Annotated in this window: 109 protein-coding genes and 2 tRNA genes (2 of these 111 running past the window's edge); 49 read left to right on the top strand and 62 right to left on the bottom strand. The window is 63.0% G+C overall.

What is annotated here, in order from left to right; all coding sequences use genetic code 11:
• From purB to DIC75_RS11900, 5 genes are all read right to left on the bottom strand, one after another.
• Positions 1 to 527, bottom strand: the beginning of a protein-coding gene (purB, locus tag DIC75_RS11920) for an adenylosuccinate lyase (protein ID WP_250988258.1). The gene continues 814 nt to the left of window position 1, outside the view; 527 of the gene's 1,341 nt are visible here — the first part of the coding sequence; it begins with the start codon at positions 525 to 527; its stop codon lies beyond the left edge, outside the window.
• Between the two features lie 94 nt (positions 528 to 621).
• Positions 622 to 1,620, bottom strand: a complete 999-nt coding sequence (gene corA, locus DIC75_RS11915) for a magnesium/cobalt transporter CorA (RefSeq protein WP_250988257.1) — start codon at positions 1,618 to 1,620, stop codon at positions 622 to 624.
• 178 nt (positions 1,621 to 1,798) lie between these two features.
• Positions 1,799 to 2,782 carry a mechanosensitive ion channel family protein gene (locus tag DIC75_RS11910; RefSeq protein WP_250988256.1) on the bottom strand — a complete coding sequence of 328 codons (984 nt, stop codon included), beginning with the start codon at positions 2,780 to 2,782 and terminating at the stop codon, positions 1,799 to 1,801.
• A gap of 124 nt (positions 2,783 to 2,906) precedes the next feature.
• Positions 2,907 to 3,956, bottom strand: coding sequence for a magnesium/cobalt transporter CorA (gene corA / locus DIC75_RS11905; protein WP_250988255.1), 1,050 nt, complete (start codon positions 3,954 to 3,956; stop codon positions 2,907 to 2,909).
• 59 nt (positions 3,957 to 4,015) lie between these two features.
• Positions 4,016 to 4,267, bottom strand: a complete 252-nt coding sequence (locus DIC75_RS11900; RefSeq protein WP_250988254.1) for a DUF5654 family protein — start codon at positions 4,265 to 4,267, stop codon at positions 4,016 to 4,018.
• 302 nt (positions 4,268 to 4,569) lie between these two features.
• On the opposite strand from DIC75_RS11900, the gene DIC75_RS11895 reads away from it, so the two are divergent.
• The 5 genes from DIC75_RS11895 (at position 4,570) to DIC75_RS11875 (ending at position 10,057) form a co-directional block, all read left to right on the top strand.
• Positions 4,570 to 6,579 (top strand): ATP-dependent DNA helicase, encoded by a 2,010-nt coding sequence (locus DIC75_RS11895; protein ID WP_250988253.1) that lies wholly within the window; start codon positions 4,570 to 4,572, stop codon positions 6,577 to 6,579.
• On the top strand, positions 6,567 to 7,034 hold the full coding sequence (locus DIC75_RS11890; RefSeq protein ID WP_250988252.1) for a methylated-DNA--[protein]-cysteine S-methyltransferase: 468 nt from the start codon (positions 6,567 to 6,569) through the stop codon (positions 7,032 to 7,034). The genes DIC75_RS11895 and DIC75_RS11890 overlap by 13 nt, the downstream gene beginning before the upstream one ends.
• Positions 7,035 to 7,059: 25 nt before the next feature.
• On the top strand, positions 7,060 to 7,971 hold the full coding sequence (locus DIC75_RS11885) for a ketopantoate reductase family protein (protein WP_250988251.1): 912 nt from the start codon (positions 7,060 to 7,062) through the stop codon (positions 7,969 to 7,971).
• A gap of 17 nt (positions 7,972 to 7,988) precedes the next feature.
• A complete protein-coding gene (gene mobA, locus DIC75_RS11880) occupies positions 7,989 to 8,624 on the top strand; it encodes a molybdenum cofactor guanylyltransferase (protein ID WP_250988250.1) in 636 nt (211 codons plus the stop codon).
• A gap of 170 nt (positions 8,625 to 8,794) precedes the next feature.
• A complete protein-coding gene (locus DIC75_RS11875; protein ID WP_284738490.1) occupies positions 8,795 to 10,057 on the top strand; it encodes a WD40 repeat domain-containing protein in 1,263 nt (420 codons plus the stop codon).
• Between the two features lie 23 nt (positions 10,058 to 10,080).
• Here DIC75_RS11875 and DIC75_RS11870 read toward each other — a convergent pair whose 3' ends face one another.
• The gene (locus tag DIC75_RS11870) at positions 10,081 to 10,845 is read right to left on the bottom strand and encodes a dihydroorotate dehydrogenase electron transfer subunit (protein ID WP_250988248.1); all 765 of its coding nucleotides are present in this window, start codon (positions 10,843 to 10,845) and stop codon (positions 10,081 to 10,083) included.
• Positions 10,838 to 11,725, bottom strand: coding sequence for a dihydroorotate dehydrogenase (locus DIC75_RS11865; RefSeq protein WP_250988247.1), 888 nt, complete (start codon positions 11,723 to 11,725; stop codon positions 10,838 to 10,840). Before DIC75_RS11865 ends, DIC75_RS11870 begins: the two co-directional genes overlap by 8 nt.
• A gap of 209 nt (positions 11,726 to 11,934) precedes the next feature.
• Between DIC75_RS11865 and DIC75_RS11860 the strand changes: the two genes are divergently transcribed.
• Together DIC75_RS11860 and DIC75_RS11855 are read left to right on the top strand one after the other, a co-directional pair.
• Positions 11,935 to 12,801 (top strand): malate dehydrogenase, encoded by an 867-nt coding sequence (locus DIC75_RS11860; protein WP_250988246.1) that lies wholly within the window; start codon positions 11,935 to 11,937, stop codon positions 12,799 to 12,801.
• A gap of 19 nt (positions 12,802 to 12,820) precedes the next feature.
• Positions 12,821 to 15,253, top strand: coding sequence for a DNA-directed DNA polymerase (locus tag DIC75_RS11855; RefSeq protein WP_250988331.1), 2,433 nt, complete (start codon positions 12,821 to 12,823; stop codon positions 15,251 to 15,253).
• Between the two features lie 20 nt (positions 15,254 to 15,273).
• Here DIC75_RS11855 and DIC75_RS11850 read toward each other — a convergent pair whose 3' ends face one another.
• Positions 15,274 to 15,687: a hypothetical protein gene (locus DIC75_RS11850; RefSeq protein WP_250988245.1), complete on the bottom strand. Its 414-nt coding sequence runs from the start codon at positions 15,685 to 15,687 to the stop codon at positions 15,274 to 15,276.
• A gap of 221 nt (positions 15,688 to 15,908) precedes the next feature.
• Between DIC75_RS11850 and DIC75_RS11845 the strand changes: the two genes are divergently transcribed.
• Together DIC75_RS11845 and DIC75_RS11840 are read left to right on the top strand one after the other, a co-directional pair.
• The gene (locus tag DIC75_RS11845) at positions 15,909 to 16,541 is read left to right on the top strand and encodes a hypothetical protein (protein WP_250988244.1); all 633 of its coding nucleotides are present in this window, start codon (positions 15,909 to 15,911) and stop codon (positions 16,539 to 16,541) included.
• A 205-nt stretch (positions 16,542 to 16,746) separates the two neighbouring features.
• Positions 16,747 to 17,730 carry a carbohydrate-binding domain-containing protein gene (locus tag DIC75_RS11840; RefSeq protein WP_250988243.1) on the top strand — a complete coding sequence of 328 codons (984 nt, stop codon included), beginning with the start codon at positions 16,747 to 16,749 and terminating at the stop codon, positions 17,728 to 17,730.
• Here DIC75_RS11840 and DIC75_RS11835 read toward each other — a convergent pair.
• The 3 genes from DIC75_RS11835 to iorA form a co-directional block, all read right to left on the bottom strand.
• Positions 17,687 to 19,333 (bottom strand): DUF8157 domain-containing protein, encoded by a 1,647-nt coding sequence (locus DIC75_RS11835; protein WP_250988242.1) that lies wholly within the window; start codon positions 19,331 to 19,333, stop codon positions 17,687 to 17,689. The two genes, DIC75_RS11840 and DIC75_RS11835, sit on opposite strands and share 44 nt — an antisense overlap.
• A gap of 107 nt (positions 19,334 to 19,440) precedes the next feature.
• The gene (locus DIC75_RS11830; protein ID WP_250988241.1) at positions 19,441 to 20,028 is read right to left on the bottom strand and encodes an indolepyruvate oxidoreductase subunit beta; all 588 of its coding nucleotides are present in this window, start codon (positions 20,026 to 20,028) and stop codon (positions 19,441 to 19,443) included.
• Positions 20,025 to 21,794 carry an indolepyruvate ferredoxin oxidoreductase subunit alpha gene (iorA, locus tag DIC75_RS11825; protein WP_250988240.1) on the bottom strand — a complete coding sequence of 590 codons (1,770 nt, stop codon included), beginning with the start codon at positions 21,792 to 21,794 and terminating at the stop codon, positions 20,025 to 20,027. The genes DIC75_RS11830 and iorA overlap by 4 nt, the downstream gene beginning before the upstream one ends.
• 444 nt (positions 21,795 to 22,238) lie before the next feature.
• Here iorA and DIC75_RS11820 point away from each other — a divergent pair.
• From DIC75_RS11820 to DIC75_RS11800, 5 genes are all read left to right on the top strand, one after another.
• Positions 22,239 to 22,311: transfer RNA gene (locus tag DIC75_RS11820), tRNA-Ile, on the top strand.
• 343 nt (positions 22,312 to 22,654) lie between these two features.
• Positions 22,655 to 23,398: an aquaporin Z gene (aqpZ, locus tag DIC75_RS11815; RefSeq protein ID WP_250988239.1), complete on the top strand. Its 744-nt coding sequence runs from the start codon at positions 22,655 to 22,657 to the stop codon at positions 23,396 to 23,398.
• Between the two features lie 506 nt (positions 23,399 to 23,904).
• On the top strand, positions 23,905 to 24,837 hold the full coding sequence (locus DIC75_RS11810) for an ABC transporter ATP-binding protein (protein WP_250988238.1): 933 nt from the start codon (positions 23,905 to 23,907) through the stop codon (positions 24,835 to 24,837).
• Entirely contained in the window at positions 24,834 to 25,535 is a 702-nt protein-coding gene (locus DIC75_RS11805) for an ABC transporter permease (RefSeq protein WP_250988237.1), read from the top strand. The genes DIC75_RS11810 and DIC75_RS11805 overlap by 4 nt, the downstream gene beginning before the upstream one ends.
• A 192-nt stretch (positions 25,536 to 25,727) precedes the next feature.
• Positions 25,728 to 27,272 carry a PAS domain S-box protein gene (locus DIC75_RS11800; protein ID WP_250988236.1) on the top strand — a complete coding sequence of 515 codons (1,545 nt, stop codon included), beginning with the start codon at positions 25,728 to 25,730 and terminating at the stop codon, positions 27,270 to 27,272.
• A 63-nt stretch (positions 27,273 to 27,335) separates the two neighbouring features.
• Here DIC75_RS11800 and serS read toward each other — a convergent pair whose 3' ends face one another.
• A complete protein-coding gene (serS, locus tag DIC75_RS11795; protein ID WP_250988235.1) occupies positions 27,336 to 28,613 on the bottom strand; it encodes a serine--tRNA ligase in 1,278 nt (425 codons plus the stop codon).
• Between the two features lie 155 nt (positions 28,614 to 28,768).
• Between serS and DIC75_RS11790 the strand changes: the two genes are divergently transcribed.
• Positions 28,769 to 29,221 carry a hypothetical protein gene (locus DIC75_RS11790; protein WP_250988234.1) on the top strand — a complete coding sequence of 151 codons (453 nt, stop codon included), beginning with the start codon at positions 28,769 to 28,771 and terminating at the stop codon, positions 29,219 to 29,221.
• Positions 29,222 to 29,451: 230 nt separating this feature from the next.
• Here the strand turns inward: DIC75_RS11790 and DIC75_RS11785 are convergent, their stop codons facing one another.
• The 6 genes from DIC75_RS11785 to DIC75_RS11760 all read right to left on the bottom strand — a co-directional run bounded on the left by DIC75_RS11785 (position 29,452) and on the right by DIC75_RS11760 (position 34,262).
• A complete protein-coding gene (locus DIC75_RS11785; protein ID WP_250988233.1) occupies positions 29,452 to 29,976 on the bottom strand; it encodes a hypothetical protein in 525 nt (174 codons plus the stop codon).
• Positions 29,977 to 30,026: 50 nt separating this feature from the next.
• Positions 30,027 to 30,836, bottom strand: coding sequence for a metal ABC transporter permease (locus tag DIC75_RS11780; protein ID WP_250988232.1), 810 nt, complete (start codon positions 30,834 to 30,836; stop codon positions 30,027 to 30,029).
• Positions 30,837 to 30,838: 2 nt separating this feature from the next.
• On the bottom strand, positions 30,839 to 31,606 hold the full coding sequence (locus DIC75_RS11775; RefSeq protein WP_250988231.1) for a metal ABC transporter ATP-binding protein: 768 nt from the start codon (positions 31,604 to 31,606) through the stop codon (positions 30,839 to 30,841).
• Positions 31,603 to 32,505 carry a metal ABC transporter solute-binding protein, Zn/Mn family gene (locus tag DIC75_RS11770; RefSeq protein ID WP_250988230.1) on the bottom strand — a complete coding sequence of 301 codons (903 nt, stop codon included), beginning with the start codon at positions 32,503 to 32,505 and terminating at the stop codon, positions 31,603 to 31,605. Before DIC75_RS11770 ends, DIC75_RS11775 begins: the two co-directional genes overlap by 4 nt.
• 67 nt (positions 32,506 to 32,572) lie before the next feature.
• Positions 32,573 to 33,016 carry a metal-dependent transcriptional regulator gene (locus DIC75_RS11765; protein ID WP_250988229.1) on the bottom strand — a complete coding sequence of 148 codons (444 nt, stop codon included), beginning with the start codon at positions 33,014 to 33,016 and terminating at the stop codon, positions 32,573 to 32,575.
• Positions 33,017 to 33,059: 43 nt separating this feature from the next.
• A complete protein-coding gene (locus DIC75_RS11760) occupies positions 33,060 to 34,262 on the bottom strand; it encodes a MiaB/RimO family radical SAM methylthiotransferase (protein ID WP_434220825.1) in 1,203 nt (400 codons plus the stop codon).
• 184 nt (positions 34,263 to 34,446) lie between these two features.
• Here DIC75_RS11760 and nadX point away from each other — a divergent pair, with 184 nt between their 5' ends.
• Genes nadX through nadC form a run of 3 tightly spaced genes read left to right on the top strand, consistent with a single transcriptional unit; the run spans position 34,447 to position 36,965 of the window.
• Complete coding sequence (gene nadX, locus DIC75_RS11755; RefSeq protein WP_250988228.1) at positions 34,447 to 35,205, top strand: aspartate dehydrogenase; 759 nt, start codon at positions 34,447 to 34,449, stop codon at positions 35,203 to 35,205.
• A 2-nt stretch (positions 35,206 to 35,207) separates the two neighbouring features.
• On the top strand, positions 35,208 to 36,104 hold the full coding sequence (nadA, locus tag DIC75_RS11750; RefSeq protein ID WP_250988227.1) for a quinolinate synthase NadA: 897 nt from the start codon (positions 35,208 to 35,210) through the stop codon (positions 36,102 to 36,104).
• Positions 36,105 to 36,110: 6 nt separating this feature from the next.
• Positions 36,111 to 36,965 carry a carboxylating nicotinate-nucleotide diphosphorylase gene (nadC, locus tag DIC75_RS11745; RefSeq protein WP_250988226.1) on the top strand — a complete coding sequence of 285 codons (855 nt, stop codon included), beginning with the start codon at positions 36,111 to 36,113 and terminating at the stop codon, positions 36,963 to 36,965.
• On the opposite strand, the gene DIC75_RS11740 is transcribed toward nadC, so the two are convergent.
• Positions 36,904 to 37,827 (bottom strand): MEDS domain-containing protein, encoded by a 924-nt coding sequence (locus tag DIC75_RS11740; RefSeq protein WP_250988225.1) that lies wholly within the window; start codon positions 37,825 to 37,827, stop codon positions 36,904 to 36,906. The genes nadC and DIC75_RS11740 overlap by 62 nt on opposite strands.
• Before the next feature lie 234 nt (positions 37,828 to 38,061).
• A complete protein-coding gene (locus DIC75_RS11735) occupies positions 38,062 to 38,487 on the bottom strand; it encodes a hypothetical protein (protein WP_250988224.1) in 426 nt (141 codons plus the stop codon).
• Between the two features lie 99 nt (positions 38,488 to 38,586).
• On the opposite strand from DIC75_RS11735, the gene DIC75_RS11730 reads away from it, so the two are divergent.
• The 3 genes from DIC75_RS11730 (at position 38,587) to budA (ending at position 40,746) form a co-directional block, all read left to right on the top strand.
• A complete protein-coding gene (locus DIC75_RS11730) occupies positions 38,587 to 39,129 on the top strand; it encodes a HEAT repeat domain-containing protein (protein WP_250988223.1) in 543 nt (180 codons plus the stop codon).
• Between the two features lie 357 nt (positions 39,130 to 39,486).
• Positions 39,487 to 39,921, top strand: coding sequence for a nucleoside deaminase (locus DIC75_RS11725; RefSeq protein WP_250988222.1), 435 nt, complete (start codon positions 39,487 to 39,489; stop codon positions 39,919 to 39,921).
• 9 nt (positions 39,922 to 39,930) lie between these two features.
• Positions 39,931 to 40,746 (top strand): acetolactate decarboxylase, encoded by an 816-nt coding sequence (gene budA, locus DIC75_RS11720; RefSeq protein ID WP_250988221.1) that lies wholly within the window; start codon positions 39,931 to 39,933, stop codon positions 40,744 to 40,746.
• A 167-nt stretch (positions 40,747 to 40,913) separates the two neighbouring features.
• Here budA and DIC75_RS11715 read toward each other — a convergent pair whose 3' ends face one another.
• The 4 genes from DIC75_RS11715 to DIC75_RS11700 all read right to left on the bottom strand — a co-directional run bounded on the left by DIC75_RS11715 (position 40,914) and on the right by DIC75_RS11700 (position 43,955).
• Positions 40,914 to 41,363: a universal stress protein gene (locus tag DIC75_RS11715; protein WP_250988220.1), complete on the bottom strand. Its 450-nt coding sequence runs from the start codon at positions 41,361 to 41,363 to the stop codon at positions 40,914 to 40,916.
• Between the two features lie 5 nt (positions 41,364 to 41,368).
• Positions 41,369 to 42,691: an ArsB/NhaD family transporter gene (locus tag DIC75_RS11710; protein ID WP_250988219.1), complete on the bottom strand. Its 1,323-nt coding sequence runs from the start codon at positions 42,689 to 42,691 to the stop codon at positions 41,369 to 41,371.
• An 11-nt stretch (positions 42,692 to 42,702) separates the two neighbouring features.
• The gene (locus tag DIC75_RS11705) at positions 42,703 to 43,245 is read right to left on the bottom strand and encodes a universal stress protein (protein ID WP_250988218.1); all 543 of its coding nucleotides are present in this window, start codon (positions 43,243 to 43,245) and stop codon (positions 42,703 to 42,705) included.
• A gap of 170 nt (positions 43,246 to 43,415) precedes the next feature.
• Positions 43,416 to 43,955: an archaemetzincin family Zn-dependent metalloprotease gene (locus tag DIC75_RS11700; RefSeq protein WP_250988217.1), complete on the bottom strand. Its 540-nt coding sequence runs from the start codon at positions 43,953 to 43,955 to the stop codon at positions 43,416 to 43,418.
• Between the two features lie 17 nt (positions 43,956 to 43,972).
• On the opposite strand from DIC75_RS11700, the gene DIC75_RS11695 reads away from it, so the two are divergent.
• Positions 43,973 to 44,380 (top strand): UPF0146 family protein, encoded by a 408-nt coding sequence (locus DIC75_RS11695; RefSeq protein WP_250988216.1) that lies wholly within the window; start codon positions 43,973 to 43,975, stop codon positions 44,378 to 44,380.
• On the opposite strand, the gene DIC75_RS11690 is transcribed toward DIC75_RS11695, so the two are convergent.
• Positions 44,377 to 45,741, bottom strand: a complete 1,365-nt coding sequence (locus DIC75_RS11690; RefSeq protein ID WP_250988215.1) for a replication factor C large subunit — start codon at positions 45,739 to 45,741, stop codon at positions 44,377 to 44,379. The two genes, DIC75_RS11695 and DIC75_RS11690, sit on opposite strands and share 4 nt — an antisense overlap.
• Before the next feature lie 252 nt (positions 45,742 to 45,993).
• Between DIC75_RS11690 and DIC75_RS11685 the strand changes: the two genes are divergently transcribed.
• The 3 genes from DIC75_RS11685 to DIC75_RS11675 all read left to right on the top strand — a co-directional run bounded on the left by DIC75_RS11685 (position 45,994) and on the right by DIC75_RS11675 (position 48,149).
• The gene (locus tag DIC75_RS11685) at positions 45,994 to 47,004 is read left to right on the top strand and encodes a methanogenesis marker 2 protein (RefSeq protein WP_250988214.1); all 1,011 of its coding nucleotides are present in this window, start codon (positions 45,994 to 45,996) and stop codon (positions 47,002 to 47,004) included.
• The gene (gene mtxX, locus DIC75_RS11680; protein ID WP_250988213.1) at positions 46,995 to 47,756 is read left to right on the top strand and encodes a methanogenesis marker protein Mmp4/MtxX; all 762 of its coding nucleotides are present in this window, start codon (positions 46,995 to 46,997) and stop codon (positions 47,754 to 47,756) included. The genes DIC75_RS11685 and mtxX overlap by 10 nt, the downstream gene beginning before the upstream one ends.
• A gap of 186 nt (positions 47,757 to 47,942) precedes the next feature.
• Positions 47,943 to 48,149 carry a histone family protein gene (locus DIC75_RS11675; protein WP_011843678.1) on the top strand — a complete coding sequence of 69 codons (207 nt, stop codon included), beginning with the start codon at positions 47,943 to 47,945 and terminating at the stop codon, positions 48,147 to 48,149.
• A gap of 473 nt (positions 48,150 to 48,622) precedes the next feature.
• On the opposite strand, the gene hisB is transcribed toward DIC75_RS11675, so the two are convergent.
• The 17 genes from hisB to DIC75_RS11590 form a co-directional block, all read right to left on the bottom strand.
• On the bottom strand, positions 48,623 to 49,204 hold the full coding sequence (hisB, locus tag DIC75_RS11670; protein WP_250988212.1) for an imidazoleglycerol-phosphate dehydratase HisB: 582 nt from the start codon (positions 49,202 to 49,204) through the stop codon (positions 48,623 to 48,625).
• The gene (hisA, locus tag DIC75_RS11665) at positions 49,191 to 49,910 is read right to left on the bottom strand and encodes a 1-(5-phosphoribosyl)-5-[(5-phosphoribosylamino)methylideneamino]imidazole-4-carboxamide isomerase (protein ID WP_250988211.1); all 720 of its coding nucleotides are present in this window, start codon (positions 49,908 to 49,910) and stop codon (positions 49,191 to 49,193) included. The genes hisB and hisA overlap by 14 nt, the downstream gene beginning before the upstream one ends.
• Positions 49,911 to 49,914: 4 nt before the next feature.
• Positions 49,915 to 50,817 (bottom strand): ATP phosphoribosyltransferase, encoded by a 903-nt coding sequence (gene hisG, locus DIC75_RS11660; RefSeq protein ID WP_250988210.1) that lies wholly within the window; start codon positions 50,815 to 50,817, stop codon positions 49,915 to 49,917.
• Between the two features lie 31 nt (positions 50,818 to 50,848).
• Positions 50,849 to 52,051, bottom strand: coding sequence for a methionine adenosyltransferase (locus DIC75_RS11655; RefSeq protein ID WP_250988209.1), 1,203 nt, complete (start codon positions 52,049 to 52,051; stop codon positions 50,849 to 50,851).
• A 60-nt stretch (positions 52,052 to 52,111) separates the two neighbouring features.
• Entirely contained in the window at positions 52,112 to 52,924 is an 813-nt protein-coding gene (locus tag DIC75_RS11650) for a DNA integrity scanning protein DisA nucleotide-binding domain protein (protein ID WP_250988208.1), read from the bottom strand.
• A complete protein-coding gene (gene sucD / locus DIC75_RS11645; protein WP_250988207.1) occupies positions 52,921 to 53,787 on the bottom strand; it encodes a succinate--CoA ligase subunit alpha in 867 nt (288 codons plus the stop codon). Before sucD ends, DIC75_RS11650 begins: the two co-directional genes overlap by 4 nt.
• Positions 53,784 to 54,869: a succinate--CoA ligase subunit beta gene (locus tag DIC75_RS11640; protein WP_250988206.1), complete on the bottom strand. Its 1,086-nt coding sequence runs from the start codon at positions 54,867 to 54,869 to the stop codon at positions 53,784 to 53,786. Before DIC75_RS11640 ends, sucD begins: the two co-directional genes overlap by 4 nt.
• Complete coding sequence (locus DIC75_RS11635) at positions 54,866 to 55,405, bottom strand: 2-oxoacid:acceptor oxidoreductase family protein (RefSeq protein WP_250988205.1); 540 nt, start codon at positions 55,403 to 55,405, stop codon at positions 54,866 to 54,868. The genes DIC75_RS11640 and DIC75_RS11635 overlap by 4 nt, the downstream gene beginning before the upstream one ends.
• On the bottom strand, positions 55,402 to 56,190 hold the full coding sequence (locus DIC75_RS11630; RefSeq protein ID WP_250988204.1) for a thiamine pyrophosphate-dependent enzyme: 789 nt from the start codon (positions 56,188 to 56,190) through the stop codon (positions 55,402 to 55,404). Before DIC75_RS11630 ends, DIC75_RS11635 begins: the two co-directional genes overlap by 4 nt.
• The gene (locus DIC75_RS11625; protein ID WP_250988203.1) at positions 56,187 to 57,287 is read right to left on the bottom strand and encodes a 2-oxoacid:acceptor oxidoreductase subunit alpha; all 1,101 of its coding nucleotides are present in this window, start codon (positions 57,285 to 57,287) and stop codon (positions 56,187 to 56,189) included. Before DIC75_RS11625 ends, DIC75_RS11630 begins: the two co-directional genes overlap by 4 nt.
• A complete protein-coding gene (locus DIC75_RS11620; RefSeq protein WP_250988202.1) occupies positions 57,284 to 57,556 on the bottom strand; it encodes a 4Fe-4S dicluster domain-containing protein in 273 nt (90 codons plus the stop codon). Before DIC75_RS11620 ends, DIC75_RS11625 begins: the two co-directional genes overlap by 4 nt.
• Positions 57,557 to 57,567: 11 nt before the next feature.
• Positions 57,568 to 58,110, bottom strand: coding sequence for a FumA C-terminus/TtdB family hydratase beta subunit (locus DIC75_RS11615; RefSeq protein ID WP_250988201.1), 543 nt, complete (start codon positions 58,108 to 58,110; stop codon positions 57,568 to 57,570).
• Positions 58,107 to 58,946 carry a fumarate hydratase gene (locus DIC75_RS11610; RefSeq protein WP_250988200.1) on the bottom strand — a complete coding sequence of 280 codons (840 nt, stop codon included), beginning with the start codon at positions 58,944 to 58,946 and terminating at the stop codon, positions 58,107 to 58,109. The genes DIC75_RS11615 and DIC75_RS11610 overlap by 4 nt, the downstream gene beginning before the upstream one ends.
• A gap of 102 nt (positions 58,947 to 59,048) precedes the next feature.
• On the bottom strand, positions 59,049 to 59,561 hold the full coding sequence (locus DIC75_RS11605; RefSeq protein ID WP_250988199.1) for a 50S ribosomal protein L16: 513 nt from the start codon (positions 59,559 to 59,561) through the stop codon (positions 59,049 to 59,051).
• Between the two features lie 61 nt (positions 59,562 to 59,622).
• Positions 59,623 to 60,384 (bottom strand): ABC transporter ATP-binding protein, encoded by a 762-nt coding sequence (locus DIC75_RS11600; RefSeq protein ID WP_250988198.1) that lies wholly within the window; start codon positions 60,382 to 60,384, stop codon positions 59,623 to 59,625.
• Position 60,385: 1 nt separating this feature from the next.
• Positions 60,386 to 61,162, bottom strand: a complete 777-nt coding sequence (locus DIC75_RS11595; RefSeq protein WP_250988197.1) for an ABC transporter permease — start codon at positions 61,160 to 61,162, stop codon at positions 60,386 to 60,388.
• A gap of 132 nt (positions 61,163 to 61,294) precedes the next feature.
• Complete coding sequence (locus DIC75_RS11590) at positions 61,295 to 62,281, bottom strand: ABC transporter substrate-binding protein (RefSeq protein WP_250988196.1); 987 nt, start codon at positions 62,279 to 62,281, stop codon at positions 61,295 to 61,297.
• A 348-nt stretch (positions 62,282 to 62,629) separates the two neighbouring features.
• On the opposite strand from DIC75_RS11590, the gene argH reads away from it, so the two are divergent.
• The 10 genes from argH (at position 62,630) to DIC75_RS11540 (ending at position 72,816) form a co-directional block, all read left to right on the top strand.
• A complete protein-coding gene (argH, locus tag DIC75_RS11585; RefSeq protein WP_250988195.1) occupies positions 62,630 to 64,108 on the top strand; it encodes an argininosuccinate lyase in 1,479 nt (492 codons plus the stop codon).
• Positions 64,108 to 65,337: a Glu-tRNA(Gln) amidotransferase subunit GatD gene (gatD, locus tag DIC75_RS11580; protein ID WP_250988194.1), complete on the top strand. Its 1,230-nt coding sequence runs from the start codon at positions 64,108 to 64,110 to the stop codon at positions 65,335 to 65,337. The genes argH and gatD overlap by 1 nt, the downstream gene beginning before the upstream one ends.
• Positions 65,337 to 67,196: a Glu-tRNA(Gln) amidotransferase subunit GatE gene (gene gatE, locus DIC75_RS11575; protein ID WP_250988193.1), complete on the top strand. Its 1,860-nt coding sequence runs from the start codon at positions 65,337 to 65,339 to the stop codon at positions 67,194 to 67,196. The genes gatD and gatE overlap by 1 nt, the downstream gene beginning before the upstream one ends.
• An 86-nt stretch (positions 67,197 to 67,282) precedes the next feature.
• Positions 67,283 to 67,594, top strand: coding sequence for a DUF5350 domain-containing protein (locus DIC75_RS11570; RefSeq protein ID WP_250988192.1), 312 nt, complete (start codon positions 67,283 to 67,285; stop codon positions 67,592 to 67,594).
• A 56-nt stretch (positions 67,595 to 67,650) separates the two neighbouring features.
• On the top strand, positions 67,651 to 68,007 hold the full coding sequence (locus tag DIC75_RS11565) for a hypothetical protein (protein ID WP_250988191.1): 357 nt from the start codon (positions 67,651 to 67,653) through the stop codon (positions 68,005 to 68,007).
• A complete protein-coding gene (locus DIC75_RS11560) occupies positions 67,994 to 68,521 on the top strand; it encodes a nitroreductase family protein (RefSeq protein ID WP_250988190.1) in 528 nt (175 codons plus the stop codon). The genes DIC75_RS11565 and DIC75_RS11560 overlap by 14 nt, the downstream gene beginning before the upstream one ends.
• A 21-nt stretch (positions 68,522 to 68,542) precedes the next feature.
• Positions 68,543 to 68,881, top strand: coding sequence for a DUF555 domain-containing protein (locus DIC75_RS11555; RefSeq protein WP_250988189.1), 339 nt, complete (start codon positions 68,543 to 68,545; stop codon positions 68,879 to 68,881).
• The gene (locus DIC75_RS11550) at positions 68,878 to 69,768 is read left to right on the top strand and encodes a carbohydrate kinase family protein (protein WP_250988188.1); all 891 of its coding nucleotides are present in this window, start codon (positions 68,878 to 68,880) and stop codon (positions 69,766 to 69,768) included. Before DIC75_RS11555 ends, DIC75_RS11550 begins: the two co-directional genes overlap by 4 nt.
• 83 nt (positions 69,769 to 69,851) lie before the next feature.
• Complete coding sequence (locus DIC75_RS11545) at positions 69,852 to 71,591, top strand: DUF2070 family protein (RefSeq protein WP_250988329.1); 1,740 nt, start codon at positions 69,852 to 69,854, stop codon at positions 71,589 to 71,591.
• Between the two features lie 43 nt (positions 71,592 to 71,634).
• Positions 71,635 to 72,816, top strand: coding sequence for an aminotransferase-like domain-containing protein (locus DIC75_RS11540; protein WP_250988187.1), 1,182 nt, complete (start codon positions 71,635 to 71,637; stop codon positions 72,814 to 72,816).
• 14 nt (positions 72,817 to 72,830) lie between these two features.
• Here DIC75_RS11540 and DIC75_RS11535 read toward each other — a convergent pair whose 3' ends face one another.
• On the bottom strand, positions 72,831 to 73,292 hold the full coding sequence (locus DIC75_RS11535) for a cupin domain-containing protein (RefSeq protein WP_250988186.1): 462 nt from the start codon (positions 73,290 to 73,292) through the stop codon (positions 72,831 to 72,833).
• Positions 73,293 to 73,445: 153 nt separating this feature from the next.
• On the opposite strand from DIC75_RS11535, the gene DIC75_RS11530 reads away from it, so the two are divergent.
• The 4 genes from DIC75_RS11530 (at position 73,446) to DIC75_RS11515 (ending at position 76,244) form a co-directional block, all read left to right on the top strand.
• Positions 73,446 to 73,530 (top strand) — tRNA-Leu (locus DIC75_RS11530).
• Between the two features lie 45 nt (positions 73,531 to 73,575).
• A complete protein-coding gene (locus tag DIC75_RS11525) occupies positions 73,576 to 74,262 on the top strand; it encodes a hypothetical protein (protein WP_250988185.1) in 687 nt (228 codons plus the stop codon).
• Complete coding sequence (locus tag DIC75_RS11520; protein WP_250988184.1) at positions 74,259 to 75,614, top strand: M48 family metalloprotease; 1,356 nt, start codon at positions 74,259 to 74,261, stop codon at positions 75,612 to 75,614. Before DIC75_RS11525 ends, DIC75_RS11520 begins: the two co-directional genes overlap by 4 nt.
• Positions 75,615 to 75,860: 246 nt before the next feature.
• A complete protein-coding gene (locus tag DIC75_RS11515; protein WP_250988183.1) occupies positions 75,861 to 76,244 on the top strand; it encodes a hypothetical protein in 384 nt (127 codons plus the stop codon).
• Between the two features lie 269 nt (positions 76,245 to 76,513).
• Here DIC75_RS11515 and DIC75_RS11510 read toward each other — a convergent pair whose 3' ends face one another.
• The gene (locus DIC75_RS11510) at positions 76,514 to 76,912 is read right to left on the bottom strand and encodes a winged helix-turn-helix domain-containing protein (RefSeq protein ID WP_250988182.1); all 399 of its coding nucleotides are present in this window, start codon (positions 76,910 to 76,912) and stop codon (positions 76,514 to 76,516) included.
• 104 nt (positions 76,913 to 77,016) lie between these two features.
• Here DIC75_RS11510 and DIC75_RS11505 point away from each other — a divergent pair, with 104 nt between their 5' ends.
• Both DIC75_RS11505 and DIC75_RS11500 read left to right on the top strand, forming a co-directional pair.
• Positions 77,017 to 77,310: a nucleotidyltransferase family protein gene (locus DIC75_RS11505; protein ID WP_250988181.1), complete on the top strand. Its 294-nt coding sequence runs from the start codon at positions 77,017 to 77,019 to the stop codon at positions 77,308 to 77,310.
• A gap of 120 nt (positions 77,311 to 77,430) precedes the next feature.
• Positions 77,431 to 78,465 (top strand): endonuclease NucS domain-containing protein, encoded by a 1,035-nt coding sequence (locus tag DIC75_RS11500; RefSeq protein ID WP_250988180.1) that lies wholly within the window; start codon positions 77,431 to 77,433, stop codon positions 78,463 to 78,465.
• Between the two features lie 324 nt (positions 78,466 to 78,789).
• Here the strand turns inward: DIC75_RS11500 and DIC75_RS11495 are convergent, their stop codons facing one another.
• The 4 genes from DIC75_RS11495 to DIC75_RS11480 form a co-directional block, all read right to left on the bottom strand.
• Entirely contained in the window at positions 78,790 to 81,963 is a 3,174-nt protein-coding gene (locus tag DIC75_RS11495) for a hypothetical protein (RefSeq protein WP_250988179.1), read from the bottom strand.
• A gap of 5 nt (positions 81,964 to 81,968) precedes the next feature.
• Positions 81,969 to 82,847, bottom strand: a complete 879-nt coding sequence (locus tag DIC75_RS11490) for a hypothetical protein (protein ID WP_250988178.1) — start codon at positions 82,845 to 82,847, stop codon at positions 81,969 to 81,971.
• A gap of 477 nt (positions 82,848 to 83,324) precedes the next feature.
• The gene (locus DIC75_RS11485) at positions 83,325 to 84,803 is read right to left on the bottom strand and encodes a sensor histidine kinase (protein WP_250988177.1); all 1,479 of its coding nucleotides are present in this window, start codon (positions 84,801 to 84,803) and stop codon (positions 83,325 to 83,327) included.
• A 6-nt stretch (positions 84,804 to 84,809) separates the two neighbouring features.
• Positions 84,810 to 85,817 carry an ABC transporter substrate-binding protein gene (locus tag DIC75_RS11480; protein ID WP_250988176.1) on the bottom strand — a complete coding sequence of 336 codons (1,008 nt, stop codon included), beginning with the start codon at positions 85,815 to 85,817 and terminating at the stop codon, positions 84,810 to 84,812.
• A 792-nt stretch (positions 85,818 to 86,609) separates the two neighbouring features.
• Between DIC75_RS11480 and DIC75_RS11475 the strand changes: the two genes are divergently transcribed.
• Positions 86,610 to 87,086, top strand: a complete 477-nt coding sequence (locus tag DIC75_RS11475; protein ID WP_250988175.1) for a RidA family protein — start codon at positions 86,610 to 86,612, stop codon at positions 87,084 to 87,086.
• Positions 87,087 to 87,363: 277 nt separating this feature from the next.
• On the opposite strand, the gene DIC75_RS11470 is transcribed toward DIC75_RS11475, so the two are convergent.
• The 5 genes from DIC75_RS11470 to DIC75_RS11450 all read right to left on the bottom strand — a co-directional run bounded on the left by DIC75_RS11470 (position 87,364) and on the right by DIC75_RS11450 (position 94,642).
• Positions 87,364 to 89,253 carry a DUF4118 domain-containing protein gene (locus DIC75_RS11470; protein WP_284738507.1) on the bottom strand — a complete coding sequence of 630 codons (1,890 nt, stop codon included), beginning with the start codon at positions 89,251 to 89,253 and terminating at the stop codon, positions 87,364 to 87,366.
• 47 nt (positions 89,254 to 89,300) lie between these two features.
• Positions 89,301 to 89,885, bottom strand: coding sequence for a potassium-transporting ATPase subunit KdpC (kdpC, locus tag DIC75_RS11465; protein WP_250988173.1), 585 nt, complete (start codon positions 89,883 to 89,885; stop codon positions 89,301 to 89,303).
• A 10-nt stretch (positions 89,886 to 89,895) separates the two neighbouring features.
• Positions 89,896 to 91,959 (bottom strand): potassium-transporting ATPase subunit KdpB, encoded by a 2,064-nt coding sequence (gene kdpB / locus DIC75_RS11460; protein ID WP_250988172.1) that lies wholly within the window; start codon positions 91,957 to 91,959, stop codon positions 89,896 to 89,898.
• 4 nt (positions 91,960 to 91,963) lie between these two features.
• Positions 91,964 to 93,673, bottom strand: a complete 1,710-nt coding sequence (kdpA, locus tag DIC75_RS11455; RefSeq protein WP_250988171.1) for a potassium-transporting ATPase subunit KdpA — start codon at positions 93,671 to 93,673, stop codon at positions 91,964 to 91,966.
• 270 nt (positions 93,674 to 93,943) lie between these two features.
• Positions 93,944 to 94,642, bottom strand: coding sequence for a PAS domain-containing protein (locus tag DIC75_RS11450; protein WP_250988170.1), 699 nt, complete (start codon positions 94,640 to 94,642; stop codon positions 93,944 to 93,946).
• Positions 94,643 to 94,879: 237 nt separating this feature from the next.
• On the opposite strand from DIC75_RS11450, the gene DIC75_RS11445 reads away from it, so the two are divergent.
• The gene (locus DIC75_RS11445) at positions 94,880 to 95,326 is read left to right on the top strand and encodes a DUF3887 domain-containing protein (RefSeq protein WP_250988169.1); all 447 of its coding nucleotides are present in this window, start codon (positions 94,880 to 94,882) and stop codon (positions 95,324 to 95,326) included.
• Positions 95,327 to 95,395: 69 nt separating this feature from the next.
• On the opposite strand, the gene DIC75_RS11440 is transcribed toward DIC75_RS11445, so the two are convergent.
• From DIC75_RS11440 to DIC75_RS11420, 5 genes are all read right to left on the bottom strand, one after another.
• Entirely contained in the window at positions 95,396 to 97,519 is a 2,124-nt protein-coding gene (locus tag DIC75_RS11440) for a catalase (RefSeq protein ID WP_250988168.1), read from the bottom strand.
• A gap of 202 nt (positions 97,520 to 97,721) precedes the next feature.
• Complete coding sequence (locus DIC75_RS11435) at positions 97,722 to 98,918, bottom strand: radical SAM/SPASM domain-containing protein (RefSeq protein ID WP_250988167.1); 1,197 nt, start codon at positions 98,916 to 98,918, stop codon at positions 97,722 to 97,724.
• Entirely contained in the window at positions 98,915 to 99,412 is a 498-nt protein-coding gene (ahbB, locus tag DIC75_RS11430) for a siroheme decarboxylase subunit beta (protein WP_250988166.1), read from the bottom strand. The genes DIC75_RS11435 and ahbB overlap by 4 nt, the downstream gene beginning before the upstream one ends.
• The gene (locus DIC75_RS11425; RefSeq protein ID WP_250988165.1) at positions 99,396 to 99,887 is read right to left on the bottom strand and encodes a siroheme decarboxylase subunit alpha; all 492 of its coding nucleotides are present in this window, start codon (positions 99,885 to 99,887) and stop codon (positions 99,396 to 99,398) included. Before DIC75_RS11425 ends, ahbB begins: the two co-directional genes overlap by 17 nt.
• Complete coding sequence (locus DIC75_RS11420) at positions 99,888 to 100,949, bottom strand: radical SAM/SPASM domain-containing protein (protein WP_250988164.1); 1,062 nt, start codon at positions 100,947 to 100,949, stop codon at positions 99,888 to 99,890.
• Between the two features lie 276 nt (positions 100,950 to 101,225).
• Between DIC75_RS11420 and DIC75_RS11415 the strand changes: the two genes are divergently transcribed.
• On the top strand, positions 101,226 to 102,491 hold the full coding sequence (locus DIC75_RS11415) for an APC family permease (RefSeq protein WP_250988163.1): 1,266 nt from the start codon (positions 101,226 to 101,228) through the stop codon (positions 102,489 to 102,491).
• 8 nt (positions 102,492 to 102,499) lie between these two features.
• On the opposite strand, the gene DIC75_RS11410 is transcribed toward DIC75_RS11415, so the two are convergent.
• Entirely contained in the window at positions 102,500 to 102,811 is a 312-nt protein-coding gene (locus DIC75_RS11410; RefSeq protein WP_250988162.1) for a J domain-containing protein, read from the bottom strand.
• A 98-nt stretch (positions 102,812 to 102,909) separates the two neighbouring features.
• Between DIC75_RS11410 and DIC75_RS11405 the strand changes: the two genes are divergently transcribed.
• The 3 genes from DIC75_RS11405 to DIC75_RS11395 are packed head-to-tail and all read left to right on the top strand — an operon-like array spanning position 102,910 to position 104,998.
• Positions 102,910 to 104,076: an aminotransferase class V-fold PLP-dependent enzyme gene (locus tag DIC75_RS11405; protein ID WP_250988161.1), complete on the top strand. Its 1,167-nt coding sequence runs from the start codon at positions 102,910 to 102,912 to the stop codon at positions 104,074 to 104,076.
• Positions 104,048 to 104,416 (top strand): hypothetical protein, encoded by a 369-nt coding sequence (locus tag DIC75_RS11400; RefSeq protein ID WP_250988160.1) that lies wholly within the window; start codon positions 104,048 to 104,050, stop codon positions 104,414 to 104,416. The genes DIC75_RS11405 and DIC75_RS11400 overlap by 29 nt, the downstream gene beginning before the upstream one ends.
• 9 nt (positions 104,417 to 104,425) lie before the next feature.
• Entirely contained in the window at positions 104,426 to 104,998 is a 573-nt protein-coding gene (locus tag DIC75_RS11395; protein WP_250988159.1) for a class I SAM-dependent methyltransferase, read from the top strand.
• A 99-nt stretch (positions 104,999 to 105,097) separates the two neighbouring features.
• Here the strand turns inward: DIC75_RS11395 and DIC75_RS11390 are convergent, their stop codons facing one another.
• The gene (locus DIC75_RS11390; protein ID WP_250988158.1) at positions 105,098 to 107,527 is read right to left on the bottom strand and encodes a PAS domain S-box protein; all 2,430 of its coding nucleotides are present in this window, start codon (positions 107,525 to 107,527) and stop codon (positions 105,098 to 105,100) included.
• 414 nt (positions 107,528 to 107,941) lie between these two features.
• Between DIC75_RS11390 and DIC75_RS11385 the strand changes: the two genes are divergently transcribed.
• Complete coding sequence (locus DIC75_RS11385; protein WP_250988157.1) at positions 107,942 to 109,015, top strand: NAD(P)-dependent alcohol dehydrogenase; 1,074 nt, start codon at positions 107,942 to 107,944, stop codon at positions 109,013 to 109,015.
• 59 nt (positions 109,016 to 109,074) lie between these two features.
• Here DIC75_RS11385 and DIC75_RS11380 read toward each other — a convergent pair whose 3' ends face one another.
• Positions 109,075 to 109,605 carry a deoxycytidylate deaminase gene (locus tag DIC75_RS11380; RefSeq protein WP_250988156.1) on the bottom strand — a complete coding sequence of 177 codons (531 nt, stop codon included), beginning with the start codon at positions 109,603 to 109,605 and terminating at the stop codon, positions 109,075 to 109,077.
• A 265-nt stretch (positions 109,606 to 109,870) separates the two neighbouring features.
• Here DIC75_RS11380 and DIC75_RS11375 point away from each other — a divergent pair, with 265 nt between their 5' ends.
• On the top strand, positions 109,871 to 110,260 hold the full coding sequence (locus DIC75_RS11375; RefSeq protein WP_250988155.1) for a DUF3887 domain-containing protein: 390 nt from the start codon (positions 109,871 to 109,873) through the stop codon (positions 110,258 to 110,260).
• Between the two features lie 236 nt (positions 110,261 to 110,496).
• Here the strand turns inward: DIC75_RS11375 and DIC75_RS11370 are convergent, their stop codons facing one another.
• Positions 110,497 to 110,840, bottom strand: partial view of a hypothetical protein gene (locus DIC75_RS11370; RefSeq protein WP_250988154.1) — the final stretch only. Its footprint extends 499 nt past the window's final position; 344 of the gene's 843 nt are visible here — the last part of the coding sequence; its start codon lies beyond the right edge, outside the window — the gene reads right to left on this strand; it ends in the stop codon at positions 110,497 to 110,499.

Below are 110,840 nucleotides of genomic sequence, written 5' to 3'. Positions count from 1 at the left end.
TGGCGGAGCCTTTCCATGTGGCGGGCGACCTCGCTCGCCCAGATGGCGAACCTGAGGCCGTAGGTCGTCGGGACGCCGATCTGCCCGTGGGTGCGGCCGGCGCAGACGAGAGTCTTCGTCTCGGCGCTCCGGGTGAGGAGCACGCAGAGGAGTTTGCCCAGTTTCTCCTCAATGAGCGCGAGGCTGTCGCGGAGCTGCAGGGCCGTCGCGGTATCCAGGATGTCGTTCGAGGTCGCACCGTAGTGAATCCAACGCCCGGCATCCCCGCAGACCTCGGTGACGGCCTTGACGACCGCCATCATATCGTGGTTGATCTCGGCCTCGATCTCCTTCGCCCGCTCGAGGCGTGCCTCCGGCGCGCAGGTTGCGATCGTCTCCGCATCCTCGCGGGGAATCATCCCGTGCACGGCCTCGGCACGGGCCAGCGCCACTTCGGCCGTGACGATCGCCCGGAACCGGTTCTCCTCATTCCAGACGGCACGCATCTCCGAAGTGCCGTACCGGTAGTCGATGGGATGGATTGCCATAATGGAGAAGTGTAGGCATTCTCGCTACAAAAAAGGGGGTGCCGGGACGGTCGCCCTTCGGCCGGGATCTTCCCTCGCAGCGCAGGGCTCGCCGTCATATCCACTCTTTCTTCCTGAAGTAGAGGAGCATCGCGGCCGCGACGCCCAGCATGAGGAGGAGGACGAGAGGATATCCCCAGGGTGAGTCTTCGAGCGGTATGTTCATGAGATTCATCCCGTAGAACCCGGTGATGAAGCTCAAGGGGATGAAGATGCTCGCGACGATGGTGAGGATCGTCGTGATCTCGGCGAGCCTGTTGTTCTGGTTCGAGGTATGGAGATCCATCACGCCGGAGAGCGTATCCCTGGTATACTCCGCAACCTCTGCCGCCTGGATGCACCGATCGTATATATCCCGAAAGTACGGGATCGTTTCCTTCCGGACAAGGCTCAACTCCCGGCTCGCGAGCGACCCGAGAACCTCGCGTGCCGGGACGGCCGCTCTCCGAATGGTCAGGAGGTCTTCCTTGAGTTCGTAGATCTGTTTTAAGGCAAGCGGGTCAGCGGAGGCCAGAACCCTGCCCTGGAGGTCTTCCACCCGGTCGTCGACTGCGTCGAGGATGGCGAGGTAGACGCCCACGATGGCGTCGAGGAGCGTGTAGGCGAGAAAATCCGGCCCCGATCCCCGGATGACGCTCAGTTCGTTCCTGAGCCGCTCCCTGACCTGTCCGAAGACCTGGAAAGGCTGCTCCCGGAACGTTATGACGTAGTTCTCCCCGAAGATCAGGCTGACCTGCTCGCTTGCGACCCTGCCGTCTCTCTCCGAGAGCATCCTCGCGATGACGGCGACGTAGCTCCCGAACTCCTCCACCTTCGGCCGCTGGTCCGGGGCCGTGATATCCTCCATCGTGAGCGGGTGGATCCCCGCCTGTTTGCCGAGGACCACGAGTTCGTCGTGTTCCGGCACCCCGACGACGTCGATCCAGGTGACTGTCTCCCGGCCGATCCACGACCAGGCCTCGGTGAGCTCGATGCATTCGTGCTCCTCGAGGCGGTCTTCCGTGTAATCGATCACCCGGATCGAGAGTATCCCACAGGTCTTTTCCGGCCGCATCTCCGCCTCCTGGGTGCCGGCGCCGGAATGTCAGCCTCCTCCCGGCGAGGCACCCGGCAAGGGTCCGCATCCCGCGTTCAGGCAGGCGCCGCCGCGTTCGAACGTCCGCCTGATGGGTCTGCAGCCATCTTCTCCCAAAGGGCCATCATATGGTATTAAAGCATCGCTGTCGGGCAAATCATGCGTCTTTGAACGGCCCGCCGTCGTAGACGATGATGTTTTCGGTCGCGATGGCGATACCGTCGGTCGCTTCGATCGCATCCAGGAGTTTGCGGGAGAGGTCATCCTTGGTGGCCCGTTTCCTCCGGACATCGGTCACATACCTGATATCGAAGGTGATCCAGTTGTCGGTGAGGGTCAGGTAGACGGACGGCTCCACATCCCTCTTCGGCAGGTAGTAACGCTCGCCGATCCTCTCGATCTCCTGCTCGGCCTGTCCGGCCGTCGCTGCGGTCTCCTGGCGAACGATATCGAGGAAGAGGGAGACGGCCCGCCGCCAGTCCGATCCGTAGGTGATGGGGATGGAGATCTCGTCCCAGACGAAGGTGTGGTCCATCGTGTAGTTGAAGACCCTTGATGAGAGGACGGCACCGTTCGGGACGACGGCGATCCTGCCCGTCGCCTGGTCGCCCTTCACGTCGCGGGCGTGAATCTCCAGGAGCTTCGTCTCGAGGATCCCGATGTCGATCACGTCGCCCATCGTCTCGCTGATCTCGATACGGTCACCGATCTGGTAGGTGCGGGAGATGATGATCAGGATGCCGCCGACGAAGTTCTTGAAGAGGTCCTGGAGCGCGACGGCGATCCCGGCGCCGACGATCCCGTAGGCGACGAAGATGTAGTTGGTATCGATCCAGACCCGGAGGAGAATGACGGCGATAACGACGAGCTTCAGGATGGATACCGTTCTCCGAAACGAGTAACGCTCCCGCTCGTCCCTGATGCGCCGGATGGTGAGGGATTCGACGATGAAGAAGAAGAGGTAGACGAGGCTGATCGTAAGGGACGTATAGAAGACGCGCTCGAGGTAGATGTCCGGGTAGGCGAGCGCCATGAGCAAGAATATGACCGTGGCGGTGGCGGAGATCACGATGACGGCGACGGTCCTCCGCGTTGCGCGCTTCTCTTCCTGCTCCTCCGGGTGCCGTCGGTTCGCCTGCATGCTCCACGTCCTGCCGCCCGCGGTGCACACGGCCCGCTTCTCCTCGCGGCAGGTTGGCGCGGGCTTCGACGTAGCGGGATATAATGGTATTCCGGTTACGGCGGGAGGGGGTGCCGGCCGCGGATCAGATCCACCCCTTCTTTCTGAAGTAGAGAAGCATCATCGCCGCGACGACCGCCATCGAAGCGAGGGCCGCGGGGTAACCCCAGGGGTGTCTGATCTCCGGCATGTAGGCAAAGTTCATGCCGTAGACCCCGGCGATGAAGGTGAGCGGGATGAAGATGGTGGCGATGATGGTGAGGACCTTGATGATCTCGTTCATCCGGCTGCTCTGGCTCGAGAGGTAGACGTCGAGGATCCCGGACATCGTATCCCGGTAGGTCTCCACCGTCTCGGCAACCTCTATGGTGTGGTCGTAGACGTCCCGGAGGTAGAAGAGTGTCGGTTCCCGGATCAGGGGCGAGTCGCCCCGCTCGAGTTCCGCCACCACGTCGCGGAGCGGCCAGACCGACCGCCGGAGCGCAACCAGGGACCGTTTTAAGGCGTAGATCGCCTGCAGGGTCTCGCGGTCGGGTTCTGCCACCACCTCCTCCTCGACCGCTTCGATACGCTCCCCGAAGACCTCGATCACGGAGAAGTAACCGTCGACAATCGCGTCGAGCAGGGCGTAGAAGAGGTAATCCGCCCCCTCGCTCCGGAGCCGCCCGGCTCCTGCACGCAGGCGCTCCCGGATGTGCTCGAAGGCGTCGCCCGGCTGTTCCTGGAAGGATACGACGTAACCTCTCCCGAGCACAAGGCTGACCTGCTCGCTCCGGAACTCACCGTCGCCGTCGGGAGCGAGCATCCGGACTGCAACGTAGAGGTAGTCGCGGTAGTCTTCGATCTTCGGCCGCTGGCGGGTGTTCGCGATGTCCTCCAGGGTCAGCGGGTGGATCCCGACGGCGTCCCCGATCGCCTGGACCATCCCGATATCGTGGACGCCGTCGGCATTGATCCAGGTGACCGTCGGGCGGAGGATGAGTGCCCGAAGGTCCCCGGGCCGGGTGCAGGTCTGCTCATTGAAGCGGGACCCGTCGTACTCGATGACAGTGACGGTGACCGGTCGCCCGCGGGCAGGGCCGGGCGACTCGTCCACACCTGCCCTGGCCTCTGGCTGGTCGTCATGCCGGCTCATTAGAGATCAGGTAGGTTCCTGTCTGGGCAAATTTGCCGAAAAGGGGGTTTTCTGGCCCCTCACTGTCTTGCCGCCGCCTCATCCTCTGCCTTCGCCCTCCCTGCGGCGCGGCCGATCAGGATGACCGCGATCACCGCGATGATCGTCACGACGATAGCATACACGAACATTGCAGCGAGCGTACTCTGATCTCCGAAAATAAGTGCAAAAAGTTCCTGAATGGCGCCGTTCCATGCAAGAGCGGCGATCAGGCCGAATGCGGCCGTGATAAGAGCCGATATCTTGTCGATGACCTCAGCCTTGAGTGACATACAATCTCACCGGTGAGCGGTGAGCGGGTTGTTATATAAAACTTTTGGTTCGCGTCTCCGGCGAGGCCGTACTGGATACTTTCAGTCCGTCTTTTTCCTGAGAGACGGGAGCATATGCGCGCTATGGGGGCTCCCGGTGGGGGATGAACGCTGCAAGCGCCATAGGCAGCACCCGGGCAATGGTCAGGGGATCCCCGGTCCCCGGGGCCTCGCTTCCACCGGCGCCCGACCCGTTCCCGGTCTCGTTCACTTTCGCCCCGGACACCCAAACTACATTGACGTCAGCCGTCGACCTATAAACAATGGATACCCTCGACGACTGGTTCCCATACCGGGAGTACCGGCCCAACCAGCGGGAGATGCTTGATCTGGCCGCATCCGTCGCACGCGACGGCGGCATCGCCATGATCGATGCGCCGACCGGGAGCGGCAAGTCGAGCGTGGTCTCCGCGCTCCTCGCAGAGAGCCGGGGACGAAAAGTGCTCGTCGCCGTCCGGACCATCAGCCAGCTCGCCACGTTCATGCGCGAGCTCGAGCTCGTCCGGAAAAAGCGCGGCGATCTCAAGTTCGCCTACCTCATCGGCAAGTCCAGCATGTGCCCGCTCGGCGGCGAAGGAGACGTCTACCGGCGGTGCGAGGGCGTCAAGGCCTTTTCGACGGCGCTGATGCGGGAGCGGGCACAGAAGGGATCGCTCGTCCCGGCAAACGATCGCCAGATCAAGCAGCAGATCCGGAAGATGGACCCGGAGCACCCGCTCATCTGCCCCTACTTCATCCACGGCAAATCCTTCGTGGAGCCCGAGGACGCAGGGCTGAAGATGATCCCGTCGGCGGCCCTCCGCGTCCGGGCCGAGCGGGTGAGCACCGAACTGATCTGGCCCGACCAGCTTGCCGGGTTCTGCGGCGACATCTGCCCCTACGATACGATGATGCACGCCGCCCGGGACGCCGACGTGGTGCTCGTGAACTTCTACCACCTCTTCGACGACATGATCCGGGAGCAGCTCTACCAGTCGCTCGGGATCGAGGGGCACGACGCCCTGCTGCTCATCGACGAGGCCCATAACTGCGGCGACGTCGTCCAGAGCATCGAGAGCGTGACGATCGAGGAGCGCGATATCGTGCAGGCCGGGCACGAACTCTCCGGGCGCCGGCGGTCGCAGCAGGCGGACGCCATCGTCCAGATCCTGCCGCAGATAACCCGGTTCATGGAAGCGCTCAAGGGCTCGCACGAGGTCGAGGACTGGTTCGACCCCGCCATCTTCCAGCGGATGATCCTTTCCGGCACGCTCTACCGGAGCATGGAGGAGATCGTGGACGACCTCCTCAAGATCAGCGAAGGGCTGCGCGAGAAGAACATGCAGGCGGGCGAGTTCCGGGAGAGCGCGATCGAGCGGCTGACCGAGTTCTTCTACCGGATCTTCCGGTCTGCAGCCGACCCGGCCTACCTGACCGTCTACCGCAAAGAGGACGACGGCACGGTGGCGCTCGAGGTGAGGAACATCGATCCGAGCACCAAACTCCAGGATATCGCCCGGGCACATGCCTGTTGCGTCCTGATATCCGGGACGCTCTCCCCCATCGAGAGTTACCGCCGCTACTACTTCGGCGATCTTGACGTCACCACGACATCGCTCCCGAACTCCTTCCCCCCGGAGAACCGCCGCATCTTCTGTGCGAGCGATATCACCACCGCCTACTCGATGCGCCGGGACAGAGAGAACCTCGCGCGAACCGAGGACTACATCACCACGTTTGCCGCCCTACCGGGGAACCTTGCGGTCTACTTCCCCTCCTACGATCTGCTCAACACCTTTGCGGAGCGGTGCGCCCCCCGCATCAGAAAAAAGCAGATCTACGTCGAGTCCAAAGATACCGGGGCCTCAGCCGCGATGCTCCGGGAGTTCATGGCCCTCCCCGGGACAGGCCGCTCGGGCATCCTCTTTGCGGTCTGCGGCGGCAAGTGGAGCGAAGGCCTGGATTACCGGGGCGAGATGCTTTCGGGGGCGCTCGTCATCGGCCTCCCGCTCGCACCGTTCAACCGCGTCCGCCGGATGGTGATCGACTACTTCCGGATGAAGTTCGGCGAGGAGGGCGAGTTCATCAGCTACACCCTTCCGGCTATCAACCGCGCCCTGCAGGCGTTAGGAAGGGTGCTCCGGACTCCCGAGGACCGGGGGATGCTCGTCCTCGGGGACCGGCGGTTTCTGGAGCCCCGGGTCCATGGCGGGCTGCCGCCGTGGATGCAGAAGGAGATGGCGACATGCACCGTCGACCTCTTCAAAAAGGAGGCCGGCCGATGGCGATCGTGACCGGGTCGTGCCGGTTCGGCCTCTGGCACGTCCACGTGACGTGGCAGGACGATCTCGTCTACCGGGTGCGGTTCGCGCGTGACGGCATCGATGGTCCGGTCCCGGAGGAGATCCTGCGCTACTGTGCCGGGCGGCCGGCGGACCTCGCCTCCCTCCGGAGTATCGCAACCGAGGGGGAATCGACCAATGCCCGGATCTACCGCACGGTCCGTGCGGTTCCCTGCGGGGGAACCGTCACCTACGGCGAGGTTGCCCGGGTGGTCGGGACCGCGCCACGGGCGGTCGGGGCGGCGATGGCCCGGAACCCGACCCCGATCGTGGTGCCCTGCCACCGGGTCGTCGCGAAGACCGGCATGGGCGGATTCTCCCCGGACGTGGCGATCAAGGAGGCCCTGCTTGCCATGGAACGCCGGGGGAATGTCTGCACGCCGGAAAAGCGAGGGGTTAACAGGTAACTCCGCCATAGTTATAGTAGTTGACATGAAGATCGTGGTTCTGGGTGCCGGAGCGGTCGGCCTGACCGTCGCCGCAAAGTTGTCCCGCGTCGCGGACGTTCATGCAGTTGCCCGGAAGCGGCACGCGGACGCGGTGCGGGAACGCGGTCTCCAGATGACCGGAATCTGGGGAGAAGGTGCATACCGGTTCAGCTGCTCAGAGGACCTCCCTCGCGCGTGGCAAAACGCCGACTACTACATCGTAACCGCAAAATCCACCGACACGGAGGCGATCTGCCGCCAGTTCGCCGACGCCATCCGGGGGCGCGAGGTGGCGAGCCTCCAGAACGGTATTGGAAACGAGGAGATCATCGCGCGGTTCACCGACCGGGTCATCGGCGGCATGATCATCACCGGGTTCGAGTGGCGGGGCGATGCGTCGGTCCACGTCTCCGTGGAGGCGGCGCCCATGAAACTGGGACGGTTCCCCTCCGGCATGGACGACGCGGTCGGGCTTCTCACGGACCTCATCCGGAAATCCGGCATCCGGGCGGAAGCGACCACCGAGATCAGGACCGATCTCTGGGGAAAGACCCTCTACAACTGCGCGTTGAACCCGCTCGGCGCTCTCATGAACGTCCCTTACGGCGCGCTCGCCGATCCGCATGCCTGGACGATCGTCACCGCGATCGTCCGGGAGGCCTACCGGGTGGCGGAAGCCGAGGGCGTCGCCCTCCCCTGGGAGACGCCGGAGGCGTACCTTGAGCACCTCCGGACCACTCAGCTCCCGGCGACGGCCGCCCACCACTCGTCGATGCTCCAGGACCTTTCCCGGGGGCGGAAGACCGAGATCGACTTCATGAACGGTGCGGTGGCGGCGCTCGCCCGGAAACACGGCCTCGATGCGCCTTACAATACCTGCATCGCCGAGATGATCCGCTTGAGGGAGCGGCTCTGACGGCTGGAGAGAGGAGTATGCGGTCTGCGATCGTCCTCGTTGGCGGAGCGGCACGGCGTGCCGGCGGGCGGGAGAAGTATTTCTTTACGTTCCGGGGCAAGACCTTCATCGACCGTCTCATCGATACCCTGAGAGAGGTGGCGGACGAGATCGTGGTGGTTGCCCGGGACCCCGGCCAGTGCGAACGGTTCGGCCACCTCGGGGACGTCAGGTGCATACCGGATGTCAGGAGAGATCTCGGCCCCATCGGAGGCCTGCATGCAGGGGCGCTCGCGGTGCACGGCGAGTACGTCTTCGTTGCCGCCTGCGATATGCCCTGCATTCATCCCGGGGTGGTCCGGCTGCTCTTCGACGCCGCTGCCGAGTACGATGCCGCCATTCCCAGCTGGAACGCCGACATGCTCGAACCGCTCCACGCGGTCTACCGGACGAGCGCACTGCTCGGTTACCTGGAGGAGCACGAGTCGCTCTCGCTCCGCTCGATGGTGAGGAGCCTGGATTCCCGGTACGTGTGCGTGGAGGAGATCCGCACGATCGATCCGGACCTGCTGACGTTTACGAACATCAACAACTTAGAAGACCTGGAGTCGATCGACCCGTCGGCAGGGCGGGCCCGGGACGACGTGCGCGGGCCCGGGCAGATGGGTTCCTGAGACCCGGCCTGCCCCGAGTCCTCTAAATGCCTTACAACGTATCCCGAAAACCCGGCAGCCCCGTGCCGCCCCTGATCGGGGTTGAGCAGGAGCCGGCGAACCGTCCCGGAGAACGGGGCCGGTACACCCTCCATAACATATATATAGGATCTCCGTGAAGTCAGGGCCTGATGTCATCGGGGGAAGTGACTTCATCCAGTTCTACCGCAAGGCGCCGGGCGGATCCCGCGCTTGTGCACGCAACACGTCGCGATAATGAGATACGAAGATCCCGAGCCGGCCGCATCAGGACGCCGCTTCTTCTGTTCTGCTGCTTTAGCGCTCTCCTGTGCGGGTTCGCATCCGCGGGCGAGGATGGGTATACTCCCCTCTGGGGTCTGGGAGCCAACGATGCCGTCGGTTCCGTGGCGGTCACACATGACGGCTCTACGATCGTTGCCGGTGCGGGCTCGACGGTATACCTCCTGGACCAGCAGGGGAATGTCCTCTGGAGGACTGTTGTCGGCTCCCGGGTGCAGGGTGTCGGGATATCGCCCGAAGGGTCTCGCATCGGCGTCGCCGCAGACAAACTCTATCTCTTTGACCGGGAAGGAGATCTGCTCTGGGCCGAGAAGACGACCTTTGTCTACCGGAGTGTGGCGCTCTCGTCAAACGGCATGTACGTTGCCGCAGGATGCGACAACGGTGCGGTCTTTATCTTCGACCGGGACAAGAAGCAGCTCTGGGACTACGATATGGGGACCGATAGTTACGGCATCGCAATATCGGAGAACGGCCGTAAGATTGCGATCGGCTGCGACAACCAGGGGGTTTACTATCTCAACAGCAGAGAGGGAGAGTCCTGGAGTTATGGGACCGGCAAGCTCGTGAAGGGCATTGCCCTTACCCCCGACGGACGGTTCGTGGCGGCCGGGTCGTACGACCGGTGTGTCTACCTCTCCACGGGGGAGGGCGAACATCTCTGGAAGTATCCCACCGAAGACGCCGTCCTCGCGACAGCTCTCTCAAACGAGGCGAACGAGGTCTTCGCTGCATCCGGCAGGACGATCTATGTCCTCGGCCGTACGGGAGCCGTGCTCCAGAAGATCGCTCTCGGCTGTCGTGTGGAGTCCCTTGCCGCGACCCCCGACGGTTCGTTCCTCGTCGTCGGGGGCGGTGAGGGGGATCAGTCCATCCGTCTCTACACGGATGATGCGAGCCTGATCGAGAGCAGGAATCCGACTGAAGTCGAGATAGACGAGACCGGACTGCTGGACGACACGACGGCCGGCGTGACCGTCTCCCCGACCCCCGTGGACGGCGGCACGGATCCTGTGGCGGCAACGAACGCCCGGGCCCGGGCCGAGGAAGTCCCGATCGCCTCGCGGGTGCTCGGGTGGGTGGAGAACATCCTGGCTCTCCTCTTTGAACCCCAGGAAGACTTCCTCGCCTGACCCCTCTTTTTGCGGCGGGGCACTTAGACCCTGTGCCTGCTCCCGCTTGCGTCGCGCGCGTAGCGGCCGAACTCGCTCCCGAGCAGGACGTCGCCGGTGAAGACCGGTCCGTCCCTGCAGACCCGCAGGCCGTGCGGATCGGTGCAGCACGACCCGCAGAGGCCGACCCCGCATTTCATGTAACGGTGCAGGGAGAACTGCCCCCGCTCCGCACACCCTTCCCGGTCGAGGACGGCGAGCACCGCCGCCATCATGACCTCGGGGCCGCAGACGCAGATGTGGTCGAAGTCGACGAGGTCCACCCTCGATATGAGCTCCGTCACGAACCCGTGGTGACCGGCGGTGCCGTCGTCGGTCGCGACCATCAGTGTTGCCGCGTCGCGTATCCGGTCTGCAAAGAGGAGCTCGGAGGCCGTCCGGGCGCCGAGGAGGAAGGTGTCCACCTGCCCGGCCGCCGCGAGCGGCAGCAGCGGGGAGGCGCCGACGCCGCCGGCGACGGCAAGCGTCCGTCCGGCAACCGTAAACCCGTTCCCGTAGGGGCCCCGGATCCCGATCCGGTCGCCCTCGTGCATCGCAAAGAGGGCGGCGGTCGCGTCCCCGACCTCGAGGATGGTGATCGATGACGGGGAGGAGAGGGCCATCGGGATCTCGTCCACGCCCGGAACCCAGACCATCACGAACTGGCCCGGCCGGGCGGCGATATCGCGGTCGAAGACGAACGTCCTGATCGACGGCGTCTCCTCGACTATCCTGGTTATCGTAACCCCGGCGGGCATCTGTTCATGCATGGGCGCACCCCACGATCTCGCCCGCGTCGATGCCGTCGCGGCTGTAGAGGTCTTTTGCGATCGCCGCAAAGATGTCGATATCATCGATGACGGCGCTCCCGATCTCGACGGCGCTTGCTCCCGCCATCATCATCTCGACGACGTTGTCGGCGGTGGAGACTCCGCCGCACCCGATGATCGGGATGGAGCACGCCTCGTAGAGGTCGTAGACGCACCGGACGGCGACGGGGAAGATGGCCTTCCCGGAGAGCCCGCCGAACCTATTCCCGAGCACCGGCCGGCGGAGCGCCGTCGAGATCCGCATCGCCTTCAGGGTGTTGACCGCAACGATTGCATCCGCCCCGCCGCGCTCCGCGGCCGCCCCGATCTCACCGATATCGGCGACGTTCGGGGTGAGTTTCACCCAGGTCGGGACCCCGAGAGAGGCCACCGCCCTCGTGCATTCCTCCACGAGAGCCGGGTCGCTCCCGATGGCCGCCCCGTAGCCCTCCGCGTGGGGGCAGGAGAGGTTCAGCTCGAGCCCGGACGCCGTGCCGGCGAACCATCCGGCGACTGTCCGGAACTCTTCCGGCGTCCCCCCGAAGATGCTGACGATCACCGGCTCACCCTGGAGGGCGGCCAGTTCGTCCTTGAACGCGGCAGAAGGGTTCGGCAGGCCCATGGCGTTGATGATACCGCCGTCGACGACGATCAGGCAGGGTCCCGGGTGGCCCTCTTTCGGGCTCGGGCCGATGGATTTCGTGACCACGCCGCCTGCACCGTTGTGCAGGAGACGGGCGAGCGACGCCCCGGTGGTTCCGAGGATGCCGGCCGCCAGCAGGAGGTGGTTCTTCAACCGGATGCCCCCGACCTCGATAGGGCCTGGATAAAGCGCAACCATTGAAAAAAGGTGGGAGTAGGGTATTATTATACCCTCGCGCCAAGTATACTGGTGAAGAAATATGAGCTCCGCTCTCCGGAGCCCGGATATCGGTACGGAAGGCGGTAAGGTGGCCGTTCTCCCTGCCGGATCGTTATTCTCCGTGCAAGCAAGGGCCTCTTCACGCGCACAATCTTTACCGCGTTATATTCATATCAGGACCGATAACCATGACCTCGCTCGCAATCTTAGGTGTAGGGAAGGTGGGTGGCGAGACGGCATTTCTCTCCGCCGCGCTCGGTCTCGTCGACGAGATCGTCCTCTACGACTCATACGAGCCCATCCTCCGGGCACAGGTGCTCGACCTGCAGCACACGGGGATCGATGTCACTATATCCACCGATGCGGCGGCGATGCGCGATGCCGACATCTTCGTCTTCGCGGCGGGTACCCCGAGGACGCCCGAGATCAAGACCCGGGCCGATCTCCTCGAGGCCAATATCCCGGTGGCGAGGCGCTGCAGCGAACACCTGCAGGGATTTTCGGGGGTTGTCATCACCGTCACGAACCCCATGGACGCGAACAACTACGGCCTCTGGAAGATGATGGGTATCGACCGGCAGCGGTGCATCGGGTTCGGCGGCCAGCTCGACAGCGCCCGCTTTGCCCGCTACCTCGGCGAAGCGGGGGTTTCGGGGCCCGCCTGGGTGCTCGGCGAACACGGCGAACACCAGGTGCCGCTCTTCTCGAAGACCGGCGCTGATCTCGGCACCGAGAAGCGGGAAGCAATCCTCTCCCGGATGCAGGGGGCGAGCATGGAGGTGATCCGCGGCAAGGGCGGCACGGTCTTTGGCCCTGCATACCACATCGCCATGCTGATACGCGCGGTCCTCGACGACCGGCGGGAGATGCTCGCCTGTTCGTGCGTGCTTGACGGCGAATACGGACTCTCCGGCTGCTCGCTCGGCGTTCCCGCCCGGATCGGCCGCGAGGGAGTCCTCGGCATCGAAGAGTGGGATCTCGATGCCTGGGAGGAGAAGAAGATGGCAGAGGCGGGAGCGTTCGTGCAGGGCCTCTGCAGGAGATTCGATGTCTGATCAGGTGCTGGGGTCCCGCATGAGCATACCGGCCACCCTGGAAGACTTCGGGAAGGTCCGGATCGGCATCCACCAGGTGGAGTACAGCGTCGGTGTCGATATCCCGGTCATCCACGTCTTCGGCCGGGACGCCTCCGGGAAGGCTGTCAGGGTCAATGTGACCGGTTTTCGGCCTTACTTCTACGCACCCGCCGACCAGGCGGACGGCCGATCCCTCCCGCAGGGGGTCGACCCGGAGCCCGGGACGACCTACCGCTCCATTCGCGGCGACCCGCTCCGGCGGCTCTACACCCGGCGCCCCGGCGACGTCCGTACCGTCCGTGATGACTTTATGCAGCACTATGAGGCCGATATCCCGTTTACCACCCGGTTCATGATCGACTGCGGTCTTACCGCCGGTGTTGAACTGCCGGCCGGTACCGTCGAACTGCCCGACGGAACCTTCGAGGTCGAGTATCACGACCTCGTGCCGGCCGATATCAAGGCTCCCGCCAGGACCTGTATCATGGATATCGAGTGCGTGGACGAGCAGGGGTTCCCTGAGCCCGAACGCGACCCGATCATCTGCGTCACCTGCTGGGACTCCTTCGACGGGGACTATACGACACTCCTCTGGCAGTCCGGCGGGGTGCCGGGCGATGCGCCCGAACTCAGTCTCCACGAGCGGCACCGGGTCGTCCGGTACCCGGACGAGAAGGCGATGCTCCGGGGACTCATCGACTACGTCAGGGAGCGCGACCCCGACATCCTCTCGGGCTGGAACTTCGTGGAGTTCGATATCCCCTATATTCTGCAACGGATGGCGACACTCGATATGCGGGCCGAGGACCTCGCGCGCCTTCCCGGGCAGACCGAACGGAACGCCGTTCGCGGGAGGGCTGTCTTCGACCTTCTTTCCGCCTACCGGAAGATGCACCAGGCCCAGAAGGAGTCCTACCGGCTCGATGCGATCGCCGGGGAGGAACTCGGGGTGACGAAGGTCCGCTACAGCGGGACGATCACGGCGCTCTGGCGGTCCGACCCGGCACGACTCGTGGAGTACAACTGCCGGGACGTCGAGCTCTGCGTCGGGATCGATCAGAAGAACAACATCATCGAGTTTTACCGGGAGATATCCCGGTATGTCGGGTGCCCGCTCGACCGGACGCTGAACTCGTCGAACGTCATCGATATCTACGTTCTGCGGAAGGCATCCGGGACGTTCGTCCTCCCCTCGAAGGGGCTCGCCGCCGGGGACGAGTTCGAGGGGGCGACCGTCTTTGAGCCCGCCACCGGTCTAAGGGAGAACGTGGTGGTCCTCGACCTGAAATCGCTCTACCCGATGGCGATGATGACGATCAACGCCTCGCCCGAGACGAAGAACCCGGACGGCGAACTGCGGGCGCCGAACGGCGTCCGATTCTCCCGCGAGCCGGACGGGTTGACACGGAGCATCCTCGCCGAACTCCTCGGTGAGCGGGACGAGCGCAAACGCCTGCGCAATCAGTACCCCTTCGGGTCGGCGGAATACGTCCTCTACGACCTCCAGCAGAACGTCCTGAAGGTGATCATGAACTCCTACTACGGGGTCTCGGGCTACACCCGGTTCAGACTCTACGACCGTGAGATCGGGTCGGCCGTCACCTCGGTCGGCCGGGCGATCATCCGGCACACCCGCGACGTCATCACCGATCTCGGCTACACGGTTATCTACGGCGACACCGACTCCTGCATGGTCGAGGTTCCGCCGGCGGGTCTCGAAGAGACCATCGCGCGGGCGAGGGAGATCGAGGCGCGGCTGAACGTGAGTTACGGCGACTTCGCGAAGACCGAACTGAACGCCGATACGCACTACTTCTCCATCAAGTTCGAGAAGGTCTACCGCCGCTTCTTCCAGGCCGGCAAGAAGAAGCGCTACGCCGGGCACCTGGTCTGGAAGGAGGGCAAGGACGTCGACGAGGTCGATGTCGTCGGGTTCGAGATCCGGCGGAGCGACTCTCCGCAGATCACCCGGGAGGTGCAGCGCGCCGTCCTCGAGATGATCCTCCGCGGGGACGCGTTTTCCGACGTGCAGGCATACCTGCGCGACGTCATCAGGAAGTATCGCCGGGGGGAGTACTCCCTCGACGAGGCCGGTATTCCCGGCGGGATCGGGAAGAACCTGGAGAGTTACGAGAACGACGACGCCCATATCCGGGGCGCCAAGTACTCGAACGAGTACCTCGGGACCGACTTCAAGCGGGGCAGCAAGCCCAAACGGGTCTACATCAAGACCGTCACGGCGAAATACCCGCGCACAGACGTGGTCTGCTTCGAGTACGCCGACCAGGTGCCGCCGGAGTTCGTCGTCGACTGGGAGACGATGCTTGAGAAGACGCTCAAAGGGCCCCTCTCGCGGATCATCGAGCCGCTCGGGTGGGACTGGCACGACGTCGACCCCTCGAGGACGACGCTCTTTGACTTTGGGATGTAAGAAAAGTTTTGAGGGCCGCTTTACGCGAAGCCCCTTTTTGCGCGCTCCTCTTCGAGGAACGCACTGCGCTCGATGTTCTTCGCCCAGGCAATGCGGCCGCCGACGATCTGCCAGTTGCCCATCTCCAGGACGTCGATCCCCTCGGGGACCCCGGAAACGTTCGCCCCGCCGGGTACGACCAGAACAGCCTTATCGGCTTTTCCGGCGCTTGCGGCAGCCTGGAGCGCCTCGACGGCACCTGCCGGGACCTCGGGGGCCATCTTCACGTTCACGAGCACCCGCTCCGTCCTGCCGGCAACCCGGCGGGAGAGCACGCACTCCGGCTGCACACTGCCGGCAGGGGTCCATGCGAACTGCCACCCGTCCCGGGGAGAGAAACGCCGGGCGATGGTCTTCCGGACATCAAGATACGTAGAATCCTTTATGCCACCCATATCAATATCCTCTGCTTTACTGTATGGTCACGGTCGAATATAAGCATTATAGTTCTTTCCTTCTCCGGCAGCCCCGCCTGAACCTGGTGGTGATCGGCGGCTTCTCTCCTCCCGGGGCCGGTGAGGAGATGGGCACGGAACCCGGGCAGGACGGCGCACCCCAAATGACCGGAGGAACACTTTTATCCTACCACCGGTATTATGCAGCGGGGTTGTTGACAATGGCAGAGGCAACGCAGACAGAGGTCGGGGTTGTGGAAGCGTACGAGAGGCTGGCCCGTGAGGTGCTGGATCGGCCGGAGAGCATTCCGAGCGCCATCCACAATCTTCTCCTGAAACTGGCGGAGACGCATCCGGGAGCAGTCTACTGGATCGTCAGGAAGTTCTATCAGGAGTACCTCCGGCTCTATGTCTCCGATACCGGGTACATCGGTATCGCAGACCGTTACGAGCCGGAACTGATGTACCCGGGCGATATCGCCCTCTATATGGTGCCCGAGAGCCCGCAGCCGGGGGATGTGGTCCAGATCTCCTTCACCGATAAGGACGAGGTGAGCGTCTACGTCATCCACGGCCGGGTCATCGAGTGCAACGAGGACAGATCGATACAGGTCGCGGATACCAGTACCGGAGAGGACTACCGTGTCGTCGACTGGAACATTCTCGGGAAACTGGTCAAGGTCATCCCGTTCGAGTCCGATGAATGGCAGGAGCTCTTCCCGGCATCCGGCGTCCCGACGGAGTGGCTCGGCACGTCGATCGAGGAGAACATCCGCTCGATCCAGGATTCGGATGTTCCCGGGAAGGATGAGGCGATCGCCGAACTCAAGAGCCGCCTTGCGAAACTGGTGTAGCGGGAAGAGATCCGCTGCGCCTCCTTTCGTGCCGGGGGCACGCCGGGAGGCAGGCGGACCGGTCCCGGCTGCCGCCTCACGTGTCGCGCACCGCCGGGACGAACCCGGCCCGTAAGTATCCGTATCGACTACGGGCAACGTTTCTCCGGCATTGCTCCGCCCGCCGCACGAACTTTTTTGAAGGGGAGCGATCTATCCGGGCCGTATGAAACATCTGGCAGTGATCATCCTCGTCCTGCTGCTCATCCCGTCCGGAGCCCAGGCGCTCACCTTCCTCGGCGGGGACCAGCAGGTGATCGACACACCCATCCCCGACGACGTGGTCGCCTCGGGCGGGTCCGTGACCGTCAGCGCTCCCGTTGACAGCCTGACGGTTGCCGGGGGCACGGTGAGGGTGGATGCGCCGGTCGCCGGCGACATCATCGCCGCGGGAGGCACCCTGATCCTCAACGGCGACGTCGGCGGGAAGGTGCTCGCCGCCGGGGGCGAGATCGAACTGAACGGGAACGCGACGAACGCTCTCGTCACCGGGGGCACGGTCCGGATCGGCGAAGACGCCGTCATCGAGCGCGACGCGTTCATCTCCGCGGGCGAGGTCACGAACGCCGGATCGGTCCTGCGTAACCTGACGGTATCGGGCGGGACCTTCAGCAACACCGGCACGGCCGGGAACGTGACGTTCGAGGAGCAGGAGGAGCCGGGACCGCTGCTGCCGGGCCTCTTCTCGGTGCTGCTTGCCATCGGGTTCCTCATCCTCGGGCTCATCCTCATCAGGATATTCCCCGACCTGTTCGCGGCGGTGGTCCGGCAGGTCGAGGGGAGCCCGATCCTTCTCACGGTTCTCGGATTCGTCGCGATCGTCGTATCGGCGATCATTCTCCTCATCGTCGCCGTCACGATCATCGGTCTCCCCCTCGCGCTCGTCGGCGGGCTGCTCTTCATCGTCGCCCTGATGCTCTCGTCGCTCTTCGTCGCATATGCCCTCGGGGACGTCATCGCCTCCCGGGCAGGATGGAAGCCGGGGCGTGCCTGGATCTTCGTCCTGGGATTCGTGATCCTGCAGATCCTCATCTTCATCCCGCTGCTCGGGGCGATCGTTCAGGTCGTCGCGGTCAGCCTCGGCTACGGCGGGCTGCTCTACGCGCTCAGGAGCGTTTGCCCGTTCCGTGCAGGCGGGGGCGGGGCGTAACCTGCTTTCCCGGCCGGACGCCCCATCTCCTCTCACGAGAAGGGTTCTTCGGGGGCCGGGCATCTGCGGGAGCCCCGGGCTCCTCCTCCACCGTCTCCGTCCCGGCAGCCTCGCCCGCCGGGCACCCGACCTGCTCGATCCGGGTCCCCGGCAGGACCACCAGGTTGTAGGCGTTGTGGTCGCGGTTGAAGCGGACGAGCACCCCGTAGAACTGCACGATGGCCCCGTAGGGAATGTTCCGGAGCGCGCCACGCAGCGGGCCGCGGAGGGTCGCCGGGATCACGGCGTAGACCGGGTCTCTCGGCGTCCCGTCGCAGACCTTGTAGACCTTCGTCCGGTTATCCCCGAGGTTGCCAGAGATCAGTGCGGCGACGACGTTGATCTTCTTGTCACGGTGCCGGTTGAGGTGAGAGAAGCGGGCGAACTTTGCTCCCGGCGGGACCCGGTAGGCGTGCTGCGTCTTTTCATCCTTCCGCAGGAGCGCCGAGGAGTACTTGATATCGACGTTCGTGAACCGGTAGGCGTTCGCCCCTCCTGCGAGGCGCTCCATCAGCCGGGTCGGGCGAATATCGCCTTTCTGCTCGAAGGTCCAGCACCGCTCGGGGTTGCAGGCGGTGCCCCAGATGAACGAGCAGGGGCTGTGGACGGCAAGGCCCCGGTCCGCGATCGCGCGCACGGTCCGGCGCATGGCGGTCGAGTTGGCAAGGTCCGCCGGCTCCACGACGACGATCGTCCCGTCGGGCGCGAGCCGTTCGGCGAGACGGGCGACGAGGTCGGCACGCCGGTCGATATCGAGGTGGCGGAGCTCGTTCAAGACGTTCGAGAAGACCATGAGGTCTATCCGGTCGGGCAGGTCCTTGCCCGTGAGCGCTTCGATATCCCCGCGGATGGGCTTATGCACCTGCACGGCGTTTCCATGCGCCGCTGCCGCTGCCGGGACGAGGGCGTTGTAGGCCTCGAGGTGCTCTTCGGAGCGCTCGACTGCGTAGACCTCGGCCGAACCGCTGCCGATCCTTCCGAGAAGGTCGATGACGGCGAGCGGCACGACTCCCGGCCCGGTGCCCAGATCGAGGATGCGCATGTGCGGCTTCGCAAGCCCCTGGGTGATGACCTGCCAGAAGATGTGCTCGAACTGCACCAGGTAGACGGGCGCGTGGTAGGCCAGGTAGCCGAGGACCGGGTAGGCCTTCCGGTAACTCACCTGCCGCTCTTTCCAGTACTGGCTCTTCTGGGCGAGGATGGCGTTCGCCATCCGGTCGAGCACGACCGGGTCGTCCCAGGACTTGGCGGTCTTCTTCGCGATGTAGGACTCGACCAGCTGCTGGATGTAGTCAGGCACCTCCGGCTTTTCGAAGAACGCGAGCTGGCGCTCGCGCCCGGCATCGTCGACCGTGAACTGCTCTGCCGGGCGGCGGCCGACCACGTAGTCGTCGCCGGCGGGGCTGAGGGTGAGGCCGAGGCCGTCGAGGTGCGGGCGGACTTCCCCGGCAAGGCGTTCGAGCGACTGCCCGGCCCCCTGGTCTTTTTGCAGTTCCGAGAGCCGGAACTCGGGCTTTGCGCCTGCAAGGCTTTTCAGTGCTGCAATGGTATCCCGCTCGCTCATGGCATACCAGCTCGGCAGGATGGGTAATACAGGTTCCGGGCGGGACCGTCGGCGCCGGTAAAAGAGGTGTTCGAGAGCCGGCCGGGAAGCCCCGGCGACTCACCCGCTCAGGGCGTGCCGGCCCCCTTCTCCCGTCCGAGCCGGAAGGCCGCGGCGTTGACCTCGACGGTCTTTTTGGGGACGCACCGCCGCACCGCTTCTTCGAGGGTCTCGGACCGGAGAGGGATGTCGCTCGACGCGGCCCCGAGCATCACGATGTTCTGCGAGAGGACGCTCCCCGCCTCTTCGGCGAGGCCTGCGGCGTCGATGCAGGCTACGTCGAGGTCGGCGAGCGCGGCGAGGATGCTCTCCTCGTCGGGCACGTCCAGGTTCTGCTGGTAGACCGACGTGGGGACGACCAGGTGCCGGTTCACCACGAGCCTCCCGCCGGCCGGGAGGTAGTGGCGGTAGCGGAGGGCCTCGAGGAGGTCGAAGGCGATCAGGAGATCGGCAGTCCCCGGCACGATCAGGGAGCCGAACTGCCCGTCGATGCGGATGTGGCTCTCCACCGACCCGCCGCGCTGCGCCATGCCGTGGGTCTCGGCGCTCCGGACGGTCCGGTTCTCGATGATGCATGCCTCGCCGAGGACGTTCGAGGCGAGAACGGTCCCCTGGCCGCCGATCCCGACGATCAGGATGTCGAACGAGGGTTTCATTGCCGTCCCTCCGTACCGATAGCACCCGATGGACAGATGTCCGCGCAGACGCCGCACCCGGCGCAGAGTTCGGTGATCGTCGCGTTCTTCCCGGCAAACGCGATCGCCGGGCAGCCGAACGACCGGCAGGCACCGCAGCCCGTGCATCGCTCGGGGTCGACCGCATACGCCTTGCGCTTGATCCCGCTTTTCCGTGCGGTGATGACGCAGGGCTGTTTCGCGATGATCACCCGGACGCCCTTGCGCTCCTTCGCCCGGCGGAAGGTGTCGAGGAGCACAGGGAGGTCGTAGGGGTCGACCGTCTCGACCCAGGATACCCCGCACGACCGGCAGATCGCGTCGAGCGATATCGGCGTGCTCTCAACGCCCGTGGCCGTCATTCCGGTGTTGGGGTTGGGCTGGTGGCCGGTCATCGCGGTGATCCGGTTGTCCAGGATGACGACGACCATGTCGGCGCCGTTGTAGACGGCGTTTAAAAGCCCCGGCATCCCCGTGTGCAGGAACGTCGAGTCGCCGATGGTGCAGACGACGGGGTGCTCCTCCCCCGACCGGGAGATGCCGCTCCCGACGGTGATCGAGGCGCCCATGCAGATGGTGGTGTCCACCGCCCCGAGCTGGAGGCCGAGGGTGTAGCACCCGATGTCGCTTGGGAAGATGGCGTCGCGGAAGACCTTCCGCATCGCGTAGAACGTCGGCCGGTGCATGCACCCGGCGCAGAGGATCGGCGGGCGGGGCGGCACCCCCGGGACCGGTGTGGCCGCAGGGTAGGTCACGGTGGGGGTAATCCCTGCCTTTGCGAGAGCGGCGGCAACGGTCGCCGGGCTGAACTCCCCTTCGTACGGGACCGTGCCGTTTATCTTGCCGAAGACCTCCGTCTTCGTCGCCACCTGGCGCACCGCCTCTTCGACGACCGGGGCGAGTTCTTCGACGACGAGGATCTTCTCGTGCCGGTCGACGAAGTCCCGGAGCCACTCCTCATCGATCGGGTAGGCGCCGACGACCGCGAGCGAGACGTCGTCCCCAAGAACCTCCTGGACGTAGGCGGCGGCGACGCCGCTCGCGACGACTGCGGTGCTGCCCCGGATGGTGTGGCGGTTGTAGCCGAGTTCGACCAGCCGCTTCTTAAGCGCCGGCTGTTTTTCGTTCAGAACTTTATGCAGAACCCGGGTGTGCGCGGGGATGACCACGTACTGCTTCGGGTCGCGGTGGAAGGCGGCGGTCCGGTGCTCGGTGCCGACCTCTCCAAGGTCGACGTCGCCTTTCGAGTGGCAGATCCGGGTGGTGGGGCGGAAGATGACCGGGAGGCCGAACTCCTCGGAGAGGCCGAAGGCGTCCTGCAGCATGTCGTGCGCCTCCTGGACCGATGCCGGGTCGAGGCAGGGGAGCCGGGCGAAGTGCGCGTAACGACGGGTATCCTGCTCGTTCTGGGAGCTGTGCGCGAAGGGGTCGTCTGCACAGAGGACGACGAATCCTCCCGTAACCCCGGTGTATGCGCTCGTCATCAGGGGGTCGGCCGCCACGTTCAGCCCGACATGCTTCATGGTGCAGAGTGCGCGGAGACCGCACCAGGCGGCGGCGAGCGCGTTCTCGAAGGCGACCTTCTCGTTCGTGGACCACTCCACGGTGAAGGGGCGCTCCTCCTGCACCCGGAGGATGTCGATCACTTCGGATGACGGCGTCCCGGGGTAGCCGCTGGCAAAATCGATGTTCGCCTCCAGACACGCGTGCGCAATGCCCTCGTTCCCGAGTAGGTATCGTACTGCCATTGTTCCACTCAACTATACTTCTATCATCGGTTTTCAACATAGCGCTTTGGATACCGGTCCGGAACAATTCGGTGCTGAAACGCCGGGTGTTGCAGGGTAGTCCCGACGGCCCGTATCCTTTGCGTATGATTGTTCTCCGGTGAGCCCTACGTTCCGGCAGGGGCTGCAGATACGTCTTCGGCACTGCCGGGGATGCTGTATACCTCTCCCTCTCCCCCGTCGATAAGCCGGGTGGTTGACGGTCGCGAGTCGATGCTTGCCTCGATGCGGCCCTGCGCGCCGGCTCCGTTTCCGGGAAGGTACCCATCTGCGGAGTCCGTCCCATGCTGTCGCCCCCGTATGTTCTTCGCGGATGTCATTCTCGGACGATTCTGGAGCAGAGTCCTTGCACAACCTTTAAATTGAAGATTGTACAATATTTGTAGGCACTAATACAAGTGTTCCGGGCCCGTAGCATAGCTGGTGGTGCACCCGGCTGATAACCGGGAGGTCATGCGTTCGAATCGCATCGGGCCCACTCTACTTTTGCCCTGTTTGGTGAAACAAGTGCTATTGCAGGCTTTATTCCCTTTTGTATTTCGCTATCTGTTTAACTTGCGGGGGTGACACGGCACGATACATATCCTCTTCCGCTTCTTCCGCAGGGCCGATTGACGGCGTAACTTGAGCACTAAATATATATTCTATCAGGCGACTTTCCACACTCCATGGCATCTATGCAACAACATCTGCACGCAATAGTTCCGTGTGCTGGTCGCTCTAACAGCCACTCTCCAGCACAGGCGTATGCACTCCCCTCATCCAGGGAAGTCACCCTTCGGTAGGAGGATTCCGGATGCCTATTATTATCGTGGAGATGAATGCAAATGGCTGCAAATGGGATGAAAAAGTACGCTGCTGAAATGTTCGGGACCTTTGCACTGGTGCTTATCGGGGTCGGAAGTGCAGTTCTCGCTGGGTCGGTGGTCGGAAATCTCGGTGTAGCATTGGCTTTTGGACTTGCTCTTCTTGCGATGGTCTATGCCATCGGTGACGTTTCCGGGTGCCACATCAATCCCGCTGTCACCGTGGGAGTGCTGACGGCGGGCAAGATGCCAGCGCGGGAAGCGCTCATCTACATCGTTGCCCAGTGCATCGGGGCCATCATCGCTGCTGGAGTGATTCTTGCCATTGCGGTGGGAAACCCATCCTACTCGCTCGCCGTGGACGGGCTCGGTCAGAACGGATACGGTGCATTGTCGCCGGGCGGCTATTCGCTTGCATCCGGGTTCCTGGTTGAGGTGGTGATGACGCTCCTGTTTGTCTTCGTGATCCTGGCTGTGACCGGCATTGAGGAACTGAAGACATTTGCCGCTCTGCCCATTGGCCTGGCGCTGTCGATGGTGCATATCGTCATGATTCCGGTGACCAACGCTTCCGTCAACCCGGCGCGGAGCCTGGGGCCAGCAGTCTTTGTCGGCGGCGAAGCGCTCATGCAGCTCTGGCTCTTCTGGGTCGCACCCATCATCGGCGCCGTCCTGGCCGCTGTCCTCTGGCGTTACGTCCTGGTGACCGGAATTACCCGTCCGGTCGCTGTGGCGAAGCCTGCAAAAACTGAACGCTAGGGACTCGCCCCGTGTCGGCAGGGATCCGATCCTCCCTCCCCTTTTACGAAAAGGTCGCGGGTGCCTACACCGGAACTTTGCGGTCAGCCCGGCATGCCAGACCTTTTTACATCCTCGCACACACGAGGGCAGCCCGCGCAACCAGTCCTGCATGCCGGTACAGGGGCGATGAAGCATGCGAGGTGGCAGATGATGAGCATGGTGCGGTATCTGTTATTATATGGCCACTTAGATAAAAATCAGCGTCATGGTGTTCAGGGAAATCGATGATGATTTCTGGGATACTGTCCCGAAACACCTCCTTCCAATAAAGTCATAGATCAGTCGACCCCGGTGTGACCCCGGGGGTTGTTTAACCACACAAAAACTACTTTTTTACGTTCTACGAGGAGATCTATTCCTATGTTTCCCACCGGTCATGCGGCTGAAAACCTCCACATAACCCTCGATACCCGTCCCGCCCTCTCTCGATCCTGCGCCGCACGGTGCCGGAGGGGGAGGCGGGCGTGAACGCCGTCGAGGTCCGGGGACTCTCGCGCTCCTTCGACGGCCGCGAGATCCTTCGCGACGTCTCGTTCACCGTCGGGCACGGCGAGATATTCGGCTACCTCGGCCCGAACGGTGCCGGAAAGACCACGACCATCCGGATCCTGCTCGGCCTGCTCGCCCCCGGCGCGGGCGAGGTCCGGGTTCTCGGGAGGGACCTCGCCGCCGACGACGAAGCACGCGCGCAAGTCGGGGTGCTCTTCGAGAACAACGGTCTTGCCGACCGGATGAGTGCCGCCGGCAACCTTGCCTACTACGCCGGGCTCTACGGCGTCGACAATCCCGCGGAGAGGATCGACGAACTCCTCGCGCTCGTCGACCTCGCCGACCGGCGGGACGACCCGGTCGGGACGTTCTCGACCGGCATGAAGCGGAAACTCGGGATCGCCCGGGCCATCCTCCACCGGCCCGAGGTGGTCTTCCTCGACGAACCCTCCTCCGGCCTCGACCCCGGTGCGCAGAGGATGGTCCGCGACCTGATCGTCGAACTCTCCCGGCGGGAGGAGATGACCGTATTCTTAAACTCCCACCACCTCGACGAGGTCCAGCGGGTCTGCTCCACGGTCGCGATCCTTGCGGGAGGGAGGATCCGGGCCTTCGATTCGGTGGAGAACCTCACCACGGCCTCCGGCCGCCCGTCCGTGACGGTCGCCCTTGCCGACCCGGGCGAGCGTGCCCGTGCGTGCGAGACCGTCGGGAGGCTGCCGTTCGTCACCGGGTGCGATGCGGACGGCGACGCCCTCCACTGCACCCTCGCCGACCCGGGCGCGACACCGGACCTCGTCGCGGCTCTCGTCGGGGCCGGGTTTCGGATCGAGGAGGTCCGCCGGTCGTCCCGGTCGCTTGAGGAGATATATCTCGAACACGTCGACCTGGTGGAGGGCGGAGCATGAGCACGCTCGCCGTCATCGCCCGCCGCGAAATAAGGCTTGCCCTCCGGAACCGGAGCGCCCTCATCACCGCGCTCATCTTTTCTGTCTGGTTCCCGGTCATGTCGGCCCTCAGCATCGCTGTGGGCGCCGGGGGAGATACCGCCGCCGTCGCGGGCGCCATCGCCGCGATCACCCTCCCGGTCGGGGTCTTCATGGGCTACATCTTCTGCGCCGACGCCTTCCTCCGCGAGAAGCGGGACGGCACCATCGAGACGCTCCTCTGCGCCCCCGTCTCGCTCCGCCGCCTCTGGGAGGGAAAGGCTATCGGGGTCGCCGTCCCGGCCTACGTGATGATGCTTCTTTCGGCCGCAGTGAGCGTCGCGGCGATCGCCGGCCTCACCGGTGTCTCCGTCGCCGCCGAACCCCTGCTCCTCCTTCACTTCGTAGCCGTCGTCCCGGTCTGGATTGGTGCCTCGGCCGGGCTCATCGGCGCGGCCCAGCTCGCGCTCGGGATGCGGGAGAACCAGATCCTCGGTTTCGCCTTGATATTCGGGTTCATCTTCCTGATCGGTGGGCTCCAGACCGTCATATCCGGCGGACCGGGCATCTCGGCAACGATGGAGGCGGTCCTCGCGGCAGTCGGGCTTGCTCTTCTCGCCCTTGCCCGCGTCATCGCCGGGAAGGTGACGAAAGAGCGGATTATCCGGACGATCCCGTGAGGTGGGGGGCGGGACCGGGGAGGAAGGTAGAACGGCGATCGCCGGGTGCGACGATATCCTGCTTCGCACCTGACGGAGGGCATACCAAACCGGGATCCTGAGGATACGGTCGGTACCGGATCTCCCCGCCGGCATCCCGCGCCCGTCGCCGACAAAAGCATGATATACAGGTACGGCAAGGATGCATGCACCATGCAGGAGGAGCACGATCTCCCGAACCGTATCCTTCGTGCCCTCCGGTTTCGGCCGAAGGGCATGACCATCACCGAGGTGGCGAAACAACTCGGCGTCACCCGGAACTCGGTCTCGAAACACCTCGAGATCCTTCAGATCGCCGGTAAAGTCGATGTGCGGCATATCGGGAACGCGAAACTCTACTCCCTCGCCCAGCGCGTCCCGATCTCCGCCTTCCTCTGCTTCACGAAGAACCTGATCCTCATCCTGGATAACGACCAGCGGATCGTCCAGGTCAACGACCAGTGCCTCAAGCACCTCCGGCAGTCGAAGGACGATCTCATCGGCCGGACGATCCGCGAGGCGGCGCTCCCCGTCGTCTCCACCCCCGAGGCGCTCGCGGTGATCGAGGGCCTTGAGCGCGAGCAGGTGATCGCCGATATCCGGTACCAACGGGACGAGGGCGAAGAGTTCTTCTACCAGATGCAGGCGATCCCGACGACCTTCGAGGACGGGGAGACAGGTGCAACGCTCGTGCTGGAGGACATCACCGAACGGAAGCGGTATGTCAGGAACATGGAGTTTCTTGCCCGGACCGCGATGGAGCTCGTGGATATGCCGCCGGGGCAGGATATCTACCAGTATATCACTGAAAAGATCGCCGAACTCGTGCCGAACCCACGAATTTTCGTGGCGGCATACGACGAAGCCGAGGGAGAGTTCGTCGTGCAGGCGGCGCAGGATAAAGACTTCCATGCTGGTATGGCACGCCTATTGGGGGTGGAGCCCGTTGGCCTGACATTTCCCATCAAAAAGGTATTATCGCATCCCCAGGGAGGGAATCCCCTGGCATTGCTGACTCGGGGTATCCAGGAGTACGTGTTAGACCCGGAACCTGGTCTGGGAAAGTTGTCATTGTACGGGGATATTTTCTTCAGGCAGATCCCCGAGGAGATCTGTGAAGAGATGTGTTCTACATGGAATCTTGGGAAGATCAATCTCACCTTCCTGGTCTGGGAGGACCGGTTATTCGGCTCTGTCAAGATATTTCTGTCGCCCGGCGAGGTGCTCGAAGACAAACAGGCGATCGAATCCTTCCTCCGCCAGGCCTCGATCGCCCTCGCCCGGCGGCAGACCGAGGAGCGGCTCCGCCGGAGCGAAGCACGGTTCCGGGATCTGATCGACTCATCACCCGTCGCGGCGGCCATCATCGAGAGCGACGGCCGCTACACCTTCATTAACCAGGCGTTCACCGACCTCTTCGGGTATACGCTCGCGGATATCCCCACCGGGAAAGAATGGTTCCGGCTTGCGTTCCCCGACGACACCCAGCGCCGGGAGGCGGTCGCCGCCTGGAAGGCGGACCGGGAAGCGGCCGGCTCCTGCCACTCCCGGCCGCGGACGTTTCCTGTCCGGTGCAGGGATGGGGAAGGGAAAGAGATCCGCTTCTCGCCGATCGAACTCTCCGATGGGACAGAGTACGTCACCTACGAGGACGTCACCGAGGAGCGCCGGATTCATGGTGTCCTGATCGGCGAGATAGCGGGACTGCGAAGAAAGTAGTCGTTTCCTGGCGGTTCGTCTCCGCCAGGGAATGTATTGTGGATCCAGAGGCCCCGGAGTGCTCTACAGCGTCTCCTCGCCGTAGAGGTAGGGCCTGAGGGCCTCAGGGATCGTGACCGAGCCGTCCTCGTTCTGGTTGTTCTCCAGGATCGCCCGGATCGCGCGCGAGGTCGCTATTGCGGTGCTGTTTAAGGTGTGGACGTAGCGCTTGGAGGTGAACTCGACGGGGTCGCGCACCTTGATATTCAGCCTGACCGCCTGGTAGGCCGTGCAGTTCGAGCACGACACCGCTTCGCGGTAGCGCTCTTCGCGCGGCATCCAGACCTCGAGGTCGTACTTCTTTGCGGCGACGGTCCCGATATCCCCCGTGCAGATCAGGACGACCCGGTAGGGGAGGCCGAGCCGCTGGAAGACCTCCTCGGCGTTCGCCATCAGTTCCTCGTGGAGGTCCCAGGACTGCTCCGGCGTGGCGTATACGAACTGCTCCACCTTGTGGAACTGGTGGACGCGGAAGAGGCCTTTCGTATCGATCCCGTGCGCCCCGATCTCGCGCCGGAAGCACGGGCTCAGCCCCGCCAGACGGAGCGGCAGGTCCTTCTCCTCGAAGATCTCGTCGCCGTACATCGCGGCCATCGGGTGCTCGCTCGTCGCGATCAGGAACTCGTCCTCGCCGTCGAGTTTGTACATGACGTTCTCGAAGTCGGCGAGGTCGGTCACGCCCTCGTATGCGGCCCGGTTCATCATGTAGGGGGGAACCACCGGGGTATACCCGCGCTGGACGAGGAGATCCATCGCAAACCGCTGGAGCGCCATATCGAGCAGGGCAAGCCTGCCCTTCAGGAAGTAAAACCCGGATCCGGCGATCTTCGCCGCGCGTTCGAAGTCCGCCCAGCCCTGCTCGACGGCGAGCGCGCCGTGGTTCTTCAGGTCGAACGCAGGGACCTCCGGTTTACCCCACCGCCGGATCTCGACGTTCTCGGTATCGTCCCTGCCGACGGGCACGCTCTCGTGCAGGATGTTCGGGAGCCGCATCAGGCGGTACTTCACCGCTTCGGTGAGTTTATCATACTCCGTCTCCGCCTCGTTGACCCGCGCGGGAAGGCCTGCCGCCTCGGCAAGAAGCCCGGCGATATCGTTCCCCGCCTTCCTCGCCTGGCTGATCTCGCGGGATATGACGTTTCTCCGGTTGCGCAGGCCCCCGATCTCCACGGTGAGTTCCCGTGCCCTCCGGTCCATCTCCAGCACCTCGTCGACCCAGGCCAGTTTCTCGACATCCCCTCGCTTTGTGAGGTCTGCCCTGACGATATCGGGGTGTGCACGAACGAACTTCAACTCAAGCATACTGTCTCTCTGTACGTACTTCGCCATGACGGTATATGGTCATATTGCCCTTCCTGCGTGAAGAGTGCCGGCGACTCCCGGGCTGTGTCCTGATCACGACCTCCCCCTCCACCCGAAGCCTATCCTTATAATTTCCGGCGAACCAACTCATCTATATGGATAAGAACCAGAAGATCGTCCTGATGACGGGCGCCCTCGTCACGCTCGGGCTGCTCTTCATCGACGTCTTCTACGCCCTCATCGCGCTGGTATTCATGCTCGCTATCCTGATGAGTTTCCGTATCATGGGAGATACGGAGAACTACCCGCTCATCACCGCGGATCTCTCGGAAGATGCGCGGGAGATCATTCTCACCAATACGGGCACCGCGAGAGCGCAGAAGATTCGGGTTGCCCTCGTCCCGCTCAACATCGATTTCGAAGTCGCCTCGCTCGACCCGGACGAGGAATCCGGCTTTAGTCTGGCATCGATGGTCTCGGAGGCAAAAGCGGTCATCACGTACCAGAATGCCGAAGGCCAGGAGTTTACGCGCTCATATCCGCTCACGGCACTCGGGGCAGGGCGCGACCCCACCGAGCCGATGTTCCCGATCTTCGGGCGCCGGTGAGAAGAGACCGGGGGCGGGAGGGCGGTCCCGGAACCGACCCTGAGGTGTGACTGCGGCCGTCGGTACGGCGGGCGTCGGAGCACCCTGAGGTGTGACTGCGACCCGCCGGCACGACGGGCGTCGGAGCACCCTGAGGTGTGACTGCGACCCGCCGGCACGGCGGGCGTCGGAGCACCCTGAGGTGCGACTGCGACCGTCGGCCCCCCCGTATCCGGGAATAAAAATGGTTTTCAGGAGCCGAGGTACTCGAGCGTCCGCGCGAGTGCGGCCGTCAGTTCCTCCTCCTTCCCTGCATACTCGTACAGCGCCCGGTAGAGCATGAAGACGAGATCGTAGCCGTAGATGTCGAACGCCTCCTCCGGTGTCAGGGGGGCGAGGTACGAGTCGGTCCGGATATCGGTGGTGGTGTACATCAACTCGTGGAAGGCCCCGTCCTCGTCGAGAACGCATATCTGGGCATCGACGGGTTTGCTCGGGTCGTCCGGGCGGTACGGGAGCGGTTCGGCCTTCCCGAGGACGATCATCTTCTTCTCGTAGAACGCCTGGTCGTAGAGCTCCCCGGACGCCTCCCTCTTTGCGCGCTGAAGTATCTCAAGCCCGATCTGCTTCACGACCGGCGCCGTATCGGCAGCCATCCGTGCAAGGAGGGCCCCTATGTTGCCCCGGAGCTCCGAGGCCGACTCTTCCTTCTTCGCCTGCAGATCCCCGAGGGTCTCGAGGAGCCGGGCGTATCCCTCTTCGATGATCGGATCCATTGTTCACTCACCTCTTGCGTGCGCCGGCATAAGCGCACCGGTTTGTCCCGCTAGTCGCCCTGCCGGAGGCGTTCGACCCCGAGGGCGCCCGCATACGCCAGCGTGCTCACGAGGATGATCGTCGCCCCCGACGGGACGTTCAAAAGGTAGGAGAGCCCTATTCCCGTCACGGAAAAGACGATGCCGAGGGCGACGGCAAGGAACATCATGCTCCAGAGCCGGGTGGTGTAGAGACGGCTGATCGCTGCCGGGAGCGTGAGGAGCGCGATCACGAGGATGATCCCCACCACCCGGATCAGCATCACCACCGTGAGCGCAATCAGCACAAGGAGAAGGAGCGAGAGCCGTTCGACCGGGAGGTTCATGACCGTCGCGTAGTCAGGGTCGAAGGTGACCGCCTGGAACTCCCGGTAAAGGAAAGCTACGACGCCGACGATGATGACCACGAGGACCGTCATCAGCAGGATGTCCCCCCGCGGCACGAGAAGGATGTTCCCGAAGAGGTAGGAGAAGAGGTCGGGGGCGAACCCAGGTGTCAGGTAGACGAAGAGGATGCCTATGGCCATCCCGGCCGCCCAGACCGCGCCGATGATCGTGTCCATCTGCTGCCTGGCCCGGATCTCGAGCGCGCCCATCCCGAGCGCCGTCGCCACGGTGAACCCGGCGGCGCCGAGGAGCGGGTCTATCCCGAGGTAGTAGCCGAGACCGATCCCCCCGAAGGCCGCGTGGGAGATGCCGCCGCTGACCGAGACCATCCGCCGCACCACGACGTAGGTGCCGATGACGCCGCAGGCGACGCTCGCGAGCACCCCGGCGGCGAGCGCGTTCCTGAAGAACTCGAACCCGAGCACCTCGAGCATACTCACTCCTCCCTGGAGTGCTCCGGAAAGACCCGGTGCGGAACCCCGTGGGCGATCAGGTCCACCGGGCAGTGGTATGCGGCCTCGAGCATATCCGACGCGATCTCGTTCGTGTCGTGCGTGTAGAGGTGCCTGTTCAAGCAGGCGACCCGGGTCACGTGCTCCGGGATCACCCCGATGTCGTGGGTCACGAGGACGATCGCCATCCTGTCGCGGAGCCGGTCCAGGACCTCGTAGAACTGCGCCGCCGTCGGGGCGTCCACGTAGACCGTCGGTTCGTCGAGGAGGAGCACCTTCGGGTCGCCGACGAGCGCCCGGGCAATGATTGTGCGCTGCTGCTCCCCACCGGAGAGGTCCCGGATCTGCCGGTCCGCAAGATCAGCGATGCGCATCGTCTCGAGCGCCTCCTCGGTCCGGGCGAGGTCTTTTCCGTCATAGCGCCGGGGCCTGCGGGTGATGTGGCCGAGGCGTCCGGAGAGGACCATCTCCCGCACGGTGATGGGGTAATCGAAGTCGAACGTCCGGAACTGGGGGACGTAGCCGAGGAATCTGCGCATCGCGGCCTCCGTGCTGCCGAGGATCCGGACCTCGCCGCGGCAGGGGGTGAGGAGGCCGAGGATCACCTTAAGAAGCGTCGTCTTCCCGCCGCCGTTCGGCCCGATGATCGCGTAGAACTCGTCGGGATAGACGGCGAGGCTCACCCCCTCGAGCACGGTATGTCCGCGCATCCTGACCCAGACGTCGTCGACCTCGATCACGGGGGCGGTCATGGCCCGCTGCTCCCTGCGAATGCCGAGGCCACGTGCCGCATGTTCTCGAGGTAGTCTTTCGCGAGCGGGCTTACCGGCACCACGGTGCCGCCGATCTCGCCCGCGATCACCTCGGCGCTCCGAGTGGAGTGCTCGGGCGACGCGAATATCACCCTGATTCTCTCCTCCTTCGCCTGCGTGATGAGGTGTTCTATCCTCTGCGGGGAGGGCTCCTTCCCCTCGTCCTCGATAGGGACCTCGACAAGACCGTAGTCCCGGGCAAGGTAGGCCCACGACGAGTGGTAGACCATCACCTTCGTCACCCCCGACTCCGCGAGTGCACCGGCGATCTCCGCATCGAGGGCATCGAGCTCCCCCTGGTAAACATCGGCGTTCCGGCGGTAGTCGTCGGCGTTTGCCGGGTCGACCTCCGCAAGCCCCTCGCGGATGTTCTCGACCATGATCTTCGCGTTCCGCGGAGAGACCCAGATATGCGGGTCGGTTCCCGCGTGGCCCCCCTCGCCGGTCGAGATCAGGTCGACGCCGCGCGAGCAGTCGACGACCAGCATCTCAGGGTTCAGAGCGGCGATCTTCTCCTGCCAGGCGAGTTCGAACTCGATCCCCGATCCCACCACGGCATACATGTCTGCCTCCGCGACGTCGGCGAGGACCGCCGGCGGAGGTTCGTAGGTGTGCGGGTCGGCTCCCGGCGGCACCAGCAGGATCACGCGGACGTGGTCGCCTCCCACCCTTTCTGCGAACTCCTGCTCGGGCGGTATGGTGACCGCGACGACGATCTTCCCGTCCTCCTGCCGCTCGGTCCCGGTGCACCCGGCTGTGGCTGCTGCAAGCAGAAGGACCATGAATACGGCTGAAACGAGCGAAAAGGAGGCGGCGTTGTCTTTATCCTGCGATCCCATGGCTTTCCACTCCGAACTTGGTATTGGTCTAAATTTTCCTGCATGCAAAGATAAAAACGTTTTGCCGTCACCCCTGCTGGTATTCCCGGGGGCAACAGCAGCAGCGATCGTGCTCGATCTCCCCGCAGACGCTCATCATCGGGTGCCCGAGCGACGTACACATCCTGTTCGTGAGGTCCTTTGAGAAGCACTGCTCGATCTTCTTCGCCTCCCTGCAGGCCTCGCCGGGCTCAAGCCCGTGGCGGCTGAGCACCAGGGCGACGATCCGATGACGCCGGATAAGGAACCGGGCGTAGTCGGTGCCGAGAGTTGTGACTCTCACCCCGTGATAGGGCGTATGCTCAAGATATCCTGCCTTTGCCATCTCCGTGAGCGCTTTTGTCACCGTCGAGGGCGCGACCGAGAAGTGGGCGGCGATCCCGGTCGTCTTCACGACGTCGCCCTTGATATAGATGTATTTGAGGTATTCGGCCTTCTTCGAGGAGAGTTCGTGCCCGGTGATCCCCAGCATGGGAAGAGGATACGCTTCGCCGGGTGAAAAACTTTCGGTGGGGCTAAACCCTGTGCCCGGTACCGTGCGGGATCAGCTTGCCGATGACGTAGTGCCGCCGGTTCTCCGTGATCACCGCGCTCCCGGAGAACCCGAACGGCAGGTCCTCTTCAACGACGACGTTGAGGTAGCAGGGGTTGCGGCAAACGGTCGAACCGGGCGCGTTCTTCTCGGTCGCAACGACCGGTGTCTCCCGCCCGATCCAGCACTCGTTGTAGCGGTCATAGATCCGGTTCGCTTCGACAAGCAGCACCCGGGACCGGTCTTTCCTGATTCGTTCGGGAAGATCCTTTAAGGCGGCGGCGGGCGTGCCGAGCCGCCGGGAGTAGCGGGTGATGTTCACCTTCACGAATGCCGCACGCTCGAGGAGTTCGAGTGTCCGGCAAAACTCCTCGTCCGTCTCCCCGGGGAACCCGGTGATGAAGTCTGAGGAGACCATCATATCCGGGTAGCGTTCCCGGCACGCATCGACGATCCTCACGATGTCGGCCGCACGGTAGCCGCGCTGCATCCGCTCGAGGACGGCATCGGAACCCGACTGGACGGGGAGGTGGAGGAACCGGAAGACCTTCTCGTTCTCGTAAGCGTCGACGAGCGGCCCGAGGATCCCGAGCACCGAGGCCGGGTGCATCATCCCCAACCGGACGGCGAACCTCCCGGGGATCTCTGCGATCTCTTTCAGGAGGTCCGGGAGCGTCTCATTCCGGTCGAGCCCCCAGGCGGCGACGTCCTGCCCGGTGAGCTGGATCTCATAGGCGCCCGACGCGACGAGATCCCGCACGGCATCGAGGATCGCTTCGGGCGGCGTGCTCTCGAGCTGCCCCCGTGCGAGCCGGGTGATGCAGTAACTGCACCGCCCGACGCACCCGCTCGCCACCTGAACCACGCCGACCGCTCCCGGACCGGGGGTGCCGACACCGCGGGAACGCTCGTGGATCTCGGCCGGATGGATAACGTGCGGCGTGCAGACCGAGCGGATCAACTCCATCTGGACGAGCGGCATGCACCCGGTCACGTAGAGGTCGCGGTCGGCGAACGCCGCAAGGCGCCTGAGCATCTTTCGCTCGGTCGCGCCGATCACCGTGCAGGTGTTGACGATCACGGTATCCGCCTCGTCCGGCCCGGTCAGCGTGCAGTCGAGACGTTCCAGTATCGCCTCAAGCCTCCGTGTGTCGGCGTGGTTATAAGTGCACCCGTAACTCTCGATATGGATTCGTCTTCCCCGCAGATCCTCAAGGGTAATGGCAATCGACTCCCTGCGCGCGGTCGGCAGCCGGTTCGATATCAGGCGGTGTGATTACCCCTATCGTTCGGGGGATGTTTTACCATCTTCCGGCCGGTTTCGTGCCGAGCACAATACTTAACCGCTGATATTACAACTTCTTTATTTGATGATTAAAATAGGGTTGCTGGGATGCGGCAACGTCGGGCGTATCATCGCCACACACGCCGAGAGCATCCAGGTTATCGCTGTCTTCGATATCATCCCCGGGCGGGCGGAAGAACTGGCGGCGCTCTGTCATGCCCGGCCATATACGGATTTCGACGCCTTCATGCAGGAGGATTTCTCGATCGTCGTGGAAGCCGCCTCGGTCGACGCCGTCAGGTACTACGGCGAGGCGGTCCTTCGGTCGGGACGGGACATCGTCGTCCTCTCCGGGGGAGCCCTCGCGGACGATGAGTTCCGCGAGCGCCTCGTCGACGTCGCACGGGAGGCGGGAAGGAAGATCCGCATCCCGAGTGGCGCCATCACCGGACTCGATAACCTCAAGATCGGCCAGGTCTCGCCGCCGAGACAACTCCTCCTGCGAACGACGAAACCCCCCGCGTCGCTCGGGATGACCGCCACGGCCCGGACAGAGGTATTTAAAGGGCTGGCGCACGACTGTATAAAGCAATACCCGAAAAACATCAACGTCGCGGTAGCGTTGGGACTTGCTGCCGGCAGGGACGCCGATGTGGAACTCTGGGTCGACCCTGCAGCAGAGAGGAACATCCACGAGATATTCGTCGAGGGCGACTTCGGGGACATCTACATCCGGGTCAGGAACGTCCCGAGCCCTGATAACCCCTCGACGAGTTACATGGCAGCCCTCTCCATCCTGACGCTCTTGAAGAACCTCGAGAACCCTCTGGTGGTGGGTACGTAGCAATGGAGAAGGAGATTCGTGCGCTCAAAGCCAGAAAGAACGCAGTCGTCATGGCGCATAACTACCAGTCCATGGAGATCCAGGCGCTCGCCGACGTGGTGGGCGACAGCCTCGAGCTCGCGGTGAAGGCGAAGGAGACCGGAGCGGACCTGATCGTCGTCTGCGGTGTCCGGTTCATGGCCGAGACGGCAAAGATCCTCAACCCCGGACGGAAGGTGATCATCCCGGTAGAGGACGCAGGATGCCCCCTTGCCGACTTCCTGACCCCCGACCTGATCCGGGAGGCAAAAGCGCTGTATCCCGATGCGGCCGTGGTCGTCTACGTCAACAGCACGGCGGAGAGCAAGGCGCTCGCCGACATCACCTGCACCTCCGCAAACGCAGTTGGGGTCGTTCGGTCGCTCCCGCAGGATACGATCCTCTTCGGGCCGGACGCAAACCTCGCGGCATACGTTCAGCGGGAGATCCCCGAAAAGACGATCGTCCCGGTGCCGCCCGGTGGCCACTGCTACGTTCACATGGGGTTTACCCTCGCCGATGTAAAAGCGGCTAAGAAGTCGGGCAGCATGGTCGTCTGTCACCCCGAATGCCCGCCGGAGGTCCAGGAGCAGGCCGACCTGATAGCCTCCACGGGGGGCATGGTCCGGAGCGCCGCAACCGGCAGGGACGAGCCCTGGTCGGTCTTCACCGAGCGGGAGATGGTCTCCCGCCTCCGGGTCCTCTACCCGGGAAGGGTCTTTTACGAGAAGCCGGAGGCCGTCTGCGCGGATATGAAGAAGATATCCCTCGCCGACCTCCGCCAGGCGCTCGAATCCGAGGAACACGAGGTCGTCCTCTCCCCCGAGGTCATGGACCGGGCACGGCGGGCCATCGAGCGGATGATCGCCGTCGGGGCGTGAGTGCGGATGATCCCGATCGACGACCTGCTCCGGTTCGTCCGGGAGGATGCGCCGTGGGGCGACGTCACCTCGGAGACAGTCGTCCCCGACGTCTCCTGCCGGGCGGTGATCCGGGCGAAGGAGTCGGGGACCGTCGCGGGCCTCGCTGAGGCACGGGCGCTCTTCGAACACTTCGGGGTCACGGTCCGCGAACGTATCCCTGACGGCCGGACGGTTGCCCCGGGAGAGACCCTCCTCGAACTCGACGGCCCCGCGAGGGCGATCCTCCTCGTTGAACGGACGGCGCTCAACATCATCGGGCGGATGAGCGGGATTGCGACCCGGACCCGTGAGGCTGTCGACGCCGTCCGGAAGGTCTCACCCGCCGTGCGGATTGCCGCCACCCGGAAGACGGCTCCGGGGCTGCGGATGCTGGATAAGAAGGCGGTGGTCCTCGGCGGGGGCGACCCGCATCGCTACTGCCTCTCGGATATGGTCCTGATCAAGGACAACCACCTCGCGCTGGTGCCGCTCCCGGAAGCGATACGGAAAGCGAAGGAGCAGAGCCTCTACCGGACGGTCGAGGTGGAGGTCGAGACGGCACAGGACGCAATCACGGCTGCAGAGGCCGGGGCCGAGATCGTGCTGCTCGACAACATGGCGCCGGATGCGGTCCGGGGGACGGTCAGGACGCTCGTCGGGCAGGGGCTCCGGGATCGGGTGACCCTCGAGGTCTCGGGAGGGGTTGCCGGCGGTGACCTCGCGGGGTACGCCGCGACCGGGGTCGATATCATCAGCATGGGTGCGCTCACCCATACGGTCAGGAACTTCGACGTGAGTCTGGATATCCTGAAAGGTGCGGGCACGTTCCGGGTTCCGTGACCGGTGCCGCTCCGGCAAGGTCGTGGTTCATGAGGTACTCCCTGACCGCCCTCGATCCCGCCCAGCCGGAGTCGAGCTGCCTGACGACCTCATTGATCTCTTTTGCCTGTTGCCGGATCGCATCCGAGTGTTCGTTCTCGATCAGATCGGCGAGCGCCATGAGCACCTGAAGTGGGTGGCGGATCCGGTCGGCAAGGGTCGCGAACTGCTCGATGTTCGCTTCGATCTGGCCGATAGCCCACCTCTTCTCCTGATCCGGGGGTGCATTCTCCTCTCCCAGGGTGATCCGCCGCCATTCCCCGTCCTGCCGGATGACGGCCAGCTGGTGCGTGGAAGCAATCTCCAGCAGTTCTCGTGTCCCGCAGGCATCAAGCGGGTAGGCGCAGACGGCGGCGATCCGGCTGCTCCCGATGGCGCGGTTGACCTTTGCTTCGTACTCCATGAAAGCACCCCACTCCATCCCTGTCAGCCAGGAGACGTTGCCGCTGATGAACAGGCCTTCATAACCCCTCTCCTGCGCCTCAAGCCCTTTCCTGATGCATCTGTTCAATGCAGCGGAGCAAGAAAAACCGCCGTCCCGGAGGTACCACTCGTTTGCGTCAAAGATCTGGACCTCTCCCCGCCTCAGGCGTCGGTCCAGGTCTTTGACGCTTCTTGCGAGGACCTTCTTCGCCGCACCTGCCTGCAGGGGGTCTGCGGTGATCCATACGCAGCAGGCATCCTGCTCCAGCCCCGACTGGAAGTAAGGCACCAGGGTGTCGATGAGGTCGTGCCGGCTCCGGTAGACGAGGCAGGCATGGGTACCCCAGGGTGGCCCGGAGAGGACTGCTGTTTTGTCCGTGAAACAATCGCTATCTGTCAATGCGGCAACATTCCCGTGGATATAAGGTTTCGCTCCCGGGTTCGGACCACCTCGCACCCCACCCGTCCGGGTGGACAGATCGTTCTTCCCGGCTACCAGCGACAGGGGGAGTAGAACGTCGGGATAAAATAGGTTTTCGATCTTTATGTGGTGCAGGAAAGATCCTTGCCCGGCCGGTATGGCTTCGGGCTATAACATTTCCCGAAACGCCCGGATGAACAGTCTGTAGGGGGATCAGGATATGCCGACCGTATCCTCCATCGTGAGTTCGTCCAGAAACGGCATCACTCCTTTGACGTACGGTACGAGTTTCCCCTCCCGTGTCCCGAGTTCCCCGTAGGCCACGACCTCGACGACCAGCGGGAGTTCGTCCAGGCGCCGGGTGAAGAGGGGGTCCGACTCGGTGGCGAACCGGAGAAACGCATCCAGCCTGATGAACGGGCGCTCCAGGTCCGGGACGTCGCTGTACTCCTGCAGGTCTTCCCGGAGCGTGGAGTCCCTGGCCAGATCTTCCTCGAAATAGAGGAAGACATGGAAGTTGTGACCCTTCCCCATCGTGTCGAGTTCCCTGATGTCGATCTTTGCTCCCGGGGCGATGCCGAGGCGTTCCAGTTCCGGAGGAAACGTCGTACCCTCCGGTATGCCGGTCGGACTCTCCATACTATGGTGAAGGCAGGGAGAGTAGAAAAATGCACCTCCCGGAGCATCTCGGGGCAAAACCTTATACTCGGGTGACCCAAGATGGGCGTAAGGTGGCCTATGGCAGGGGAGGATCCGCCGGTACCGGAAGACGAGCTGGAAGGCCTCAGCAGGGAGAAGAAACTCCACAGGTACCTTTCGATGCTGGAATCCGGGGATCTCAACGACAGGTGGCGGGCCGCGGATGCGCTCGGGGAGCTTGGCGACAGTCGTGCGGTACAGCCGCTGATCAGGGCGCTGGACGACGAGTACGTCGATGTCCGATGGAAGGCGGCGAAAGCGCTCGGGATTCTCGATGGACGCGAACCTGTCTTCCCGCTGATACGGAGCCTGGAGGACGACAGCCCCTGGGTCCGGGCGGGCGCAGCATGGGCGCTCGGGAACATCGGCGATCCCCGGGCAGTCGAGCCGCTGATCCGGCTACTAGAAGACCAGAAACCCCGGGTCCGGAGGATGGCGGCATGGGCGCTCGGGCGGATAGGCAACCCGCGGGCCAGGGAACCCCTTGTGCGCCTCCTCGGCGATGCCAACCGCGACGTCAGGCTTGCCGGCCGGCAGGCACTCGACGAGATCGGGACCGATCGGGAGATCCCGAGCGTCTGAGTGAGTGCTCGATCCCGATGCGTGGAGGCTTCTTTTCCGGAATCTCTTCGGCCCCTCTGCTCCCTGTGGGGACCTGGTCCGGTGTGACCTCATCCTCCGGCATCTCCGGTGCCGTAGCGGCATGACGGGCGGAGGGGGTTGCGACCGACGGCGTCGTCTTCCACCTCGACGCAGGTGCGGTTCCGTGCAGTCGGCCGGGAGGCATGAATGCAATCTTCAGCGGTCTCCACGCCCGGGGCGGGGAAGGTCGCCTGTCTCTGCTGGTATGACTTTATAATCTAGAAACGACTTCATAGATCTATCTAGATCTTGCGATCGGTTTATATACTAAATTGAGCGCCCGGGAGGACTTCGGATATGGATTTGTTCATGAAGTGTGCCATCGAAGAGGCGGAGATCGGCCTGCAGGAAGGCGGAATACCCATCGGGGCGGTGCTGGTGCGCGATGGCCGCATCATCGGGCGGGGCCGGAACCGCCGCGTCCAGTGTAACGATCCCATGCTTCACGCCGAGATCGACTGCCTGAGGAACGCCGGGAGAATCCATAACTATGCAGAGTGCACGCTCTACTCGACGTTGATGCCCTGCTACCTCTGTGCGGGAGCGGCCGTCCAGTTCGGGATCGGGAAGGTCGTGGCGGGGGAGTCGGTAAACTTTCCGGGAGCACGGGAGTTCCTCGAGTCACATGGGGTCGAGGTGCTCGATCTGGACCTCGATGTCTGCAAAGCGATGATGCATGCGTTCATCGAGGCACACCCCGACCTCTGGTACGAGGACATCGGGGCGTTGTGAAGGTGATCCATGGCTGAAGACAGATTGCTTCGTTACGGCGTCGTTGCCGCCGCCTTCCTCCTCATCGGGGCCTGCATCGCCCTTGCGGTCTCTCCCCTTCCCGCCGGGCCCGGCGGAGAAGCCGACCGGGAGACGATCTTCCAGGTCTCGACGATCGATGCGCTTCTCCAGGGGGTCTATGACGGGGACATGACGTTCGACGAGCTCGCAACGCATGGGAATCTCGGGATCGGGTGCGGCGACCGGCTCGACGGGGAGTTGATCGGCGTCGACGGCGAGTGGTACCTGATCCGGACTGACGGCCGGGCCTACCCGGTTACCGGGAATGCGACGACGCCGTTCGCTGCTGTGACCTTCTTTGACCCGGACATGACGATCGCGATTGACGAGCCGGTGAACCTGACCGGGCTCGGGCGCTACCTGGAGGCGGAGCTCCCTTCAAAGAACCTCTTCTACGCGATCCGGATGGACGGCACCTTCCCGCGAGTGGTGACCCGGAGCGTGCCCATCCAGGAGAAGCCCTACCCGCGGCTCGCCGACGTGACGGCAAACCAGACGGTCTTTACGTTCGAGAACGTTACCGGGACTGCCGTCGGATTCTGGACACCGGTGCTCGCAGAAGGGATCAACGTCCCCGGATACCACCTTCACTTCATCACGAGCGACCGCACCGCCGGTGGCCACCTCCTCGATATGACCGTAACGGAATGCAGCGTGCAGGTCGACACCACGACGAACTTTACCATGGCGCTCCCGGCGAGCGGCGACTTCCGGACGGTCGACCTCTCGGGAGACCTCTCGGACGACCTTGAGATAGTCGAGTAAACCGGGGACGACCCCTCGTTTTTCCTTCGCGGTTCCGTGTTCTCGAAGATCTTCATCTTCACAAACTCCGGATGTTCCATCCGTCGCACCTCGCACCTTCGATGCGAGCCGCGAAGAACGCGAAGCATGAATGGCCGCCACGTGCGGCCGGCCCGGCAAAAAGAGAGTTACCGGACGACGAGCAGCGGCGGCCTGACCGCACCGCCGATCTGCTCGAGGAGGGCGCTGATCCTGGCCTTCCCGCTCCGGCCGAAAGCCCCCATGACGACCAGTCCGTATTCGCCGGAGTTTGCCTCCTTGAGGACCTCGTCTCTGATGCCGCCCTCGACGATCTTTCCTTCGCACAGGATCTTCTCCCCCCGGTAGCGGGAGAGGATGCTGTTCTGGTCGTCCTCGATGCTCTTACGCATGTCCGTCCAGATCCGGCCCTCGTAACCCTTCAACTGCTCGCAGATGCCGCTCTGGGCGCAGAAGTTGAACGCCATCGCTTTGGCCTCCGCGATATCCAGCACCGAGAAGAGGACAATCTCGGCATTCTTCCGCTTTGCCAGTCCAATCGCATGCAGAGCCGCCTTCTGGCTCCACTTCGAACCATCGATAAGCACGAGAATCTTCATGTCATTCACATCGCAAATTTCAGCCAGAGCATTCCGAATCCTACCGCTACCGTCACGAAGAGCACCAGCATCCCCACCTTCAGGAAGTCGACGAAGGTGATGCCGATTCCCTCGCGCTCGGCGATACCAATGACGACGACGTTTGCCGACGCCCCGATGGCGGTGCCGTTGCCGCCGAGACACGCACCGAGTGCGAGCGACCACCAGAGCGGGTAGGCGTCCATCGTCGTCCCCAGGTCGTGGATGAGCGGGATCATCGCCGCGGTCAGGGGGATGTTGTCCACGATCGCCGAGGCGATGGCGGCAAACCAGACGATGATGAACATCGCTTCGCCGGTCGATGCGACGTTCTCGACCATGACCGCGGCGATGCTCGCGATAATGCCGGTCTCGACGAGGGCGCCCACTATGACGAAGAGCCCGCCGAAGAAGAAGAGGGCCGGCCATTCGATCTTCTCAAAGATCTCCTCCGGGGACTGCCTGCTCCAGAAGAGGAGGATTGCCGCCCCGATCAGGGCCACCTCTGCGGGTTCGAGCCCCATCGCCGGGTCGACGAACGGCAGGACGATATGCAGGATCTCCCCGATTCGGTCGTGGATAAAGAAGAGGAGGACCACGAAGGCTATGACGGCCACCGACTTATTGAAGAGGGACCGGTCGACGATCGCCGCCCGCTCGTCGAGACCGTTGAGCATCCGGACCATCTCCTGCCGCTCATCAGGGCTCACCCTCATCGATCGGCCGTAGATGAGATACATCATCAGGAGGAGGATCGCCATATCGACGACCATGATGGGGCCGAGATGGATCAGGAACTCGTTGAACGTCAGTCCCGCCGACGATGCGATCATGATGTTCGGGGGATCGCCGATGAGCGTCGCCGCCCCGCCGACGTTTGAGGCGAAGATCTCCGTGACCAGGAACGGGACGGGGTTGAGCTTCATCACCCTCGCGACGTAGAGGAGCATCGGGGTGAGGAGAAGGACCGTGGTGACGTTATCGAGGAACGCGCTCACCACTGCGGTGACGAGCGCAAAGAGGACGAGGACCCGGATAGGACTCCCTTTCGCGAGTTTTGCCGTCCGGATGGCGATATACTCGAAGAGACCACTGCCGCGGGCGGTGTTGACGATGATCATCATCCCGAGGAGCAAAAAGATCGTTCCGAAGTCGACGTGCTCGAGGAGCGCCTCCCAGGGGACGATCCCGATGAAGACCACGATCGCCGCCCCGAACATGGCGGCCACCGCCCGGTGGATCCGCTCGTCTACGATCAGGGCGTAGGTGAAGAGAAAGACCGCTATCGCGATCAGTGCAACTGTTTCCATTGATGTACCCGTCAGTAGATGAGCGCAGGGGTCTCCACCCGCTGGCAGATCCGCAGGACGATCGGGCTGATCGAGGCGTCGGTCGACTCTCCGTCGGCATAGCGCCGGGAGAGCGCGACCATATCGTGGTTCTTCGCCATCTGTACGACATCGTCGCCCTTATGCCCGACGAACATCCGCGTCTGAGTCGAAAGGCCGTGTTCTTCGAGTTTCGCCGCGGTTCGCTCGAGGAGTTTCCGGCCGTACTCTTCCTTCTTTGCCCGGAACTCCTCTGTTGATGGCCGGTCGAGCGCCCGCTCGAGGATCTCGACCACCCCGGCATCGGTGATGTAGGCGAGCGAGATGGTGGCATCGTAGGCGGAGAGGACGTCGATGGCTTCGTCGGTGATATCGTGGACGAAGAAATCGAGCGGCACCAGTATGGACCGGACCTCGGGGACGAGTATCTCCTCTTCGGTCAGAAGGAACTCACTGTACTCCTTGAGGACCGACTCGTAGCGCCTCCCGACGATATCTTTGAACTTTCGCTGGATCAAGGAAGATGAGTATCCCATGGTAATGCACTCCTAAGTTTCCCGAGACGTTCGTTTAATACTTTTGTCTTGCCGGCCGCACACGCTTCTCTCCCCGAAGCGCCGGAGGATGCTTCCGACGGGAGGTGTCGGCCACCTTCACGGGAGCGACAGCAAGGGGATCCGTGGGGCGGGGGTCCCGGGGTTTGCAGTCATCTCTCTTCCCATGACGCGAGCGTTTCCCTGCAGGCCGGACAGAGCATCTTCCTCTTCCGGTCCAGTTCATCCAGCGTCCGCGGCCTGAACATGACGCATTCGGGGTTGCCGCAGTGGTCGAGCCCGATGAGGTGCCCGAGCTCGTGCGCTCCTTCTTTTGCGGCCCGGTCGATAAGGTCGGTGTCGTCCGGTGTCCTGCCGTAGTAGTCGTTCTCGAGGCGGGCGGTCGAGACGACGGCAACGCCGCATGCCGGTCTCGCGAGACCGAAGACGAAGTCGCACCCGTTGACGTAGAGGTCTTTTGAGGTGACGAGCAGCAGGGGGCCGGGAATATCGTACCTGCGCTTGAGGGTATCCTGCAGGCGGTCCAGAATCTTTTGAGCATCGTGCTGGTCGCGGTTCCGGTCGTAGCCGTCGATGAGGAACGGGTATTCGACGAGCCCGGGGTCCCTCCCGAGGATCATCGCAATCATCCGGACGACCGGGAGCTCGATACCTCCCGGTGCCTGCTGGTCCCAAAGAATATTGATGCCCATTACCTAATCTCTGGGTAATGTGTCGGTATAAACATATTGAACGGAGTATCGGGGAGTACATCGCAGGTCGGTACCGGCGGGCCGTGGAAGTGGGTATCGGCAACAATCCCGAGGCTGCAAGACTGATCGCGGCCCGAGGTGCGCTTAAGATCTGCACCGATATCAGGCCCGGCATCCGGCACGACGGGCTCGCCGTGGTGACAGACGATATATTCGAGCCGGATCTCCGGCTTTATGCGGGTGCGGACCTGATCTACGCCGTACGCCCGGGTGTGGAGATGGTCCCGCCGCTGATCGCGCTTGCCGGCCGGGTCGACAGCGACCTCCTGGTCTACCACCTGGGGTGCGAGATCTACGAAGACGGCGGAGAGATCGTGGACTGCGGCCCCGTTCACCTCCACCGCTACCGCCGCCGCAGTCCTTAAAAGAGCGTCGCCTGGCCCGGGGGAGGATCTCGCCGCGCCTCTCCGGCATCGCCGGGAGGGTCGTCGTCCCCGGGGTTTTTGCCTTTTCGGGTCGCCTTCTCTTTGCCTGATGCCTTCTTCTCCTTCGTCTTCTCCTCTTTTGCCACCTCTTTGACCACCTTCGCGGCCCGGGCCTTGTCGTGGATGAAGAGGTTCAGCTCGTCGGCATCCAGCTGGAACTCGCGGACGTATCCGGCGGGGTCCTGCTCGACGAGGATGCTGATCGCGGTGAAGAAGTCTTCGCGGAGTGCGTCCTGCGGGATATGCGTCATCTCGCTGAGTTTCCGGGCAAGGCCGGCCCGAACCGTCTTCTGCTTCTTCGACGCCCCCATCTTCTGCCAGCGCGACGGCGGCATGATGCGGCCGTGAATGCCGTGCCCGCCGGCGGCGTCGGCGACGCCGAGGAGCATGACCGCGTTCGCGTACCGCCAGAGGGTGTAGTACTGCCGCCGGTAGGTCCGGCCGATGTACTCGTCCGCCCTCGATAAGCAGGCGTAGCCCTTCGCCCGGGAGGCGGGATCGGGCATATTGTCCAGGTTCCCCTCGAGCCACTGTTCGACGGCATCCGGGGTATCCTCGACCTCCACCACCATGCGGAGCAGGTCGGCGTCCTTGCGCCCCTTAAAGACCCCTCCGACGAGTTCGAAGATGGTGGACCGCTCGTCCTTTGTGGAGGTGTGGACGTCACCCGTTGCGAGGCGCTCCTTCCCGATAGCCGCGGCGTAGAGCATGTTCACCGCGGCCCGCATATCCCCGCCGGCGCGTTCGGCGATCATGTCGAGGGCGGCAGGATCGCATGCCACCCCCTCTGCGGCACAGATCTGACGGAGACGGGGAACGATCGAGCGGGCCTGGAGCGCCCGGAACTGCACCGGCTCCGTGACCGCTTTAAGTTCCCTTGAGAGGGAGTAGTAGTCGTTTGCGATCAGGATGATCGGCTGCTGCGATGCCGCGATGATCTCCACGATCGCCTTTGCCCCGCCCCGGTCCGCCTGCCCGTGCAGGTTGTCGGCCTCATCGAGCAGGATGAGTTTGCGGCTCGCACCGGAGAGACTGGCCGTGGTGGAACCCGAGCCCGCCACCCGCTCGAGGGCCGATTTGGTCCGCTGGTCGGAGGCGTTCAGTTCCACCACCTCCCAGTTCATGTCGTTTGCAAGGGCATGAGCGCTTGAGGTCTTGCCGGTACCGGGTTTCCCGTACAGGATCAGCGGCTTCTTCTGCCGCGACCAGTCCCGCGCCCACTCGTACATCTGCCTGACGGCGCCGGAGTTCCCCACAACGTCCTGGAGACGCTGCGGCCTGTACTTTTCCACCCAGTCCATACCGATCTATTCGACGCGGTGCATCAAAAATACAACCCCGGTGCCGGACGCGGAAAGCTTCCGGGATACCCTGCCGGGGCGCCACGCTCGCCTCGACCGGGTGCCTGCCGGAGCCCCCTTCCGGATCGGAGGCGCCCGGGTCTCATCCGCCGCGATCGGTTCCCGGAACAGAGTGCATAATACCGGTGAATCAAATACATTATCTCTGATGAGGCAGAATACCATAAAGAAACGTGGAGTGTTGGTGTTCTTGTGGTGAAGGATTGCTCCACCGATACGGTAGCACAGGCCGTCAGGGAATACGAGGGCGTTACCCGGAAGAAGGTGATCGGGGATATGATCCGGTCTCTCCGGATAGAGAGCCCCGATGTTGTCGCTTCGTTCGGTGAGGATGCCGCTGTCATCCGGCATAACGCAGAGGACGCGCTGCTGCTTGCGGCGGACGGTATCTGGAGCAAGCTGATGGAGGCGGACCCGTTCTGGGCAGGGTACTGTGCCGTGCTTGTGAACGTTCACGACATCGCTGCGATGGGAGGAAGGCCCGTTGCGATGGTCGATATCCTCTCCGTCACGAACGACCTGATCCGCGACGAGGTGACCCGGGGCATGGTCACCGCATCCGCGCAGTTCGGCGTCCCGATCGTGGGCGGTCACCTGCACCCGGATACGCCCTACAGCGTTGTGGATGTGGCGATCCTCGGGACGGCCAGGATGGACCAGCTCATCTTCTCGGATACGGCAGAGGAGGGTGACGCGGTGGTCGCGGCGATAGACCTCGACGGCCGGGTGCACCCGTCGTGCTGCTTCAACTGGGACTCGGTCACGATGAAGTCGGCAGAGGAGGTGCGGGCCCAGATCCGGGTGATGGAGGATCTCGGCAGGGAGCACCTGGTGACGGCCGGCAAGGACATCAGCAACCCGGGCGTCATCGGGACCCTCGGGATGCTCCTTGAGGTGAGCGGGAAGGGTGCGGTGATCGACCTTGAAGCGATACCGCGGCCGGACCTCGCCGCGATCGATCTTCCCTTCGAGCAGTGGGTGCGCATGTATCCCGGCATGGGATTCATCCTGACCGTTAAACCGGAGAACGTGGAGGAGGTCTGTCGCCGGTTTGCCGGTGTCGGCCTCACCGCTGTCCCCATCGGAGAGGTTGACGGGAGCAGGAGACTGACCGTCAGGTACCTGGGTCGGGAGACGCAGGTCTTTGACCTGGACCAGAACGGTATCATGCGGATCTTTTCCGAAGGCGGGGCATGCCGGTAACGGTCGGGCTTGGTGCAGCATCCCCGGATGCGAGGATCCTCGCGACCGCCCGGGCGGTCGGCCGGGAGGTCGACCTGATCCTTTTTTCCCACCCCGGGACCGCCTGTTTGTTTCCTGATGCGGTTACGGTCGTCGAAGCCGAGGAGCCGGAGGTCGCCCTTATCGAGGCTCTCTATGCCGGCAGGATAGATGCCGCCGTCAGGGGGACCCTGCCTGCGTCCTCCACCTTAAAGGCCCTCAAGCAGGCCGCAGGTCTCGACCGCCTGGAGCGGATCGCCCTTCTCGAGACTGCCGACGGGCACCTCTTCCTCCTTGCCCCGGTCGGGGTCGACGAGGGCTGGACGGTCGAGGAGAAGGTTCGGTTCGTCAGAGTCGGCAGGGATATCGCCAGGAGTTTCGGGCTCGCCGAGGGAGTGGCGGTCCTCTCGGGAGGACGGCTCGGGGATCTCGGACGGCACCCGGTCGTCGACCGGACGATGGCGGATGCCGAGCTCGTCGCCCGCCTGACCGGTGCTGAGCACACCGAGATCCTAATCGAGGAGGCAGCGAGGCGGTACGGGATGGTCGTGGCCCCCGACGGGGTTTCCGGGAACCTGATCTTCCGTACGCTCGTGCTCCTTGGAGCCGGGGCCGGGCATGGTGCTCCGGTGGTAAATATCGATAGAATTTTCGTGGATACGTCGCGCGCCTCAGCAGATTATACGAATGCAATAATGCTCGCGAAATCACTGGCGGAGTCTAAAAAACCCTGAATTGAGCCTTCATTGGCCAAATGGGTCAATATGTGGCGTTTTACAATCGGCACAATTCTCTGCCGGGTATCGGTGTGCACTGTCCGGATGTATCCTCAATGGAGAAGAGAAACGCAAATTTCCGAGATAATCCCGAAACGTTTAAATATTAACTCATACACCTCTTTTTAGAGGTGGAAGTAAATTATGGCAGATCTACCTATTGCTGCGGTTGTACGTATCGCAAAGAAGAATGGTGCTGAGAGAGTGGGCAGCGACGCTGCTGCCGCACTGGTTACCAAGGCTGAGGCGTATATCGCCGAGCTGACCAAGGAAGCCAACAGGCTTGCTCAGCACGCGGGACGCAAGACGATCAAGGCAGAAGACGTCGACCTCGCGGTTAAGTCCGCGTAAATCGACCGTCCTCTCTTATTCTTACCGGGGGGCCCTCCGAGCCCCCCTTCTCTGATCTATCCTCCGGCAGTTATGCATCACGGCCGCCGGACGTTTTCACCGGTCTCCCTGTGGACGGCATCGTGACCGTTGTTCCGGGAATTAGGGCATAATGGACCCGAAGTTTTGACCGGCTGAAGGGCCGGGAGCCTGGACCGGTTCATCCCCGGATCTGTCCCGGTAAACCGGACCATGGCGGATATTGGAGACGTCCCGGAAACATCCCGTGTTGCACACATGGTATCCAGGCCGGTGATAAGGTGTCAGACACTTCTATCTTCGATTTCAGCCCGGTTATGCCCCGGTATGGTAGAATCAGGCGTCCGTCGTATAACGCAGGTCTTAGAGGCCGATACGTGGTTGTCGGGGTGAGGTCTCTTCTCTCCCGGAGAAGCCGGGCCCTGCCCCGGTCAAAAAAAGTTGTCTCTCCCGGCTCACAGCGTGCCTTTGGTGCTCGGCACGTCGCCTACCGTGGGGTCGACAGCCACGGCCGCCCGTAGCGCCCGTGCAAACGCCTTGAACGCCGCCTCGCAGATATGGTGGTCGTTCCTGCCCGTGACCATGATGTGGGCGGTGATGCCGGCGTTGGTGCAGAGGCTGTAGAAGAAGTGCTCGATGAGGTCGCCGGGAATACCGCCCGGGCCCGCCGGCGAGAAGGCGGCCTCGAAGACGAGGTAGCCCCGGCCCCCCAGATCAAGCGCCACCCGGGCGAGCGCCTCGTCCATCGGGACGGCGGCGTCGGCGAATCTGGTGATACTTCTCCCGTCGCCGACCGCTTCGGCAAGGGCCATCCCGAGGACGATCCCGATGTCCTCGATGGTGTGATGGGGGTCCACCCCGAGGTCGCCGGTCGCCCGGACGGTGAGGTCTATGTGGCCGTGGCGGGCAAACGACGCGAGCATGTGGTCGAAAAACGGCATCCCGGTCGCGATGGTCCCTGCCCCGGTGCCGTCGAGGTCGAGGGAGAGGCTGATATCGGTCTCCTTCGTGGTCCGGTGAACCTCACTCTGCCGCATGCGCCGCCTCCATGGCCTCCGAAAGCCGCACCTTCCCGGCGTAGAGAGCCGACCCGAGGACCGCCCCGGCCGCTCCCGCCTCCCGGAGCGCTGCGACGTCCCCGGGACTCGAGATCCCGCCCGAGACGACGACCGGGACCCCCGCTCTCGCGAGGAGGTCCGTCACGGGTTCGATAGCGATCCCCTGCTGGAGCCCCTCCACGTCCACGTTCGTGTAGAGGAGCGATCCCGCGCCGAGGTCCTCGAACCGCTCCGCCCAGGAGAGGTAACTCCCGGCAGGGCGCTCCCATCCCTCGATCATCACCTCGCCTCCCCGGGCATCGATCCCCGCCATGACCCGCTCGCCGCCGAACTCTTCGGCAAGCGTCCGGATGACATCCGGCGACCGGACAGCCAGGGTCGAGAGGATCACCCGGTCGACGCCTGCATCAAGCCATCCCGCGGCATCCTCCACGCTCCTGATACCGCCGCCGAGTTCGATGAACGTCTCCGTCTCGCGGGTGAAGGCCCGGATCAGGTCGGCATTCCTCTGCGCCCGGCCGAACGCCCCGTCGAGGTTGACGACGTGCAGGCCGTCCGCTCCCTGATCCAGCCACCGGTGCGCCCAGGCGGCCGGATCGCCGTAGACCGTCGCCGCCTCCGGCCGCCCCTGCACGAGCTGCACGCACCGCCCGTCTAGGATATCAACTGCAGGATAGATCTCCATGCTCTCAGCGTATGATCCGTTCGATGGGCATGACTAATATGTCTTTTGCGCCAGCGCGTTTTAACTGGTTGATCAACTGGTAGACCCGTTCCTCTTTCACGACGGCGTGAACGGCGACCAGATTCTCGTCGGATGCCACGTCCATCACCGTCGGACCGGAGAGGCCGGGCAGCACCTCTCTCACGTCCGCAAGAGCGCTCCGGTGGACGTTCATCATCAGGTAGCACTGCCCCTTCGCCCGGATGACGCTCTCTAGGGCGAGAACGATCTCGTCGATCTTCTCGCGTTTAGCCGTGAGCGAGGCGGGATTCGCCACCAGGATCGTCGTGGAGGCGAGGACCTCGTCGATGACGCGGAGATGGTTCGTCCGGAGGGTCGTCCCCGAGGAGGAGAGGTCGACGATGGCGTCGGCGATCCCGAGGTGCGGCGTCGCCTCGCATGCCCCGCCCACGGTCACGATCGTGACGGCGACCCCGTGCCCGGCGAAGAACGAGCGGGTGATCGACGGGAACTCGGTCGCCACCTTTGCCCCCGCAAGGTCGGCGACCGTCTCGATATCGGACTCCTCCGGCACGGCGACGACGAGCGTGGCCCTGCCGGTCTGCAGGTCGAGGACCTGCTCGACCATTGAACCCCGCTCCATGACCATATCCCTCCCGGTAATGCCGAGATCGGCGACTCCGCTCGCCACGTACTCCGGTATATCGATCGGGCGGGCGAAGAGGATCTCCACGTTCGGGTCCCGGGTCCGGGTGATGAGCCTTCGCTCGCTCCCGCCTTCGGCCAGGTGGAGGCCGCTCTTCTCGATCAACTCGTTGATGGGCTGCGCGATTCTCCCTTTGTTCGGGATGGCAAGACGGACGAGCCCGGGTCCGGGCACGGGATGCCGGGATGACGGTTTACTCATGGGTTACAACAACTCCGAAAAACCGGGAAGGTTAGAAGGTAGAGAGTTCTCCCCTGATAACCTTCTCGGTGATGGTGGGGGTCTTCTCCAGCCACTCGTCGATGATCGCCTCGACGTCGGGCTTTATGGACTTGATGTCAAAGCCGGGCTTTGCAAGGATCTGGGCGCTTGCCACGTGCGGCTGGTCGATAGGATAGCCGATCTGGGAGAGCATGCGGACGTACATCTCCTCGATGCCGTCGACCTTCGCGACGCAGTCCTGCGCTACCTGGGTCGCGAGGAGGTTGTAGATCTTGCCGATGTGATTGATCGGGTTCTTGCCGCTCGTCGCTTCCATGCTCATGGGGCGGTTGGGGGTGATCAGCCCGTTCGCGCGGTTGCCGCGGCCGACGGACCCGTCGTCGCCCATCTCGGCCGAGGTCCCTGAGACCGTCAGGAAGACGCTGCTGCACTCGAGGTCGTCGGCGGTGTTGATGGCGACATTGACCGATCTTTTAGTGAACTGCTTTGCGACCGTCGTGATCTGCTCGGTCAGGAAGTTCTTCTGCTCGATGTATTCGGCGATGCTCGAGCAGTAGCGGTCCACGAACGCCATCGCTATGGTGAGGGTGATGGCGTCGCCGTCACGCAGGCACATGATCTTGCAGTCCTGGCCGATGACGGGATACTTCGGGCGGAGCGTACTGTCGATGTACGCGGCGACGCCCCTGACAATGCTCTCCGCCTCGCTGAACGGCGCGTGTCCGACACCGAACGAGGTGTCGTTCGCCCGCGGGACTTTCCCCTCGCAGGACCGGAAGACGTCCTGCAGGTCGGTCGACCCCTTTCCCATCCGGCAGTCGACGATGACGTCGCGGTCCATGTTGATGGCGGGAAGGATCTTCCTGACGTAGTCCCGTGCCGCCTCGACGGCGATCGCGTCTGTGGGGATGTTCACGCCGTTGAAGGTCTTCGTGGCCCGGCCCGATATGAGGAAGTAGATCGGCTTTGTGATCGTGCCGCCGCCGAACTTCGGGAGCGATTCTCCTGCAACGACCTCGCCCTGGTCGGTGTTGTGGTGCAGGACGCTGCCGCACTCCTCCAGGTACGACCTGCTGAGCGCCCGGCTGATCGACTCCGCGATACCGTCTGCGAGGCTGTCCGGGTGCCCGAGGCACTTGCGCTCCACCAGTTCTATCCGCTGCTTCTCGATCGGGATCTGGTCAAGCCCTTCTACGCTGATGTTCCTGGTCATCAAATCCACCGTAGTTCTAAAGTGTGATAAGAGAAATGATTGCAATTCATATAACCATTTCTAACCGTCACTACGAAGGCGGATGTCGGAACGGATGCTGATCTTGCAGTTTCCGTCCCTGAAGATGCGTACCATGCCTCCGCTCTCGGAGACCGTGATGCCGATGGCCGGGATCTCGTGCGTGATGGATGCGGTTGCGCGGTGCCTCCCTCCGAGGCCCCCGGGAAGAGAAATGCCACGCCCGGTGACGTCCAGGTAGCGGCCCGCCGACCGCACCTCGCCGTTCTTGTCGATGACGAAGACGCCGTCGAGCTGGGCGAATTCCTTGACGCTCTCCCAGTTATCCTTGTTCTTGATGTCCCGGAGGGCGGCGGGCTGCCCCTGGTAGGGGTTGAGGATCGCCTGGTGGGAGTGCCGGAAGATCTCTTCCGGATCTCCGATGATGAACGCGGTGCCGATGGCTCTCCCTTCTCTCCCTTCGACCGCGATCTCGAGGGCCAGCGTGAGGGCTGCGTGGAGCACCTCGCGGGGGGCGATATCGGAGAAGTCCTTGAGGTTGATGAAGTTCTTTCCCTCCTCGATGTCGTAGATGACAACGGCGTAGGGAAAGACGCCGACGACGAGGCCGGTCTCCAGGTTCCGCCGGAGATAGAGGTGGACGGCGGCGTCCAGCATATGCCGCTCGCTCACCTCCAGGATGTCGTGCATGGTGAGGTCTTTTAAGACATCGAGCTGCAGCTCCTGCACCCGGATGATCGGGACATCGGGCGTCCCCGGGGGGAGCGGGACCGGATCGACGAACGAAACGACCGCGAGTGCGCCGATCTTCGCCGCCACATCGCAGGCGGTTGCGAGCATCAGGTCGCCGTTCATAGCACCTCGCGGATCAGCCCCGGTATCTCCGAGGGCCGGGATGCGACCGGGACACCGAGGGCGGAGAGCCGCCGGACCTTGGACCGTGCGTCGCCTTCGCCGCCCTCGATGATCGCACCCGCGTGGCCCATACGCTTCTCGGGCGGGGCGCTCACGCCGGCGATGTAGGTGACGACCGGAAGATCGGCCGACCGGACCCCTTCCTCTTCGAGGTTCCCCCCCACCTCGCCGATGACGACGACGGCCTTCGTCTGCGGGTCGTCCTCGAACCGGGCGAGTGCATCCACGAACGTCTGGCCGATGACCGGGTCGCCGCCGATCCCGACGACGGTGCTCTGGCCGATGCCGGCGCGGGTGAGCTCGTCGACCACCTCGTAGGTGAGGGTGCCGCTCCGGGAGACGACGCCGACCTCTCCCCGGGTGGCGAGGTGGGCCGGCATGATCCCGAGTTTGCACTCCCCCGGCGAGAGGAGTCCCGGGCAGTTCGGACCGATGACCGTGCAGTCGTGGAGTTTCGCGTAGGCGATCGCCTTCATAGCATCGTGGACCGGGATGTGCTCGGTGATGACGACCGCAAGCTCGATCCCCGCGTGCGCCGCCTCCATGACCGAGTCGCCGGCAGCGCCTGCCGGGACGAAGACGACGCTTGCGGTCGCGTCGTGCTCGCGGAGCGCCTCTTTTACGGTGTTGTAGACCGGGACACCGTGGACCTCCCGGCCCCCCTTCCCGGGTGCGACCCCCGCTACGACGCCCCGGCCGCCGACCTCGCGCGCGTAGGCGTTCATCAGTTCCGTGTGGAACGTGCCCTGTCTGCCGGTGATGTTCTGCACGATCACGCCGAGATTCTTGTCACCATAGATCATTTTGCGACCTCCATCGCCGCTTTCACGGCCGCATCCATGCTCTCGAGCATCCGGTAGCCGCATTCGGCGAGCAGCCGCCGCCCTTCCTCCTCGTTCGTCCCGGCCATCCTGACGACGACCGTCGGCGCGACGCCGGCGGCGATGATCCCCTTCGCCACCTCGTCGCACCGGGTGATGCCGCCGAGGAGGTTGACCACGATCACCGCGACCTTCGGCATGCTCGCGACGAGCCGGACGGCGTGCATCACGCGCTCCTGATCGGCACCGCCTCCGACGTCGAGGAAGTTCGCCGCCCTGCCCTGATAGTACTCGATCAGGTCGAGCGTCGACATCGTGAGCCCGGCGCCGTTGCCGATGACGCCGATGCTCCCGTCCAGCTCCACGTAGGAGAAGCCGTGCTTCTCGGCCTCGCGCTCGCGCTCCGAGAGGTCGCGGTTGACCGCTATCCCCTGGCGGGCGAGGGCGTTGTCGTCGACGATCAGCTTCGCGTCCGCCGCGTAGACCCCTTGCGGCGTCTTCACGAGCGGGTTTACTTCCGCGAGCATGGCATCCTTCTCCTGGAAGACGTGATAGAGGCTGTTGATGACGGGGGCGAGTTCCTTCGGCGCTCCGCCGAGGAGTTCCCGCATCAGGAACGGCGGGATGTCCCGGAGGAGGGGGGATACGACGACCCTCCTCACCGCGGACTCGTCCGCTCTCGCCGCATTCTCGATCTCCACCCCGCCGGCGTCCGCGAAGAGGACCACCGGCTGTCTGCTCGACCGGTCGACCGCGATGCTGACGTAGTACTCGTGCTCGATCGCCAGGCGCTCCTCGACCAGGATCTCCCCGACCGGGACGCCCTTGATCTCCCGGGAGAAGAGTTCCCGGGCGGTCTCTTCCGCCGTCGCATCGTCGGCCATCAGGACGCCGCCGGCCTTTCCGCGTCCGCCGACGTCCACCTGCGCCTTCAGGACGACGCTGTCGCCGATCTCCGGCAGGTGTGCCGCGATCTCTTCGGGCGCCCGTATAACTACCCCCTTCGGGACCGGAATGCCGTACCCCGAAAAGACCCGTTTTGCCTCGTATTCCAGTAGTTTCATAGGTTACACGCTCGTTCTCCGAGTTCGAATCCCCGTTTTAATGCCTTTAGATTCAGGTCCTCGGTGCCTCTGGGCACGCTGTCGAGCACCGCACGCTCGATCGCCTCCCTGCTCACGACCCCGGTTGCGGTCGCGAGGGCGCCGATCATCACGATATTCGCCACGATCTCCCGGCCGAGAGTGCTTTTCGCCTCCGCCGTCGCCGGAACCTCGCAGTAGCGGCAGATCGGGCGCGACCGGACCAGGTCGGAATCAAGGAGCATGACCGCGTCCTCCCGCGCCCGGATCCCATACTTCTCGAATCCCTGCTGGGACATGATGACGTAGATATCGGGGTCGGCCACCTCGGGGTAGAGGATCGGGACATCGTCGATCACCACCTGCCCCATCGAGGCCCCGCCCCGGGCCTCCGGGCCGTAGACCTGTGTCTGGACGGCGTGCTTGCCGTCGTAGAGGGCTGCCGCCCGCCCGAGGATGACTGCGGAGAGGATGATCCCCTGCCCGCCGTATCCCGAGAACCTGACTTCGTGCCTCATCGCTTCACCCCCATCGCCGGCCGGCTCCGCCGGACCAGCTCCCCGACGGTGAAGGTGCCGTCCGGGACCGGCTTTCCTTCTCCGACCAGCCGGTCGCGCTTTTCGACGAGCATCGCGTGGCTCCGGAGATACTCGATCATATCCTGGACCCGCCGGAGTTTGTTGTGGCGGCCGTAGTTGGTCGGGCACTGGGTTCTTGCCTCGATAAACGCGAGCCCCGGCGTCTGCATCCCGGCGGCGACCGCCTTCGTGAGTTCTTTGACGTGATAGGACGTCCACCGGGCGACGTAGTTTGCGCCGGCGGCGACGGCGAGTTCCGCGAGGTCGAAGGCCGGTTCGCTCATCCCGTAGGGCGTCGTCGTCGAGACGGCCCCGAGCGGCGTCGTCGGACTCCCCTGCCCGCCGGTCATGCCGTAGATCTGGTTGTTCATGCAGACCACGGTCAGGTCCACGTTCCTGCGGCAGGCGTGGATGAAGTGGTTCCCGCCGATGGCGGCAAGATCCCCGTCGCCGGTGAAGACGACGACGTTTAAGTCCGGCCGTGCCATCTTCACCCCGGTGGCGAACGCGAGCGCCCGCCCGTGGGTGGTGTGGAGCGAGTCGGTGAGGATGTAGCCGGGAGCGCGGGAAGAGCACCCGATCCCGGAGACGAAGACCGTCTCTTCACGTTTCCAGCCCATCTCCTCGACCGCCGCGAGGGTGCAGTTGATAACCGTCCCGTTGCCGCACCCGGTGCAGTAGATGTGGGGCAGGCGGTCCTCCCGGAACCAGTCGGGCGCGATCATCGGTACACCTCCAGTGCCCGCACGAGTTCGGCGGGGGTATGCAGTTCGCCGCCGATCTTCGGGATGGAGATGACCGGCTGATCCACGTGGCGCTGGACCTCCCGCACCATCTGGCCCATGTTCAGTTCCGGCATCAGGAAGACCCTGGCGTTCGGGAAGACCTGCAGGGCGAACTCAGGGAACGGCCAGACGACCCGGAGGCGCAAATGACCGATCGAGTCGTCGGGCCGATCGCGCATCACCTGCTCCACCGTCCGCGACGGCGGGCCGTAGGTGACGAAGACCGTCTCGGCGTCGGGGTTCACGACCTCGTAGTCGGCGATCTCGCGGCGGGCCGACTCGATCTTGGCGACCAGCCGCCGCACGAGCTTATCGTGCGCCTCGGGATCGGTCGTGTCCGGGTAGCCCCGCTCGTCGTGGGTGAGGCCGGTCACGTGGACGGATCTCCCCGAGCCGAAGGGTGCGAACCCGGGGATCCCGTTGTCCCCCGCTTCGAACGGGAGGCTCCCATCCGCGAGGGGGCGGGGGCGTTCGACCTCGACCGCATCGGGGATGGTCACCCGCTCCCGCATGTGGCCGACGATCTCGTCGGCCATCAGGAAGGTGGGGACCCTGAACCGGTCCGCGAGGTCGAACGCCTTCACCGTCAGGTCGAACATCTCCTGGACGGAGTTCGGGGTGATCGCGATGGTGCTGTAGTCGCCGTGCGACCCGAACCGGCACTGGAGCATGTCCCCCTGGGCCGCCCGCGTTGGCTGGCCGGTGCTCGGGCCGCCCCGCTGGATGTTGACGATGACGCACGGCGTCTCGGTCATGGCCGCGTAGCCGATGTTCTCCATCATCAGCGAGAACCCGGGGCCGCTCGTCGCGGTCATGGCCCGGACTCCCGTCCAGGCGGCGCCGATCACCGCGGCGATGCTCGCGAGTTCGTCCTCCATGGAGGTGAAGACCCCGCCGGCCTTCGGGAGCCTCCGGGCCATGGTCTCGGCTATCTCAGTCGACGGCGTGATCGGGTAGCCGCCGAAGAACCGGCATCCGGCGGCGAGCGCGCCCTCCGCACAGGCGACATTCCCCTGCATGAACTCAACTCTGCTCAAAATTCCACCTCCACCCGATGAGGCTCAAACGGCTTCTCGTCGATCCAGGAGATTGCCTGGTCGGGGCAGATCATGTGGCAGACCCCGCAGAGCATCCGCCCGTAGAGGGCCTGCAGCCTGCAGTTCGTGCACCGTTCGGGGCGGTCGAGGACCGGGGCGACAATTCCCCGGCTGTTGAGCTCCGTCCCTTCCCGAAAGATCCCGTAGGGGCAGACCAGCACGCAGAGATTGCATCCTTTGCAGCGGCTTTCATCGATGACGAGTTTCATGAGACGGTATCCTACCTGGTATTGAATCGCTGGTGAAATTGTGTTTTCGCTTTCTCGCGTACGGCCTCGAAGAGATCGCCGCCGTGGGCGTCGATCCCGACCGTCAGCGGCAGGCAATCAGCCTCGATGACCCAGACCGCCTCGGCCATGCCGAGATCTTCGAAATGGACGCCTTTAAGGCTCATACGGGCGGCGGCAAGCGCGGCGCAGCCCCCCGTGAGCGCGAGGTAGACGGCGCGCCCCCGGAGTTGCTCGACCACTTCAGGCCCCATCCCGCCTTTGCCGACGAGGGCGCGGACGCCTGCGTCGATGAGGAATCCCGTGAGGGCGTCCATCCGGGCGGACGTGGTGGGCCCGGCAACGACGAGCCGGCCGTCCTGCACCACCGGGCCGCAGTGGTAGACAACGGCGCCCTCCGGTTCGAAAGGGATGCCTTCCTTCATCATCCGCAGGTGGGCCTCGTCCCGGGCGGTGTAGATCGTCCCGGAGAGGGTTACCCTGTCGCCCGCCCGGAGCGAGAGAACCTCGTCGCCGAGCGGTGTCGTCAGGTTCAACGCTCCACCTCCACGGTCGCCCGGCGGCAGGCCCAGCACTGCACGTTCACCGCCACCGGGAGGGACGCGGTGTGGCAGTCCGCCCGCTTCACCTTCACCGCGAGCGCCGTCGTATCGCCGCCGAGACCCATCGGCCCGATGCCGAGGGCGTTCACCGCGTCGCAGATCTCCTGCTCGTAGTCGTCCATGGTATCGACCGGGAGGAGCAGGGCTTCCTTTGCAAGCGCTGCCGCCATATCGAACGTCCCGCCGATCCCGACGCCGAGGATCACGGGCGGGCAGGGTCTCCCTCCCGCAAGGAGCATCGTCTCGGCGACGAACTTCGGGATCTGTGCTGCCTGCGAGGGGAGGAGCATCCCGATCCTTGAAGCGTTCTCGGAGCCTGCGCCTTTCGGGAGCACGGTTACCGTGAGCCGGTCCCCGGGCGTCACGTGGACTGCAGGCATCCCGGCACCGGTGTTGTCGTTGGTGTTCTCCCGGGTGAGCGGGTCGACGACGTTCGGACGGAGCGGGATTGTGGCCGTCGCCCGGCGCACCCCTTCCCGCACCCCGCTAAAGAGGTCGGGCGAGAACGGGATATCGGGAGGCAGGGTGAGGTAGACCACCGGCACGCCGGTATCCTGGCAGATCGGCACCTGCCGCTCCCCGGCGAGTGCGATATTCTCCAGGATATTGGCGAGTTCCTGCCGTGCGATCTCGTCCCTCTCGGCCGCCGCCGCCCTCCGGAGCGCTGCGAGCACGTCGGGAGGGAGCCGGATCTCGGCCTCTCTAAGAGCCCTCTCTGTGGCGTCTGCCAGTGCGCCCGAAAGTGCCGTGTCTGCCGGGTTAACCATCATTTATACTGGTGGGAAGCGACTATAAAAACCTATATTCCCCCAGGTACCGGATCTGCCGTCTATGAGGCGCTCCTCGCAAAAAGGATGGGACGGGGTGCGGGTTTACGCTACCGGTACCTGTTCTTCTACGATCCTCGCGGGGGTCGGGATCTTGTAGATGCCGCGCTTGAGGGAGGCCTTTGCCTTCTCGGCGTGCTGCGGGCTTGTCCAGACGGAGAAGACCTTCTGGCCCCGTTCAACCCGTGCCGCGGTTCCGACGGCCTTTCCGAAGGCGAGGCGCATGCCTTCCGAGACACGGTCCGCTCCTGCGCCGGTTGCCTGCTTGTTCTCACGGAGAACGTGGTGCGGGAAGGTCCGGATCTTAAAGTGGTAGTTCGCCCTCCCGACCTCCTTCTGGAGCTGCCTGTTGATGCCGGTACGGGCGGCCTCGAGGGCCGTGTGGCGTATCTGGCATGTCTCCTCGACGACGATGGAGAGTTCGACCGGGAAGTTCTCGCTGAGGTTGCCCATATCGAACTGCACGATCTTGCTGCCCGGCACGCCGCCCATGTATTCCCTGCGTGTATATGCTTTCTTTGCGAGATTCCTGTACATCTTCGCTGGTTTTCGTACCATTGTTAAAAACTCCTGCCGATCTATGAGTGCTTTATAAAATGGAGATCTCCGCTAATAAACCTTACTGGGTGTTTTCGGTCTCATCGATCATCCGGAGCACCCTTCGGCGAACTTCCGCGAACTCGGCGCTGGTGCGGTCCCGCGGTCGGGACCAGGGGATCTCGATGATCTCCCGGACCGACCCCGGCCGCGGGGAGAGGACGACGATCCGGTCGGAGAGGTAGACCGCCTCGTCGACGCTGTGGGTGACGAAGACGATCGTCTTCTTCGTCTGCTCCCAGAGGAAGAGGAGCTCTTTCTGCATCCGGTTCCGGGTCTGGGCGTCCAGCGCCCCGAACGGCTCGTCCATGAGGAGGACGTCGGGGTCGTTTGCAAGCGCTCTCGCTATCGCCACCCGCTGCCGCATCCCGCCGGAGAGCTCGAAGGGGTAGGCGTCCCGGAATGAGGAGAGGCCGACCATATCGAGGTAGTGATCCGCCGTCCGCCGGCGCTCCTCCTTTGCGACGCCTTTCATCTCGAGGCCGAAGGCGACGTTGTCGATCACCCTTCGCCAGGGAAAGAGGGAGTATTCCTGAAAGACCATCCCCCGCTTCGGATCCGGGCCGGTGACCGGACGGCCGTCGACGGTCACGCTCCCGGCGGTCGCGGTCTCGAGCCCGGCGATGATCCGGAGAAGCGTCGTCTTCCCGCACCCGGACGGCCCGACCAGGCAGACGAACTCCTCGTCGCCGATCTCGAGGTCGACGCCTTCGAGCGCCTGCGTGGCGGTGCCGTCCTCCTTCGGGAAGGCCTTGCCCAGATCCCGTATCGTAACCCCGCTCATTCTAGGCCACCTCCCCTGCATGCCACCGCAGAAGCTGTCGGTCGACGTAATTCCTGAAGATGCGGTCGATGATGAGGCCTGCAAGGCCGAGGATCAGCATGTAGACGACGACGTTGGGCATCTGGTGGAGGTAGTAGTTATGCCAGAGCTGGTACCCGAGGCCGTACCTGGAGACGCCGAACATCTCGGCGGCCACGAGACACATCCACCCGACGCCCATGGCGATCCTGATGCCGGAGGCTATCGCCGGAATGGCGGCGGGAAGGGCGACGTAGCGGATCAACTCAAAGGAGGTGTCGCACCCGAGGACCTTGCCTGCTTCAACAAAGACCTTCGGGACGGCCCGGAACGCGGAGTAGGTCGCGGTCAGGATCGGGAAGAACGCTCCTGCAAAGATGACGAAGCCCGCCGCCTGGGTGGTGAGCCCGAACCAGATGATGGCGAACGGGATCCAGGCGAGCGGCGGGATGGGGCGGAGGATCTCGATGATCGGGTCGAGCAGGAAGTCCGCGACCCGGAACCATCCCATGAGGATCCCGATAGGGACGCCGAGGAAGAACGCCGCAATGAGCCCAATCCCGAAGTGTTCGAGACTGACCATCGTGTCCGCAAGAAGGGTGCCGGACCCGAGGAGGTTGACGAATGCGCCGGCGACGTCGGTGACGCTCGGGAGGATGAAGGATCGTCCTACCACGTATTCGGCGATTATCTGCCAGATCACTGCTACGGCAATGAGTGCTGCGATGCCGAGTAGTCGTTTCTGTGTCTGTAGGTTCATGGTTCTATTCCATTGCCCGGTTTACTTGCCGGAAGGCGGGGGAAGACCGATCCGCTCCGGAAGGTTCTCTCTTATTTCATCGACACATCCCTAAAAGATACTTTTGGAGGGAAAAACGGTAGGGTTCCCGGGTTATGCCCGGGCTTTCTCGTAGAAGGAGAGGTCGAAGAGGTCGTCCTGTGTGAGAGGTTTGCTGATGTAGCCGAGTTCGTACTGGAGCTCTGTGTATTCGACCACCGACGACGTGATGACCTGCGGGTCGGCGGTCCAGGTGCCGTCCCAGTCCCGGAAGGACGCCTTCACGGTCTCGACGTTCTGTCCGGTCTTCTCTGCGTAGAGGGCTGCAGCCTCGTCCTTATGTTCGAGGTTGTACTCCGTCGCCTTGATGTGGGTCTTCACGACCTGCTCGACGATCTCGGGGTGCTCGCGGATCAGCGAACCGCTCGCGACGAGAACGCAGCATGCGTGATCTTTCAGCATCTCTCCCGACTTCACCACGGTTCTCCCCGTACCCTCCGCCGCGATGATGGCCGGAGACGGGTGGGGCAGGAAGACGCCGTCGACCTGGCCCGCGGAGATGGCGGTGGTTGCGGCGCCGGGGTCCATGGGGATGATCTCAACGCTTGCGGGATCGACACCGTTCTCCTCGAGCCAGGTCCGCAGGATGGTGTCCTGGATTGTTCCCGGCGGGAAGGTCGCGATCTTCTTGCCCACGAGGTCGGCGGGGGTCGAGTACGGGACTTCGTTCCTGAGCACCAGGTCGGACCCCTGCGTCTGCACCGCGGCAACGATCTTGGCGTCAAGCCCGGTGCTGACGGCCGCGACGAACGGGGCGGCGCCGACGTAGGCGACATCCAGGTCCCCGGCAAGCATCGCCTGCATCTCGGGCGCGCCGGTGCCGAACTCGTAGTCGGTCACCTGCGTGATGCCGAGCGGCGCGAGGTCTTCCTGCCACCATCCCTTCTCCATCGCGGTGACGTGGGCGATCTGGTGGGTGCTCGGCTGGTAGCCGATGCGCAGGTGCGTTACATCGCCGGTGCCTGTTCCGGTGCACCCGCTCACAAACGTGAACGCCGCGACCAGGGCCACGGCCAGAAGAATTGCGGTAATCGGTCTCATGAATATATCCACCTGTATGGGTAACTGGTATACGGTGTAATCTTCACGCTATCGGTATATAGAATTGTCGAAAACCAGGGGCATTACTATACTTTAGTAGAAATAACTGCCTTTATTTTTTCCTTATAGGGTGATATGGATGCCGGGTATGGAGGCCGACCGGGGATGCATGAGCCCTGAGGGGTCTGGCTGCAAGAACGGTGATCGGGAGGGGTCGACCGCGTCGCCACCGATCACGGGACCCCCGGCCGGCTGCCTCACGAGAGCCCGCCCGTAATCTCCGGTGCCTGCGGGGTGTGGTTTTAATCTCTCCCCCGGTCAAACGGTACAGACAGGACTGTTGATAGGATGCGAACGGATCAGATTCGGCAGGGCCGTCTCTCCGGCGAACGTTCGGGCGATCTCGAGCACTTTCTCGCGTCGATGGACGCCGACCGCTGGATTGCAGGAGCGGACCTCCTCGTGGACATGGCGCACCTCCTCGGCCTCCGGCGGCAGGAGATCATCGACGAAGCTCCGGCACGGGCGCTGATGGCGGCGCTCCTCGACCTCCACGACCACGGCCTCCCGGAGGAGGCGTTCGACGAGCGGTTCGAGGACGTCCACGCGGGCAAGGAAGCCTACCTCATCGACCGGGTGGGCGAGGACTTCGGCGGCCGCCTCCACATGGGCCGGTCCCGCAACGACGAAGTCGCCACCTGCATCAGGATGCGGCTCAAGGAGGAGATCATCGCCCTCGTACGGTCGCTCGCCGACCTGCGGCGGACCCTGCTCGACGTCGCCGCCGGGCATACGGAGACGGTGATGCCGGGCTTCACCCACCTCCAGCACGCCCAGCCCACGACGCTGGCCCACTACCTCCTCGCCTACGAGCAGGCCTTCTCACGGGATACTGCCCGGCTGCGGGAGGCGTATGCCCGGGTGGACGTATCGCCCCTCGGTTCGGCGGCGTTCGCCTCGACGGGTTTTCCGCTCGACCGCGACTACACCGCCGCTCTCCTCGGCTTTTCCCGCCCGGCAGCAAACAGCATGGACGCGGTCGCCGCCCGGGACTTCGCCATCGAGGTGCTTGCTGATGCAACTGTCTGCATGACGACGGCAAGCCGGCTCTGCGAGGAGCTCGTCCTCTGGAGCACCGCGTTCTTCGGGTTCGTCCGGCTCGACGACGCCTACTGCTCCTCATCCTCGATCATGCCCCAGAAGAAGAACCCGGACGTCGCCGAGATCATGCGGGCGAAGGCCGGGTCGGTCGCAGGTTCGCTTACTGCGGCGATTACCATCACCAAGGGTCTCCCGATGAGTTACAACCGCGACCTCCAGGAGCTGACCCCGCACCTCTGGCGGGGCGTGGAGGCCACCCGGCAGAGTATCCCGCTCCTTTCCGGGATGATCGGTTCTGCGACGTTCGATACGGAGCGGATGGCCGCCGAGGCGGGCAGGGGCTTTTCTACTGCTACGGAGCTCGCCGACGTCCTCGTCCGGGAGTACGGACTTGCATTCCGCACTGCCCACCGGATCGTCGGGCGGGCGGTACGGCACGGCTCGCTCGACCTCGCCACGCTCGAGGCCGCCGCCCGGGAAGCGGCCGATATCTCGGTCGTGGACCTGGGGATAACCCCGGAGAAGATCGATGCCGTTCTCGACCCGCGCCACGCCGTTGCCGTGCGGAGCATCGTCGGCGGCCCGGCGCCTGCGGCGGTCGCGGTGCAACTTGCGGAGCAGACGGAACTCCTCGCCCGGGACGCGGCATGGGCGGAGGAGACCCAGACGGCGCTCTCGCGCACGTTTGAAGACCTTATCCTCGAATCACGGAGGCTGGCAGCATAATGGAGACACTTCAGACCGGAGACCTGGTGCGCTATGCGAACGGCGGGACCGCGCTCACCGGCACCTACATCACACAACGGGACGGGATGGCCGTCGTCAAACTGGACAGCGGCTACAACATCGGGACGTCGCCCGAAAAGATCGAACTCGTCGAACGAGCGGCCCCGCAGCCGCCGGCAGGCGCGGGAGTCGTCGTCCAGAACCCCGACCTCCCGGACCTCGCCATCATATCCACCGGCGGGACGATCGCAAGCAGGGTGGACTACCGGACCGGAGCGGTGATGAGCCAGTTCTCGGCGAGCGACATCCTGAGGGCGATCCCGGAGCTCGGCGATATCGCCCTCTACCGCGACCGCCAGGTGGCGAGCATCCTCTCGGAGAACATGCGTCCGGCACTCTGGCAGGAACTCGCCCGGGCGGTCTACGACGAGATCCGGCACGGGGTCGCCGGGGTGATCGTCACCCACGGCACCGACACGATGGCCTACTCGGCGGCGGCGGTCAGGTTCATGCTCAAGACGCCGGTGCCGGTCGTCTTTGTCGGGTCGCAGCGGTCCGCCGACCGCCCGAGTTCCGACAACGCCATGAACGCCCTCTGCAGCGCCGCCGTCGCCACCGGCGATCTCGGGGAGGTGGCGGTGGTGATGCACGCGACGACGAACGACGACCGGTGCGCCGTCCACCGGGCGACGAGGGTCCGGAAGATGCACACCTCCCGGCGCGACGCCTTCCAGAGCATGGGGATGGCGCCGCTCGGCTACGTCGATTACCCCTCGCTCTCCGTCACCCTCTCGGACGAGGCGGTCCGGCGGGGAACAGAGGAGCCGGAGCTCCACGATGCGCTCGAAGAGCGCTGCGCTCTCATCCACTTCTACCCGGGGATGCCGTCCGGGGTCCTCGACGCCTTCGAGGGCTGTGCGGGCCTGGTCATATCGGGGACGGGGCTCGGGCACGTGGCGACGGCGTGGATCCCGAAACTTCGGGAGTTGATCGAGGACGGGATGACCGTCGTCATGACGTCGCAGTGCCTCCACGGCCGGGTATGCGACCGGGTCTACAACACGGGAAGAGATCTTCTTGCCGCCGGCGTCATCGAGGGCGAGGATATGCTCCCCGAGGCGGCGCTCGTCAAACTGATGTGGGTGCTCGGGAACGAGTCGGACCCCGAACGGGTGAGAGTGCTGATGCAGACCGACCTCGCGGGCGAGATCCGGCGGAGGTCGGTCTGATGGACTACAAGGAACTCGGCCTCAAAGCCGGGATAGAGATCCACCAGCAGCTCGACACGGCCGAGAAGCTCTTCTGCCGGTGCCCCACCTGCCTCCGGGATACCGCCGAGCGGACCGGGGAGTTTCACCGCTACCTCCGGGCGACGGAGAGCGAACTCGGGGAGATCGACCGGGCGGCGCGGGAGGAGATGAAGCTCGTCCGGAAGTTCTGCTACTACACCTACGACACGGTCTGCCTGGTGGAGCACGACGAGGAGCCCCCGGCCCCGATGAACCCCGAAGCGCTCGAGGTCTGTCTCACGATAGCAAAGATGCTCGGCATGACGCCCGCCGAGCAGGTCCACACGATGCGGAAACTCGTCATCGACGGTTCGAACACCAGCGGGTTCCAGCGGACGGCGCTCGTCGCGCTCTCCGGCGCCCTCCCCGACGGTTGCCGGATCGAGACGATCTGCCTCGAGGAGGAGGCGGCGCAACGGGTGGAGGACGAGACCTTCTCCCTCGACCGCCTGGGGATCCCGCTCATCGAGATCACCACCGCTCCCTGCATGCACACCCCCGAGGCCGTCCAGCAGGTCGCAGGGCATATCGGGATGGTGCTCCGCTCGACCGGCCGGGTGAAGCGCGGCCTCGGGACGATCCGGCAGGACGTCAACATCTCCATCGCGGACGGCGCCCGAGTGGAGATCAAGGGCGTCCAGGAACTCGACCTCATCGCCGAGGTGGTGCGCCGCGAGGTCGAGCGGCAGGTCGCCCTCCTCTCCATCCGGGACACCCTTCGGGAACGCGGCGCCCGGGTGGACCACACCGTCGTCGACGTCACCGCCCTCTTCTCCGGGACGGCGTCCGCCATCTTAAAGAAGGCGAAGTCCATCCTGGCCGTCCGGCTCTGCGGGTTTGCGGGGCTCGTCGGACGGGAGATCCAGCCCGGGCGGCGTCTCGGGAGCGAGATGTCGGACTACGCGAAGAAGTGCGGCGTCGGCGGGATCTTCCACACCGACGAACTCCCCGCCTACGGCGTCACCGCAGAAGAGGTGGCGCGCCTGCGAGAGTTCGTCGGCGCCGCAGAAGAGGACTGCGTCGTCATCGTGGCAGCAACCCGGCAGCGTGCCGGCTGTGCGGCCGAGCAGGTGATGATCCGCGCGGAGATGGCTCTATTCGGCGTGCCCGAGGAGACCCGGAAGATGCTCGAGGAAGGGAGCACGGCCTACATGCGCCCGCTCCCGGGAGCCGCCCGGATGTATCCCGAGACCGACGTCTTTGAGGTCGAGATCGACGCCGCCCGGTGGGAGAGCATCGCGGTGCCCGAACTCCTCACCGACCGGGCGGAACGGTTCGTCCGGGAGTTCGGTCTCGACGAGGCGCTGGCACGCCAGGTGGCGTTTTCCGAGCGGCTGCCGACGTTTGAAGCGGCCGTCGCCGCCGGCGTCCGCCCCACCGTCGCGGCCAGAACGCTCCTTGCCACCTGCCGGGAGCTCGCCCGCGACGGCGTGGCCGTCGGCCGGGTGAGCGAGGACGAGATCCTCGCCCTCCTCTCGGCCGTCGAGGCCGGGCGGGCTGCAAAGGAGGCGATCCCGGACCTCCTCGCCGAACTCGCACGGACCGCCGGCGAGGGGGCCGGGGCGCCTCTGGACCGGGTGGACGCGGCCATCGAGAAGATGGGCCCCGCCGTCTCGGGGGCGGATGTGGAAGCGATCGTGCGGCGTATCGTGGCCGAGCGCGAGGCGTTCGCCCGGGAGAAGGGCATGGGCGCGCTCGGCCCCCTGATGGGGGTCGTCATGCAGGAGATCCGGGGGAGCGTGGACGGGAAGGTCGTCAGCGAGGCTCTCCGGCGCGAGCTCAAGCGGCTGCTCTCCTGATTGCGGGCACGCTCGCTTCCTGACCCGGGCCTGTCCCGGGTTACTTTTATCTGCGGGTCTGCTCATAAATATAAAGGAGTTTCATCATGGGAAAGACAGGAAGTGTCCAGTGGGCCCAGGTCAAGGGCGTGAAGGGGCAGATAAGACTCGTCCCTGCAAGTGAAGGCGAAGTGAAGAAACCCGGCCCGAACCAGCGGTTCAAGGCTATGGCGGATATCCAGAAGCGGGCGAACCGGGAGGGGCAGGACCAGCGGCGCGGCGGACGCGGCGGACGTGGCGGACGTGGCGGCCGGGGCGGCAGAGGAGGAGGAGGCACCCCCACGATGGACGTGCGGGTACGCCGGAGCGTGCGGCGCGCCAAGGTGTCGGCTCTCGGGACCAAGCAGAAATCGAGATAAACCGTCCCCCTCTTCTCCTTCAATACTTTTTATACTAGCGAGTTCCAGTATGTGGTATGGATCTCAAAACCGCCATCAGAACCTATCAGTTTGCCGAACGGGCGAAATCCGAACTGATTGTCGGGTCACAGCTGACGACAGCGCTGATACAGTTTCCGCTCCAGGAGAAGCCCGGCGGAAAGCGGATGCTTTTGATGGTGCTCGAGTCGATCCGCTCGGAGCTTGAGTTTGCATATGGCGATACGGAACTTTCTGAGTTTAAGAAAGCCATCGATCACCTCAACGAGGCGATCAGCCTGACCGAGAGCATGGAACTGGGCGCCGCGTCGGAGCGGATGAGCAGGGCCGTCAGCGCCGTCACGACCGCAGCCCAGGCAGCGTGGGATACGCTCAAAGAGCATGAACTCCTCTGAACTGCTTCGCTTCCTGAAAGCACGGTCGTCGGTCCGGGAATACTCCGGGGAGCCGCTTGATCCGGAGGATATCGATGACATCCTGGCCTGTGCAAGTACTGCGCCGAGCGCCGGCAATCGCGAGGCCTGGGACGTCGTCGTCGTCACCGATGAGGATGTCAGGGTGGAACTTGCGCTCGCGGCCCTCGAGCAGGTGCATATCCGGGAGGCGCCGGCGATCTTCGTGGTCTGTGCGAACTACGTCCGCTCGATGTCGCACTACGGGGAGCGGGGGATCCTCTACGCGCTCGAGGACGCCACCATCGCCTGCACCTACATGATGCTCGCCGCACATGCCCGGGGCCTTCACTCGTGCTGGACCGGGGCGTTCAACGAAGACGAGGTCCGCGAGGTCCTCGGCCTCCCGCAGCATCTCCGCCCCGTCGCGCTTCTTGCGGTCGGCAGGGGAACGCCGCCGCTCGAACCCATGGAGCGGATGCCGGTGGAAGAGCACGTGCATCGTGAGACCTGGTAGGATACTTATTTCGGAGAGATTATGCCGGATTATTTGGTTACGCTTGAATCAGCGTGGATAATTAAAGACGTCAAGTCTATGGACGACGCGGTGAGCATCGCGATCAGCGAGGCCGGGAAACGGCTCAACCCCTCGGCGAAGTTCGTGGAGATCGAGGCGGGGATGATCGCCTGCCCCTACTGCGAGGGCGAGTTGAACACCGCGCTCGTGGTCGCCAATACCGCCCTCGTCGGGCTCGTGCTCCAGATGAAGGTCTTCCGTGCGGAGTCCGACGAACACGCGGCCCGGATAGCGAAGTCGGTCGTCGGGAAGGCGCTGCACGACGTTCCGCTGAAGGTCCAGGAAGTGCAGGCATTATGATCGCCGTCGTCGGGCATACCGCCATCGATCACCTCTTCCGGGTACCGAAACTTCCCGGGCGGCACAACTCGACGTACATCACCGATCATTCGGTCTACTTCGGCGGCGGAGCGGCGAACATCGCGGCGGGGATCGCGACCCTGGGGGAGCGGTGCCGGCTGATCTCATCGGTCGGCGGCGACTTCCCGGGCAGCGACTACGACCTCTGGATGCACGATCTTGAGATCGTGCAGGACTTCTCCGTTGTCAGGGATGCCCGGACCGCAACCGCCTATGTCTTTACGGACGAGGCCGGCGACCAGGAGACCTTCTTCGAGTGGGGTGCCTCCGCCGCGTTCTCCCGGGCGGAAGCCCCCGCTCTCGACTTCGTCCACATGGCGACGGCGGACCCCGACTTCAACGTCCGGGTGGCCGAAAAAAGCAGATTCGCCTCCTTCGACCCGGGCCAGGACCTCCTCCGCTACACTCCCGACCAGCTCGAGATCATCCTTGCGAAGATCGACATCCTCTTCTCGAACAACCACGAGATGGACCGGATGTGCGATATGCTGGGACTGGAGCGGAATGCGCTCGTCGCGTCGATCCCGATGACGGTCACGACCCGGGGAGCGGAAGGGAGCATCCTCTGCATGGACGGCGAGGAGCACCACGTCCCGGCCGTCAGGGTGGAAGCCGTCGACCCCACCGGCGCCGGCGACGGTTACCGGGCCGGGTTCCTCACGGCGTTCCGGAAGGGCTACGCACCGCTCGACTGTTGCCGTGCGGGAGCGGTGGTCTCGTCCTTCGTCGTCGAGCGGACGGGCACCCAGACGAACCTTCCCGACTGGGACCGGATGCTTGCACGCTACCGGAAGGTCTTTGGTGAGCCCGGGGAAATAATTGTCTGAATTATGGGGTGTACAGCGCTGATCGCCGGCGGGAAGATGCCGGCTTCTGCTCCCGGCCCGAGAGCGGCACACGGGGGCGCCTGATGGAGTTCGGCCCCGACGTGCGGGTCGAGCGGCTCACCCGCTATATCTTCTCCGCCCCGTCCTGGCCGCGATCGCTTGCGATCCTCATCGTGCTCGGGCTTCTCATCGACGCCGCTACATACCGGGCCGGGCCCGAGTTCTTCCTGATCGGCACCCTCGGGTTCACGGTCCCGGCACTGGTCGCCTTCCTGCTGACCGTGCCGCTGGTAGGGGTTTCCGGCCGGCATATCACCTGGAACCGGTCGGCTCTCCTCGCCCTGACCTGCACGGTTCTCTCGGTGATCCTGAGTCTCTCGCCGGTCCTGGTCTTCGGCAGGGACCTCTTCCCCACGCTCTACGCGGGCGCTCTCGGCCTGGTCTTCGGCCTCCGGCTGCTGGTCCTCGTAGCCGTCGCCGACTACCGGATCACCCGGATGGTTCTCCCCGCGTTCATCCAGGGTGCGGCCGGGATAGCGGTCGGTGCCTGGTTCTTCACGCCGGGGTTCGTTCCCTACGCCCTCCTCCTCCAGGGGGTCTTCGGGCTGGGTTTTGTCTCCCTGATCTGGCTGATCGAGCGGCCGCTGAAGCGGGCGTTCCAGATCAGCGGGCTCAACTTCCTCAACACCTTCATCGCCCACCTGACTGACGGCTCGAAGAAGATGGAAGACTTCTTCCGCGAGATCGGCGAGGAGGTCTACGTCCCGGAGGTCTCGCTCTTCTTCTCCCGCGACTCCGGGAGGGATGTCCTCTTCACGGTCCCGAACGTCCACCCCGGACCGATGGGCGACGTCGGCGGCGGCAACCTCCCCCGGCTCCTCCACGACACGTTTCCCGAGGAGACGCTGGTCGCGCACGGCTGCGCCACCCATGACTTCAACCTGGTCTCGGAGAGCGAGATAGAAAAGATCGCCTGCGCCGTCGAGGCGTCCCGGGAGGGGCTTACCTTCTCAGGCACCGCGAGCCGCCCGGTCCGGGTGGTCTCCGGCTCCGTGGCGATCCTCTGCCAGCGGTTCGGGGACGCCCTCCTGATGGTGAGCACCCGGTCCCCGGAGCGGACGGAGGACCTCGATTACTCGATCGGGATGGCGATCATGGCGGAAGGGCGGGGTTCCTTCTCCCATGTCGCCTTCGTGGACGCCCACAACTGCATGACCAGCGTGGGTTCCCCGGTCCTCCCGGCGACGCGGATCGCGACGGAGTACATCGCCGCCGCACACGAGGGGTTCGCCGTCGCGCGGGACCTCCCCGCGGAGCCGCTCGCGATCGGGGTCTCCCACGTCCGGGTCCCGTTCTCCCGCGAGCAGGGGTTCGGGTCGCTCGGGGTGCAGGTGCTGGCGACGGAGGTCGGCGGGAAGAAGGCGGCCTACGTCCTGGTCGACGGGAACAACATGGCCCAGGGTGTCCGCGAACGCCTGCTCGCGGTGGTGCTCGAATTCGTCGATGAGGCCGAGATCATGACCACCGACACGCACACGGTGAATACCGTCAGCGGCAAGAACCCGGTCGGCTACGTGGTTCCGGCGAAGGAGATCGTCCCGTACGTCGAGCAGGCGGTCACCGAAGCGGTCGCCGACCTCGCTCCGGCCCGGGTGGGGGCGGCAACGGCCTCGTGCGAGGGGATCGTCGTCTTCGGGTCGCAGCGGGTCTCGCAGCTCGCAAGCACCGTCAACGCGATGCTCGCGTTCATCGCCCCGATCAGTTTCATGATCCTCGTGCTCGCGTTCCTGCTCTCGGTCTTCGCCTACCTCGTGCTCCAGTAGGGCGGGATGGCATTTTTTCTTTTGAGACGTCCAACACTGGTTCATGGAGTACCGGTTTTCTTCCCGGATGAGGCGGATCCCGGAGTCGTTCCTCAAGGAGCTCTTCCGCGTCTCGACGGTCCCCGGAGTGATATCGTTCGCCGGCGGCCTGCCGGGCTCGGCTTACATCGACGTCGAGGGGATCCGGGAGGCGGCCCGCGAGGTCTTCGCCGAAGAGGGCCGGACGGCGCTGCAGTACACGACGACGGACGGCTACCGGCCGCTCCGGGAGTTCATCGCCGACCGTTATCGGAGAAGGCTCGGCCTCCCGGCGACGCCTGAGGAGATCCAGATCGTGAACGGCTCCCAGCAGTGCCTTGACCTGGTCGCGAAGATCTTCCTCGACCCCGGGGACGCCGTCGGGATGGAGCGGCCCGGCTACCTCGGCGCTATCGAGGCCTTCTCCCTCTACGAGCCCGACTTCTATTCGGTTCCGCTCGAGGAGGACGGGCCGGATCTCGCGGCGTTCGAGTCGCTTGTCCGGGAGCATTCACCCAGGTTCTTCTACGGCATCCCGAACTCGCAGAACCCTTCGGGGAGGACCTACTCGCAGGAGAAGCGGCGGGCCGTCGCGGAGATCCTCGAGGGGACGGAGACGGTCTTCTACGAGGACGACGCTTTTGGAGAACTTTTCTTCGACGGGAAGCCCCGGCTGCCGGTGAAGCGCTACCTCCCGGACCAGACGGTGATCTCGGGGTCGTTTTCTAAGATCGTCGCCCCGGGGATGCGGATCGGCTGGCTGTACGCGCCGGCACCGGTCCTCCGGGAGTTCAACGTCGCGAAGCAGGCGGCCGACCTGCACTCGAACTTCCTCTGCCAGGTGATCCTGCACCGCTACCTCGTAACGCACGATCTCGACGCCCATGTTCGCCGCGTCGCGGCGGTCTACGGCAGGCACTGCCGGCTGATCTGCGATCTCCTCGACGACCTGATGCCGCCGGGCACGACCCACACCAACCCCGAGGGCGGGATGTTCATGACCGCGACCCTGCCGGACGGCGTCTCGTCGATGGAGGTCTTTTGCGAGGGCGTCAAAGAAGGCGTCGCGGTCCTCCCCGGTGCGCCGTTCTTTGTGGGCGGCGGCGGGGAGGACACGATCCGCCTGAACTTCTCGGCGGCCGGCGAGGAGGAGATCGCCGAGGGGATGCACCGGCTGGCGAGGGTGGTACGGCGGCTGGCGGCCTAGACCGGGGTCGCACCCTATTCGGGCAGGCAGGGCCGGCTCCGTGCCGGAGCCCGCTCCACCTGGACGAGCATCAGCACCGCCGGCTCGTCGCCCACGGTCCCCGAACGGTGGCCCCTCTGTCCCCGCTCGTCGGGCCGGGTGTTCTGGTCGTTCCCGAACGAGAGTTCCCCCGGCCCCATCTCCACCCGCGTGCCGTCCATCGTCTCCACGAACCAGCGGCCCGATATGGGCACGATCCACTGCGGTTCGGGGTTCTCGTGCCACTCGCCGACCCAGCCCGCGGGCAGGACCAGGACGACCACATGGGCGGCCGGGTTGCTCAGCCTGTCGATCCACGACGGCGCGGCACCGCTCGATATGCTCGCGAACTCGAAGTTGCTCATCCTGCAGCGGTCCTGGCGGCTCACGCCGTCCTCATCGGTCCAGACGTGCCAGTAGGGCACTTCGGGCCTGTCCGGGTTACGGTTCGTCTCCATGGCGGTTTCCAGCTTTCCGGGCCCGGCCTCAAATACCTTTGGGCCCGGGGGTTGAGACGGAGAGGGCCTGCCGGACCCGGTTTTCGCCGAAGACCCGGCCGGGCGTCGGACTTAATACGTTCCATTGACAATAGGTATTGGTTCTCTTCTTGAGCGAGGGTAGCCAAGCCCGGCCAAAGGCGGTGGACTTAAGATCCACTCCCGCAGGGGTCCATGGGTTCGAATCCCATCCCTCGCATCTGGAATTTGGGTTATATCCCCGCACATTCAGGTTGTTCGGGAGGTGGTCGGGGCAAACAAAGTGAGCCCCGGCCAGACAAGGCGCTTTTCTGCGTTTTTTCACCATGAGATCATTGCCTTGTTTTATTCCATAATTTTATATGCTCATATGTACTCTAGTGCCCCGCTGAAGCTGGGTGAGAAGGGTATGGCGCCTGAACAGCTGTCGTCGTCACTTCAACTGTGGTCGATTCATCTTGCCGAGAATGCGATACCCGACGAGTCTGATTTCGCCCCGTTGCTTGTCAGTGCTTTTATCGCCGGGGGGAAACAGCGGGAGGCACTTTTCAAGACGGATAACGCCCCTGAAGGCTCGTTTGTGCCCGGGGGAATGGTCTTTCTTCTTCCCCACGTTCTTGCGGGAATTTTTGCCGCAGTTCCATACATTCTCAACCTCCTGGGTTCGACGGCATCAATAAACAACACCCTGACGACGGTCTGTAATATCCTCTCGCTACATGACCGGACAAAAGAGGTTCTTGTCGAACCCGAACTTCAGCAAGGTGCAGATCGGGTGCAAGAACCGATTTACTCACTCAGGCAGGTAGTATCGATCATCGATGAACAACTGAAAGATATCCCTCTTCCGGAAGAAGAGCGTGGCTGCATCGCATATCGGATAATCCGCGCACTATTGGAACAGCCTGACGGAACCATGGAGGCTATCGGGCGCCTTAAGGAAAGTACATGAATATTGTTCCAGAGGAAGGAAAACTATACCTCCTCCCTCCTTATCTCTGGATATGGCTTATAATCTTTATAGCAACCTTTCGTTTTAACCTGAATTTTCTCCTGATATTGCTTTCCGACATGCTTTCTACGACCCCTCTTCCAGGCGAGGAGCTCGTTCCGTTTGGATTTCTTTTTCGATTAGCAAATTTTTTTGAGATTTTCCCACTGCTGATCATAATCATCGGCGTTCTTTCTCTTGTAGCTCCGTCTATCAGACGATCGTACATACGGCGGAAATATGGCCTTACAGACGAAGTTCAGATCGCAACCATCCCAGAGATTTCCGCGTTTATCCGGAACTACCTGCCCGATGTTTCCATATTGAACAACCCGATGCGCACGGATCAGGTAGTTTTCATCTATCCCAGCAGTTTTCAAAAGGCGGGTATGGGCCTCATGGGGGGTGTGATGAAACTCTGGAAAACGGATAACGAGAGTGCTCGCGGAGTCCTCCTTCATGAGATCGCCCATGTCCGAAACGGTGACACCCTGATCACCGGTGCGGGAAGCGGTTTTCGAATCCTGCTCAACTTCTGGCCCGTCCTCTTTGTTGTTACGGTCGTTGTCCCGTTTTTCATCGTAGCCCTCGTGACTTCATTTCAGCCAATGTTCATCGAACTCTCTGGATCGATGCCGCCCGGGGAATTTATTATCAATATATTTGCATGGCTTCTAGTGATACATCGTAATTTTCTATTCATAGCTCTCCCGGGGCTATTCATAATTTTGCTGACATCCCTGATGTGGGTTGCGAGTATTATCTTCTTACCACTGGCAGCCCTCTGGTATTCGGAACTTGCGGCCGACTGTGTTGCAGCCCGGTGCCAAGGGGCATCGGCACCACTTGTCAGAGCGTTAAGTTTGTATTCCATGCCGGTTTCCCGATGGAGGTGGCTCCTCGCACGTATGACACATCCTCCTACAAGGCTTCGGTTGTTTATGTTACAACGAGTCTCTGCGCCTTTCATTCACATGTTATTGCTCATTTTGTTTTTTCCAGCCGCTGTGGTCGTATCTATGCTTATTACGGTCCTGTATTACGCCACATTCGATCTAGGGCTTCTCTTGACCGCTCCACGATCAGTCTCCACCGCAACACGTATCCTCCCGGGGGTGACTATCATTACCGCAACATCCCTTTTATTCGTCGGCGTAAGTGTCCTGCTGTGGCCTTTCATCGTGAGATTCCTGCATGGGTTGCCGTCCGATGAGGATAATAGTAGTCTTCTCCTGTGGAAGAGAGCGCATCTCATGGGCGGGATAATTACGCTCATTCTAGCCGTACTCTTAACGGGCACTTTACTCACGTAGCGGTACTTCTGGTCTATAGTCCGCCCATAACAGCCTCAGTATACGACCCCACCCTAGATCAACACTAACACGATTTTTTCATATTCCTCGTATCCGGAATTTACGATTGCGAATCTCAAGAGTGCTCAACATCCGCATGCGAATCCGGATAGCGGCAAAACGATCCCGCACGCGGTATTGACGGACCTGCGAGCAGTAATGCGGCAGAGAGGTAATTTATTATACTACTTTTATAAATGAGGGGGCATGGCTCCTACATATCGGGATGCAACCATCAACTCCGTCGAAGCGACTGCCACGGTCAGCGGCAGCACGGGCGGCGGCCGCGACGAGAAGGGCAACGTGTATTTCTTCCCGAACGTTTCGGTGAGCATCGGCTACTGGTTCGACAACGAGGGCATCCCCTCCTCGGACTGGAACACGCACTTCAAGGCGCAGTTGTGGATCAACGGCGAGATGGTCAACAAGAAGCAGGATCTCTCGGCCGGCGGCCCGCAGACCTACACGTTCTTCGCGCACAAGTTCCCGGCGCCGGGGACGTACAAGGTGGAGGTTCGCGGGAAGAACTCGAAGTCGGTCGATGTTACGATCAAGAATCCCCCGGTTCAGGAGAAGAAGGCGGCGCAGTGATGGCGGGGAGAACGTCTCATTTTTTCACTTGCCTATAACGGCGCATTCTGGATCGGTGACACCAAAAACCACTTATGAGATTGTGCAGTATGTGTACCTGTTATACTCGCTACCGTTCCGTTGTGGGACGGTAGTTTGTTCTTTTGTTTTACTCCCGTGTCACGAGCAGGTTCAGGTAACCCGGGCAACATCTCCTCACGGAGCCGGTCTTTCCCCTCGATTATGTGGCGGCTCACCTGTCCCGGGGATGAGGCTTGCTTCGGTGAAGGTCATTCCAGCACCTCCCAGTGGCCGCCCCGGGCAGGGCCGATGCGACGGAGCCGACCATCTTCACGAAGTTTGGCGATCTGCTTTTCAACCGCTCTCTGCGTGATTTCCAGCCTTTCTGCGACCTCTCTGGCTGCCAGCCGGGGTTCTGCCTTCAGGAGCGCGAGGATTTTCTCCGAACTTTTCTCCGAACTTTTCTCCGAACTTTTCTCCTCCTTTCGGTGAACAGTGACGGTGAAGAGACAGCCGTCCCGGTCATCGGCAAAGTCGATCTCGGGCCAGTCTTCGAGTGCCCGTTTGATGCCGGAGCCGAGGCCGCGGTATGGCAGCAGCCCCTTTGCGACGTACGATGCCAGGATCGGATTCCTGATATTGGAGTTACCAGCCCGGATTTTTGCCACTGTCAGATTGTTCGGGAGGTGGCCGGGGCCGATGCTCCCACGGAGAACAATAGATTAAACCAATCCGCGAGCGTAAGAGGACATACAGCAGGAGCGTGACGCACATGAAAACCCGCACCGAAGTCCTCGAGATCCTCCGCTCCCTGAAGGCCGAACTCAGAGAGCGCTATCATGTCGAGCGTATCGCTCTCTTCGGGTCGTATGCCCGTGAGGAACAGGAGGAGGGCAGCGATATCGACGTACTTGTCGAGTTCGGTTCCGGTGCGGATCTCTTCGACTTCGTCGGGTTGTCACAGTACCTCGAAGAAAAACTCGGGTCCGGCGTGGACGTCGTGCCGGAGGCGGCACTCCGCCCGGAGATCCGGAGATCGGTTACCCGGGATCTCCTTGTTGCATGAGATCGAGCAGGAGCGCGGGCGGTAACTTCGCGATGGCGCTGCCTGATACGCGAATGACGCGATACCCGTTCTATTGATAAACATATCAACCTCTCCCGCCATATTCGCTATGGAGATTCGATGCCTGCGATACGAATAGGCGAAGGGAGCGAGCTGGCCCAGCAGCCGGAACCCTTCAGGAACGAGTACGAACTGCAGGAGATCCTGGCCGGGCATCCGGTGCTCCTCGTCGACCGGGGCGATTCCGCGCTCGTCACGATCAGCCGGGAGTTTCCGTTCGAAGGCGGATTCGCCGATATCCTTCTCATCGACAGCAATGGGCTGCCGGTCATCGTCGAGGTGAAACTGTCCCGCAACGAGGAGTCGCGGCGTGAAGCAGTCGGCCGGCTCTGCGACTACCTCTCTGCAATGGGCAGACTTACGCCCGACGAGGTGAACGAGAGATCTGCAGGCCTTCTCGAAGAAGCATTGCAATCTATGGCCGGCGCAGAAGGAGAAGAGAATCCCGAAGATCGGCTCGCCCTGCTGAAGAGCAACGTTGCCTCGTATTTGAGAGCCGGGCAGATCCGGGGCATCATCGTCCTCGACGCTGCCCCGAACGACCTTATCCGGGAGTTCAGTTACCTCAACGAACACAGCGATCTCGATCTGCGGTTGCTGGTGGTCGAGCGCTACCGGCTCAGCAGGCACGAGTACTTCTACCATTCTCGCTTCCTGGTATCGGGAGAGGCGGATCCGGAGATAAAGAGACAGAGGTTGCGGCTCCGGTTGATCGTCGAGAAGTTCTCGAAGTTAAAGCCGCCCATATTCTCAACGCATGCGACCAGGGAGAACGTCCGCGTATACCGCGAAGGGTGGCCGGCAGCGGTGCACTACGAGTTTGGCGACTGGAAGGATTCGATCAGTATCGAGATACAGGTCAGACACAGAGAGTACCCGAAGGTTGCGGACTTCCTGCCCGGACTCCGCGATCATCTTTCCACAGCGATCCCGGATACGCAACGGGTCGAGCTGGTTACCGACCCGTTCGGATGGACGAGGCTTCAGTTCTTCTTCGGGGAAGAGGTTGACCCTTACCGGATTGCACAATCGATGGTGCGCCTCTGCAGGACCGAGAAAGACATCTCCACCCTGCTGCGGGAAGGCAATGGATAGAGGCCGGTCGCCGCTCTTTGACCCATCTCCAACCCATACCTTAACCATCCCCGACCCGGCTCTATCCTCTGAGTTTCCCCCGGATCCCGTTCCTCGCCGCCCTGCCCCTCCTTGCCGGAGTCTCTGCATGACCGAGGAATCAGCGGTATGCGACGACGTGAAGGCGCGGGTGCCTGCATACGCGGACCCGATCGCCGGCAACCTCTTTCTGGACTTCAACGAAGGCAACTCTATGACGGCCTCATGAACCGATCCGAAATCCGGTGCAACCCCGGAGCCGAACGACCCCGGGCGAACAGTCGCAAAAAAAAGATCGACCGGGGATCATCCGATCCGCTGGTTGGTCGACGGGTCCATGTAGAGCGGGTCGCGAGGTTTGCAGGCTTCTCCCGGCTCCGCGGTCGGGAACGGGAACTTCTCGTAGAGCGACGTGAAGATGTAATCCAGGAGTTTGTCGGCCGCTTTGATCGGGTCTATGAAGACGTACCAGTCGATCTCCCGGTCCGAATTGGGGACGCCGACCTTCACCTTCACATAGAGGGTCTCGGCAGCCGCCGTTCCTAACTCCTGCGTCACGTAGGACGCACCGAAGCCGAAGATCTCCTCCACGTACTTCTGGAGGATGGGGCCTACCGCTACGTCTTCCGTGAGGGTGTTCACGCCCGGAACCGCGAGTTTCCCCTCCGGCATCATGTCCTCGAGCATCCTGGCCGCCGACGAGTTCAGGAGCTTGGAGATGCTCGAATTCGGGTCGTTGACCTTGCCCTTGAGGAAGCCCGAGAACTTGTTCTTGAAGAACTCGAGCGAGATGTCGGAGAACGACGAGATGATCGCATTGTACAGGCTGCGTTTCCCGTTCTCGTCGAGATCGAAGGTGTAGTGGCGCACCAGGTTGAAGACGCAGAGCCCCGCGATCACCTGGGCGAGCTTCTTCGGGTTCGCTGTCGCCAGATCCTCGAAGCACGACTTGGTGTAGTTCTCGATCATCTCGGAGATGTGCGTACCGACCTTGATCTGGTCCCAGCTCACCCCGTTACCCATGAAGAGGTCGGCCGACATCTCGCCGATCAGTTCGACCGTAAGCTCCTTTGTGGGGGTGAGGATCGCCTCTCCCGCAGGCCCCGTGTAGATGGTCATGAGGTACGAGAACGCCTGGTCGCCGAACCACTTGACGACGGAGAGGAAGGTGATCCAGTCGTCCATGGTCTGGGCGGTCTCCATGAAGTCCGCCGACTCCTGGGTGTAGTAGACGATCGAGTCGTAAACGATCTTCTTGCTCATCAGGCGGAGCTCGGCGGCAGTGAAGTTCTGCACGTTCTCCCGCAGGAACCGGGCGGTGTCCGGATTGATGCCGAACTTCTGGATCCTCTTCTTCAGGTTCGCAAGTTCGGTCTCGCGGTCCTTGCGCACCCCGAGTTTATCCCCGATGAGTCGGATGGGGAGATCGAGCTCGTAGGTCTCGTCACCGTACTCGCAGGTGATCGGGAGTTCCAGGAAGTACGGGTTCCTCTCGTCCTCACCGATCTGCTGGGCAGGGGTGAACTTGTAGGCCTTGTTGGTGTTGTCCGGCTTCTTCTCGATGGTGTACTTAAACTTCGAGGCAAGGACCTCCGTTCTCGGTTCGGTTCCCTTGATCTCGCCGAACTCGGGCGCGTACTCGGTCCCGTCCAGGAGTTTCACCACTTCCTTCCCGTTCTCGGTCACCCTGACGGCGAGGTTCACGATGAACCCGGTCACTGCAACGTCGTCCTCTTCCGTGTCCCGATCGTCGTAGGCCGCAAACTGGGCGTGTCCCTCTTTGTCGTAGACGACGTCGGTGACGCTGAGACCCTCGGGGTAGAAGATCACCGTGAACGCTTCCTCGACGACCTCGTCATCCTCGCGGGTGGCGATGACTCTCGCACCGTATCTCGTCACCGGCGCTCCCTTCTCGGGCAACGGGCTCGTGTTGACGATCTTTGCAACATAGTGCGTCTCGTCGATCTTCTCTAAGGAGCTCGTGAACGGCGCCTCGTCGGCTTGAGTGATCGTGACCTCCTTCGGTGGCTCTATGAAGTCGACGAGTTCGACCTCGACATCGTAGGTCTTGCCGTCGCCGTAGAGGACGTTCAGCCGCATGTCCATGGCCTCTCCCTGCTCGGGGAACGTGACTCTCGGCTCGCCGATGATCCGGAAATGGATGTTGTTCGTGAACGATCCGCCCTTTCCTGTGTAGGCCACCCTGACGATGCCCTCTTCCGCGAGCTCGTTCTCATCCGCAGATACGAAGGCTCCCATGTAGCTGCCGGCGAGCGCCGGGTCTTCGACCCGGAGCCCGCCGCCGGAGGTTATCGAGAGCGTCGCGGTAAGGTCGTCCCTCTCGATCGTCTCGCCTTCCGCGGTGATCTCGACCATCTGGGCGTATATGGTCTCGGGGCTCTTCCCGCAGACGATGTAATCCTCAAAGTCTTTGCGGATCCTCATCTTGTAGGTGCTGGTGCGCTCCGTCTCGCTGCCGCCTTTGCCGCCGCCGGCCGCCGCTGCAGCGCCCGCAACCGCGGCCCCCGCGGAGAAGATACCGGTCACGACCACGAGCGGTATGCCGTATTCGGTCTCGCCGGCGCCCCCGCCCGGAGTGTTGATGGTGAACGAGCCGGCGCCGTAGCCGCCGAAGACCTCTTCATAGTTCCCGACGATAAGCGTTGGTTTTGCGTTCGCCGCATCGGCGATAACCGAGTCCACGACCTGGTTCGCTTCCTGGTAAGCCTTACTCATCTCGGAGCGTGCCGTAGCCACCTGGCTCTCCGAGGGAAGCGGATCATACGTCAAACTCCGGCCGTTGTCATGCTCGAGACCGACATGGCCCCGTATCTTGAAGTAGGCAAGCCCCGAACCCGCCGGGTAGAAGTCCTCACGGATCACGTAGTAGGTGAACGTGTTCTCCAGGTGATTGTCCGAGACGTCGCCGCCGGCCGCCCAGTTGAGGTCGTCCGTCAACTCGCGCACACCGACGACGCGGTGTCCGTTTATGGTCGTATCCACGTACTCGATATTTGCGCTGGAAGTCTCAACCGATTTTTCCAGTTCGGTCTTCAGGTAGGCGGCATACTCCCCCGCCGTCTTGTACTTCAGGTTTATCCCGAACTCGGTGAACATGTAGCGGCCGGCGGTGACTTTTCCCGTAATCTGCCTGATCTCGCCGCCGCCTGCGTCGCCCTGGTAGGTGTAGCTGTAAACGTCTGTCGGGATCTCGGTCAGGACAAGCCGCTCCGCTTCGGGGTCTACCCTCCCGAGGTTGCCGATGATCAGCAGGGTGTTTTCGGTTGCAAGAAGGTCGTCCGTCCCTTTCCTGTAGACATCGATCGGCATCTCGACGACGTATTCGTCGCCTTCCATGCTGTGGATGTACTTGCTCGCCAGTTTGTAGTCGTAGCTGTTGGTATCGGTGAGCGAGTAGCTTGCAGCCGCGGTTCCCGAGAGCAGTGAGGCTGCAAGGAGCACGAGCAGCAGTTTCGCCATCGGCCTCATGCCGGGACGCCTCCCGCCTGCTTCTGAACGGTAACCATGAGGACGGCACCGACCACCAGGAGGACGAATCCGGCGATGTAACAGGTGTACCCCCCGAAGACGGAGAGGATGACGCCGAGAGCGAACCCTCCGGCCCATCCCGCCATCACCTTCGTGACCAGCCCGGAGTCGGCCCTGCCGTTTTTCGCAAAGACCGCGGCAAAGACCTGCCGCACGCATCCCGCTTTGTTCGCCAGCGCCCGGGCCGCGATGAGGAACGCCACGATTCCCACCATGCAATTCATGATCGTCGACGTCCCCGCGAGGAAGTTGTAGACGAAGAGAGCCGCCCCGCCGCCGACGAGAAGCGGGGAGATCGCCGCCAGATCCCACTTTCCTCCGGAGAACTGTCCGGCAATTGACCGGACATTCGACATGATGCTCTCGCCGGATATCCCTCCGACGACGAGCAGCGTCACGAAGTAGGCGATCAGGCCCTTTCCGATGAGGCCGCCGATAAACCCGGGCACGCCGCCGGAGAGCCCTCCCCGCGCGAAGGTCAGGAAGGAGAGGGACTGCACGGGCGCCGGATTGAACCCTATGGCCGGAAGTATGGTAAGAGCCAGCCAGACCAGGGCCATGGTTCCTGCGGTCATCAGGAGTTTTTTATTCTGCAGGCCGCTCTTGAATCCGTCGATTCTCTTGTGCACGCATCCTTTCACGACCTCGCCCGCAGAATGCCTGACCGTTATCTCCGGTGCATCTTCCGCCGCACCAGACACGGCCAGCTCGCCGGAGAGGACGCACTCCCCCGCCTTCGCCGCTGCGCGAGCATCGCCGTCCCGGGAACAGTTGCCGTCGTCCGTACGCGAAGATGCTGCAGATTCCTCGCGCATCTCCTTGATACCTGCTGAAACACTGGCTGATGCGGAGTCGGCCATTACGGTTGCCTTATCGGCGGCGACAGACGCAACATCTTTGCATCTATCTAGAATTTTGTTTAGTTTGTCGGTATCTGTCATTGTAACTTAACACCCCGGAAATCCGGCTGTTTTAACAATCTGAACAATATTTCGTTTGGAATCACTGATCACACCGAATCAAAGATTTTTCCAAATGGAAAATATTATATAATCAATTTTAACCTATATAATTCATCCGAAACAGTTGTCTGAGATCCGGTTAACCGGGCATTCCACGATGGTCACAGCACCGGGTACAAAGATGGAGATCCGGGAGATAATGCCCTGATTAGAGAGCGATGTCCTAAAAGCGCCTGATTCAAGAAGATTCGGTTTGCATGGCTATCGTATTTTTATGAGTCCCCGATCAATTCGTTGAATAATCGGAGACCCTTTACTCCAGGTCGGATCTCACGCCTTTCTGAGCGTGAACCGGAACGCCGCCCCTTCCTCCGGACGGCCGGACACCCGGTCCTCGACCCAGACCCTGCCGCCGTAGCGTTCGACCAGGATCTGCACCAGGTAGAGGCCGAGGCCTTCGCCGACGCCCCGCTTCTTCTGCTCGTAGATGTGGAAGATCGCCTGCTTGTCCGCATCCGGTACGCCGGGGCCGGTATCCTCGACCGTTACCTGCACGAACCCGTTCTCCTCCTCGGTCCGGACGGTGATTGCGACGTCGGGACCCCCGTGCTTGACCGCGTTGCCGATCAGGTTTCCGAAGACTTCCGGCAGGAGGTCATCGGCCTGCACCAGGTATGGAGCGCCCTCGTAACGGATGCTGCTGTTGGGATAGTGGCCGATCTCCTCCCGGATGACTGCGTCGAGTTCGGTCGCCCGGAGTTCAGGCGGTCCCCGGTAAATCCTCCGGATGGTTGAGACTGTGCCCAGGATCTCGATGCTCTTCCTGACGCTCCGCCGGAGTTTCTCTGCATACCCGGCCGCCTCCCCCTCCACGGAGTCGATGAGCAGGTCGGCGTAGAGGTTCGAGACATTCTCGGTGTTCCCGATGTCGTGGGTCAGGATATCCAGGTAAAGGTTCGTCTCCCGGTGAGCGGACTCGAGATCCCGGTTCAGCCGGGCGAGGTCTTCGGTCTGGCGTTGGAGAGCCTCCTCGGCCTGCTTGCGCTCGGCAGCTTCTCGTTCGAGATCCGCTTTCGAAGCGGTGACCCCTTTGAGATCTGCGGCCATCCGGTTGAACGAGCGTGACAGATCACTGATCTCGTCATCGGTGGTCTCGACGATGGCGTAATCGAGGTTGCCGGACCCGATGATTCGTGCTCCCTTCTGGAGACTCTCGATCGCCACCAGAGTGCGCCGGTAGAAGAGGATGTAGCTGGTGAAGATATACGCGGCGAAAGTGCCCATCAGGGCGAAGATCAGGAGGGTGTTGGCCTGTTCCAGTTGCACCCTCTCCTGGTGCAGGATGCGCGCGAGCTGCGTGGCGTCGGCACCCATACCCTGCGTCTGAACGGCCATCCGGCTCCACAATACCTGCAGAACAGGTTCCGTTGCCGGATCAGGCGATGCGGGGAAGGTCGCATAGACCTGGGCCACGCTGTCAAAGATTTCCTTGAGCCGGTTCTGGTTGCCCCGGATATTGACGACCAGTGCCTGCTGTTCCGGAGTCTGGGGGTCGAGCTCCGAGAGATCGGATGAGAACGAGGTATACACCGATTCCCACCGCGTGCGCTGCAAATCCTCACGGTAGAGGAGGTATTCGGTTGAGAGATAGCTGAGATCGTTCGCTCCCTGGGCAAGTTTGCTTGCGATCTGCTCCTGCCGGTTGAGGTGATCGAGCTGCTGGTCCGTGATGACCACCGAAACGGCGATGATGAGCAAAACCAGCCCGAAAACCACGGTGCTGATGATCAACTGTGTCCTGATCTTCATGGTCGCTCACTGTATTCCGATGATGTTCACCGATGCCGGTTTCACGCTTGAAAGGCTCTCCGTGGAGATATAATCGTGGAAATCCGGGATATTCGTTGCATTCGTGAGGTTATTGGCTATCATCCACCGTGCCTCGCCCTCCATCGCGGTGATGAGCGACTGGTCAAGCGAGAGTGTGAACTGGTTCTGCTGCCAGACCGTATCTATGTACCCGGCATCGAGGTTCAACCGGTTCTGCACGATAGCCCGGGATTCGGCCGGATGAGTGTGGATGTATTCCTCAGCCTGTGCCAATGACATAAGAAACCTGACCGCGAGGTCGGGATGATCTCTTATCCAGTCATCGGTGGAGACGATCAGCCCGAAGACGGGCTGGCTACCCTGCGCCGGCAGGACAACAGCGTTCGCGCCCAACCGGTCTCCGGCCGCATTAGCATACGGCTGGGCGGTTGAAATGGCATCGATATCTCCGTCCGCAACAGCGTTCACCCACCCTGCCGGAGTTTCGATGTCAATGAGGGTTATGTCCTGCATCGTCATGCCATGCAGCATGAGAAGCCTTCCGAGATGGAATTCCGATACGGTCCCTATCGTGGTCCCGACTCGTTTACCCCTAAGGTCGGATACATTCGTGATTCCCCGGTCTTGCCGTGCGACAAGATAGATGAACTCACCCTTGTCGATGTTTCCTATCGCACTTATGTTTGCGTTCTGGAACGCCTTCCGGACAAGGGGGAACTCGGATACCCCCACGGCAATGTCCGCTTCACCGTTCACCACCCCGGCCAGCGAAGCCGCTCCGGAATCGTATTCACGCAGGGTTATATCGATGCCGTTCTCCTCGAAAAAGTGCCGGTCTTCGGCGATCCAGAAAAGCGCGGTTGACTCAAACGGCGAATACGCTACGATGATGGAATCCATCTCTTCCGGTCCGGGCTCCTGGATGCCCCAAAACCATGCGCCAGACCCCACCAGCAGCACAATCACGGCGAGTATACCGGTGATCTTCTTCATAGCCGTGCTCCGGAGGTGTCCTTCATGACACTTCCCGCCGGCGAGTGATCCGCGCTGCCTTCATGTTTGACTGTCTCAGTACCGTTCGTGGAGATGGAAATCTCCAGACCGGGGATTGCAGTTGCGTTCGTCGGGCTATTCACAATCATCCACTGTGCCGATCCGAGCGGTCTCGAGGGCTTTCCTGCCGTCGCCGGATGAGTGCCAGCCCGACCGTTTCTACAGATCGCCACGTTGCACGGCAACTGCCCTCTTTGCGCGGGCCGGATGCGCCCACCGTCGCCCGGGCGCTCGTTGATCTGGTCGGCCCGGATGGAGTTGACGGCTCTGCCATAATGCTTGAGAGATCCCATACAGTGATCCTGCGCATAAGATTGCGATTGAAACCTATTGGAACGCCAGCGATTTTTTCACAGGTAGCCCCTGGTAAAACCAGTGCCGATCAATGCCGCTGATTGCTACTGTATCTAAAAACACTGATGGGTATAATATAGTTACTTCATGGGCTCCGGCCGACCATCAGCACTTCGGGATGAACCCGACCGAAGATTGCCATAGCAGGGGCTTACATTGAGATAGCAGCCCACCACAGTTATTAAGATCTGTTCAGGAGTGATACCAGACACCTGCCGTTTCTTATTTGCTTTTTGTTCAGCGTGTAAGTATGCGGGCGCATGCTTTTCATCCTGTCTCCCGGCACCAGCCCCCCGCTCTCCTCCAAAGGTATACGTATCGGCGCATCGAACACCTCATATGGACGCTCCGGTCCCGGGCAGACAGGATAGATAGGTTATGGACGGCAGCACGATAATCCCGGTCCTCATTTTTGCATGCGGCCTCCTTGCAGGATTTGGCATATACGCGATCGTATCCTCCGCCCCGCCCGTTCCGGTACACGCAGCTCTCTACACGGAGAACGCGCCGGAGCCCATCGGGCCGTACAGCCAGGCCGTGCAGTGCGGGGACTACCTCTTTATCTCGGGGCAGATCGGTCTCGACCCGGCCACCGGCAACCTCTCCGATACCGTCGACGGTGAAGCGAGGCAGGCGATGGAGAACCTGCGGGCCGTGCTGCTCGAAGCCGGCCTCGACTTCGCGGACGTCGTCCAGGCCCGGATTTACCTCACAGATCTCGCGGACTTCGATACGGTCAACGCCGTCTACGCCGGGTACTTCAACGAGCCCTACCCCGCACGGGCGACGGTGCAGGTCGCCGGCCTCCCGAAAGGGGCGAGGGTCGAGATCGAGATGATCGCAACGGTGCGGTAACCCGGCTGAATGCGCACCCCCCTCCTGTTTGGCGGTAATACTCCAGAAAAAGCAGTATCTCTTTCTGATTGGGGGGATGTCGTCTTCCTTGGCCGTAGGGCCCGGATCTACCGGGATCGGCGCCCGCGGGGCCTACGGGGTTCCGGAATGAAGAGGTTGCGTCTCAGATCGTCCATACCTCTCCAGAATCTGGTTTACTTCCCGGCATCACCTGCCGTATCGGGCTTTGACCTGCAGCGGCTCTCGACAGTGGGCACCGGCGGCCGGGACGGTTCGCTCACTCTACCTGTTCCAGAGCCAGAGCCCCAAGGTATGCCATGGTCTGGAGAATATCTTTATTCTCCGGTGTAAGCACCTCATCCGGGTTCTTGAACGCGAACGCCAGGACGCCGAACGTAACGGCAAACGCCCTCATCGGAACATAGTGCCCTACGCCTGTTGGAAGTGTTTCGGTGCCTCTGCCCGCTGTCCGGCAGTTCTCGAATGCCCATTGGGCGATCATCCGCTCTTTCTGGGTGAGCGGATAATCTGGATCCCCTACGCTCATGAAAAGCCCCCCCACACCCGGCGTAAAAATGGCAAATGCACCCTCGCTGAACTGCTTCATATGACGGTAAAGCGTATCGAAGATCTCCTGGCGGTGCGCGACGTTCACCAGGTCCCGGGAGAGGACGGCGACGGCCTCAACCTTTGCCTCGCTCCTTCGTATCTGCGGGAGCAGATAGCGGAGCCTTGTTGCGAGACTGCTGATGATGAACGCGATGACCACATATCCCACAAACGAGATGAAGAACTCCCAGTCGTCGATTGTAAGCGTGTAATAAGGCACCACAAACGCAAAGTCGAAGACCAGGATGCTTGCGATAGCGGTAATGATCGCTGTCCTTCGCCGGAAGAAGAGCGCTGCCGCCACCACCGGGATCAGCTGGATGATGAGCAGGTTTGACGGACTGATGACGTTTCGCAGGAAGTAATTCGCGATTGTCACGAGTGTGATGAGTACCGCGCTGACGATGAGGTTTGGGCTCACAAACTGCGGCAGCTGCCTGTGGATAGGGATGCTTACCGCCGCTTTGGGTTCGTAGAGGAAGATATCGATCCCCTTCGACCGGACCATGGTGCGGTACACGGGAGAGTAGAAGATGTCCAGCCCACGGGGTTTGCCGAGCATGATCATGGTGACGTTGTGCTGCCGGGCGTACCGGATCAGTTCGCCCGGAATGTCTCCCCCGCGGTAGCGGACGACCCGCCCTCCGAGGCTCCTTGCCGTCTCCATCGCGTCGTTGAGCCACCGCCGCTCCTGGTCCGTGAGGTTCTGCTCCTCCTCGGTCCCGATGGAGATCACGATCCAGTCCGCACGGAACCTGTCCGCAAGGCGGTACGCCGCACGGACCATCTGGTCCGCCGTCGGGCCGGGGCGTATCCCCACGAGGAGCCTTTCCCCGGCAGGCCATGGTCCCGGGATGGCCCTGGCCCGCATGCGGGTGAGCATCTGCCGGTCGGTGACCTGCGCCATAAACCGGAGGGCAATCTGCCGGAGTGCCAGCAGGTTCTCCACGCTGAAGAACCGCCGGACGGCCTGCTCGGCCATATCCCGCACATAGACCTTTCCGGCACGGAGGCGGATCCGGAGTTCTTCCGGCGGGATGTCCATCAGGCGGATCTCATCGGCATCGTAGAAGAACGTGTCCGGCACTGTTTCCGCGACGCGGATGCCCGTGATCTGGGCGACGATGTCGTTCTGGCTCTCGATGTGCTGGATGTTGACGGTGGTATAGACCGATATCCCCGCGTGAAGGATCTCCTCGATGTCCTGGTAGCGTTTGGCGTGACGGCTTCCCGGAGCATCGGTATGCGCAAGCTCGTCGATGAGGACGATTTGCGGGTGCCGCTTGAGGATCGCATCGAGATCCGGCTCCCGTAGCATCAACCCCTGGTAATCGACGGAGATCGGGGGGATAACTTCGAGCCTTGCGGCGAGCGCATCCGTCTCTGCCCTGCCGTGCGTCTCCACGTACCCGATCGCGATGTCGAGTCCGTCGCTCCGGCGGCTGAGCGCATTCTCCAGCATCGCGTAGGTCTTCCCGACGCCAGCGGCGTAACCCAGGTAGATCGTCAGTTGCCCTTTCCCGGCTCTCTGTTCCGCCCGCTCTGCAACGACAAGCAGATCTTCAGGCAGGGGGCGGCCTTCCTCAGCGGTCCTTTCTGCCGTGTTCAGTCCCTCCCGTCCAGGCGATCCAGCTCACGGTTGAGTGAGAGGACATTGACATAGGGCTCTACGAACGGGACCGGCAGGCTCTCCGCCCGGGCGAGAACGAGCGCACGGACCTCGCCCTCCGGGAGACCGCGTGCCTCTGCGACGACGGGGACCTGCACCAGCGCGGCATCCAGGCTGATCGCGGGGTCAAGTCCGCTCCCCGAAGCCATGACGAGATCGGACGGGATCTGGCCCTGCACGTCGGCGTCCCGGAGAGACCTCACCCGTTCTGCAATCCGCTCGACGAGCAAGGGATTTCCGGGTGCAAGGTTCGACCCGCCGGAGGAGGAGGCGTTGTAGGCGGTGATCGGCGTCTCCGAGGGGCGGCCCTGGAAGTAGAACGGTGCACTGAAGTTCTGGCCGATCAGGTCCGAACCGATCACCCGGCCCTGGTCGTCGACGACCAGGCTCCCGTGCGCCTGGTACGGGAATGCCGCCCCGGCGATGAGCGTTACCGCCAGGGGGTAGACGAACCCCGTGATGACGAAGAGGACGAGGAAGAGGAACAGACTGCTTTTTGCTGCCTTCCAGATCTCTGTCATGAGTATACCTCTACAGGACTCCGGCGATCAGGAGGTCGAGTGCTTTGATGCCGATGAACGGAGCGACGAGGCCCCCGAGGCCGAAGATGATCAGGTTGTAGGCAAAGAGCCTCGATGCCGGCATCGGTTTGAACTTCACCCCGGCAAGCGCGATCGGTATCAGGAGCGGGATGACCAGGGCGTTGAAGATGACCGCGGAGAGGATGGCAGACTGCGGGGTAGCAAGGTCCATGATGTTCAGGACGACGAGCTGCGGGTAGATCCCGACCAGCGCGGCCGGAATGATGGCGAAGTACTTGGCGATGTCGTTTGCTATGGAGAACGTGGTGAGGGCTCCGCGGGTCATCAGGATCTCTTTGCCGATCTCGACGATATCCAGCAGTTTGGTGGGATCGCTGTCCAGATCGATGATATTGGCCGCCTCCCGCGCTGGCTGGGTCCCGTTGTTCATGGCCACCGCCACGTCGGCCTGGGCAAGAGCGGGTGCATCGTTGGTCCCGTCGCCGGTCATGGCGACCATGTAGCCCTCTTCCTGCGTCTCGCGGATCAGCCTCAGCTTGTCGTCCGGCTTCGCCTCGGCCAGGTAATCGTCCACACCTGCTTCCGCTGCGATTGCCGCCGCGGTGAGCGGGTTGTCGCCCGTGATCATGACCGTCCGTATTCCTATCCGGCGGAGGTCGGCAAACCGTTCCCGGATACCGGTCTTTAAGATATCCTTGAGGAAGATCACGCCGAGGACCGTCTCGTTCTTGGCTACCACGAGCGGCGTCCCTCCTGCCGATGCAATCCCGTTCACTTTTGCCGCCAGGTCCGGGGGTACCGCTCCTCCGCGCTCGGGGACGATCCTCGTGATCGCATCGGCGGCTCCCTTCAGGTACGAAGTCCCGCCGCACTCGGCGCCGCTCACCCGGGTGGCGGCCGAGAACGGGATGAACCTGGCATCCGGGGGGCAGGCCGGTGCGGTGCCGGTCTTCTCCTGGACAAGGGCAAGGATGCTCCTGCCCTCCGGCGTCTCATCTGCATACGAGGAGAGAAGGGAGGCCTGCATCAGTTCGTCCCGGGACTGCCCCTCCACCGGAACGAACTCCGCCGCCTGACGGTTTCCAAGGGTGATCGTCCCGGTCTTGTCGAGGAGCAGGACATTGACGTCGCCTGCCGCCTCGATCGCCCGGCCGGAGAGTGCGACGATGTTGCGCTGGAAGAGCCGGTCCATTCCGGCGATCCCGATCGCCGGGAGGAGGGCCGCGATGGTCGTCGGGGCCAGGCAGACGAAGAGTGCGACCAGCACCGTGAGGCTCGCAGGAGCGCCCGAACCGGAGAACGAGACGCTGTAGGCGGATACCGGGTATATGTTGCCGACGACCGCCAGGAAGACGGCGGTCAGCGCCAGGAGCAGGAGTTCGAGCGCGACCTCGTTGGGCGTCTTGCGCCGTTCGGCACCCTCGACCATGGCGATCATGCGGTCGAGGAAGGTCCGGCCGGGCTCCGTGGTTACCCGGATGATGATCTCGTTCGCGAGCACCGTTGTTCCTCCCGTAACCGCGCTGCGGTCCCCGCCCGCCTCGCGCACCACCGGGGCGGACTCTCCGGTGATGGCGGCTTCGTTGACGAGGGCGGCTCCCCTGACCACCTCCCCGTCGCCGGGAATGATCTCGTTTGCTCTCACCAGGACGAGGTCGCCCGGCCGGAGGTCGGAAGAGGCGACCTCTTCGGCCGGCGCATCGAACGTCTCTCTCGTGAGGCGGCGCGCGGGCACGCTGGTGCGGGACTGCCGGAGAGACGCCGCCCGCGCTTTTCCCCGCCCCTCGGAGAGGGACTCTGCGAAGTTGGAGAAGAGCACCGTCAACCAGAGCCAGAGGGAGACGAGCCCGGTGAACAGCGCCTGTTCCCCGGTGGCAGCCGAAAGAGCGATGAAGAAACCTACCGTTGTGACGAAACCCCCGATCTCCACCGCCAGCATCACGGGGTTCTTGATCTGCCTGCGCGGATCCAGTTTGAGCACGCTCCCGACGAGCGCTTCGCGGACGAGACCGGGTTCGAAAGCGCCGAACCGGGGATACCGTTTTCTGGCCATCGGGTCATCCGCCCCCGGAGAGCAGTAGCAGGTGGTCGGCGATCGGCCCCATGGCGAAGAGGGGGAAGAACGTGAGCGCCCCGACGATCAGGATCACCAGGATCGTCCAGACGGTGAATGTTGCCGATGCGGTGGGCAGAGTCCCGGGTCCCGGCGGGACGGTCTTCTTCTGTGCTATCGATCCGGCGAGGGCAAGCATTGCGACCGCCGGGACGAACCGCCCGATGGCCATCGCGACGGCGCCGGTAAGTGCATAAAACATCCCTGAAGCATCGAACCCGGCAAATGCGCTCCCGTTGTTGTTTGATTGGGAGGCAAGCGTGTAGACGAGTTCGGAAAGGCCGTGCGGACCCGGATTGTGCATCGCTCCGGCCGTGCCGGGGAGGAGCAGGGCGATCCCCGTGAGGATGAGGACGAGCACGCCCGGCACCAGGACCGTGAGAGCGGCCATGCGCATCTCCTGGACCTCGATCTTCTTTCCGAGATACTCGGGGGATCTCCCAATCATCAGACCGGCGATGAAGACGGCGAGCACGATAAAACCTATGAAGGTATAGAACCCCGATCCCACCCCGCCGAAGACGACTTCGCCGAGCAGGATCAGGAACATCGGTATCATGCCCGCAATCGGCATGAAGGAGTCAAACATGGCGTTGACCGCCCCACAGGACGTCGCGGTGGTGGAGGCGGCAAAGAGGGCGGTGCCGCCGAGCCCGAAACGGACTTCTTTTCCCTCCATCGAGATCCCGGTCACGCCGAACTGCCCCGCGAGCGGGTTGCCGCCCAGTTCCGCAGCATAGAGCATGCCGAGGGCGGCGAGATAGAGCACGAGCATGACGGCGTAGATGGCCCACCCCTGCCGCATGGACCCGGCCATCCGCCCGAAGACAAAGGGCAGCGAGACCGGGATCAGCAGGATCAGGAAGATCTCTGCGAGGTTGGTGAACGGTGTCGGGTTCTCGTAGGGGTGGGCGGAGTTGGCGTTGAAGAACCCGCCCCCGTTCGTGCCGAACTCCTTGACGGCTTCCTGGGAGGCGACAGGCCCCATGGCGATCGTCTGCGGTCCGGCCGGGCCGTACCCCGCGGCATGCACGTAAGGGTCGACGTTCTGGATGACCCCCTGCGAGACGAGCAGGAGGGCGGCGGCGAATGCAACCGGGAGGAGTATGTAGAGGACGCACCGGGTCACGTCCACCCGGAAGTTGCCGATCCGGTCGGTCGACCGGCGGGTGACTCCCCGCATCACCGCGACGGCGATGCAGATCCCGGTGGCGGCCGAGAGGAAGTTCTGGACGGTAAAGCCGGCCATCTGGGTCAGGTAACTCGCGGAGACCTCTCCTGCGTATATCTGGTAGTTGGTGTTGGTGACGAAGCTCGCCGCCGTGTGGAGCGCCGTGACGGGGTCGAATGCGCCGAAGCCTTCCGGGTTGAACGGAAGATACCCCTGCAGCAGGAGAAGCGCGAGGAGAGCAAGAAATCCGATGCCGTTGAAGATGAGCATGTCCCGTGCGTATCCCTTCCAATCCTCCTCCTCGTCGGCAGACGTGCCGACAAAGCGAAAGAGCCGGGCCTCCAGTGCTCCGGGGATGCCGCGGGAGTAGCCCCCGGAGAACACGTGCGCCATGTACCGGCCAAAGAGCACCCCTGCGACGGTGACTGCTGCGAGGAACGCGATGAAGAGTAACCCATCGAGGAACGGCTCAGGTTGTGCCATCGTATGCCGTCCGATATATATTGTTATGGAAAGACGCTTCCTACCAATATAAATATAACGCCTCTGCGAAGCGGTGTTTGTCGTACTGTCCCGGTCCTGTCATTCCGGGTGAAGAGGGCGACAATGGAACATCGAACGAACGCCGGCGTTCGGGGAGTGGGGGCAGCGATCCGTATGCTGTTCTAGCAGTCCCTTTGATCTCTTCGGCAAATGTCTCATCTTCGTCCACCTTTTCTCCTCGTACCGGGCGTCGGGAATGCCCGAGGAGGTCTAGCATTTTGCCGTCTGGACGAAGCGTCTGGCCTCACCGGTCCTGGCAACGGCGCCGAAGATCTCGAACCAGTGCTCTTCGTGGCCCGGGGCAAGTTCCCGCATCGTCTTTCCCGCTACATCGTGCATCCCCGTCAGCCTCTCGAACGCCCGGTTAGTCTCGATGAAGCGGTAGTCGGCCGGTCTGTCACCGGCATGAAAGATCATCTCGATGATAGAGAACCCTGCGTCGAGGGAATCGAATATGGTTCTGTACTTCGCCGTGCACGCCAGCAGTTCCTGTTTTGCACGCATCTCCCCGGTGATCTCCCGGAACCGGACGATCCCCATGCCCTCGAGCCGCCCGTCCTCGATCCGGTTGCCGGAGATGAGGAGTTCGCGCTCCTCAGCCCCCGGGGTGCGGATGGTGCAGGGGGTATCGGGGAAGTCCTGCCAATCCGGGAACGATGCTGTTATCCTCGCCGTCCGTTCGTCGTCCGCAACGCACGCCGGGAGGTACCGGCGCATGAAACAGTCGATATCGATCCCGGCGAGGGCGTCTCGATCGAGGCCAAAAAAAGACGCGAGCCAGCGGTTGACCGAGATCACCCTGTTGCTCCGATCGACGAGGAATATCCCCTCGTCGAGCGCGTCAAGTATGGCCAGCGTGGATTGCAGTTCTGGCGGGAGCGGGGATGCGGGTTCATCGGGTCCAGTCACTCCGAGATGACCAGGGACGTTATAAAATGGGGTGCATACCTGTCTCGCGTACCCGATTGGCACAGGGTCCAAGTCGGGGACCGGGGGAGAGCGACGAGATGCCCCGGACGGATATCCGCTCCCGACAACCCCTGCATCGTTCCGGTAGCCTCTGCGGTTCTCCCTTCCGTCTGCGTCCTGCCTCTCCCCCGACGGTCCGACCCCAATATTCATCATCCGCCGGTTCGACACTCTATTATGAGTCTCTCTCACGTCTCGTTTCTTGCCGTTCTTGTGGCTCTCGCCGCGGTCGCTGCATCCGGCTGCATGAGCCAGGAGACCGTGGTATCCGAGGAAGTGAAGGCGGAGGTGCTTGCATATGCAGACCCGATCGCCGACAACCTCATGCAGGGCTTCAACGAAGGCAACTACACGATCTACTCCCGCGACTTCAGCGCAGAGATGAGACAGGGCCTCGACGAGGCCGCGTTCGAGCAGAACCGCGAACATGTTACATCCCGGATCGGGCTCTACGAATCCAGAAGAGATCCTGTCGTCACCGAGACCGGCGAATACATCGCCGTAACCTACAAGGGGGAGTTCGAGCAGGAGGACGGCGTTGCTCTCCGGTTCGTCTTCAGAAAGGGCGACGAATCGCACAGGCTCTATGGGCTCTGGTTCAACTCGCCGAAGCTGCGCAGCTAAAGCGTTTTACCTGAACGGAAAAAGAATCTCCGGGGAGGCCTTCCCCGGCTCTTCTTGCAACAAACTGTGTCAGGCAGGCACCTGCTCCTTCTTCTCCCGGTCCCAGTGGCGGTGCCGGGCAATGGCCGTCTTGAACTGTTCGGCAAACGAGTTCACGTTCCCCTGGCTCCCGCAGGTCACGACCCCCATCTCGGAGACGGCCTCTCCTCCGGAGCCGGCATCGGCAAAGGTCACGCCCTTGATGTCCGATGCCTTCAGCAGCTCGATGCCTTCTCCCATCGCCCCGATCGGCTTGCAGTGCTTGAAGGCCTCGTTGACGAAGTGGATAGCATACCCCTGGTTCTTCAGGGTCTCTGCATGCATCCCGCCCGGGACATACACGGCGTCGTACACGACGGAGGTGGTGGTGACGTAACTCTTGTCCACCTCCATCTCTTTACCGTCGGCGGACTTGATCTTGCCGTGGAACTGCGAGATGATCTGCGGATGGGCTCCGGCATCTTTGAGCGCTTTCTTGACCCGCATCACCTCATCGTGGTTGTAGCCCTCCATGGCGAGGATCGCGACCTTCCTGCTCTTGATGGTGTCTTTGACGGTCCTCTCCTGGCTGAGGTTCGGGGACTTCTTCGTCCCGGAGGACCCGCCCTTCTCTGCCGGGCCCGGCACCCCGATCCCTTCGGCGATCCGTATTGCGAGATCACCGTCGACGTTGTTCATGAGGTCCACCACCCTTTTGCGGACCCCCGCATCGGAGACCTTCCCGAGCTCGAAGTGGAAGGCCTTGACGATATGCTCCTTCTCTGCATCCGACATGCTGTTCCAGAAGAGCTTCGCCTGGCTGAAGTGGTCGTTGAACTTCTCGCTCCGTGCACGGATCTTCTTGCCCTCGATCTTCTCCTGGTAGTGGACGAAGCCGCCCTCCTTCGCCGTTGCCGGCCGGGGCTTGTTCCCGCCGAGGGCGTTCGGGAAGTAACTGCTCTCGCCCATGTTGATCGTCATCCGGTTGTAGCCTTCCCGCTGGTTGTTCGCGACGGGCGCGAGCGTCCGGTTGATCGGGATCTCCTGGAAGTTCGGACCGCCAAGGCGTATCAACTGGGTATCCAGGTATGAGAAGAGCCGGCCCTGGAGGAGCGGGTCGTTTGAGAGGTCGATCCCCGGCACGACGTTCGCCGGACAGAAGGCGACCTGCTCGGTCTCGGCGAAGAAGTTGTCCGGGTTCTGGTTTAAGGTCATCTTCCCGATCCACCGGATCGGCACCTCCTCCTCGGGCCAGATCTTCGTCGCGTCCAGGATATCGAAGTCGAAGTTGTGTTCGTCCGCCTCCTCGATCAGCTGCACCCCGAACTCGAACTCCGGGTAGTCCCCCATCTCGATCGCCTCCCAGAGGTCGCGGCGATTGAAATCCGGGTCTTTTCCGGCAATCTTCTGTGTCTCGTCCCAGACGAGCGAATGGACGCCGAGCAGCGGCCGCCAGTGGAACTTGACGAACCGCGCCTTCCCTTCGGCGTTGACGAACCGGAAGGTGTTGACCCCGAACCCCTCCATCATCCGGTAGCTCCGCGGGAGCGCACGGTCCGAGAGGACCCACATGATCATGTGGGTGATCTCAGGCAGGTTCCCCACAAAGTCCCAGAACGTGTCGTGGGCGGCGGAGGCCTGCGGCATCTGGTGGTGCTGCTCCGGTTTGATGGCGTGGACGAGATCGGGGAACTTGATCGCGTCCACGATGAAGAAGATCGGCATGTTGTTGCCGACGAGGTCGTAGTTCCCCTCTTCGGTGTAGAATTTCGTCGCGAACCCCCGGACGTCCCTGACCGTGTCGGCGGACCCCCGAAATCCCACGACGGTCGAGAACCGGACGAAGACCGGCGTCTTCTTCCCCGGATCCTGGAGAAACGCCGCGCTCGTGTACTCGGTCATCGGTTCGTAGACCTGAAAGTAACCGTGAGCACCCGAGCCCCGGGCGTGGACGACTCGCTCGGGAATCCGCTCGTGGTCGAAATGCGTCAGTTTCTCGCGGAAGTGAAAGTCCTCGAGGAGCGTCGGCCCCCGCTCCCCCGCTTTTAACGCGTCGTCGGTATGGCTTACGCGAACCCCCTGGTTTGTCGTCAGGTACTCCTGCTCCGGGTCCTGGCGGAATTCGTCGAGCTGTTCCTGCTTGCTCTTCTCATCTATCTTTCTTCTCTGATCCATACGCCCTCACCTGCAATCCTCTCGCCCCGGCCGGTCATACACCGCTGCTCTCCCCGGCGGGCGTGCCCCCACATCCCGGTTGGTCATCATAAAAGTAACTGCGTGCTGGAAACGGATGTTCAGAACGGACTTTGCAGCCAGGAGCGTCTGTAAAATCGACTTCTGGAGATACCCGGGTTTTTGCACCGCCAGGCGTTCCGGGTCACGGCCGGCCCCGGGGCTCCTCGCGGCGGATGGGGCAGAGCGGGTCTTCAGCCCAGAGATCGCCGGTATCGGCAAATGCACGAACCCTGCACCCCCCGCCGCAGCGGTCGCGGTAGGAGCATCTTCCGCAGGACCCCCCGACCAGGTCCTTCTTTCTCCGGAAGTCGGCAAGGATGCGGTTTTTCGAATCGTTCCAGATGGCGCTGAAGGGCTTCTCCCTGATGCTCCCTACCTTGAGTTCGTCCACCTGGGCGAACTGGCAGGGGTAAACGTCGCCGGACGGATCGATGTTTGCAATGCGGTCCCCTGCGCTGCACCCGACACCGGAGCGTGCGAGGAGCGTGCACATATTCTCGTATACCGGCGGGTTCTCCTCCTGCAATCTCTCGAGCAGGTATACGGCGTCCTGGGGCGCGTCGACCGTGAGAAACTCCATGGCTGACGGGTCCACATCGTGCGCCCTCTTGATGAGCAGGTCGAGCAGATCAACAACCTCGTGGGATCGGAGTTGCAGGGCGTCGTAGCCCTCGCTTCCCCGGCCGCTCGGGACCAGCCAGTAGACGCAGAACCGTTCCGCCCCGACGTCCTGGGAGAGGTCGATGAGGGCGGGGATCTCGGTGCGGTTCTCCCTGGTTGCGGTCACCCGGACCCCGCACTTCAGCCCGGCGGACCTGCAGTTTTTGAGCGCCGAGACGGCCAGGTCAAAGCTCCCCGGGACGTTTCGCATGCCGTCATGCGTCCGTGCAGTCGCCCCGTCGAGCGATACCCCCGCGTACTCCACCCCCGCATCGCGGAGCCGCCGTGCAGCGGCGGGCGTGATCAGCGTGCCGTTGGTGCTCAGGGCGGTGGTAAGGCCGCGATCCTTCGCGTGCCCGGCGAGTTCCCAGAAATCCTCCCGGATCAGCGGCTCGCCCCCGGAGAAGAGCAGGAGCGGGACCCGCATCGCTGCAAGGTCGTCGATTAGATCGAGCGCCTCCTCAGTCGTCAGCTCATTCCCCCGCTGCTGTCCCGGCCCTGCCCGGATGTAGCAGTGAGAGCAGAGCAGGTTGCACCGGTTCGTGATATTCCAGAAGACGACCGGCCGGCGGATATCGGAGAATGCGAGCATTCCGCTCGGTGTTCTCTCGCCGGCACGGTGTCGGAGCACCTCGCTGACCGTGCCTTTTGCATGGATGTATCTCGTGATCCGGTTCATTGCAGACGCTCCGGCTCTTTTGCAGGCTCGATGCGGCCGCTCGGCCGCCGCTTGAACTCCTCGGTGCTGAAGAGAACCCGGTAATCGACGGCACCGGTCGCCCGGGAGAGGGCCGCGACCCTGCGGTGCGCGTCCTCCCTATCGCGGCAGTGGAGCACGGTGTAGAGGTTGTACTCCCAGTGGCCGGGGATGGTGCGGCGTTCGTAGCAATGGGTTACATCGGGGCTCTCTGCCATGACGGCTCCGATCCCGGCGATACGATCCGAAGGAACGCTCCAGACCACCATGGCGTTCGCCACCAGTTCGGCCTTCCGGGGATTGATCCTCGTCCCGAACCGGCGGACGACACCGGTCTGCCTGAGCCTTCGCAGCCGGGCGACGACCTCCTCTTCGCTGATCCGAAGTCTCCTTGCCGCATGGAGAAACGGCCTCTCCTCAAGCCCGATGCCGTCCTGTGTCAATCTGAGTAGTTCCCTATCAACCTCGTCCATCATCGTCATCCTCCGCGAGAAACCGGAACCGGACGTCGAGTTTGAACCTCCGCACCATCGGGAGGTTCAGGATATCCCCGGGAGGGATCATCGACCGTCGCATGATCTCCTCGAGTATCCCGAGAAGTTCCTCTTCGTCTGCCGCGGCGATGGTGAACCAGAGGTTGTAGTCGTCGTCGCGGCGGTAGTTGTGGGACACGCTGTCGTACTCGTTCACGATCGCCGCGACCTCGTGAATCCGCTCTTCCGGCACCCGCATTGCAACGAGCGTGGAGGCGCGGATGCCGACGCTTCCGGGTTCGAGGATCGGTGCGATATGCTTGATCACCCCCCGGCGGGAGAGGCCGGTCAGCCGCCCCATCACCTCCCGCTCCGGCATCCCGAGCACTTCGCCGAGAACCCTGTACGGCCGGGGGTCGAGGGGGAAGTTGTCCTGCACCTGCTGGAGAAGCACCCGGTCACGCGGATCGAGTTGCATTCACCTCACCCTCTCCCCCGGCTCGTACAGGCACCAGGGGTCTTGTGCCAGGTAATCGCCGGCGTGCGATACCACTTCCGTAAGCCCGTATGCCCGCGCACGGCACCCCCCGCAGGTGGAGCGGTACTCGCACCTGCCGCATTTCCCCATCAAAGCCTCGCCGGAGCGGAGGTTTGTAAAGATCTCCGACCCGTTCCAGATCTCTGCAAACGAGGTTGTGCGGATATTCCCAAGACTCAGGGGGAGGTAGGGGCAGGGGGTAACCTCGCCTGTTGGGTCTATCCTGCAGTACCGTATGCCGGCGATGCATCCCCGCTCCCCCTGTGCTACGGGGAGACCCATCGTTGATGCAATCCGCACGTACTGCGGGGCGCACGTCGGGCGGATGAAGAGGTCCCTCTCCGCCCTCAGCCGGAGAATCTCCCGGATCAGGGCTTCGTACATCTCCGGGGAGATGTCGACGACCTCCTTTCCCCTCCCCGTGGGGACGAGGAAGAAGAACTGGAAGTCGTGCACCCCGAGTTTTTCCCCGAATTCCGCGATAGCCTCCAGCTCGCGGTGGTTCTGCAGGGTTACCGTCGTGTGCACCTGGACGGGAATACCGGCATCCCTGCAGGCCCCGATGCCCGCGACGGCACGCTCCCAGGCACCCCGAACCCCCCTGAACCGGTCGTGAACTCCCGGATCGGCAGAGTCCAGGCTTATCGCCGCTTTCCTGATGCCCGCCCCGGCGAGCCGCACCGCGGTGCGGTCGTCGATCAGGGTCCCATTCGTTCCGATGACCATCCTGAGCCCCCGGCGCGTCCCATATTCGGCGATCTCGAAGATATCGTCCCGTAGCAGGGGCTCTCCGCCGCTGAGGATCATCACCGGGGAGCCTACCTGCGCAACCTGGTCGATGAGCATCTTTGCTTCACTGGTGGAGAGTTCCGGAGCCCCTCCCCCGTCCCCGGCATCCATGTAGCAGTGGGCGCACCGCAGATTGCACCGGTAGGTGACGTTCCATGAGATAAGGGCGGGTTTATATCCGCTCTTCCCGCCGTCTCCCTCACCATGCGACATCACGCGATCACCAGAATCCCGGTATGCACTCCCCCGGGCAGAGAGAAGAGGGCTATACCCGGATAATTCTATATCAATGTGTCGGGAATTCCGGCAGAATAGCAGGTTTTCAGGTTATCTCCCCTGCAGAGGTTCTTTTGTACGGTCCGGGAATTTCTCCTCAAATCCTCGCGTTTGCTCGTGTTGTCGGGGCTCCGGGGAACGCCGCTCTCGCGTCGACAGAACGGTTAACTATCGCGTCGACCGTATAGTTCCCGACGGTCGTGAGCAGGACGTATGGCACAGAGACCTCGCGGCGGAATCAAGGCAAGCAGGCTCTCGCGAAGACTGAATACGGGGGATGCCGTCTTCATCGGGCTCGGCTCCATGATCGGGGCCGGCATCTTCACGGCTCTTGCACCGGCGGCGGCCGCGGCCGGGGCAGGGCTGCTCTTCGGCCTCGCGCTTGCGGCCTCTGTTGCGTACTGCAACGCCTCCTCATCCGCACAGCTTGCCCGCCTCTACCCCGCATCGGGCGGCACCTACGTATATGCACGAGAACGGTTGAACGAGTTCTGGGCCTGGGTTGCGGGCTGGGGGTTCGTGGTCGGCAAACTCGCCAGCTGCTCTGCCGTCGCGCTCACTTTCGGTTACTACCTGGCTCCGGAATATGCACGGTTCCTTGCTGCGGGGGCGGTGATCGCGTTCACGGCGTTGAACTTCTTCGGGATAGAAAAGACCGCCAGCGCCACGAAGATCATTGTCGTGGTGGTCCTGCTTTCTCTTTCTGCGATTGTTGCCCTCGTCTTCGTCGGCGAGCCGGATATCGGCAACCTGCGCCCGATTCTTGGTTCGAACGGCTTCTATGGGATTCTGCAGTCGGCAGGGATCTGGTTCTTCGCGTTTGCGGGATATTCGAGGATCGCCACCCTGGGCGAAGAGGTCGAAGACCCGGAGACGTCCATCCCACGGGCAATCGTGCTCGGTCTCGGCATCACGCTCTTCGTCTACGCCGCCGTCGTCTTCTCGGCGCTGCTCCTCGTCGGGCCTGCTGCTCTCGCCCGGTCCGACGCGCCCCTGGTGACGGCGCTCGCCGGGGCGGGTTTTCAATCGTGGCAGTGGGTCATCAGGGTCGGTTCGACCTTCGCGACACTCGGGGTGCTGCTCTCTTTGATGACGGGCATCAGCCGGATGCTCTTTGCCATGGCGGCGGATCGTAAAATGCCTTCATACCTGGTCCGGGTTCACCCGGTGCACAGGGTTCCGCACCTTGCCGAACTGACGGTCGGCGTGATCCTGGTCGCGGTGGTGCTGCTCGCGGACCTTCGTGCGGCGATAGAGTTCAGTGCTTTTACCGTGCTGCTGTACTACGCGGTCACGAACCTCTCTGCATACACCTTAACGGAGCAGGAGAGGCTGTACAGCAGAAATCTCGCGATACTGGGTATTCTGGGGTGCCTGCTGCTTGCTTTTACGCTGCCGGCCATGGTCGTCGGCATCGGGAGCGCGGTCATGCTGGCGGGCATACCGGTATATCTCGTACAGAGGCGGCGCGGTTCGTAACAGGACCGTCAGCCCCAGATCGGGTCGTCGCCGAACCGGTCCATCCAGTAGTCGGCGGGGCTCTGCGCCAGGTCCTTTTCGAGATCTTCGAGCCTGAACGAGACGGGACGGTTCATGCAGTAGTCGACCAGGAGGTCGTAAGCCTCTTTTAGGCGTATCGTCATCTCGTGGGACTCCGCCGGGTCTTTTCGCGACACGTCGGGATGCCACTCCTTGATCCTCTCGGCGTAGCGCACGCGAATCTCATTGAGGCTGGCCCGGTCCCGGATGCCGAGCAGTTCTGCCGCCTCCCTCACCCGCCCGGCGGTTACTCTGGCCATCAAAGATGCGTGTACTGTGCCAGCAGGATAAGCGTTGCGAAGTGCCCAGAGCGATCTCTTTTTGGCCGCAGACGATAGATTCACTGAAAACGAGTCTTATGGCAGATAACCCGCCGATCATCTACTTGAACAACGCCGCCACGACCTGGCCGAAACCCCCGGAGGTGCTGGAGGCCGCGAGACTATCCCTTGCCCTCCCCGTTTTCGGGTCGGGGAGGACCACCGGGAGCCAGGGCGAGGACTACATCACGCTGGCGCGGGAGGCGCTCTCGGACCTCCTCGCCGCAGATCCGCCGGAGCACGTGGTCTTCACCCAGAATGCGACCGATTCCTTAAACATCCTCATCCAGGGATTTCTTGCCGGAGAGGCCGGGTGCCACGTCCTCACGACCGAACTCGACCACAACTCGGTTCTGCGGCCGCTTCACGAGCTCGAGCGGCAGGGCCGTATCCGGCTGACGGTTCTCCCCTTCGAGAACGGCGCTGTTCGCCCCGATGCCGCTCGCGCGGCCATCACGCCTGATACACGGCTCATGGTCACGGCCCACGGGAGCAACGTGCTCGGGTCGGTGCAGGACGTCGCCCGGATCGGGGAAGTTCTGCACGATCACGGCGTCTATTTCATCGTCGACGGAGCACAGACCGCCGGCCACATACCCGTCGACCTCCGGAAACTCCCGGTCGACGCCTACGTCTTCACCGGCCATAAGGGCCTCCTCGGGGTCCCCGGTACCGGCGGATTCTACCTGCGGGATCCGGAATCGATCGCTCCCGTCCGTTACGGGGGGACCGGGACGGACTCCTCCTCGCTCTTCCAGCCCCGGGAGATGCCGGAGCGGTTCGAGTCCGGAACGCACAACTATCCCGGCCTTGCGGCCCTCGCTGCCGGGGTGAACTACATCGCCTCCATCGGGGTAGAGGCCATCGCAGAGAAAGCGGAGCGCCAGACGGCGTTTCTTATCGGGGAGTTGAAGGAGGAGCCGAACATAACGATCTACAACGAGTCGCCTGCCCTTCCGATCGTCTCCTTCAACATCCATGGGATGGAGAACGACGACGTGGGGTTCATCCTGGCCCGGGCCTACGGGATCGTCGCCCGTACGGGGCTGCACTGTGCACCTCTCGTGCACAGGACGATCGACGGGGGGAAAGGCTGCGTGCGGCTCAGTCTCTCCTGGTTCACCACGGACGAAGAGTGCCGGACCGCCGCAAAAGCAGTAAAGGAGATTGCACGAAATGCGAATTCTTCGTTCGGTTCGTCATAAGTCCTGCGCCGACGGCTCGTTCATGAAGGAGTTCCTCCTCAGTGACCCGGTACCGGCGGGGTTCTTTGCCTACCTGGAGAACTTCGGGGGGGTTGAGGCGCTCCCCAACCTCGGCAAGGGGTTCTACAGGTTCGAGAAGCCCGACTGGTTCTCCATCAAAGGCCTTGCCGGGGATACCACCGTTGAGGTCAGGTTCAAAAAGGAGGTCATGCACCTGACGGTGGATTTCCTCTATCTCCTCTTCTCCTCCTACCGGGAGGAATCGGTGAACCTCTCGGTGCTGAAGCAGAGGGAGCAGGCGGTCGGGAAACGGGTGAGAGAACACCTGTATGGGCATTAAGGGGGAAAAATGCCCTGGGACGTGTTCGAACGATTTGCAGAAGATTATGACCGGTGGTTCGAGGAGCACCGCGCCGAGTACCATGCAGAACTCGCCCGGATCCGGCGTCTCCTCCCGTGCCCGGACTCCCGTGCCGTCGAGATTGGGGTCGGTTCCGGGAGGTTTGCCGCTCCCCTCGGGATCACGCTCGGGATTGAGCCCTCGCGCGCCCTCGGCCGGATGGCACGCCGGCAGGGGATCGAGGTGATCCGCGGCCGGGCGGAATCGATCCCGCTCGGGGACGGGTCGTGTTCGTCCGTCCTGATGGTGACGGTCATCTGTTTCCTGGACGACCCGGTTACGGCATTTGAGGAGATCCGCCGGGTCCTCGTCCCGGAGGGCTCGCTCGTCCTCGGGTTCATCGAACGCGAAGGAGAGATTGCCCGGAGATACCTGCACGAGAAGGGAAAACACAGGTTCCTTTCCCGCGCCCGGTTTTATTCATCGGGCGACATCCGGGAGTTCCTCGGACACACCGGGTTTCGCGTGACGGAGATCGACTCGAGGGCCGGGTTCTCGGTTATCGCCGCGCGGAAGAACTGATAGACGCCTGCCGGGCTCCACGTCATCCGGGGTGCCTCCTATAAGATCTGCTCCGGCGTGGGGCCTCGCGGCTGTAACGGCAGCGCTCAGCCCTTCTTCTCACGCCTTCTTCAGTGTGAACCGGAACGCTGCGCCTTCCCCCGGGCGACCCGGCACCCGGTCATCGACCCAGATCTTGCCGCCGTACCGTTCCACGAGGATCTGCACCAGGTAGAGTCCGAGCCCTTCGCCGACGCCCCGTTTGTGCTGCTCGTACCGGTGGAAGATTGCCTCCTTGTCCGCATCCGGCACGCCCGGACCGGTATCCTCGACCGAGATTTGCACCTCACCGTTCACCCCTTCAACCCGGACCGTGACCCTGACATCAGGACCGCCGTGCTTGACGGCATTGCCGATGAGGTTGTTGAAGACCACCGGGAGAAGGTCGTCTGCCCGGACCTGATGGTTAGTCCCGGTATAGCGGATGGTGCTGGTGGGGAACACTTCGATCGCTCCCCGGATTGCCCTGTCGAGGTCCGTCTCTTTGATCTCCGGCGAAGCCTGATGAATCCGGCGGATGGTTGAGACGGTGCCCAGAATCTCGATGCTCTTGTTGATGCTCCGCTTCAGTTTCCCCATGTATCCGGCGGCTTCGCCGTCGAGTGTCTCGAGCAGCAGATCGGCATAAAGCCTGGAGACGTTCTCGGTGTTGCCGATATCGTGGGTGAGAATGTCCAGGTAGAGGTTCGCCTCCCGGTTCGCGGCTTCCAGTTCGCAGTGAAGCCGGGTGAGCTCCTCAGTATGGCGTATGAGCGCTTCTTCCGCACGTTTGCGCTCGGTGATATCCGTGAGGATGGCAATGGCCCCCACGATGGCACCGCCGCCATCGCGGATAGGAGCTGCCGACGTGTCCACCCAGAGCGGTTCCCGGTCCAGGCAGGTAACCATCACCTCTTCTCCCTGCACGGTCTCTCCGTGCAACGCCCGGTAGAAGGGGGTCGCCTTGAGAGAGAGCGGCGTCCCATCCTTCCGCAGGACTCCAAAACCCGCCTGGCGCTCCTCGAAGTGGATTGGATCAAAAGATATCGCCGTTCTGTCGATCATCTTACGCACCGCTTCGTTCACCCGAACAATAGCCCCGGTGGTATCGTAGATGATGACGCCAGATGCAATCGATATAAGAGTCGCATCCAGTTCTGTGGCTCTCAAATGCTCCCTTTCCATGACAGCATGGATTTTCGCCTCGGCCTGCTTGCGCTCGGTGATGTCGGTGAAAATTACGGCGAATTGGTTCTTCTTGCGCACCGGGAACGTGTAGACGCCGTACCATCGGTCAAGCCCCGCGTTGTAGTCCTCAAACCGCATCGCTCTGCCGAGACGTACGACCCCGTCGTACCGCTCAAACCAGACTGGCTCGATAACGGGGATAATCTCGGTAATGCCTTTTCCTATGACATCTTCGCGCCGGAGACCGGTAATCTTCTCATATGCAGGGTTGATGTCGAGGACGAGATAATCGACTGGCCGCCCCTCATCATCATAGACCATCTCGTGGAGTACGAATCCTTCGCCCATCGACTCGAAGAGCTGCCGGTACTTCTTCTCGCTCTCCCGCAACGTCTCTTCGGCCTGCTTGCGCTCGGTGATGTCCCGCATGATCACCTGGACGACAGGGGTGCCGGCAATGAAGGTCATCACGCCTCTCCCCTCCACCCAGAAGGCGGTTCCATCCAGCCGGAGGAGCTGGAGCTGGGTGATCGGCGAAGATTCGCCCAGGAGATCCATCGCAACGTTCTCCCGGATACGGTCGCGGAAGTCGGGATGGACGATCTCGAGGAAGTTCCTGCCGAGGATCTCATCCGGACAGGCTGCGCCAAGAAGGTTCACCCCGGTTGAGTTGATATAGAGAATCTTCTCACTGTCGTGGATGAGTACGATGTCGAGAGCGGTCTCCACCAGGGTTCGGTACTTGGCCTCGCTCTCCCGCAGGGCTTCTTCCGCCTGCTTCTGCTCGGTGATGTCGGTGAAACTCTCGAGAACATGTGTTACCCGGCCGGATGCATCTTTCACCGGCTGGGCAACGATATTCATCCAGCGCCCACGGCGCGGGACGCACTTCTCTACTCTTGTAACCTCGCCCGTTGCAAAGACGCGCTGTGCTGCACACACTTCGCACGGTTCGTTCAGGCTTTCGAAATAGCGGTAACACTTCTGGCCGATGGGCTCCTGTTCGGGAAGTATGTCACGGGCCTCCTGGTTGACCCACACGATCGTCATATCCGGGTCGACAAGGGACTGCCCCGTGTCGAGCGCGGAGAGAATGGCACCTACTCTATCCTTCTCCTTGCGCAGCGCCTCCTCGTCTCTCCTGCGTTCGGTCTCGGCCAGCCTGAGTTCTGCATTCTCCCGGCGAAGGGCATCAATCTCTGCCTGGAGCTCCCGGATCGGCTCTTCGACGAGCCGTTCGGTCTCGGCAGGGATGCCCTGTGGAACCTCATCCCGTTCGGCGGGATCAGACTTCCTCCGTGGAGTTTCTGGGGGCGCTGGCATCTGATGTGGCGGCTCCTATTAAAAGCAGGTACAGTGAGTTTCACATCAGCAGTATTAACGGTAGCGCTACCGGGCTATGCAGGATCTCCTGGATTACGGTGGGGAAACGCCTTTATGTCCACATTGGGCCGATGGTTATGAAATAAGATTAACCGGGAAGCGTCATGCGAGATGACGGAGCGGACCGGTGAATGACCGGCAGGTTCTCTCGCTCCCGGTTGCTTCGGGACACCTGTCCCCCCACTGTCAGAACAGGTTCTCACCCTGCCTGAACAGCCCGTACCGTCACCGGCGCAGCGTTCACCCGGTGCTCCCGGCTCCTCCCGGTCACGCGCGATCGTCGGCAGTCGGCGACGACCCCCGGTACTTTTATAGGATCTCCCCCTCTGACCCCGATCAGAAGGAGGGTAGAATATGAAAGGCCTGGCAATGCTCAAGATTGGCGAGATCGGGTGGATAGAAAAGGAGAGACCGGCTTGCGGTCCGAGAGATGCCGTCGTCAAACCGCTGGCGCTCGCTCCGTGCACTTCCGATGTCCACACCGTCTGGGAGGGAGCAATCGGGGATCGGCATGACCTCATCCTGGGACACGAGGCGCTCGGGGTGGTGGACGAAGTGGGAAGCGAAGTCCGGGACTTCAAGCCCGGCGACAGGGTCATCGTACCGGCGATCACCCCCGACTGGGAGACGGAAGCCGCACAGCGCGGGTATCCCTCGCAGACCGGCGGCCCGCTCGGGGGCTGGAAGTTCTCGAACTTCAAAGACGGCGTCTTCGGCGAGTTCTTCCACGTGAACCTGGCGGACTACAACCTCGCGCACCTGCCGGAGGGCATGTCTCTCGAAGCAGGGGTCATGCTCCCGGATATGCTCAGTACCGGTTTCATGGGCGCCGAGAACGCTAAGATCGAGTTCGGGGCTACCGTGGCGGTCCTGGGGATTGGGCCGGTCGGCCTCTCCGCCGTCGCCGGTGCAAGACTGCGGGGTGCCGGGAGGATCTTTGCCGTCGGCACGAGGCCTGCCGCCGTCAAAGTGGCGAAAGAGTACGGCGCGACGGATATCATCAACTACAAGGAGGGAGACACCGCAGAACAGATCCAGAACAAAACAGGCGGAGCGGGCGTCGACGCCGTGATCGTTGCCGGCGGCGGTGCCGAGGTTATGATGGATGCGATCCGGATGGCCAGACCCGGTTCGGTGATCTCGAACATCAACTACTTCGGCCAGGGAATGGGCGATCAGGACATCATCCCCCTTCCCCGCGTGGGCTGGGGGTTCGGGATGGCGGACAAGAACATCATGACCGGGCTCTGCCCCGGCGGAAGGGTGAGGATGGAGAGGCTGGCCGAAGTGGTGATGCACGGGCGCATGGACCCGTCGCTGATGGCGACGCACGTCTTCAGGGGTTTCGATAAGCTGGAAGAGGCCCTTCTCCTGATGAAGGAGAAGCCCCGGGACCTGATCAAACCGGTCGTCATCGTGGAGCCGTAGGGGCTCCGATCTTTCTTTTAGGCCCGCCCATCAGGTCTGTTCCGGCGCCTTCCTGTATACTACTTCCCCGAAACCTTTGCAATCACGCTGTCCAGGTGCTTCCGGTAGAGCACCTGCGGGTCGAGTTCCCGCAGCCCTTCCGGTGTCCTGACGACCACCCTGCCGATGCCGGCATTCACCAGCATCTTCGAGCACATCAGGCAGGGCGGGTCGTACGAGGGCGCTCCCGTCAGGCGTTCGAACCCGGCCAGGTACATCGTACACCCGGCAGCAGCCCTCCCCGCCTGCAGGAGCGCGTTCATCTCCGCGTGCACCGAGCGGCAGAACTCGTAACGTTCGCCGGAAGGGATGTTGTACTGCCTGCGGATGCAGGTGTTCAACTCGTCGCAGTGCGCCTCTCCCCGCGGTGCCCCGTTGTGCCCGGTAGAGACGATCTCCCCCGCAGAATTGACCACGACCGCGCCGTAGCACCGCCGGATGCAGGTCGACCGCCGGGCGGTTTCGACCGCGATATTCATGTACCATTCGGTTCGCGAGGCTCGCGGCGGTACGGGCGGTGCGTCGGGCGAGGCGGTATCCCGGTTCGTCATGGCTGCCTCTCCTCCGGGGGCAGGTATAGGGCTGCAGGATACGAAAGCCTCTGCCCGCTCAGGGTTTCGCTCATGATAGATCTTCCACGGTGGTGGATTAAAAAGAGGTGTTTTATGTCGAAGGGATGGCTGTCCGTTAAGAGTTATTCAATGCGCTTTGAAGGGGGTCAGGAAATCTCCTGTCGTTAATGTGGCGCCGTCCCCTCCGAATGCGACCCCTCGGCGTTCCGACCCGCAAATTAATCACCCCCCGGTTCGACTCTGTATGATGGGTCTCCCTCGGGTATTGTCGCTTGCCGTTCTGGTCATCCTTGTCGGGGTCTCTACATGCGGCTGCATGAGCCAGGAGACCGTGGTGTCCGATGAGGAGAAGGCGCGGGTGCTTGAGTATGCGGACCCGATCGCCGACAACGTTCTTTTAGGCTTCGGTGAAGGCAACTATACGATGTACCGCGAATTCGTCACATCCAGGTTAGGGCTCTATGTCTCCAGAGATAACCCCGTCGTTACGGAGAGGGGCGAGTATATCACCGTGACCTACAGGGCGAACTTCGAGCGGGAGGACGGCGTTGCTCTCCGGTTCGTCTTCCGGAAGGGCGACGAATCGCACCAGCTCTCCGGGCTCTGGTTCGACTCCCCGATGCTGCGCAGCTGAGGCGCTTCACCGGCAGAACTGCTCTGGCGGAAACGTATCGATCGACCCCGTGGCCATCTCTGCCCCCGGTGCAGGGAGGATTCCACTACCGTATCCGAACAGCGTTCTTCTCGATCTCCAGGGCCGGGGCAGGTGTTCGCAGAGAGAATAAGCGCGGGAAGAGCCGGACTCGATGACCGGATGCCTGGATCCCGGGACGAAGAAGCACTTCTATGGGAAAAGAGGACTCCGAAGCATCAGTACACGCCCTCCCCGGTTACGAGAATGCCCCTCACCGGGTAAGTGCCGTTGCACGGGCCCGTGAACTCGTGGCGTAATCTCTCGTTGTACGAATTCGACTGCCAGCCGAGAATCCACCACTGGTTCGCCCCCTGGAACCTGGAGGAGATGGTGAGGACGTTCTCGTCCCCGGCGTCGAACGAGAGGATGAACGGGACCTCGACGACATACCCGGTAGACCCCGGGCTCACGTAGTAGTCGTCGGCGGGTCCGCCGGAACCGGTGAGGTTGCCGGCGATCCGGTAGGGCGCAAAAAGGGGCTCGGCTCCAATCGGCGTTCGGGTGTCGATCTCGCGGCCGG

It is taken from the genome of Methanoculleus oceani, assembly GCF_023702065.1.
GTDB classification, from domain to species: Archaea; Halobacteriota; Methanomicrobia; order Methanomicrobiales; family Methanoculleaceae; genus Methanoculleus; species Methanoculleus oceani.
This window is presented reverse-complemented; position numbering and strand designations above follow the sequence as displayed.

What these genes read in the sequence shown, in the direction of transcription:
- hisA (WP_250988211.1), bottom strand. Translation starts at nt 49,910, where the DNA reads ATGGAGATCTATCCTGCAGTTGATATCCTAGACGGGCGGTGCGTGCAG.
- DIC75_RS11885 (WP_250988251.1), top strand. Translation starts at nt 7,060, where the DNA reads ATGAAGATCGTGGTTCTGGGTGCCGGAGCGGTCGGCCTGACCGTCGCC.
- DIC75_RS11515 (WP_250988183.1), top strand. Translation starts at nt 75,861, where the DNA reads ATGGCTCCTACATATCGGGATGCAACCATCAACTCCGTCGAAGCGACT.
- DIC75_RS11595 (WP_250988197.1), bottom strand. Translation starts at nt 61,162, where the DNA reads ATGAACCTACAGACACAGAAACGACTACTCGGCATCGCAGCACTCATT.
- DIC75_RS11730 (WP_250988223.1), top strand. Translation starts at nt 38,587, where the DNA reads ATGGCAGGGGAGGATCCGCCGGTACCGGAAGACGAGCTGGAAGGCCTC.
- DIC75_RS11855 (WP_250988331.1), top strand. Translation starts at nt 12,821, where the DNA reads ATGAGCATACCGGCCACCCTGGAAGACTTCGGGAAGGTCCGGATCGGC.
- DIC75_RS11765 (WP_250988229.1), bottom strand. Translation starts at nt 33,016, where the DNA reads ATGCTGGGGATCACCGGGCACGAACTCTCCTCGAAGAAGGCCGAATAC.
- DIC75_RS11805 (WP_250988237.1), top strand. Translation starts at nt 24,834, where the DNA reads ATGAGCACGCTCGCCGTCATCGCCCGCCGCGAAATAAGGCTTGCCCTC.
- DIC75_RS11445 (WP_250988169.1), top strand. Translation starts at nt 94,880, where the DNA reads ATGAGTCTCTCTCACGTCTCGTTTCTTGCCGTTCTTGTGGCTCTCGCC.
- DIC75_RS11865 (WP_250988247.1), bottom strand. Translation starts at nt 11,725, where the DNA reads ATGGTTGCGCTTTATCCAGGCCCTATCGAGGTCGGGGGCATCCGGTTG.
- DIC75_RS11725 (WP_250988222.1), top strand. Translation starts at nt 39,487, where the DNA reads ATGGATTTGTTCATGAAGTGTGCCATCGAAGAGGCGGAGATCGGCCTG.
- DIC75_RS11840 (WP_250988243.1), top strand. Translation starts at nt 16,747, where the DNA reads ATGAAACATCTGGCAGTGATCATCCTCGTCCTGCTGCTCATCCCGTCC.
- DIC75_RS11700 (WP_250988217.1), bottom strand. Translation starts at nt 43,955, where the DNA reads ATGGGCATCAATATTCTTTGGGACCAGCAGGCACCGGGAGGTATCGAG.
- DIC75_RS11380 (WP_250988156.1), bottom strand. Translation starts at nt 109,605, where the DNA reads ATGACGAACCGGGATACCGCCTCGCCCGACGCACCGCCCGTACCGCCG.
- DIC75_RS11870 (WP_250988248.1), bottom strand. Translation starts at nt 10,845, where the DNA reads ATGCATGAACAGATGCCCGCCGGGGTTACGATAACCAGGATAGTCGAG.
- DIC75_RS11550 (WP_250988188.1), top strand. Translation starts at nt 68,878, where the DNA reads ATGATCGCCGTCGTCGGGCATACCGCCATCGATCACCTCTTCCGGGTA.
- DIC75_RS11405 (WP_250988161.1), top strand. Translation starts at nt 102,910, where the DNA reads ATGGCAGATAACCCGCCGATCATCTACTTGAACAACGCCGCCACGACC.
- DIC75_RS11715 (WP_250988220.1), bottom strand. Translation starts at nt 41,363, where the DNA reads ATGAAGATTCTCGTGCTTATCGATGGTTCGAAGTGGAGCCAGAAGGCG.
- DIC75_RS11480 (WP_250988176.1), bottom strand. Translation starts at nt 85,817, where the DNA reads ATGAAGAAGATCACCGGTATACTCGCCGTGATTGTGCTGCTGGTGGGG.
- DIC75_RS11785 (WP_250988233.1), bottom strand. Translation starts at nt 29,976, where the DNA reads ATGGATCCGATCATCGAAGAGGGATACGCCCGGCTCCTCGAGACCCTC.
- DIC75_RS11675 (WP_011843678.1), top strand. Translation starts at nt 47,943, where the DNA reads ATGGCAGATCTACCTATTGCTGCGGTTGTACGTATCGCAAAGAAGAAT.
- DIC75_RS11505 (WP_250988181.1), top strand. Translation starts at nt 77,017, where the DNA reads ATGAAAACCCGCACCGAAGTCCTCGAGATCCTCCGCTCCCTGAAGGCC.
- DIC75_RS11800 (WP_250988236.1), top strand. Translation starts at nt 25,728, where the DNA reads ATGCAGGAGGAGCACGATCTCCCGAACCGTATCCTTCGTGCCCTCCGG.
- DIC75_RS11860 (WP_250988246.1), top strand. Translation starts at nt 11,935, where the DNA reads ATGACCTCGCTCGCAATCTTAGGTGTAGGGAAGGTGGGTGGCGAGACG.
- hisG (WP_250988210.1), bottom strand. Translation starts at nt 50,817, where the DNA reads ATGAGTAAACCGTCATCCCGGCATCCCGTGCCCGGACCCGGGCTCGTC.
- nadA (WP_250988227.1), top strand. Translation starts at nt 35,208, where the DNA reads ATGGAGAAGGAGATTCGTGCGCTCAAAGCCAGAAAGAACGCAGTCGTC.
- DIC75_RS11395 (WP_250988159.1), top strand. Translation starts at nt 104,426, where the DNA reads ATGCCCTGGGACGTGTTCGAACGATTTGCAGAAGATTATGACCGGTGG.
- DIC75_RS11440 (WP_250988168.1), bottom strand. Translation starts at nt 97,519, where the DNA reads ATGGATCAGAGAAGAAAGATAGATGAGAAGAGCAAGCAGGAACAGCTC.
- DIC75_RS11900 (WP_250988254.1), bottom strand. Translation starts at nt 4,267, where the DNA reads ATGTCACTCAAGGCTGAGGTCATCGACAAGATATCGGCTCTTATCACG.
- DIC75_RS11910 (WP_250988256.1), bottom strand. Translation starts at nt 2,782, where the DNA reads ATGCAGGCGAACCGACGGCACCCGGAGGAGCAGGAAGAGAAGCGCGCA.
- DIC75_RS11600 (WP_250988198.1), bottom strand. Translation starts at nt 60,384, where the DNA reads ATGAGCGGGGTTACGATACGGGATCTGGGCAAGGCCTTCCCGAAGGAG.
- DIC75_RS11500 (WP_250988180.1), top strand. Translation starts at nt 77,431, where the DNA reads ATGCCTGCGATACGAATAGGCGAAGGGAGCGAGCTGGCCCAGCAGCCG.
- mobA (WP_250988250.1), top strand. Translation starts at nt 7,989, where the DNA reads ATGCGGTCTGCGATCGTCCTCGTTGGCGGAGCGGCACGGCGTGCCGGC.
- DIC75_RS11695 (WP_250988216.1), top strand. Translation starts at nt 43,973, where the DNA reads ATGTGTCGGTATAAACATATTGAACGGAGTATCGGGGAGTACATCGCA.
- DIC75_RS11635 (WP_250988205.1), bottom strand. Translation starts at nt 55,405, where the DNA reads ATGAGGCACGAAGTCAGGTTCTCGGGATACGGCGGGCAGGGGATCATC.
- DIC75_RS11605 (WP_250988199.1), bottom strand. Translation starts at nt 59,561, where the DNA reads ATGGTACGAAAACCAGCGAAGATGTACAGGAATCTCGCAAAGAAAGCA.
- DIC75_RS11735 (WP_250988224.1), bottom strand. Translation starts at nt 38,487, where the DNA reads ATGGAGAGTCCGACCGGCATACCGGAGGGTACGACGTTTCCTCCGGAA.
- DIC75_RS11590 (WP_250988196.1), bottom strand. Translation starts at nt 62,281, where the DNA reads ATGAGACCGATTACCGCAATTCTTCTGGCCGTGGCCCTGGTCGCGGCG.
- DIC75_RS11390 (WP_250988158.1), bottom strand. Translation starts at nt 107,527, where the DNA reads ATGCCAGCGCCCCCAGAAACTCCACGGAGGAAGTCTGATCCCGCCGAA.
- DIC75_RS11540 (WP_250988187.1), top strand. Translation starts at nt 71,635, where the DNA reads ATGGAGTACCGGTTTTCTTCCCGGATGAGGCGGATCCCGGAGTCGTTC.
- DIC75_RS11640 (WP_250988206.1), bottom strand. Translation starts at nt 54,869, where the DNA reads ATGAAACTACTGGAATACGAGGCAAAACGGGTCTTTTCGGGGTACGGC.
- mtxX (WP_250988213.1), top strand. Translation starts at nt 46,995, where the DNA reads ATGCCGGTAACGGTCGGGCTTGGTGCAGCATCCCCGGATGCGAGGATC.
- DIC75_RS11425 (WP_250988165.1), bottom strand. Translation starts at nt 99,887, where the DNA reads ATGCAACTCGATCCGCGTGACCGGGTGCTTCTCCAGCAGGTGCAGGAC.
- nadX (WP_250988228.1), top strand. Translation starts at nt 34,447, where the DNA reads ATGATTAAAATAGGGTTGCTGGGATGCGGCAACGTCGGGCGTATCATC.
- DIC75_RS11520 (WP_250988184.1), top strand. Translation starts at nt 74,259, where the DNA reads ATGAATATTGTTCCAGAGGAAGGAAAACTATACCTCCTCCCTCCTTAT.
- DIC75_RS11775 (WP_250988231.1), bottom strand. Translation starts at nt 31,606, where the DNA reads ATGACCGCCCCCGTGATCGAGGTCGACGACGTCTGGGTCAGGATGCGC.
- gatD (WP_250988194.1), top strand. Translation starts at nt 64,108, where the DNA reads ATGGAGACACTTCAGACCGGAGACCTGGTGCGCTATGCGAACGGCGGG.
- kdpC (WP_250988173.1), bottom strand. Translation starts at nt 89,885, where the DNA reads ATGACAGAGATCTGGAAGGCAGCAAAAAGCAGTCTGTTCCTCTTCCTC.
- DIC75_RS11780 (WP_250988232.1), bottom strand. Translation starts at nt 30,836, where the DNA reads ATGCTCGAGGTGCTCGGGTTCGAGTTCTTCAGGAACGCGCTCGCCGCC.
- DIC75_RS11435 (WP_250988167.1), bottom strand. Translation starts at nt 98,918, where the DNA reads ATGAACCGGATCACGAGATACATCCATGCAAAAGGCACGGTCAGCGAG.
- DIC75_RS11845 (WP_250988244.1), top strand. Translation starts at nt 15,909, where the DNA reads ATGGCAGAGGCAACGCAGACAGAGGTCGGGGTTGTGGAAGCGTACGAG.
- DIC75_RS11690 (WP_250988215.1), bottom strand. Translation starts at nt 45,741, where the DNA reads ATGGACTGGGTGGAAAAGTACAGGCCGCAGCGTCTCCAGGACGTTGTG.
- DIC75_RS11620 (WP_250988202.1), bottom strand. Translation starts at nt 57,556, where the DNA reads ATGAAACTCGTCATCGATGAAAGCCGCTGCAAAGGATGCAATCTCTGC.
- DIC75_RS11490 (WP_250988178.1), bottom strand. Translation starts at nt 82,847, where the DNA reads ATGCGCGAGGAATCTGCAGCATCTTCGCGTACGGACGACGGCAACTGT.
- DIC75_RS11375 (WP_250988155.1), top strand. Translation starts at nt 109,871, where the DNA reads ATGATGGGTCTCCCTCGGGTATTGTCGCTTGCCGTTCTGGTCATCCTT.
- DIC75_RS11835 (WP_250988242.1), bottom strand. Translation starts at nt 19,333, where the DNA reads ATGAGCGAGCGGGATACCATTGCAGCACTGAAAAGCCTTGCAGGCGCA.
- DIC75_RS11705 (WP_250988218.1), bottom strand. Translation starts at nt 43,245, where the DNA reads ATGGGATACTCATCTTCCTTGATCCAGCGAAAGTTCAAAGATATCGTC.
- sucD (WP_250988207.1), bottom strand. Translation starts at nt 53,787, where the DNA reads ATGATCTATGGTGACAAGAATCTCGGCGTGATCGTGCAGAACATCACC.
- DIC75_RS11485 (WP_250988177.1), bottom strand. Translation starts at nt 84,803, where the DNA reads ATGAAGATCAGGACACAGTTGATCATCAGCACCGTGGTTTTCGGGCTG.
- DIC75_RS11495 (WP_250988179.1), bottom strand. Translation starts at nt 81,963, where the DNA reads ATGGCGAAACTGCTGCTCGTGCTCCTTGCAGCCTCACTGCTCTCGGGA.
- DIC75_RS11630 (WP_250988204.1), bottom strand. Translation starts at nt 56,190, where the DNA reads ATGATCGCGCCCGACTGGTTCCGGGAGGACCGCCTGCCCCACATCTAC.
- DIC75_RS11570 (WP_250988192.1), top strand. Translation starts at nt 67,283, where the DNA reads ATGGGAAAGACAGGAAGTGTCCAGTGGGCCCAGGTCAAGGGCGTGAAG.
- DIC75_RS11545 (WP_250988329.1), top strand. Translation starts at nt 69,852, where the DNA reads ATGGAGTTCGGCCCCGACGTGCGGGTCGAGCGGCTCACCCGCTATATC.
- DIC75_RS11875 (WP_284738490.1), top strand. Translation starts at nt 8,795, where the DNA reads ATGTCATCGGGGGAAGTGACTTCATCCAGTTCTACCGCAAGGCGCCGG.
- kdpB (WP_250988172.1), bottom strand. Translation starts at nt 91,959, where the DNA reads ATGGCCAGAAAACGGTATCCCCGGTTCGGCGCTTTCGAACCCGGTCTC.
- iorA (WP_250988240.1), bottom strand. Translation starts at nt 21,794, where the DNA reads ATGGCAGTACGATACCTACTCGGGAACGAGGGCATTGCGCACGCGTGT.
- DIC75_RS11850 (WP_250988245.1), bottom strand. Translation starts at nt 15,687, where the DNA reads ATGGGTGGCATAAAGGATTCTACGTATCTTGATGTCCGGAAGACCATC.
- DIC75_RS11890 (WP_250988252.1), top strand. Translation starts at nt 6,567, where the DNA reads ATGGCGATCGTGACCGGGTCGTGCCGGTTCGGCCTCTGGCACGTCCAC.
- DIC75_RS11415 (WP_250988163.1), top strand. Translation starts at nt 101,226, where the DNA reads ATGGCACAGAGACCTCGCGGCGGAATCAAGGCAAGCAGGCTCTCGCGA.
- DIC75_RS11830 (WP_250988241.1), bottom strand. Translation starts at nt 20,028, where the DNA reads ATGAAACCCTCGTTCGACATCCTGATCGTCGGGATCGGCGGCCAGGGG.
- DIC75_RS11535 (WP_250988186.1), bottom strand. Translation starts at nt 73,292, where the DNA reads ATGGAGACGAACCGTAACCCGGACAGGCCCGAAGTGCCCTACTGGCAC.
- DIC75_RS11650 (WP_250988208.1), bottom strand. Translation starts at nt 52,924, where the DNA reads ATGAACGGCGACCTGATGCTCGCAACCGCCTGCGATGTGGCGGCGAAG.
- ahbB (WP_250988166.1), bottom strand. Translation starts at nt 99,412, where the DNA reads ATGATGGACGAGGTTGATAGGGAACTACTCAGATTGACACAGGACGGC.
- DIC75_RS11475 (WP_250988175.1), top strand. Translation starts at nt 86,610, where the DNA reads ATGGACGGCAGCACGATAATCCCGGTCCTCATTTTTGCATGCGGCCTC.
- hisB (WP_250988212.1), bottom strand. Translation starts at nt 49,204, where the DNA reads ATGCGGCAGAGTGAGGTTCACCGGACCACGAAGGAGACCGATATCAGC.
- budA (WP_250988221.1), top strand. Translation starts at nt 39,931, where the DNA reads ATGGCTGAAGACAGATTGCTTCGTTACGGCGTCGTTGCCGCCGCCTTC.
- DIC75_RS11420 (WP_250988164.1), bottom strand. Translation starts at nt 100,949, where the DNA reads ATGTCGCATGGTGAGGGAGACGGCGGGAAGAGCGGATATAAACCCGCC.
- DIC75_RS11400 (WP_250988160.1), top strand. Translation starts at nt 104,048, where the DNA reads ATGCGAATTCTTCGTTCGGTTCGTCATAAGTCCTGCGCCGACGGCTCG.
- DIC75_RS11610 (WP_250988200.1), bottom strand. Translation starts at nt 58,946, where the DNA reads ATGATGGTTAACCCGGCAGACACGGCACTTTCGGGCGCACTGGCAGAC.
- DIC75_RS11560 (WP_250988190.1), top strand. Translation starts at nt 67,994, where the DNA reads ATGAACTCCTCTGAACTGCTTCGCTTCCTGAAAGCACGGTCGTCGGTC.
- DIC75_RS11655 (WP_250988209.1), bottom strand. Translation starts at nt 52,051, where the DNA reads ATGACCAGGAACATCAGCGTAGAAGGGCTTGACCAGATCCCGATCGAG.
- DIC75_RS11790 (WP_250988234.1), top strand. Translation starts at nt 28,769, where the DNA reads ATGGATAAGAACCAGAAGATCGTCCTGATGACGGGCGCCCTCGTCACG.
- argH (WP_250988195.1), top strand. Translation starts at nt 62,630, where the DNA reads ATGCGAACGGATCAGATTCGGCAGGGCCGTCTCTCCGGCGAACGTTCG.
- nadC (WP_250988226.1), top strand. Translation starts at nt 36,111, where the DNA reads ATGATCCCGATCGACGACCTGCTCCGGTTCGTCCGGGAGGATGCGCCG.
- DIC75_RS11410 (WP_250988162.1), bottom strand. Translation starts at nt 102,811, where the DNA reads ATGGCCAGAGTAACCGCCGGGCGGGTGAGGGAGGCGGCAGAACTGCTC.
- corA (WP_250988257.1), bottom strand. Translation starts at nt 1,620, where the DNA reads ATGCGGCCGGAAAAGACCTGTGGGATACTCTCGATCCGGGTGATCGAT.
- DIC75_RS11385 (WP_250988157.1), top strand. Translation starts at nt 107,942, where the DNA reads ATGAAAGGCCTGGCAATGCTCAAGATTGGCGAGATCGGGTGGATAGAA.
- serS (WP_250988235.1), bottom strand. Translation starts at nt 28,613, where the DNA reads ATGCTTGAGTTGAAGTTCGTTCGTGCACACCCCGATATCGTCAGGGCA.
- DIC75_RS11895 (WP_250988253.1), top strand. Translation starts at nt 4,570, where the DNA reads ATGGATACCCTCGACGACTGGTTCCCATACCGGGAGTACCGGCCCAAC.
- aqpZ (WP_250988239.1), top strand. Translation starts at nt 22,655, where the DNA reads ATGCAAATGGCTGCAAATGGGATGAAAAAGTACGCTGCTGAAATGTTC.
- kdpA (WP_250988171.1), bottom strand. Translation starts at nt 93,673, where the DNA reads ATGGCACAACCTGAGCCGTTCCTCGATGGGTTACTCTTCATCGCGTTC.
- gatE (WP_250988193.1), top strand. Translation starts at nt 65,337, where the DNA reads ATGGACTACAAGGAACTCGGCCTCAAAGCCGGGATAGAGATCCACCAG.
- corA (WP_250988255.1), bottom strand. Translation starts at nt 3,956, where the DNA reads ATGAGCCGGCATGACGACCAGCCAGAGGCCAGGGCAGGTGTGGACGAG.
- DIC75_RS11565 (WP_250988191.1), top strand. Translation starts at nt 67,651, where the DNA reads ATGGATCTCAAAACCGCCATCAGAACCTATCAGTTTGCCGAACGGGCG.
- DIC75_RS11710 (WP_250988219.1), bottom strand. Translation starts at nt 42,691, where the DNA reads ATGGAAACAGTTGCACTGATCGCGATAGCGGTCTTTCTCTTCACCTAC.
- DIC75_RS11555 (WP_250988189.1), top strand. Translation starts at nt 68,543, where the DNA reads ATGCCGGATTATTTGGTTACGCTTGAATCAGCGTGGATAATTAAAGAC.
- DIC75_RS11770 (WP_250988230.1), bottom strand. Translation starts at nt 32,505, where the DNA reads ATGGGATCGCAGGATAAAGACAACGCCGCCTCCTTTTCGCTCGTTTCA.